104 protein-coding genes, 2 pseudogenes and 1 riboswitch (2 of these 107 running past the window's edge) are annotated in these 112517 nt (G+C 73.7%); of the genes and pseudogenes, 50 read left to right on the top strand and 56 right to left on the bottom strand.

Features of this window, described 5'->3' with window-relative positions; all coding sequences use genetic code 11:
• The 4 genes in view from ACZ619_RS08695 to ACZ619_RS08680 are tightly spaced (at most 35 nt apart) and all read right to left on the bottom strand, a layout consistent with a single transcriptional unit that may run on beyond the window.
• On the bottom strand, positions 1 to 1017 hold the 5' portion of the coding sequence (locus tag ACZ619_RS08695) for an aldehyde dehydrogenase (protein WP_469595880.1). The gene continues 447 nt to the left of window position 1, outside the view; only the first 1017 of its 1464 coding nucleotides appear in the window; the start codon lies at positions 1015 to 1017; the stop codon falls past the left edge of the window.
• 35 nt (positions 1018 to 1052) lie between these two features.
• Entirely contained in the window at positions 1053 to 1859 is an 807-nt protein-coding gene (locus tag ACZ619_RS08690; protein WP_469595878.1) for an acetoacetate decarboxylase family protein, read from the bottom strand.
• Positions 1860 to 1869: 10 nt separating this feature from the next.
• The gene (locus tag ACZ619_RS08685; protein WP_469595876.1) at positions 1870 to 3078 is read right to left on the bottom strand and encodes an NAD(P)/FAD-dependent oxidoreductase; all 1209 of its coding nucleotides are present in this window, start codon (positions 3076 to 3078) and stop codon (positions 1870 to 1872) included.
• Between the two features lie 2 nt (positions 3079 to 3080).
• Complete coding sequence (locus ACZ619_RS08680) at positions 3081 to 3269, bottom strand: ferredoxin (RefSeq protein WP_469595875.1); 189 nt, start codon at positions 3267 to 3269, stop codon at positions 3081 to 3083.
• Positions 3270 to 3665: 396 nt separating this feature from the next.
• On the opposite strand from ACZ619_RS08680, the gene ACZ619_RS08675 reads away from it, so the two are divergent.
• Both ACZ619_RS08675 and ACZ619_RS08670 read left to right on the top strand, forming a co-directional pair.
• On the top strand, positions 3666 to 4982 hold the full coding sequence (locus tag ACZ619_RS08675; RefSeq protein WP_469596053.1) for a glutamine synthetase family protein: 1317 nt from the start codon (positions 3666 to 3668) through the stop codon (positions 4980 to 4982).
• A gap of 10 nt (positions 4983 to 4992) precedes the next feature.
• Complete coding sequence (locus ACZ619_RS08670) at positions 4993 to 6267, top strand: cytochrome P450 (RefSeq protein WP_469595873.1); 1275 nt, start codon at positions 4993 to 4995, stop codon at positions 6265 to 6267.
• 10 nt (positions 6268 to 6277) lie between these two features.
• Here the strand turns inward: ACZ619_RS08670 and ACZ619_RS08665 are convergent.
• From ACZ619_RS08665 to ACZ619_RS08650, 4 genes and pseudogenes are all read right to left on the bottom strand, one after another.
• Positions 6278 to 6460 (bottom strand): annotated as a pseudogene (locus ACZ619_RS08665) (isochorismatase family protein); the annotation flags it as partial.
• Positions 6461 to 6485: 25 nt separating this feature from the next.
• Positions 6486 to 7364: a GNAT family N-acetyltransferase gene (locus ACZ619_RS08660; RefSeq protein WP_469595870.1), complete on the bottom strand. Its 879-nt coding sequence runs from the start codon at positions 7362 to 7364 to the stop codon at positions 6486 to 6488.
• Between the two features lie 111 nt (positions 7365 to 7475).
• The gene (locus tag ACZ619_RS08655) at positions 7476 to 7655 is read right to left on the bottom strand and encodes a hypothetical protein (RefSeq protein WP_469595867.1); all 180 of its coding nucleotides are present in this window, start codon (positions 7653 to 7655) and stop codon (positions 7476 to 7478) included.
• 102 nt (positions 7656 to 7757) lie between these two features.
• A complete protein-coding gene (locus ACZ619_RS08650) occupies positions 7758 to 9062 on the bottom strand; it encodes a multidrug effflux MFS transporter (protein WP_469595865.1) in 1305 nt (434 codons plus the stop codon).
• A gap of 73 nt (positions 9063 to 9135) precedes the next feature.
• Between ACZ619_RS08650 and ACZ619_RS08645 the strand changes: the two genes are divergently transcribed.
• From ACZ619_RS08645 to ACZ619_RS08635, 3 genes are all read left to right on the top strand, one after another.
• Positions 9136 to 9636, top strand: a complete 501-nt coding sequence (locus tag ACZ619_RS08645) for a MarR family winged helix-turn-helix transcriptional regulator (RefSeq protein WP_469595862.1) — start codon at positions 9136 to 9138, stop codon at positions 9634 to 9636.
• Between the two features lie 469 nt (positions 9637 to 10105).
• Complete coding sequence (locus tag ACZ619_RS08640) at positions 10106 to 11080, top strand: alpha/beta hydrolase (RefSeq protein ID WP_469595860.1); 975 nt, start codon at positions 10106 to 10108, stop codon at positions 11078 to 11080.
• A gap of 317 nt (positions 11081 to 11397) precedes the next feature.
• Entirely contained in the window at positions 11398 to 12168 is a 771-nt protein-coding gene (locus ACZ619_RS08635) for a polysaccharide deacetylase family protein (RefSeq protein WP_469595858.1), read from the top strand.
• A 7-nt stretch (positions 12169 to 12175) separates the two neighbouring features.
• On the opposite strand, the gene ACZ619_RS08630 is transcribed toward ACZ619_RS08635, so the two are convergent.
• On the bottom strand, positions 12176 to 12952 hold the full coding sequence (locus tag ACZ619_RS08630; protein ID WP_469595857.1) for a sugar isomerase domain-containing protein: 777 nt from the start codon (positions 12950 to 12952) through the stop codon (positions 12176 to 12178).
• 178 nt (positions 12953 to 13130) lie between these two features.
• On the opposite strand from ACZ619_RS08630, the gene ACZ619_RS08625 reads away from it, so the two are divergent.
• Positions 13131 to 14015, top strand: coding sequence for a MurR/RpiR family transcriptional regulator (locus ACZ619_RS08625; RefSeq protein WP_469595855.1), 885 nt, complete (start codon positions 13131 to 13133; stop codon positions 14013 to 14015).
• A gap of 58 nt (positions 14016 to 14073) precedes the next feature.
• Here the strand turns inward: ACZ619_RS08625 and ACZ619_RS08620 are convergent, their stop codons facing one another.
• Together ACZ619_RS08620 and ACZ619_RS08615 are read right to left on the bottom strand one after the other, a co-directional pair.
• Positions 14074 to 15129, bottom strand: a complete 1056-nt coding sequence (locus ACZ619_RS08620; protein ID WP_469595852.1) for a BadF/BadG/BcrA/BcrD ATPase family protein — start codon at positions 15127 to 15129, stop codon at positions 14074 to 14076.
• The gene (locus ACZ619_RS08615) at positions 15126 to 22019 is read right to left on the bottom strand and encodes a glycoside hydrolase domain-containing protein (RefSeq protein ID WP_469595849.1); all 6894 of its coding nucleotides are present in this window, start codon (positions 22017 to 22019) and stop codon (positions 15126 to 15128) included. The genes ACZ619_RS08620 and ACZ619_RS08615 overlap by 4 nt, the downstream gene beginning before the upstream one ends.
• A gap of 420 nt (positions 22020 to 22439) precedes the next feature.
• On the opposite strand from ACZ619_RS08615, the gene ACZ619_RS08610 reads away from it, so the two are divergent.
• Positions 22440 to 23108 carry a CBS domain-containing protein gene (locus tag ACZ619_RS08610; RefSeq protein WP_469595847.1) on the top strand — a complete coding sequence of 223 codons (669 nt, stop codon included), beginning with the start codon at positions 22440 to 22442 and terminating at the stop codon, positions 23106 to 23108.
• 131 nt (positions 23109 to 23239) lie between these two features.
• Here the strand turns inward: ACZ619_RS08610 and ACZ619_RS08605 are convergent, their stop codons facing one another.
• The 6 genes from ACZ619_RS08605 to ACZ619_RS08580 form a co-directional block, all read right to left on the bottom strand.
• Positions 23240 to 23839 (bottom strand): Rv1733c family protein, encoded by a 600-nt coding sequence (locus tag ACZ619_RS08605; RefSeq protein WP_469595844.1) that lies wholly within the window; start codon positions 23837 to 23839, stop codon positions 23240 to 23242.
• A gap of 24 nt (positions 23840 to 23863) precedes the next feature.
• Positions 23864 to 24541 carry a CBS domain-containing protein gene (locus ACZ619_RS08600; protein WP_469595842.1) on the bottom strand — a complete coding sequence of 226 codons (678 nt, stop codon included), beginning with the start codon at positions 24539 to 24541 and terminating at the stop codon, positions 23864 to 23866.
• Between the two features lie 188 nt (positions 24542 to 24729).
• The gene (locus ACZ619_RS08595) at positions 24730 to 25176 is read right to left on the bottom strand and encodes a pyridoxamine 5'-phosphate oxidase family protein (RefSeq protein ID WP_469595840.1); all 447 of its coding nucleotides are present in this window, start codon (positions 25174 to 25176) and stop codon (positions 24730 to 24732) included.
• Positions 25177 to 25259: 83 nt separating this feature from the next.
• A complete protein-coding gene (locus ACZ619_RS08590; RefSeq protein WP_469595838.1) occupies positions 25260 to 25937 on the bottom strand; it encodes a helix-turn-helix domain-containing protein in 678 nt (225 codons plus the stop codon).
• Between the two features lie 19 nt (positions 25938 to 25956).
• Complete coding sequence (locus ACZ619_RS08585; RefSeq protein ID WP_469596052.1) at positions 25957 to 27024, bottom strand: zinc-dependent alcohol dehydrogenase family protein; 1068 nt, start codon at positions 27022 to 27024, stop codon at positions 25957 to 25959.
• Between the two features lie 325 nt (positions 27025 to 27349).
• The gene (locus ACZ619_RS08580) at positions 27350 to 27844 is read right to left on the bottom strand and encodes a flavodoxin domain-containing protein (protein WP_469595836.1); all 495 of its coding nucleotides are present in this window, start codon (positions 27842 to 27844) and stop codon (positions 27350 to 27352) included.
• Positions 27845 to 28092: 248 nt separating this feature from the next.
• Here ACZ619_RS08580 and ppk2 point away from each other — a divergent pair, with 248 nt between their 5' ends.
• Positions 28093 to 28896, top strand: coding sequence for a polyphosphate kinase 2 (gene ppk2 / locus ACZ619_RS08575; protein WP_469595834.1), 804 nt, complete (start codon positions 28093 to 28095; stop codon positions 28894 to 28896).
• Between the two features lie 17 nt (positions 28897 to 28913).
• Here the strand turns inward: ppk2 and ACZ619_RS08570 are convergent, their stop codons facing one another.
• From ACZ619_RS08570 to ACZ619_RS08560, 3 genes are all read right to left on the bottom strand, one after another.
• Entirely contained in the window at positions 28914 to 29777 is an 864-nt protein-coding gene (locus ACZ619_RS08570; protein ID WP_469596050.1) for a universal stress protein, read from the bottom strand.
• A 5-nt stretch (positions 29778 to 29782) separates the two neighbouring features.
• Positions 29783 to 30142, bottom strand: a complete 360-nt coding sequence (locus ACZ619_RS08565; RefSeq protein ID WP_469595832.1) for a universal stress protein — start codon at positions 30140 to 30142, stop codon at positions 29783 to 29785.
• Between the two features lie 179 nt (positions 30143 to 30321).
• Positions 30322 to 30951 carry a hypothetical protein gene (locus ACZ619_RS08560; protein WP_469595831.1) on the bottom strand — a complete coding sequence of 210 codons (630 nt, stop codon included), beginning with the start codon at positions 30949 to 30951 and terminating at the stop codon, positions 30322 to 30324.
• Between the two features lie 215 nt (positions 30952 to 31166).
• On the opposite strand from ACZ619_RS08560, the gene ACZ619_RS08555 reads away from it, so the two are divergent.
• From ACZ619_RS08555 to ACZ619_RS08540, 4 genes are all read left to right on the top strand, one after another.
• Complete coding sequence (locus ACZ619_RS08555; protein ID WP_469595829.1) at positions 31167 to 32891, top strand: SulP family inorganic anion transporter; 1725 nt, start codon at positions 31167 to 31169, stop codon at positions 32889 to 32891.
• 141 nt (positions 32892 to 33032) lie between these two features.
• Positions 33033 to 33215, top strand: a complete 183-nt coding sequence (locus tag ACZ619_RS08550; protein WP_469595826.1) for a hypothetical protein — start codon at positions 33033 to 33035, stop codon at positions 33213 to 33215.
• A 205-nt stretch (positions 33216 to 33420) separates the two neighbouring features.
• The gene (locus ACZ619_RS08545; protein WP_469595824.1) at positions 33421 to 33918 is read left to right on the top strand and encodes a hypothetical protein; all 498 of its coding nucleotides are present in this window, start codon (positions 33421 to 33423) and stop codon (positions 33916 to 33918) included.
• The gene (locus ACZ619_RS08540; RefSeq protein ID WP_469595822.1) at positions 33915 to 34358 is read left to right on the top strand and encodes a pyridoxamine 5'-phosphate oxidase family protein; all 444 of its coding nucleotides are present in this window, start codon (positions 33915 to 33917) and stop codon (positions 34356 to 34358) included. Before ACZ619_RS08545 ends, ACZ619_RS08540 begins: the two co-directional genes overlap by 4 nt.
• A 237-nt stretch (positions 34359 to 34595) precedes the next feature.
• On the opposite strand, the gene ACZ619_RS08535 is transcribed toward ACZ619_RS08540, so the two are convergent.
• The 3 genes from ACZ619_RS08535 to ACZ619_RS08525 form a co-directional block, all read right to left on the bottom strand.
• Complete coding sequence (locus ACZ619_RS08535; protein ID WP_469595819.1) at positions 34596 to 34946, bottom strand: ArsR/SmtB family transcription factor; 351 nt, start codon at positions 34944 to 34946, stop codon at positions 34596 to 34598.
• Positions 34947 to 35032: 86 nt separating this feature from the next.
• A complete protein-coding gene (locus tag ACZ619_RS08530) occupies positions 35033 to 35470 on the bottom strand; it encodes an ATP-binding protein (RefSeq protein ID WP_469595817.1) in 438 nt (145 codons plus the stop codon).
• A 282-nt stretch (positions 35471 to 35752) separates the two neighbouring features.
• Positions 35753 to 36142 carry an antibiotic biosynthesis monooxygenase family protein gene (locus tag ACZ619_RS08525; protein ID WP_469595814.1) on the bottom strand — a complete coding sequence of 130 codons (390 nt, stop codon included), beginning with the start codon at positions 36140 to 36142 and terminating at the stop codon, positions 35753 to 35755.
• A 109-nt stretch (positions 36143 to 36251) separates the two neighbouring features.
• Between ACZ619_RS08525 and ACZ619_RS08520 the strand changes: the two genes are divergently transcribed.
• On the top strand, positions 36252 to 36680 hold the full coding sequence (locus ACZ619_RS08520; RefSeq protein ID WP_469595811.1) for a VOC family protein: 429 nt from the start codon (positions 36252 to 36254) through the stop codon (positions 36678 to 36680).
• Positions 36681 to 36691: 11 nt separating this feature from the next.
• Here the strand turns inward: ACZ619_RS08520 and ACZ619_RS08515 are convergent.
• Positions 36692 to 37210 (bottom strand): annotated as a pseudogene (locus ACZ619_RS08515) (aldehyde dehydrogenase family protein); the annotation flags it as partial.
• A 15-nt stretch (positions 37211 to 37225) separates the two neighbouring features.
• On the opposite strand from ACZ619_RS08515, the gene ACZ619_RS08510 reads away from it, so the two are divergent.
• The 9 genes from ACZ619_RS08510 (at position 37226) to hypA (ending at position 44221) form a co-directional block, all read left to right on the top strand.
• Positions 37226 to 37474, top strand: coding sequence for a hypothetical protein (locus ACZ619_RS08510; protein ID WP_469596063.1), 249 nt, complete (start codon positions 37226 to 37228; stop codon positions 37472 to 37474).
• Between the two features lie 297 nt (positions 37475 to 37771).
• Entirely contained in the window at positions 37772 to 39307 is a 1536-nt protein-coding gene (locus ACZ619_RS08505; RefSeq protein WP_469595809.1) for a hypothetical protein, read from the top strand.
• Positions 39308 to 39310: 3 nt separating this feature from the next.
• Complete coding sequence (locus ACZ619_RS08500) at positions 39311 to 40402, top strand: NADH-quinone oxidoreductase subunit B family protein (protein WP_469595806.1); 1092 nt, start codon at positions 39311 to 39313, stop codon at positions 40400 to 40402.
• A gap of 69 nt (positions 40403 to 40471) precedes the next feature.
• Positions 40472 to 42262, top strand: coding sequence for a nickel-dependent hydrogenase large subunit (locus ACZ619_RS08495; RefSeq protein ID WP_469595804.1), 1791 nt, complete (start codon positions 40472 to 40474; stop codon positions 42260 to 42262).
• Positions 42255 to 42800: a NifU family protein gene (locus tag ACZ619_RS08490; protein ID WP_469595801.1), complete on the top strand. Its 546-nt coding sequence runs from the start codon at positions 42255 to 42257 to the stop codon at positions 42798 to 42800. Before ACZ619_RS08495 ends, ACZ619_RS08490 begins: the two co-directional genes overlap by 8 nt.
• Positions 42797 to 43396: a DUF5947 family protein gene (locus tag ACZ619_RS08485; RefSeq protein ID WP_469595799.1), complete on the top strand. Its 600-nt coding sequence runs from the start codon at positions 42797 to 42799 to the stop codon at positions 43394 to 43396. Before ACZ619_RS08490 ends, ACZ619_RS08485 begins: the two co-directional genes overlap by 4 nt.
• A 73-nt stretch (positions 43397 to 43469) precedes the next feature.
• Positions 43470 to 43676 (top strand): hypothetical protein, encoded by a 207-nt coding sequence (locus tag ACZ619_RS08480; protein WP_469595798.1) that lies wholly within the window; start codon positions 43470 to 43472, stop codon positions 43674 to 43676.
• A gap of 22 nt (positions 43677 to 43698) precedes the next feature.
• The gene (locus tag ACZ619_RS08475; protein WP_469595795.1) at positions 43699 to 43875 is read left to right on the top strand and encodes a hypothetical protein; all 177 of its coding nucleotides are present in this window, start codon (positions 43699 to 43701) and stop codon (positions 43873 to 43875) included.
• Between the two features lie 7 nt (positions 43876 to 43882).
• A complete protein-coding gene (gene hypA, locus ACZ619_RS08470; RefSeq protein ID WP_469595793.1) occupies positions 43883 to 44221 on the top strand; it encodes a hydrogenase maturation nickel metallochaperone HypA in 339 nt (112 codons plus the stop codon).
• A 49-nt stretch (positions 44222 to 44270) separates the two neighbouring features.
• Here the strand turns inward: hypA and hypE are convergent, their stop codons facing one another.
• The 8 genes from hypE to ACZ619_RS08430 form a co-directional block, all read right to left on the bottom strand.
• A complete protein-coding gene (gene hypE / locus ACZ619_RS08465) occupies positions 44271 to 45335 on the bottom strand; it encodes a hydrogenase expression/formation protein HypE (protein ID WP_469595790.1) in 1065 nt (354 codons plus the stop codon).
• A complete protein-coding gene (gene hypD, locus ACZ619_RS08460; RefSeq protein ID WP_469595788.1) occupies positions 45328 to 46455 on the bottom strand; it encodes a hydrogenase formation protein HypD in 1128 nt (375 codons plus the stop codon). The genes hypE and hypD overlap by 8 nt, the downstream gene beginning before the upstream one ends.
• Positions 46452 to 46742 (bottom strand): HypC/HybG/HupF family hydrogenase formation chaperone, encoded by a 291-nt coding sequence (locus tag ACZ619_RS08455; RefSeq protein WP_469595785.1) that lies wholly within the window; start codon positions 46740 to 46742, stop codon positions 46452 to 46454. Before ACZ619_RS08455 ends, hypD begins: the two co-directional genes overlap by 4 nt.
• 3 nt (positions 46743 to 46745) lie before the next feature.
• Positions 46746 to 49103, bottom strand: a complete 2358-nt coding sequence (hypF, locus tag ACZ619_RS08450) for a carbamoyltransferase HypF (protein WP_469595783.1) — start codon at positions 49101 to 49103, stop codon at positions 46746 to 46748.
• Positions 49100 to 49822 carry a hydrogenase nickel incorporation protein HypB gene (hypB, locus tag ACZ619_RS08445; protein WP_469595781.1) on the bottom strand — a complete coding sequence of 241 codons (723 nt, stop codon included), beginning with the start codon at positions 49820 to 49822 and terminating at the stop codon, positions 49100 to 49102. Before hypB ends, hypF begins: the two co-directional genes overlap by 4 nt.
• A gap of 63 nt (positions 49823 to 49885) precedes the next feature.
• Positions 49886 to 50467 (bottom strand): hydrogenase maturation protease, encoded by a 582-nt coding sequence (locus ACZ619_RS08440; protein WP_469595779.1) that lies wholly within the window; start codon positions 50465 to 50467, stop codon positions 49886 to 49888.
• Positions 50464 to 52149 carry a hydrogenase maturation protein gene (locus ACZ619_RS08435; RefSeq protein ID WP_469595777.1) on the bottom strand — a complete coding sequence of 562 codons (1686 nt, stop codon included), beginning with the start codon at positions 52147 to 52149 and terminating at the stop codon, positions 50464 to 50466. The genes ACZ619_RS08440 and ACZ619_RS08435 overlap by 4 nt, the downstream gene beginning before the upstream one ends.
• A 20-nt stretch (positions 52150 to 52169) precedes the next feature.
• On the bottom strand, positions 52170 to 53366 hold the full coding sequence (locus tag ACZ619_RS08430; RefSeq protein WP_469595775.1) for an acyltransferase family protein: 1197 nt from the start codon (positions 53364 to 53366) through the stop codon (positions 52170 to 52172).
• 250 nt (positions 53367 to 53616) lie between these two features.
• Between ACZ619_RS08430 and ACZ619_RS08425 the strand changes: the two genes are divergently transcribed.
• From ACZ619_RS08425 to ACZ619_RS08415, 3 genes are read left to right on the top strand one after another with little or no spacing between them, the layout of a single operon-like run.
• Positions 53617 to 54366, top strand: coding sequence for a YciI family protein (locus tag ACZ619_RS08425; RefSeq protein WP_469595773.1), 750 nt, complete (start codon positions 53617 to 53619; stop codon positions 54364 to 54366).
• Positions 54363 to 54704, top strand: coding sequence for a YciI family protein (locus ACZ619_RS08420; protein ID WP_469595771.1), 342 nt, complete (start codon positions 54363 to 54365; stop codon positions 54702 to 54704). The genes ACZ619_RS08425 and ACZ619_RS08420 overlap by 4 nt, the downstream gene beginning before the upstream one ends.
• On the top strand, positions 54701 to 55966 hold the full coding sequence (locus ACZ619_RS08415; protein ID WP_469595770.1) for an RNA polymerase sigma factor: 1266 nt from the start codon (positions 54701 to 54703) through the stop codon (positions 55964 to 55966). The genes ACZ619_RS08420 and ACZ619_RS08415 overlap by 4 nt, the downstream gene beginning before the upstream one ends.
• Positions 55967 to 56143: 177 nt before the next feature.
• Here the strand turns inward: ACZ619_RS08415 and ACZ619_RS08410 are convergent, their stop codons facing one another.
• Together ACZ619_RS08410 and ACZ619_RS08405 are read right to left on the bottom strand one after the other, a co-directional pair.
• Positions 56144 to 57079, bottom strand: coding sequence for a pyridoxamine 5'-phosphate oxidase family protein (locus ACZ619_RS08410; protein WP_469595768.1), 936 nt, complete (start codon positions 57077 to 57079; stop codon positions 56144 to 56146).
• 4 nt (positions 57080 to 57083) lie between these two features.
• Positions 57084 to 57776, bottom strand: coding sequence for a hemerythrin domain-containing protein (locus ACZ619_RS08405; RefSeq protein WP_469595765.1), 693 nt, complete (start codon positions 57774 to 57776; stop codon positions 57084 to 57086).
• A 227-nt stretch (positions 57777 to 58003) separates the two neighbouring features.
• Between ACZ619_RS08405 and ACZ619_RS08400 the strand changes: the two genes are divergently transcribed.
• On the top strand, positions 58004 to 61327 hold the full coding sequence (locus ACZ619_RS08400) for a BTAD domain-containing putative transcriptional regulator (RefSeq protein WP_469595763.1): 3324 nt from the start codon (positions 58004 to 58006) through the stop codon (positions 61325 to 61327).
• 22 nt (positions 61328 to 61349) lie between these two features.
• On the opposite strand, the gene pgm is transcribed toward ACZ619_RS08400, so the two are convergent.
• Positions 61350 to 62990, bottom strand: coding sequence for a phosphoglucomutase (alpha-D-glucose-1,6-bisphosphate-dependent) (gene pgm / locus ACZ619_RS08395; RefSeq protein WP_469595761.1), 1641 nt, complete (start codon positions 62988 to 62990; stop codon positions 61350 to 61352).
• A 216-nt stretch (positions 62991 to 63206) separates the two neighbouring features.
• Here pgm and ACZ619_RS08390 point away from each other — a divergent pair, with 216 nt between their 5' ends.
• The gene (locus ACZ619_RS08390; protein ID WP_469595759.1) at positions 63207 to 63863 is read left to right on the top strand and encodes an O-methyltransferase; all 657 of its coding nucleotides are present in this window, start codon (positions 63207 to 63209) and stop codon (positions 63861 to 63863) included.
• 66 nt (positions 63864 to 63929) lie between these two features.
• Here ACZ619_RS08390 and ACZ619_RS08385 read toward each other — a convergent pair whose 3' ends face one another.
• From ACZ619_RS08385 to ACZ619_RS08375, 3 genes are all read right to left on the bottom strand, one after another.
• Positions 63930 to 64685 carry a CbtA family protein gene (locus ACZ619_RS08385; RefSeq protein WP_469595756.1) on the bottom strand — a complete coding sequence of 252 codons (756 nt, stop codon included), beginning with the start codon at positions 64683 to 64685 and terminating at the stop codon, positions 63930 to 63932.
• A 22-nt stretch (positions 64686 to 64707) separates the two neighbouring features.
• A complete protein-coding gene (locus tag ACZ619_RS08380) occupies positions 64708 to 64929 on the bottom strand; it encodes a CbtB domain-containing protein (protein ID WP_469595754.1) in 222 nt (73 codons plus the stop codon).
• Positions 64930 to 64965: 36 nt separating this feature from the next.
• A riboswitch (cobalamin riboswitch) is annotated at positions 64966 to 65104 on the bottom strand.
• A 69-nt stretch (positions 65105 to 65173) separates the two neighbouring features.
• Positions 65174 to 66220, bottom strand: coding sequence for an enoyl-CoA hydratase/isomerase family protein (locus tag ACZ619_RS08375; RefSeq protein WP_469595751.1), 1047 nt, complete (start codon positions 66218 to 66220; stop codon positions 65174 to 65176).
• A gap of 260 nt (positions 66221 to 66480) precedes the next feature.
• Between ACZ619_RS08375 and ACZ619_RS08370 the strand changes: the two genes are divergently transcribed.
• The 3 genes from ACZ619_RS08370 (at position 66481) to ACZ619_RS08360 (ending at position 69820) form a co-directional block, all read left to right on the top strand.
• Complete coding sequence (locus tag ACZ619_RS08370) at positions 66481 to 67092, top strand: LysE family translocator (protein WP_469596048.1); 612 nt, start codon at positions 66481 to 66483, stop codon at positions 67090 to 67092.
• 575 nt (positions 67093 to 67667) lie between these two features.
• Positions 67668 to 68684 carry a LysR family transcriptional regulator gene (locus ACZ619_RS08365; protein WP_469595749.1) on the top strand — a complete coding sequence of 339 codons (1017 nt, stop codon included), beginning with the start codon at positions 67668 to 67670 and terminating at the stop codon, positions 68682 to 68684.
• A gap of 137 nt (positions 68685 to 68821) precedes the next feature.
• Complete coding sequence (locus tag ACZ619_RS08360; protein WP_469595746.1) at positions 68822 to 69820, top strand: LysR family transcriptional regulator; 999 nt, start codon at positions 68822 to 68824, stop codon at positions 69818 to 69820.
• Positions 69821 to 69901: 81 nt separating this feature from the next.
• On the opposite strand, the gene ACZ619_RS08355 is transcribed toward ACZ619_RS08360, so the two are convergent.
• The 5 genes from ACZ619_RS08355 to ACZ619_RS08335 form a co-directional block, all read right to left on the bottom strand.
• Entirely contained in the window at positions 69902 to 71737 is a 1836-nt protein-coding gene (locus ACZ619_RS08355) for a M1 family metallopeptidase (RefSeq protein WP_469595744.1), read from the bottom strand.
• Positions 71738 to 71869: 132 nt separating this feature from the next.
• Positions 71870 to 72529 (bottom strand): hypothetical protein, encoded by a 660-nt coding sequence (locus tag ACZ619_RS08350; RefSeq protein WP_469595741.1) that lies wholly within the window; start codon positions 72527 to 72529, stop codon positions 71870 to 71872.
• On the bottom strand, positions 72526 to 74238 hold the full coding sequence (locus ACZ619_RS08345) for a PHP domain-containing protein (protein WP_469595739.1): 1713 nt from the start codon (positions 74236 to 74238) through the stop codon (positions 72526 to 72528). The genes ACZ619_RS08350 and ACZ619_RS08345 overlap by 4 nt, the downstream gene beginning before the upstream one ends.
• 342 nt (positions 74239 to 74580) lie before the next feature.
• Positions 74581 to 76773, bottom strand: a complete 2193-nt coding sequence (gene katG, locus ACZ619_RS08340) for a catalase/peroxidase HPI (RefSeq protein WP_469595737.1) — start codon at positions 76771 to 76773, stop codon at positions 74581 to 74583.
• A 36-nt stretch (positions 76774 to 76809) separates the two neighbouring features.
• The gene (locus ACZ619_RS08335) at positions 76810 to 77247 is read right to left on the bottom strand and encodes a Fur family transcriptional regulator (RefSeq protein WP_469595735.1); all 438 of its coding nucleotides are present in this window, start codon (positions 77245 to 77247) and stop codon (positions 76810 to 76812) included.
• Between the two features lie 209 nt (positions 77248 to 77456).
• Between ACZ619_RS08335 and ACZ619_RS08330 the strand changes: the two genes are divergently transcribed.
• The 5 genes from ACZ619_RS08330 to ACZ619_RS08310 all read left to right on the top strand — a co-directional run bounded on the left by ACZ619_RS08330 (position 77457) and on the right by ACZ619_RS08310 (position 81061).
• On the top strand, positions 77457 to 77819 hold the full coding sequence (locus ACZ619_RS08330; RefSeq protein WP_469595733.1) for a sortase-dependent protein: 363 nt from the start codon (positions 77457 to 77459) through the stop codon (positions 77817 to 77819).
• Complete coding sequence (locus ACZ619_RS08325; RefSeq protein WP_469595730.1) at positions 77816 to 78427, top strand: class F sortase; 612 nt, start codon at positions 77816 to 77818, stop codon at positions 78425 to 78427. The genes ACZ619_RS08330 and ACZ619_RS08325 overlap by 4 nt, the downstream gene beginning before the upstream one ends.
• Before the next feature lie 244 nt (positions 78428 to 78671).
• The gene (locus ACZ619_RS08320; protein WP_469595728.1) at positions 78672 to 79163 is read left to right on the top strand and encodes an RNA polymerase sigma factor; all 492 of its coding nucleotides are present in this window, start codon (positions 78672 to 78674) and stop codon (positions 79161 to 79163) included.
• Complete coding sequence (locus ACZ619_RS08315; RefSeq protein ID WP_469595726.1) at positions 79147 to 79629, top strand: hypothetical protein; 483 nt, start codon at positions 79147 to 79149, stop codon at positions 79627 to 79629. The genes ACZ619_RS08320 and ACZ619_RS08315 overlap by 17 nt, the downstream gene beginning before the upstream one ends.
• Before the next feature lie 307 nt (positions 79630 to 79936).
• Positions 79937 to 81061 carry an acyltransferase family protein gene (locus ACZ619_RS08310; protein ID WP_469595724.1) on the top strand — a complete coding sequence of 375 codons (1125 nt, stop codon included), beginning with the start codon at positions 79937 to 79939 and terminating at the stop codon, positions 81059 to 81061.
• Between the two features lie 4 nt (positions 81062 to 81065).
• Here the strand turns inward: ACZ619_RS08310 and ACZ619_RS08305 are convergent, their stop codons facing one another.
• Both ACZ619_RS08305 and ACZ619_RS08300 read right to left on the bottom strand, forming a co-directional pair.
• Complete coding sequence (locus ACZ619_RS08305) at positions 81066 to 83198, bottom strand: discoidin domain-containing protein (RefSeq protein ID WP_469595723.1); 2133 nt, start codon at positions 83196 to 83198, stop codon at positions 81066 to 81068.
• A 154-nt stretch (positions 83199 to 83352) separates the two neighbouring features.
• Positions 83353 to 84054 (bottom strand): SDR family oxidoreductase, encoded by a 702-nt coding sequence (locus ACZ619_RS08300; RefSeq protein ID WP_469595720.1) that lies wholly within the window; start codon positions 84052 to 84054, stop codon positions 83353 to 83355.
• Between the two features lie 285 nt (positions 84055 to 84339).
• On the opposite strand from ACZ619_RS08300, the gene ACZ619_RS08295 reads away from it, so the two are divergent.
• Positions 84340 to 85260 (top strand): SGNH/GDSL hydrolase family protein, encoded by a 921-nt coding sequence (locus tag ACZ619_RS08295; protein WP_469595717.1) that lies wholly within the window; start codon positions 84340 to 84342, stop codon positions 85258 to 85260.
• A gap of 24 nt (positions 85261 to 85284) precedes the next feature.
• Here the strand turns inward: ACZ619_RS08295 and ACZ619_RS08290 are convergent, their stop codons facing one another.
• Positions 85285 to 85728, bottom strand: coding sequence for an Lrp/AsnC family transcriptional regulator (locus ACZ619_RS08290; RefSeq protein WP_469595714.1), 444 nt, complete (start codon positions 85726 to 85728; stop codon positions 85285 to 85287).
• A 123-nt stretch (positions 85729 to 85851) separates the two neighbouring features.
• Here ACZ619_RS08290 and ACZ619_RS08285 point away from each other — a divergent pair, with 123 nt between their 5' ends.
• Positions 85852 to 86421 carry an RBBP9/YdeN family alpha/beta hydrolase gene (locus ACZ619_RS08285; protein WP_469595712.1) on the top strand — a complete coding sequence of 190 codons (570 nt, stop codon included), beginning with the start codon at positions 85852 to 85854 and terminating at the stop codon, positions 86419 to 86421.
• A gap of 10 nt (positions 86422 to 86431) precedes the next feature.
• Positions 86432 to 86923, top strand: coding sequence for a peptidylprolyl isomerase (locus tag ACZ619_RS08280; protein ID WP_469595710.1), 492 nt, complete (start codon positions 86432 to 86434; stop codon positions 86921 to 86923).
• A 58-nt stretch (positions 86924 to 86981) separates the two neighbouring features.
• Here the strand turns inward: ACZ619_RS08280 and ACZ619_RS08275 are convergent, their stop codons facing one another.
• The 4 genes from ACZ619_RS08275 to ACZ619_RS08260 all read right to left on the bottom strand — a co-directional run bounded on the left by ACZ619_RS08275 (position 86982) and on the right by ACZ619_RS08260 (position 92308).
• On the bottom strand, positions 86982 to 87986 hold the full coding sequence (locus tag ACZ619_RS08275) for an MASE1 domain-containing protein (protein WP_469596045.1): 1005 nt from the start codon (positions 87984 to 87986) through the stop codon (positions 86982 to 86984).
• A gap of 157 nt (positions 87987 to 88143) precedes the next feature.
• Positions 88144 to 89016, bottom strand: coding sequence for a PP2C family protein-serine/threonine phosphatase (locus tag ACZ619_RS08270; protein ID WP_469595707.1), 873 nt, complete (start codon positions 89014 to 89016; stop codon positions 88144 to 88146).
• Positions 89017 to 89165: 149 nt separating this feature from the next.
• Positions 89166 to 90269, bottom strand: coding sequence for a GNAT family N-acetyltransferase (locus tag ACZ619_RS08265; RefSeq protein WP_469595705.1), 1104 nt, complete (start codon positions 90267 to 90269; stop codon positions 89166 to 89168).
• 224 nt (positions 90270 to 90493) lie between these two features.
• The gene (locus tag ACZ619_RS08260) at positions 90494 to 92308 is read right to left on the bottom strand and encodes an FAD-binding dehydrogenase (protein WP_469596043.1); all 1815 of its coding nucleotides are present in this window, start codon (positions 92306 to 92308) and stop codon (positions 90494 to 90496) included.
• 283 nt (positions 92309 to 92591) lie between these two features.
• On the opposite strand from ACZ619_RS08260, the gene ACZ619_RS08255 reads away from it, so the two are divergent.
• The 3 genes from ACZ619_RS08255 to ACZ619_RS08245 all read left to right on the top strand — a co-directional run bounded on the left by ACZ619_RS08255 (position 92592) and on the right by ACZ619_RS08245 (position 95217).
• Positions 92592 to 93806, top strand: a complete 1215-nt coding sequence (locus ACZ619_RS08255) for a carbohydrate-binding protein (protein ID WP_469595703.1) — start codon at positions 92592 to 92594, stop codon at positions 93804 to 93806.
• 89 nt (positions 93807 to 93895) lie between these two features.
• Positions 93896 to 94723, top strand: coding sequence for a DUF4389 domain-containing protein (locus ACZ619_RS08250; RefSeq protein ID WP_469595700.1), 828 nt, complete (start codon positions 93896 to 93898; stop codon positions 94721 to 94723).
• 41 nt (positions 94724 to 94764) lie between these two features.
• Positions 94765 to 95217: a hypothetical protein gene (locus tag ACZ619_RS08245; RefSeq protein WP_469595697.1), complete on the top strand. Its 453-nt coding sequence runs from the start codon at positions 94765 to 94767 to the stop codon at positions 95215 to 95217.
• 72 nt (positions 95218 to 95289) lie between these two features.
• Here ACZ619_RS08245 and ACZ619_RS08240 read toward each other — a convergent pair whose 3' ends face one another.
• Both ACZ619_RS08240 and ACZ619_RS08235 read right to left on the bottom strand, forming a co-directional pair.
• Positions 95290 to 98664: a pyruvate carboxylase gene (locus ACZ619_RS08240; RefSeq protein ID WP_469595695.1), complete on the bottom strand. Its 3375-nt coding sequence runs from the start codon at positions 98662 to 98664 to the stop codon at positions 95290 to 95292.
• Between the two features lie 164 nt (positions 98665 to 98828).
• Positions 98829 to 99074, bottom strand: a complete 246-nt coding sequence (locus ACZ619_RS08235; protein WP_469595693.1) for a hypothetical protein — start codon at positions 99072 to 99074, stop codon at positions 98829 to 98831.
• Positions 99075 to 99482: 408 nt separating this feature from the next.
• On the opposite strand from ACZ619_RS08235, the gene ACZ619_RS08230 reads away from it, so the two are divergent.
• The 6 genes from ACZ619_RS08230 to ACZ619_RS08205 all read left to right on the top strand — a co-directional run bounded on the left by ACZ619_RS08230 (position 99483) and on the right by ACZ619_RS08205 (position 105040).
• Positions 99483 to 101060, top strand: coding sequence for a sensor histidine kinase (locus tag ACZ619_RS08230; RefSeq protein ID WP_469595691.1), 1578 nt, complete (start codon positions 99483 to 99485; stop codon positions 101058 to 101060).
• Positions 101057 to 101464 carry a roadblock/LC7 domain-containing protein gene (locus ACZ619_RS08225; RefSeq protein ID WP_469595689.1) on the top strand — a complete coding sequence of 136 codons (408 nt, stop codon included), beginning with the start codon at positions 101057 to 101059 and terminating at the stop codon, positions 101462 to 101464. The genes ACZ619_RS08230 and ACZ619_RS08225 overlap by 4 nt, the downstream gene beginning before the upstream one ends.
• A complete protein-coding gene (locus ACZ619_RS08220; protein WP_469595687.1) occupies positions 101461 to 101808 on the top strand; it encodes a DUF742 domain-containing protein in 348 nt (115 codons plus the stop codon). The genes ACZ619_RS08225 and ACZ619_RS08220 overlap by 4 nt, the downstream gene beginning before the upstream one ends.
• Positions 101789 to 102415, top strand: a complete 627-nt coding sequence (locus ACZ619_RS08215) for a GTP-binding protein (protein ID WP_469595684.1) — start codon at positions 101789 to 101791, stop codon at positions 102413 to 102415. The genes ACZ619_RS08220 and ACZ619_RS08215 overlap by 20 nt, the downstream gene beginning before the upstream one ends.
• Positions 102412 to 103620, top strand: a complete 1209-nt coding sequence (locus ACZ619_RS08210) for a cytochrome P450 (protein ID WP_469595681.1) — start codon at positions 102412 to 102414, stop codon at positions 103618 to 103620. The genes ACZ619_RS08215 and ACZ619_RS08210 overlap by 4 nt, the downstream gene beginning before the upstream one ends.
• A gap of 193 nt (positions 103621 to 103813) precedes the next feature.
• The gene (locus ACZ619_RS08205; RefSeq protein ID WP_469595678.1) at positions 103814 to 105040 is read left to right on the top strand and encodes a cytochrome P450 family protein; all 1227 of its coding nucleotides are present in this window, start codon (positions 103814 to 103816) and stop codon (positions 105038 to 105040) included.
• Here the strand turns inward: ACZ619_RS08205 and ACZ619_RS08200 are convergent.
• Positions 105037 to 106200 (bottom strand): NAD-dependent formate dehydrogenase, encoded by a 1164-nt coding sequence (locus tag ACZ619_RS08200; protein ID WP_469595676.1) that lies wholly within the window; start codon positions 106198 to 106200, stop codon positions 105037 to 105039. The genes ACZ619_RS08205 and ACZ619_RS08200 overlap by 4 nt on opposite strands.
• Positions 106201 to 106305: 105 nt before the next feature.
• Positions 106306 to 107238 (bottom strand): LysR family transcriptional regulator, encoded by a 933-nt coding sequence (locus ACZ619_RS08195; RefSeq protein WP_469595674.1) that lies wholly within the window; start codon positions 107236 to 107238, stop codon positions 106306 to 106308.
• Positions 107239 to 107350: 112 nt separating this feature from the next.
• Here ACZ619_RS08195 and ACZ619_RS08190 point away from each other — a divergent pair, with 112 nt between their 5' ends.
• The gene (locus tag ACZ619_RS08190) at positions 107351 to 108340 is read left to right on the top strand and encodes an aldo/keto reductase (RefSeq protein WP_469595671.1); all 990 of its coding nucleotides are present in this window, start codon (positions 107351 to 107353) and stop codon (positions 108338 to 108340) included.
• A 56-nt stretch (positions 108341 to 108396) separates the two neighbouring features.
• On the top strand, positions 108397 to 109557 hold the full coding sequence (locus ACZ619_RS08185) for a PP2C family protein-serine/threonine phosphatase (RefSeq protein ID WP_469595669.1): 1161 nt from the start codon (positions 108397 to 108399) through the stop codon (positions 109555 to 109557).
• 10 nt (positions 109558 to 109567) lie between these two features.
• On the opposite strand, the gene ACZ619_RS08180 is transcribed toward ACZ619_RS08185, so the two are convergent.
• The gene (locus tag ACZ619_RS08180) at positions 109568 to 111214 is read right to left on the bottom strand and encodes a carboxylesterase/lipase family protein (protein ID WP_469595666.1); all 1647 of its coding nucleotides are present in this window, start codon (positions 111212 to 111214) and stop codon (positions 109568 to 109570) included.
• Between the two features lie 242 nt (positions 111215 to 111456).
• Here ACZ619_RS08180 and ACZ619_RS08175 point away from each other — a divergent pair, with 242 nt between their 5' ends.
• The gene (locus ACZ619_RS08175) at positions 111457 to 112242 is read left to right on the top strand and encodes an NPP1 family protein (RefSeq protein WP_469595664.1); all 786 of its coding nucleotides are present in this window, start codon (positions 111457 to 111459) and stop codon (positions 112240 to 112242) included.
• Between the two features lie 97 nt (positions 112243 to 112339).
• Here the strand turns inward: ACZ619_RS08175 and ACZ619_RS08170 are convergent, their stop codons facing one another.
• Positions 112340 to 112517 carry the 3' portion of an SAM-dependent methyltransferase gene (locus tag ACZ619_RS08170; RefSeq protein WP_469595662.1) on the bottom strand. Its footprint extends 638 nt past the window's final position, so 178 of the gene's 816 nt are visible here — the last part of the coding sequence; its start codon lies beyond the right edge, outside the window; its stop codon occupies positions 112340 to 112342.

Below are 112517 nucleotides of genomic sequence, written 5' to 3'. Positions count from 1 at the left end.
CTTCTCCAGCTGGAGGGGGTGGATGTTGGGTCCGATGTCGGTCGCCTCGTCACGCGGGTCGCCCTGTGTCAGGCGGCTCGCCTTCGCCACGAAGCGCCGGGTGAACTCCTCGGCCACGGACTCCTCGACGAGCAGCCGGGTCCCGGCGAGACACACCTGGCCGGCGTTGTCGTACTGCTCCACCGCGAGGTCCACGGCGAGGTCCAGATCGGCGTCGGCGAACACCAGCAGGGGTGACTTGCCGCCGAGTTCGAGGCTCAGGGGGGTGAGGTTGGCGGCGGCCGAGGCGGCGATCCGCCGGGCCGTCGGCACCGATCCGGTGAAGCTGACGCGGCGCACGTCCGGGTGCGAGGTCAGCGCGTCGCCGATCTCGGCGCCGTAGCCCTGCACGACGTTCAGGACACCGGCCGGCAGCCCGGCCTCGGCGGCGATGTCGGCGAGCAGCGAGGCGGAGAGCGGGGACCACTCGGCGGGCTTGAGGATCACGGTGTTCCCGGCGGCGAGCGCGGGGGCGACCTTCCAGGTGGCCAGCATGAGCGGGGCGTTCCACGGGGTGATCAGCACACAGGGGCCCGCCGGGTCCCAGGACACGTGGTTGGTGTGCCCGCGGGTCTCGAAGTCCTCGTGCTCCAGCGCGAGCAGCCGGTCGGCGAAGAACCGGAAGTTGTGGGCGACGCGGGGCATCACGCCACGGCGGTGGGAACGCAGCAGCGCCCCGTTGTCCGTGGTCTCGACGATCGCGAGCTCCTCGATCCGCTTCTCGACGCCGTCGGCGAGGGCGTGCAGGAGGCGCGCGCGCTCGGCGCGCGATGTGGCGGCCCAGCCGGGAAAGGCGGCCCTGGCGGCGGCGACGGCGGCGGCGGCCTCCGCGGGTGTGCCCCGGGAGATCTCGCCGAGGGCGCTCCCGTCGATGGGCGAGTGATCGGTGAAGGTGTCACCGGAGGCGACCCGCTCGCCCCCGATCCAGTGCCGGGTGTCGACGGCGACCCCGGCGACGGTAATGGTGTGGTCGGTCATGTCCGGTCTCCAAAGTCCGTTCGGATAGAGGGTGTTCACTCGGCGCCGGACGTGCCGGACTCCAGCAGTCGTCCGCCGTCCCACACCACCCCGACCTGGCGGTAGTACGCGGCGATCGGCTCACGGATCTCCAGGCGGGCCAGTTCCTCGGTGGGCGCCTCGAACAGCTCCAGCTCGGCGTCGCCGACCCACGCCTGTCCGGCCTCGAAGGAAGCCGCCCCGGACTCGATCAGTTCGTCCAGCGCCAGGCCCTTGCCCTTCTCGATCGACGGCAGCCACCGGTGATGGGCCATCGGGTGCCCGTTGACGAACCCGTTCGTCGCGGACGGCTCGCGCAGCGTCACCACCGCCTGGGCCAGCCGGCGGTCCGCGGCGGCGAGGGTGGCCCCGAACCGGGCCCCGGCCTCGATCCGCGGCGCGGGCCCGTAAGGGTGCGGCCGTGTCTGGTGGATCGATCCGAGCTTCTTCGGATAGCCCTGGTGCAGCCCGCGGGCGATCGCGAAGTCCTTGTCGACCCAGATGTGGACGCACCGCGAGTACGTCGTCCCGCGGTACGCGCAGCGCACGACCGCGAACGCCTCCTTGTACTGGGAGAGCACCGGGTCGAGCAGTTCCTCCCCCGACGCCGAGCACGACTGCCAGTCGGCCCAGATCAGGGCGACCGCACCGGGATCCTCGTCGGCCAACTCCAATGGCTCGGGCAGCAGTTCACGCACCCGCGCGGGATCGGTCCGGTACTCGACCGTGAGCAGGTCACCGGAGTACCGCCACGGCGGTGAGGGGATCAGCGACGAGGCACCGCTCGCCGTCTTCGGATGGAAGTAACCACGGAGACTGGCCACTTGGGGCTCCTTAAACAGTGAGGGCGGGCTGCCTGAGCAGCTCGGTGCGGTAGCGGGCGGCGGACGCGGCGACCGCCGGGCCGCCGAGCGCGACGACGCCGACGAGCCGGCCGTCGCGGTGGTAGCCGACGAGCACGTCCCCCTCGGGATCGCCGTCGAGGACCCGGACGTCGTCCCTGCCGAGGGCGGGCGCGCCGAAGGACTGGAGCCGGAAGTCGTGCTGGTCGCTCCAGAAGGTGGGCAGCGGCGCGAACGGCGGCACCTGCGGCGCACCGCCGTGCAGATGGCCGACCAGTGCCCTGGCCGCCTGCTTCGCCGAGTCCGTCGGGATCGACCAGTGCTCGACGCGGCGCGGTACGCCGTCGTAGCGGGCGTTGGGGAAGCGGGCGACGTCGCCGACGGCCACGACCTCCGGCCGCCCGCCGGCCCGCAGCAGCGCGTCGGTGAGCACGCCGTCGCGCAGGTCGAGGCCGTTGCCGTCGAGCCACTCGGTGTTGGCGGCCGACCCGACCGACTCGACGACCACGTCGGCGGGGAGCACGGACCCGTCGTCCAGCACCACGCCGGTGACCCGTTCGGCGCCGGTGAAGGCGGCGACGCCGGTCCCCAGCGCGAAGCGCACCCCGCGTTCCTCGTGCCGTGCGAGCAGCGCGCGGCCGAGGAGTCCGCCGAGCGGTCCGGCCATCGGCAGCGGCAGCGGGTCGACGACCGTCACCTCCGCCACCCCGAGGCCCACCGCGGTGGCGGCGACCTCGCAGCCGATGAATCCGGCCCCGACCACGACGACCCGGGCGCCGGGCCGGGTCAGCGCGGCGCGCAGGCCCCGGGCGTCGTCGAGGGTGCGGACCGTGTGCCGGCCGGCCGCCGGTCCCGGGCAGCCCAGGCGCCGGGGACGCATCCCGGTGGCGGCCACGAGTCCGTCGTAGGTGAGCGTGGTGCCGTCGTCGAGGCGGACCGTCCGCTCGTCCAGGGCGGCGGAGACGACCTTGCGGCCCAGCCGCCACTCGGCGTCGGACACGCTCGCGCGCGGCCGGAAGGCGAGGGACTCGAAGGGTGCCCGGCCGGCCAGGACCTCCTTGGACAGGGGCGGCCGGTTGTAGGGCATGTGCGGTTCTTCGCCGACGAGGGTGATCGCGCCGCTCCAGCCCGCCGCGCGCAGCTGCTCGGCGGCGCGCAGGCCGGCCATGGAGGCGCCGGCCACGACGATGCGCCCGTCCACGGTCAGGCCTCGATCCGGATGGCCTGGAGCGGGCAGACGTCGGCCGCTTCCTCCACCTCGTCGCGCAGCGCGTCGTCCGGGTCGGCGACGTAGGCGAGGTGGCCGGTGTCGTCCAGGGAGAAGACGTCGGGGGCCGCGAAGACGCACTGGCCGTGGTCCTGGCACTTGTTCATGTCGACGACGACCTTCATGGCCGGTCCTCCTGAGGGAGCGGAAGCGAAGGGGCAAGAGGGGGAAGGGGGCCCGGCCGACCGGGCCGGCCGGGCCCCTGCCAACGGGTCGCGGCGGACCGCGTCCCGGACTCGTTTGGCTTCAAACAAGGTAGGCAGGCGCCACCCCCTGGTCAATACCTATCCGTATGGATAAATTCTTTGCGCCGCCCCCTTGCGGCACGCTGCGCACCTCCTTACCGTTTGGCTTCAAACAACAGGCCGGACGGCTGCCCGCGTCATCGCGCCCCGGCCCGCACTTCCCACGCCACCCGCCACACGGACCCCGGTCTCGGGGCCTCAGGGGCGGGGTCCGACTCCCGTCCCCTTGAGGAGACAACGGTGAGCGATCAAGACCTGTCAGAAGTCCGCCGGCACATGGCCCGGCTCGCCGCCGACGGCATCGACGTCGTCCGGGTGACCTATCCCGACCTGATCGGCACGGACCGGGCCCGTGACGTGCTCCTGGAGGAGCTGCCCCGGGCCGTGGAGCACGGACTGGCCTTCTGCCGGGCCGTCTACCACACCAGCCCGCAGGGTGACGTGGTCCCGGTCAGCGGCGGTCTGGACGCCGGTCTGCCGGACATCTGCGTACGGCCGGACCTCGACACCCTGGTCGCGCTGCCCTGGGAGCCGGGGGTGGCCGTCTGCCTGGCCGAGGTGGTCGACCCGGCCACCGGGGCGCCCGCACCCGAGTCGCCGCGCGACCTGCTGCGGTCGGTGCTGCGGCGGTGCGGGGAGCACGGGCTGAGCCCGGTCGTCGGACCGGAGCTGGAGTACTTCCTGTGCGACGGCGAGCCGGGCGGCGGCTGGCGGCGCTACGGCGGCGGCACCCCCGGCGTCGTCTACACCGCGGGGCTGCGCGCCGACCCCGACAACCACCTGCTGCGCACCCTGCGCCAGGTGCGCGGCCTGGGGCTGGGGGTGCTCAGCGGGAACCACGAGTTCGACGGCGGACAGTTCGAGATCAACCTGCTGCACTCCGAGGCGCTGTCCGCCGCCGACCGCGCGTTCCGCTTCAAGGCCGCCGTCAAGGAACTGGCCCGGCGCGAGGGCCGACTGGCCACCTTCATGGCGAAGCCCTTCAACGACGCGGGCGGCTCGGGCTTCCATCTGCACCTGTCCTGTACCGACGCCGAGGGCCGCAACGCCTTCGACGACCCCGCAGGAGCCCACGGTCTGTCCGCCACAGCCCGGCACGCGGTCGCCGGTGTCCTCGCGCACGCGCCCGCCCTGGCCGCCCTGCTCAACCCGACCGTCAACTCCTACAAGCGCTTCGGCCCGGACACCCTGGCCCCCTGGCTGGTCGACTGGGGCCTGGACAACCGCAGCACGATGGTCCGGGTGCCGCCCGAGCGCGGCGCCGGCGCCCGGCTCGAACTGCGCCTGGGCGACGCGAGCGCCAACCCGTACCTGGCGATCGCCGCGACCACGGCCGCCGCGCTGCTCGGCGTCCTGGCCGGCGAGGAGCCGCCCGCCCCGCTGGAGGGCTACGGCTACGACACCGCGAAGGCGGCCCCGCTGCCGGTGGACCTGTCCGCCGCGCTGGACGCGCTGGAGGCGGACACCGCGCTCGCCGGGCTGCTCGGCAAGGACTTCACCGACTCCTACCTCACCTACAAGCGCAACGAGGTCGAACGCTTCCAACGGCACGTCACCGACTGGGAGTTCACCGAGTACGCCTACCACCTGTGAAGGATCACCGATGACCACGACCACGGGCGTCGAGGCGATGCGCCTCGCCGACGTCGACCTCGCGAACCTCGACAACTTCACCGACGGGGTCACCCCCTGGCGGATGTTCCACACCCTGCGCCACGAGGACCCGGTGCACTGGCAGCCCGAGGAGGCGCCCAACTCCGGTTTCTGGGCGGTCACCCGGCACGCCGACATCGCCCGGGTCGACCGGGACGCCGAGACCTTCACCTCGACCAGGTTCGTGAACCTGGAGGAGGTCGACGAGGACCAGATCCGCAAACGCGCCTCGATCCTGGAGCTGGACGGGGTCCGCCACCGCGCCCTGCGCAGTGTCATCCAGCGTCAGTTCGGCGCGGGCGTCATCAACAGCTACACCGACTTCCTGCGCGGGCTGACCGCGCAGACGCTGGACGCGGCGCTGGCCAAGGGGCGGTTCGACTTCGTGCGCGAGGTCTCCGCCGACTTCCCCATCAACGTGCTGGCCCGGCTCCTCGACGTACCGCCCGAGGACAACCAGCAGCTCATCGACTGGGGCAACCGCATCATCGGCAACACCGACCCCGACTACGCGGACGTCCTGCTGCACAGCGCGGAGAGCGAGAAGTACCGCGACCTGCCCTTCCGCTCCCCCGCCTCGCTGGAGGTCTTCGAGTACGGCCGGGAGCTGGCCCGGCAGCGGCGCGGCGGCACCGGCACGGACCTGGTCTCCAAGCTGGTCAACACCACCCCGCGCGACGGCATCCCGCTGTCCGCGCAGGACTTCGACAACTACTTCCTGCTCCTGGTGGTGGCCGGCAACGAGACCACCCGGCACACCATCACCCACTCCATGCTGGCCCTCCTCCAGCACCCCGAGCAGCTGGCCCGGCTCAGGGACGACCCCTCGCTGATCCCGGGGGCGGTGGAGGAGTTCCTGCGCTGGGCGTCCCCCGTCTACCACTTCCGCCGGACCGCGACCCGGGACGTCGAGCTGGGCGGGAAGCGGGTCAGGGAGGGCGACAAGGTCGTCATGTGGTACGCCTCGGGCAACCGTGACGAGGAGGTCTTCGGCAACCCGTACGACTTCGACGTCACGCGCGCCGACAACGACCACGTCACCTTCGGCAAGGGCAGCCCGCACCTGTGCCTGGGGAACCTGCTGGCCCGCACCGAGATCCGGATCATGTTCGAGGAGCTGATCCCCCGGCTCGCCGACATCCGCCTGGTCGGCGAGGTGCCGCGGGTACGGTCCAACTTCGTCAACGGCATCAAGAAGCTGCCGGTCGAGGTCACCCTCGCCTGAGGGCGGGGCGTCAGAGCGCCGCCGACCACGCCTCGACGGTCGTGACCTCGGCCTGCCTGGGGAACACCTTCTCGGTGAGCACCCGGTGGACCTCCGGGTCGGCGTCGAGGCAGCCGTCGGACAGGACGGTGAGCTCGAAGTCGAGGTCGGCGGCCTGGCGCAGGGTGGAGAGCACCACGCCGCCGGTGGCGATGAGCTGTCAGCGGTTCCTCGGCCCCTCAGCCGTCCCCCGGTGCGACGCCGGAGAAGTCGTACACGGCCCAGTCGGTGAGCCCGCGGTAGCCGAGGCGCCGGTAGAGGGCGTTGCTGCTGGGGTTGGCCAGGTCCGCGAAGAGGACGACGTCACGGGCGCCCGCGGCCAGCGCGGCCCGGCTCGCCGCCGCGGTCACGGCGGCCGCGTATCGGCGGCCGCGCAGCTCGGCCGGGGTGTAGACGACGTCCACCTGGATCTGGCCGCCGATCAGCGGGTTCAGGCCCGCGACCGAGACGGGGGTGCCGTCGGGGGTCTCCCAGAGCAGGTAGCTCTTGTCGGCGTAGCGGGTGTCCGCCCAGGAGGCGGCGTCGATCCGGACGTCCTCGCCGACGGCCCTGGCGAACTCGCCGCACCAGAACATGGCCTGGTCGAGATCGTCCGCGCCGAGGACCCGGCTCCGGCCGGCCGGGAGCGGCTCCGGCGGGACGAGGGTGCCGAGGCCGTACAGACGGAGCCGGACGTCGCGTTGTTCCGGCGTCGCCCCGGTGTGCCGCTGCCAGGCCTCGGCGAACGCGGTGGCGCTGTCGTGGTCCGCGCTGACCCGGGCGGGGAAGCGCCCGAGGGCGGACAGGCGGGCGGCGAGGGCGTCGGCCTTCCCGGGCGAGAGCGGGGAGAGGCCGAAGCCGCCGGTGGGGAGGTGGTAGAAGGTGCCGCCGACCGCTCCGTCCCGCTCCAGCACACCGAAGAGGGGAGCTCCGGCGCCCTCCGCCGCCCCACGCACGCGCACTCTCTCGGCACACGTCAGCTGCATGACGTGCGGTCCGGGGCGCGAGCGCAGGAACTCCCCGGCACGGGCGAGGAATTCGTCGACGTCTTCGGTGAGGTGCCAGTCGTCTGCGCGCATGCCTCATGATTCCGCACGGCACCCGTGCGGCCGACGACTTTCCGCCAGGGAACGGAGGAGCGGGGCCGCCCCCGCCCCGACGCGGGCCCCGACGCGCGCGCGGCCACCAGGTCACCGGGGGTCCGTGGACGCCGTGGACGGTCCCGCCGTCCTGGGGACCGGCTGTTGCGCGTGCGGGCACATCAGCGCCGGGGGCGGTGCGAAGGGGCGGCCGGACGCCCGGGCACGGGGAAGCAGGGGGACGGTCCCGTCGTGGGCGTCGGCGGCCGCGTCGGTCAGGGCACTCCTCATGGTGGAGGAGGGGAGCTGCCGCCGTGCGGTCGCAGGAACCCGGCGGTCGCCCGCCGCGGGCCTGACGCCGACGCGGTTCGACCGGGGCCGGTGGCGGGCCGGCTACCGCCGCGCGGGGACCGGCTCGCCGTGCCCCTCCCAGGGCCGGGCCAGCCCCGCGAGCACCAGGCCCGCCGCGGCCAGTGCGATCAGCATGACCAGGGCCATCGGCAGCGAGCTGTCCTCGCCGAAGAGCCCCACCAGCGGGGACGCGAGGGCTCCGAAGAGGAACTGCAGCCCCCCGATGAGCGCGGACGCGGCGCCGGGGGCGGTGCGGCCCACCGCCTGGCCGATACTCATCGCGCTCGGGAAGACCAGGCCTATGCCGCCCGCGGTCACGAACAGCGTGATCCAGGTGCCCGCCAGGGTCTCCCCCACGGTCATCACCAGCAGGACCTGCGCCAGCGCGCCCAGCAGGGCGATGCCGACTCCGGCCGTGAGCAGCGAGTTGAGGCGCACGCCGCGTCCGGTGAGCCGGGCGAAGAGCGCACCGCCGACGAGCATGGCGACGGCGTTGGTGGCGAAGATGAGGGAGTACGTCGTCGAGGAGACCCCGTGCAGGTTCTCGAAGACGAAGCTGGAGCCGCTGATGTAGGCGAACAGCGCGGCCGAGACGAGGGCGACGACGAGCACGTACCCCATGAAGGTCCGGCGGGCCAGCAGCGTGCCCATGGCCCGGAAGCTGCCGGTGAGGCCGCCGCCGTGGCGCCGCTCGGGCGGCAGCGTCTCGGGCACCGCCCGCACCACGGCGGCCAGGAGCAGGACGCCGATGACGGCCAGTACGACGAAGACCGCCCGCCAGGTGGAGACGGACAGGACGGCCCCGCCGAGGACCGGCGCGGCGACCGGGGCCACCCCGATGACCTGGGACAGCACCGCGAAGTAGCGGGGCAGCAGGGGACCGTGGAAGCGGTCGGTGAGGACGGCCCTGGCCAGCACCATGCCGGCCGCGCCGGCCACGCCCTGGAGGAAGCGGGCCGCGGTCAGCGCGGCGATGTCCGGGGCGGCGGCGCAGGCGACGGAGCACAGGACGAAGCCGGCCGTCCCCGCGATCAGCAGCGGGCGGCGGCCGAGCCCGTCGCTGAGCGGGCCGATGACCAGCTGGCCGACGACGAGCCCGGCCAGGAACGCGGTCATCGTCAGCTGCACGGCCGAGGTGCCCGCGCCGAGCGCCTCGCCCAGCGCGGGGAACCCGGGCACGTACATGTCGGTCGCGAGCGGGGCGACGGCGGTGAGCGCGCCGAGCACGGCGATCAGCAGGGCGGTCGTGCGGCCCGCGGGCCCGGGCCCGGGTCCGGGTCCGGGTCCGGGTGCGGCCGTGTCGGGGACCGCGTCGACCCGGGTGCGCGAGGATGACGGAGCTACCATGACATTAAAGGTAGCTGATAGTTCACCGGCTAACAAATACGAGCAAGCAAATATGACCGAAGAGACGAGCCGCATGACCTCCACTCCCTCCGCCGCCGACGTCGGCGCCCAGTGGGCCGCGCACAACCCCGACCTGGACACCTCCCCGATGGAGCTGGTCGGTCTGCTCAAGCACGTCACGGGCCTGCTCAACCGCGCCGTGGAGCCGATCTACGCGGGCGCGCAGCTGACCGGGCCCGAGGTGGACATGCTGATCCCGCTCCGGCACGCGACCGGGCCGTTCATCGCCCGGAGCCTCGCCGAGCGGCTGGGGCTGTCCCGGGCGGGGGTCAGCAAGACCCTCGGCAAGCTGGAGAAACGCGGCTTCATCGCCCGTACCCCCAACCCCGCCGACCGGCGCGCCGCGCTGGTCACCATCACCGAGGCCGGCGCCGCCGCGGTCGACGGCCTCTTCCCCCGGCAGCTCGCCATCGAGGTGGACCTGCTGGCCGGGCTCGGCGAGGACCGCGCGTGGGTGACCAGGGCCCTGCGGCGGCTGGGCCAGGCCATGGAGCAGCCCGGCGGCCACGGCTGACCCCCGGCCACGGCTGACCACCGGGCGCGGCCACCCCGGCCCTCGACGGCGGGCACGTCACCGGGGTGGTCGCGGCTCGGCCACAGCTCCGCGGAGGGCGGTCACGCCGATGACCGCGAGCAGGGCCAGGTCGCCGGGACCGCACCGGACCGCCGCGCCCCGGCCTGACGCCGGCGCCGGAGCGCCGCCCCACCGAGCCGCGCGGCCGTCCGACCAGGCCCCCTGTTCGCACTCCACGCGCGCCTCGTCCACGACGCCGCCGCCCGCCTGGCCGAGCGCTGACGGCACCCCGGGCCGACGGCACGACCGGGCCGCCGCCAGGGATGCGCGGGCGGCCGGCCGGTGAGGGAATGTCACGCTCCGTGAGCGTCGACGCGCCCCGCGGGCCGTCCTCGGGCAGGATGAACGTGGAAAGCGAGCGACCGAACAGCCACGCCGGCCCGGCGCCGGCGCGTTCTGGAGGTTCATCATGAAGGATCTGCCCCCGCCGCCCACCCCGTACCTGGAGGCCGCGGCCCGGGAACTCGTCACCGCCACGGCACCGCACCCCCGGATCTACGAGGTGCCACCGGCACAGGGACGCGACATCCTCGCCGGCCTGCAGTCGGGCGAAGGAGTGCCCAAACCCGCGATCGACGAGAGCTGGATCAGCGTCGACGCCGGGGAGTGGGGCACCGTCCGCGCACGCGTCGTGAAACCCGCGGGCGCCCAGGGCCCGCTCCCGGTCGTCTTCTACATCCACGGCGCGGGCTGGGTCTTCGGCGACGAGGTCACCCACGACCGGCTGGTGCGGGAACTGGCCGTGGGAGCGCGGGCCGCGGCCGTGTTCCCCGTCTACGACCGGGCGCCCGAGGCCAGGTACCCCACCCAGATCGAGCAGAACTACGCGGTCGCCCGCTGGGTCGTGGCCCACGGCGGCGAACACGGCCTCGACCCGTCCCGGATGGTCGTCTGCGGCGACTCCGTCGGCGGCTGCATGTCGGCCGTGCTGGCCCAGATGGCCAAGGACCGCGGCGACATCCGCCTCGCCGCGCAGATCCTGCTCTACCCGGTCACCGACGCCACCTTCGACACACCGTCCTACCTGCAATTCTCCGACGGGTACTACCTCACCCGGGACGGCATGCTCTGGTTCTGGGACCAGTACACGAGCGACGAATCGCAGCGCAAGGAGCGGTACGCGGCCCCGCTGCGCGCCTCCCTCGACGACCTCAGGGGCCTGCCGCCGGCCGTGGTGATCACCGACGAGGCGGACGTCCTGCGGGACGAGGGCGAGGCCTACGCGGCCCGGCTGCTGGAGGCCGGCGTCCCGGTCACCTCGCTGCGCGTCCTGGGCATGGTGCACGACTTCCTCATGCTCGACAGCCTCCGCGACTGCTACGCCACGAACATCGCCCGGCACATCGCCATCGGCGCCATCAGGGCGGCCCTGCACACGAACTGACGCCCCGTCCCACCCGACGGCCGGAGACCCGCACCGGGTCTCCGGCCGTCGCACGTGTACGGCCGCCCCGTCCCACCCCGTCGCCTGTCCCCGTCCCGTCGGCCGTCCCGTCGGCCGTCCCGCCGACCGTCCCCGTCCCGCGGTCTTCGTCGTCCGCCAACACCGATCGTCGCGACGGGCGTTAGACCGGGCGCAGGGCGCCTGTCCCAGAACGCCCGCGGAATTGTCCGTGATCGGTAACGGACGGATCCGGTGCCCGCCGCCTTCCGTCCTGACGGGTGCACGGGATCGACGGAACGACAGGGATCGGGGCGGACATGGCACGGCACGGCGGACGGGGATGGTACGGCCAGGTGGCCGCGGCGGCGCTCGGACTGACAGCCGTGGTGGTGGCGGCCTCCCTGTGGACCGCGCAGGCCGGTCCCGTCGACCGGCAGGCAGGCGCGGGCGGTTCGGCGCACGGCCGCACGTCGAAGCCGGCCGCGGTGTCCGTGGAGATCGCGCACGCCTCGGACCGCGGCGCCCGGGGCGTCAACATCACCGTCGACGACGGACCGGACCCGGTCTGGACGCCCCAGGTGCTCGAAGTCCTCAAGGAGTACGGCGTGAAGGCCACGTTCTGCATGATCGGCCCGGAGGCCGAGGCCCACCCGGACCTGGTCCGGCGGATCGTGGCGGAAGGACACCGGCTGTGCGACCACACCGTGTCCCACGACGTCACCATGGACAAGAAGTCCGAGGCCTACCAGTCCCGGCAGATCCTCGACGCCGAGCGGATGATCACCGAGGCGTCCGGGGGCGTACGGCCGCTCTACTACCGCGCGCCCGGCGGCGCGTTCACCCCGTACAGCAGGAAGCTCGCCGCCTCCCGCGGCATGCGCCCGCTCGGCTGGAACGTCGACTCCAAGGACTTCGAACGCCCCGGTACGGCGGCCATCGTCGCCACCGTCAAGGAGGAGATGTCCAACGGGCCGACGGTCCTCTTCCACGACGCGGGCGGCGACCGCTCCCAGACGGTGGCCGCCCTGCGCGAGGTGCTGCCGTGGCTGACGGAACAGGGCTACACATTCGGTTTCCCGGTGCGCTGAGTCCGGGTCAGCTCGCCGTACGCCGGATCCGGCCCTCGTAGCGCTTCTCCAGTTCCAGGTTGCCCTCGAAACCGCCGGGGACGTTGGCGGAGACGTAGACCGGGGGCCGGTCGCCGGAGGCGAGGAGGAGACCGGCGGCCTCGGCCACCGCCATCTGGACCAGCATGACCCCGGTGAGGGTGGACAGGGCGCAGACCGCGCCGCCGCCCGGGAGTTCGAGGAGGGCGTCGCCGCGCGGGGCCTCGTTGTCGAGGACGACGTCCGCCAGGTCGGCGAGCTTCTTTCCGCCGGGGTGGCCGGCCGGGACCGCGCGGGTGTGGGCGAGCGAGGTGAGCGCGAGCAGCCGGTGCCCGCGCTCCTTGGCGTGCAGGGCCATCTCCACGATCACGTTGTTCACGCCGGAGTTGGAGATGACGACGAAGAGGTCCTGCGGACGCGGGGCGGCGAGGTCGTAGAGGCGCGCGGCGATGCCGGGCTCGCGTTCGAGGAGCGGGTTGTCGAGGACGCTTGGGTGCTCGCCGCCGTACAGGACGAGGTCGGCGATGCTGATCCGGTTGGTGGGGACCAGCCCGCCCGCGCGGCCGGCGACTTCGAGGACCATGGCCTGGGAGTGGCCGGTGCCGAAGGCCTGGATCACCCCGTCGGCGCGCAGGCAGCCGGCGATCAGCTCGGCGGCCCGGGTCACGTCGGCGCGTGCGGCCCCGGTGAGGCGGTGGAGGGCGGCCAGGCCCTCGCGCGCGAAGCGTTCGGCGTTCACGGACTCGTTGGCGGACTCGACGGACACGCGCACACTCCACTGGTCGTACGGACAGTCGATGGATTGAACCACCCCACAGACACGTCTATAGATGAATCAACAAATCACGTGCCCCGTTCGCGGTGCAATGCCGCACCGCCGTGGCCCCGACGTCCGGTCCTGGTATTCATCTGACGACCTGTACGGTGGCTGATACCTTCTCCGCATGCCCTCGACCGACGTCACCACGCTGATCCGTACCGAGCTGCCGCGCCTGGCCGGCTCCCTGCGGAAGGTCGGCGAGCTGATCCTGGAGGATCCGGCCGCCGTCACCCACTGCTCGGCCGCGGAGCTGGGCCGCCGCACCGGCACCTCCCAGGCGACCGTGACCCGGTTCTGCCGGGCCGTCGGCCTGGACTCCTACCAGCACCTGCTGATCGCGCTGGCGCAGGAGCGGGGCCGCGGCGAGGTCTCCGACTGGGGCACGGCGGAGATCGGTCCGGACATCTCCCCGGACGACAGCCTGGAGCGGGTCGTGAAGGTCGTCGGCACCGCCGACCTGCGGGCGATCCAGCAGACGATCGACCGGATCGACCTGGACGCGGTCGAGCGCGCCGCGCAGGCCATGGCCCGGGCCCGCCGGATCGACGTCTACGGCGTGGGCGGCAGCGGCGCGGTCGCGCAGGAGACCGAGACCCGGCTCTTCCGGATCGGCTGCTCGGTGCGCGGCTGGACCGAGGTGCACGCGGCGACCACCTCCGCCGCCCTGCTCACCCCGGCCGACGTCGCGATCGGCATCTCGCACTCCGGGGCGACCAGGGAGACGATCGAGCCGTTCGAGACGGCCGGGAAGCGCGGCGCCACGACCGTCGCCCTGACCGCCGACCCGCGCTCCCCGCTCGCCCGCACCGCGGACATCAGGCTCATCTCCTCCACCTCGGAGACCAGCTTCCCCACCGGCATCATCGGCGCCCGCCACTCGGTGCTGGTCCTCATCGACTGCCTGTACGTCCGGGTCGCCCAGCTCTCCTACCAGCGGGCGAGCGCCTCGCTGGCGCTGACCGACCACATCGCCGGACAGCACGCGGCGAAGTCCCGGCGGGCCCGCTGAGCCGAGCCGCCCTGCATGGATGGGGCTCCGCCGAGAGCGTAGGAGTGGTTCTTCGAGGTCAGGGAGTCGTCCTCCGGGGGCACGGGGCGGTCCTTCGGGGCCGGTGTCCGGGGGTGAGGAGCCGGGCCAGGGCCACGGCGCCCGCGCGGCCGTCGGCGACCGGGGTGACGGTGAGGCCGAGGGGGGCGAGCCGTTCGGCGAGCGGGGTCCGCAGGGGGCCGTCCGGTGCGACCAGGCCGCCCGTGACGACCAGGGCCTCACCGGGGCGCGGCCGCAACGCGGCCACGGTGTCGGCGAGATGGGCGGCCGCCTCCCCGAGGACGGTCCGGGCCACGGTGTCCCGCTCCGCGGCGGCGGCCGCCACCAGGGGCGCGAGGTCGGCCAGCCGTACGGGCGGGCGGTCCATGACGGCGGGCAGCAGCCGGGCCCGGTAGTCGGTACGCCGGGCCGGCGTCCACTCCCCGCCGCCGGGCGGGGGCAGCGCGTCCGCCGCGACGCCCAGGGCCCGCCCGACCGCCGCCGTCAGCGCGGTCGGGGCACCGCGGCCGTCCGCCGCCCGCAGGGCCGCGCGGGCGGCCTCGCGCCCGATCCAGAAGCCGCCGCCGTCGTCCCCGAGCAGCCAGCCGTCGCCGCCGGAGGTCGCGACCAGCCGCCGCCCCTCGATCCGCGCCGCGACCGCGCCCGTGCCCGCCACCAGGGCGAGCCCGCCGGCCGGGTGTCCCGGCGCGGCGGCGAAGGCGGCCTCGATGTCGCTGTGCACCTCGACCGCCGCGGCGGTGATGCCCAGCCGGGTCAGCGCGGTGGTCAGGGCGGTCCGCGCCCGCACCCGGCCCGGTTCACCCTCGGGCGCCCGGGCCGCGCCGGCGAAACCGCCGACCACCGCGACGACCCGTGCCCGCGCCGCCTGAGGCACGGCCGCCGCGAGCGCCTCGGCCAGGTGCTCGGCGAGCGGCGCGGCCGGGACGGTCAGCGCGTTTCCCGGCCCGGCCACGCCCTCCCCCAGGGCCCGTCCGTCCCGCGCGCCGGCGAGGACCGCCCGGGTGCGGGTGCCGCCGGCGTCGATCCCGACGACCAGGGCCGCACCGTCGCCGGATGGGTTCACATCACTATTCATCGATGACTACGGTGGTTGATGCATTCGCCACAGACAAGGCTCCGAGGCCTCGTGCGCCGGAACGCGACCGTGTAGCTCCGGGTGACGGAACGGTCGGCCGAGGTCACCGTGACGGTGCGGGTGGTGAGCCGGGACCCCGCCGAGGTGACGACGGTGCCGCCCTCGGTGACCTTCACCCGGGCGCCGGACCCGGCCGGCACCGCGGAGACGGCCGGGATCCTCGCGCCCTTCGGCCACTCGACGACGTACGTGGACACGGCCGGGTCGAACCCGTCGACCGCGGCACCGCCCACCGTGATCGCCTCGGCGTCGGCGACCGCCGCCTCGGTGGCGTCCGCGAAGTTTGTCACCGTGACCGACCCGTCGGCGTCGACGACCACGTGCGCCGCCATCGCCGCCGCCAGGTTGATCCGCTGCCAGGCCGCCCCGCCGTCCCCGGTGAGGTCGAGCGGGTACCCGGAGTCCGTCGCGGTCTGCTCCAGGACCTGGGTGCGCTGCCCGGCGGTGAGGCCGGGGAAGGCCGTGATCAGGAGCGCCGCCGCGTCGGACGGCGCCCGCAGGGTCTGCCCGGCCCTGCCCACCCGGGAGAACCCGTAGGTCAGGCGCCGGGTGTACAGGCCGACGTCCTGTGCCGTGCTCAGGCCGTCGTAGGAGTCGCCCGCGCAGGCCGTGAGCGTGTCGCCGTACCCCTCCTTCTCGCACTGCGCGAGCAGTACGTTCTCCATCTCGGTGTGGGCCTGCGTCAGCAGGTCCGCGAAACCGGGGTCAGCCCACCGGTGCGCGACGGTGGCCTGGGCGGTGATGCGGCCGCCCATCACGTCGAGCGGGTAGTGGAAGCCGAGGACGACGCGGTTGTCGCCGTACTCCGAGGTGCGCGCGAGGATCGACGGCGCCAGCTCCGGCAGCAGCGTGGCGAGGATCGTCCCGGCCTCGTAGCCGCCGTAGGTGTGGCCGCTCGGGTACGAGCCGCTGCCGGCGAGGCTGCCGTACGAGCCGTCCTGCGACTCGTAGACCTCGCCGCCGTCGCCGGCGAACCCGAGCCGCACGTACGGGCGCAGGTAGCCGTAGAGGTTCTTCGCCGCGTCGTGGGTGTCGAGGCCCTGTGTGACCCGGGAGAACAGCGCGCTGGTCTTGGGCAGGCGCCCGCCGTCGAGGGCGTCGAGGTAGAGACGGCCCAGCCGCGAGCCGAGGCCGTCGGCCATCGTGACGGTGGCGCTGTTCGTGGCGTCCGTCTCGGCCCGGTCGACCTCCTGCTGCGTCGCCGCGTTGTTGATGCCCACGGCGATCTCGTCGTTCTCGGCGGTGAGCGGGGTGTCCTCGGGCACCTCGGTGTTGGCGCCGAGGATGCCGGAGCCGAGGTCGTCGAACCCGCTGAGCAGGTCGTCGAAGTAGTCGCTCCCGTCGTCGGTGGCCGGCCACCGGTCCGAGGCGTAGGCCGCCTTCAGGGTCTCGTCCGGGAAGGGGGACGGCTCGTACGCCGACGGGTCGGAGGCACGGGACGCGGTGCCCGGCGCGGTGTCCGCCGCCGCGGAGGTGCCGGAGGCGTCGGAGGCGTCGGAGGTGCCGGCCAGGGTGACCGCCGTGACGGTGGCGGTGTGGGTCTTCGCCCCGGTCCCGGCCTTGAGCAGCGCGGTGGCCGTGGTGGCCGGGAGGTGCGCGGTGGTGCCGTCGTCGAGGGCCACCGTGTAGCCGATGACCGGGAACCCGCCGTCGCCGGCGGCCCGCCAGGTCACCCGGACCCGCTTCCCGTCGGTGAGCACGCCCGTCACGGTCGGCGCCTGCGGTGTGCTGCCGCCGGTGACCACGGGCGCCGTGGCCGCGCTCGGCACCGAGGTGCCGACGGCGTTCAGGGCACTCACGCGCGCCGCGTACGACCTTCCGGCCGGCAGCCGGGTGAACGTGGTGCTCCGGCTGTCCGGGTCGTGGACCTCGACCCGGCGGCCGCCGCCGAGGCTGATCTCGTAGCCGGTGACCGGGGAGCCGCCGTCGTCCTCGGGCGCGGCCCAGGCGACCGCCACGCTGGTGCCGGACGAGGTCGCCGAGACCGCGCCGGGCGCGGCCGGTACCGTCCGCGGCCTGGTGACGAGCGCGGACCGGGCGCGGTCGAGGGCCTCGTAGCGGGCGGTGAGGGCGAGGTCCGTCGCCGAGTCGTCGGCGACGGCGGCCCTCGCGTCGGCGAGGGCCTCGGTGAACGCCTTCCAGGAGGCGTCCGTGTAACGGGACTTGGTGAGGGACGACGCGGTCGTGACCAGGTCCTCCAGCTTGAGTCTGGGCAGCGGCACCAGCTGGCCGGCGGCGAGGGTGAGGCTGCGGGTGCGGGTGTCGGCCTCCAGCTGGGTCGCGTCGTCGGCGCCGAGGAGGGCGCGGGCGGCGGCGAGTTCGCGCAGGAACACCCCGAAGTCGACGGCGTCGTAGCGAGCCGCGTCGTCGGCGAGCGCCGCGTACCGGTCGACCGCCTTCTCCAGGGCGGCCGTGTCGGTGGTGGCGGGGGTGTCGGTGCGGCTGAAGGTGATCCGGCCCAGGTTCGCCACGTAGGGGTGCGAGGAGTCCGGGGTGGTGGTCAGCCGCAGGTGGACGCCGTGCGTGCCGGTGACGGCCTTCGGCAGGGTCAGGCTCGTCGTGCCACCCGACGACCACGCCGATCCGGTGACCGGCAGGGGGACGGTGGCGTACGGCGTGCCGGGGTCGGCCGCGTCGAAGGAGTCCAGGTAGAGCTGGACGGCCGAACCGGTGCCGCAGCGCGCGGAGTTGTTGACGTAGGTGAGGGTGACGGTGTTCTTCGGCGAGCTGCCGAAGTCGATGTCCCCGTAGTCCAGCCAGGCTCCGTCGTAGGTGCCGCCGAGGTCGGTGGCGGAGCCCGCGCCGCTCCAGCCGGCCGTCTCGCTCTTGAGGCCGCCGCCGCTGTTCGAGGTGAACGCCGTGGCGTCGAAGGCCACCGGGGCGTCGGCGTCCCGGGTCACGGTCAGCGCGTACACGTTGGCCACGTAGGGCTGGTCGGAGGTCTGGGTGCCGGAGACGAAGTCGGCGTAGACGTCCTGGACGCCGGTGAAGACGTCCGGGTCGAGCCGCACGGTCGTGGTGGCGAGGGTGCCCCAGCCCGATCCGGTGTAGTCGAGCGGGATGTCGACGCTCCTCGCGCCGTCCTTCGAGCCGAGGTGCAGTTCGAGGTGCGAGTCCGACGCCGCCCGCGACCGGGGCTTGTCGTAGCTGACGGTGACGGTGTCCGCGCCGTCGCCGAGGTCGGTGTCCCGCCACTCGGCCCAGGCGCCGTTCGTCGTGTTCTCGAAGACGCCGTCCGCGAGGTCGAGCGGGAGCGAACCGCCGCCGCTCGCGGTGGTGTTGGCCGCGGTCAGCGTGGCGAGGGTGGTCGCGGAGGACGAGTCGGCCGCGTAGGGCGAGAACTGGTACCGGTCGAAGTTCGCCACCCACTGCTGCCCGGAGGGGGCGTGGAAGACGAAGGTCGCGCCGCCCGCCGCCAGCAGGGCGTCCGGGTCGGTGACGGCGGCCTGCACGGTGCTGTAGTACTGCCAGCCGCCGGTGCCGGGGAGCGGGACGGTGGCGACGACGGGGCCGTCGGCGTCACCGGCGTGGATGTCGACGCTGCTCGGCTGCGCGGTCGCCGCCTGGGAGTTGGCGTAGCGGACCGAGACGCTGTGCGGGGCGACCCCGCCGAAGTCGAGCCCGTCGAACCGTTCCCAGGCCCCCTCGGTGACGCCGCCGAGGTCGCCGTCCGAGTAGTAGGCCTCGCTCTTGAGGCTGGGGCCCTCCATCCGGTCGGGGTCCTCGGCCTGGAGGACGGCGTAGCCGCCCTCGTCGATGGTGAGCGCGTCGGCGGCGGACCGCAGCGCGTCCTGCGCGGCCATCAGGGTGGCCGTCGCGGAGGCGGTGTCCGCGAGGACGGTCCGGGCGCGTTGCAGGGCCGCCCGGAACAGGCTGAGCGAGCCGCCGGAGTAGTGGCCGTCGCGGACCAGGGACGCCTGGTCCACGAGGGCGGTGAGGGACCCGCGGGCCACCGCGGCGGCGGAGACGAGGAGCGGGTCGGTCGGGGAGATCCCGGTGCCGGTGACCTGGGCGGCCGGCACCCCGTGGGCGAAGGCGGCGTCCTGGAAGGTGACGCCGAACCGTGCGTCGACCCCGGTGGTGCCGGTGAGCGACAGCGCCGCCGTGCGCGGGCCGGTGACGCGCAGGTCGGCGGTGAGACCGTCGGGCAGGCCGGTCACGGTCGCGGCGCCGGTCGCGGTGAGGCTGGTGCCCTTCTTCGCGGCGAACGACGCCGGCCCCGACGACAGGGTCAGCCGTACGCTCCCGTCGACGGTGCCGTCCGCGGCGGTGGCGACGGTGGCCGGGCGGGCGGAGACGACGGTGGTGCCGGCGGCCGGGCCGCCGGTGCCCGTGTCGCCCGCGTCGGTGTCCAGCGAGTACGCGGGCTCGGTGCGGGTGCCCCAGGCGGAGGGCTTCGAGCCCATCGTGAGGTCCAGGGTCCCGCCGGAGACGATCTGCGCGTAGTCGAGCCAGGTGTTCGTGAACCGCGCGCCGTTCAGGGTGGCGCTCTGCACGTAGTAGGCGCTCGGCGAGACGCCGTCGGCCTTCACCGTGAACCTGGCGCCGTTGGCGTAGGTGATCGTCGTCGAGTCGAAGAACGGGCTGCCGATCTGGAACTGGCTGGAGCCTGCGGTCACCGGGAACAGTCCGAGGGCGGCGGCGACGAACATGGTCGACATGGTGCCGGCGTCGTTGTCCATGGTCGGCAGGAAGCCGTTCGGGGAGAGCTTGTACACCCGGGTGCGGACGGGCGGGGTGAACTCGCCGCCGGAGCTGGGGGCCTCGTTCGTGGAGCCGGTGGCTATGTAGCGGTTCCAGGTCGTGCCGGTGTAGATGGCCCGCACCCACTTCTGCGTCAGGCTCGGTTCGCCGACGTAGTTGAAGAGGTAGGGCGCCTGGAGGTCGATCTCGTTGGCGTTGGAGTGCAGCATGGTCGAGCCGTCGTCGGCGTCGGAGTCCTCGCCGAACATGTGCTCGACGGCGGCCCGGCCGGCCTTCTCGCCGCCCATGGCCTGGATGAGGCCGCCCATGTCGTAGGCGTCGTACCAGTGGTACTGCCAGAGCGTGCCCTGGTAGAGGCCCGCCGCCTCGAACTTCTCGTGGTCGGCGCTCTGCCAGTCGCCGCCGGCGGCGCGCGGGGTGAGCAGCCCGACCCGGGTGCCGTCGGCCGCGGTCCAGGCGCCGGACTTCACGAGGTTGTCGATGGCCATGGTCGACTGGGTGCGCAGCTTCTTCGCGTCCGCGTCCCTGCCGAGCGCGCCGGCGACGACGGAGAGCGCCCACTGGTCGTAGCCGCGCTGCACGGTCGTCCCGGGATCACCCGCGATGTACCCCTGCCGCAGCTGCGCGCCCGTGTAGTAGCCGGTGTACGACCTCAGCGCCGGGTACGCCTCGTCGAGCCGGTCGAAGTTCTTGTAGCCCTTCGACAGCGCGTCCGCGATCACCACGGCCGAGCGCTCCCAGCGCACGGTCGGGACCGAGTGGGTGAGGCCGCCGGGGCTCTTGCCCGCGGTGTGCGCGTCGGCGAACAGCACGATCAGCGACTGCACCAGGTCCCGGTAGGCGGCCGGGTCGATGTAGGCCTCGACGGAGTACTTGCGGAAGTCGTCCCAGGTGGACCAGGAGTCGTAGTACGTGTAGCCGTTGGTCTTGTGCACCGCCCCGTCGGCGCCGCGGTAGGTGCCGCTGGTGCTGGTGGCGTTCACCGGCAGCGCGTACATGCGGTACAGGTGGGTGTAGAACTCCTCGGTGAGCGTCGAGTCGGGGTCGGAGGTCGCGGAGGCCCGTACGGCGACGGCGCCGAGCGTGCTGTTCCAGTCGGCCCGGGTCCGGTCGCGCACCTGGTCGAAGGTGAGGCCGCCGACCTCGTTGCGCTGGTCGGTCGCGGCCTGTTCGGCGCTGATCGGCGACAGGGTGACGCGCAGTTCGATGTCGTCCCCGGCGGACCTGTCGAAGCCGAGGACCGCGCCCGCGTCGGCGCCGTCCTGCGCGGTGGCCCCGCTCAGCCTGCCGTCCTCGCCCCAGCTGCGCAGCGAGGTCACCGGGACGTTGGTGGTGGCGTCGTAGTACAGCCGGTAGGAGGCGCCGTTGAAGGAGCCGGCGACGAGCCCGGTGATCGAGGTGGTGCCGTCCGCGAGTGTGGTCGCCTTCAGGGTCGCGCGGGTGCGGCTGGTGAAGTTGTTGGCGAGGTCGAGGACGAGTTCGGGGTCGGACCCGGCGGGGAAGCTGTAGCGTTCGAGCGCCGTGCGGGTCGTCGCGGTCATCTCGGCGCCGATCGTCCCGGGGCCCTGCGTCACCGCCGAGCCGGTCCCGGTGAGGGCCCCGAGCCCGACCCGGTAGGAGCCGGGCGTCGCGGATTCGTCGTCGTGGCTGTACGGGTGCGCGTAGGTGCCGGTGGCGGGACGGCTGTCGTACCGCACGGACGTCGGGACGACCAGCAGGTCGCCGCCGCCTCCCGAGCCGCCCACGCCGTCGAGGTCCGTGGCGGTGAACCCGGCGATGTGGTCCTCGTCGTGGTCGTACCCCGAGTGGTTGCGGCCGGGCGTGGTCATCGGGTTGACCTTGGCCAGGCTGTGGGGTGCCTGGGCGCCCGGCAGGTCGTTGCCGTCGTCGCCGGCGGTCGACACGAACGGGTCGACGAGCTTCGTGTAGTCCGTGCCGCCGGACGTCCCCGACCCGGCGGAGGCGGTCGTGACGGGTGCGGCCGCGGCCGCTCCGCCGGCCAGGCCGGCGAGGCCGAGTGCGGCGGCGAGCAGCGCGGCGAGCGTCGCGCGCAGCGGCCGGGTACGCCTGCGGGCGGTGGTCGGGGGGATGCTGCGGGGGGCGGGCGCGTTGGGTCTGAAGGGCACGGGACCTCTCCATCGTCGCGATACACGCGCACGGCCCGGGCCGTCGGGGACAACGTTGTCGCCACCGGGGATACGGAGCGTGCGCCCTCGGGGGCGGGTCGGCGGCGGACACACCGCACCACACCTGATGTGTCCACGACCACCCGCCATCAGACACGGAGAATACGTACGGCGGGCGAACAGCACACGTACTCCGTCGGTGCGCGCGGAAGGCGACGCCGTCGCAGCGGGGCCGGTCGGCCCTGGCGGCGGCAACGTTCCCGTGGTGTGCTGGAGGTGGCGGGAAGGACCCGGCACAGACGCGGGGAAGCGGCCGGCTGAGAGGCCGCGCACCGCGCAATCAGGATCCGCGAGAAGCGGATGGAGCCCTTCCCGCCCTGTGCTGCCACACCCCGGGACCGGGGACGCGAGGAGGCAACCATGCACGGCGGCCCGCGCTCCGTGAGCGACGTGATGACCCACACCGCCGTGTCCGTCGGCGGTGACGCCCCGTTCAAGGACGTCGTCGCGCTGATGGACCAGTGGAAGGTCAGTGCCCTCCCCGTGCTGGAGGGCGAGGGCAGGGTGATCGGCGTCGTGTCCGAGGCCGACCTGCTGCCCAAGGAGGAGTTCCGGGACGAGGACCCGGACCCGTTCGTGCGGCGGGACCGGACGGCCGACCTGGCCAAGGCCGCCGGGCTCACCGCCCGGGAGCTGATGAGCACGCCCGCCGTGACCGTGCGCGCCGGTGCCACCCTGGCCGAGGCCGCGCGGGTGATGGCCCGGCACCGGGTCAAGCGGCTGCCCGTCGTCGACGAGGTGGGGATGCTCGAAGGCGTCGTCAGCCGTGCCGACCTGCTCAAGGTGTTCCTGCGCGAGGACGAGGAACTGGCCGAGGAGGTACGCGGGGAGGTGGTGGAGCGGCTGTTCCCGATCTCGGCCGACCACATCCGCGTCGAGGTCGCCGAGGGAGTCGTCACCCTCACCGGCTGGATCGACAGCCCGGCCCTGGTGCCGGTGGCCGAACGCCTGGCCCGCGCCGTGGAGGGCGTGGTCGGCGTGCGCTGCCTCCTGGCGCCGGTGTCCGTGCGCGAGGACCCGCCGGTCTGACGGGGCGCCGCTGCGGTACAGCCTGGCGGCCACGGCCGTTCAGCCCTGACCGCCACGGAGGCTCAGCCGTTGCCTCCGCTGCGGTTCAGCCTTTACCGACGCTACGGTTCAGCCCTTGCCGCCACTGCGGTTCAGCCCTTGCCGCCGCTGCGGTTGCGCCACTGGGGGCCGATCCGCCGCCACTCCGCGTCCCACTCCGCGAGGCGGTGCCGGAACAGACGGTGGCGCACCAGCCACCCGGTGCCCCACAGCGCCGTCCCGGACAGCTGCGCCACCAGCGCACCGGCCAGGACCGCGCTGAACGTCGACTCCGCGGTGCTCGTCGGCGCGGCCACGATCCGCTCGCCCCGGTACACCCAGACCTGCACCCGGCTGCCCGCCACGGCCGTGGGCGGGGCCTTCGCCCTGCCGGTGTGCGGGGAGCCGTCGGGGGCGGTCCAGCGGACCGTGACCCACATCTTCCCGAGGTCGTAGCCGCCGGCGGGTGTACCGCTAGCCGCGTTGCGCGTCAGCTCGGCGGAGACCGCGTGGATGCCCGCGCGCCGCTCGGCGAACGTCCGGTCCAGGGCGGCGGCCGCGGTCCAGCCGGCGAGTGCCCCGCCGACGAGGGTGAGGACCCAGACGGCGAGCACGATCCAGGCCTCGACGACGTCGCTGTGGCGCCGCAGCGGGTTGCGCCGCCACCGCCACAGCCACGTTCCGCCCGCTCGGGGACGGCTCGGTGCGGTCATGGTTGCGCGCCTTCCTTCCGGGGGTCAGGGCCGCGGTACCCCTTCGGGGTCCGGGGCGGGCCGGCCGCGGGACGCGGTCAGTACGCAGTCGACGTCCACGACCCCGTCCACGCCGCTCACCCATCCGGCGGCCACCGGGACCAGCGCGGGGTCGGCGACCCGGCCGGTGAGGGTCACGACGCCGTCGTGGACCCGGACCAGGACCGGTTCCGCCGAGTCGGCGAAGACGTGCGGGAGGACCTCCCGCCGGATCTCCTCGGCGATGTCCTCGTCGTCGCGGAGGTACACCTTGAGCAGGTCGACCCGGCTGACCACGCCCGTGAGCACACCGTCCGCGTCGACCACCGGCAGCCGCTTCACCCCGTGCCGGGCCATCCTGCGCGCGGCCTGCGGGAGCGTGGCGTCGGCGCGGACGGTGACGGCCGGGGTGGTCATCAGCTCCCCGGCGGTGACCGCGGCGGCCTTGGCCAGGTCGTCCCGGCGCGCGGGCCGCCCGGCCGCGCCGTCGCGGACCTCCTCCTTGTGCAGCAGGTCCGCCTCCGACACGACGCCCATGACCCGGCCCTCGTCGTCCAGGACGGGGACCGCGCTGACCCGCCAGCGCCGCATGGTCCGCACGATGTCCTTGAACGACGCGCCGCGGCGCACGGCGACGACGGTGCGGGTCATCACGTCGCTCACGGCGTGCGGAGCAACGGTCATGGCGACCTCCAACGGTCCGGTGCCGTCCGGCGGCACCCTTCCAGGGTCCGCCTCATCGGCCTGTCGGGCATGGGCCGGGCGGCCCTTTCGACGGTCCGGCTCCGCCCGGTCACCGTCGGTGGCCGGCGGACCCGCCACCGACGGTGGCCGCCGGGCCCCGGGGCGACGGTGGCCGCCGGGCCCCGGGTTCAGGACGTCAGGCCCAGGCCCAGGCCGTACATGGTCCGGCCGCCGGTCAGCTCACGTCCGGTGACCAGTTCGGGTTCGATCCGCACGAAGACCTCCCGCGGCGACGGCACCCAGGACCGCGGTCCGTCGCGCAGCAGCCTGGCGTGTTCGCCGGGGTCGCCGACCACGGCCGCGGAGCCGGTCACCACGACGCTCCAGCCGGCGTGCGCGACGGCGTCGACCTCGTCGGCCTCGAAGGCGACCACCGAACCGTCGATGGCGCGCACCAGTTCCGACGCCTCGGACGTGCGCAGCAGCACCGCCCCGTCGCCGTCCAGGGCGAAGTTCACCGGCAGCACGGCGGGCAGCGCCCCACGGGTGTGGACGATACGGCCGACCGGCACCCCGGCGAGCAGCCGCAGGCACTCCCGCCGGTCGAGTTCACGGAATCCGTCGTTGGCATACATCGGCCGTCTCGTCTCTCACGTCGTCCTTCGGTGTCTCTCACGTCGTCCTCGGCCCGTACACCGGTCCGCTCCGGCGCGCCGGGTCACACGGTGATCCGGCGCCCGGTCACGGAGCTGGGCCGGATCCTGATCCACAGGTCGCGCTCACCGCCCGCCCACGGGGCGCTGTGGGCCACCTCGCCGAGCCGGCGCACCTCCTCGGGCTCGGTCACGGTGCCGGCCGGTCCGCGCACCAGGACGCTCCAGCCCTCGCTCAGCGCGTCGTCGATGCGGTCGGCCTCGAAGGCGACCTGGCTGCCCTGGGCCAGGGCGGGGGTCGTGCCGGCGACGGTCCTGAAGACGATCTCGCCGTCGACGACGGTGTAGTTGACCGGCACGATGACCGGGCCGGAGGCGGTGGTGAGGCCGAGCCGGCCGACACCGTACGAGCCCAGCAGGGCCCGGCACTCGGGCGGGTCGAGTTCCCTGAACCGCGGGGAGTGTCCGGCCCGTCCGCGGCCGGGCGGGCCCTCGGTGCCGCCGCCCGTGAGGTGCGAGACGGTGGTGTGCAGGACGTCGGCGAGCCGGAGCAGGGCGCCGGTGCCGGGTGCCGCCGCGGGGTGTTCCTCCAGGTAGCCCAGATAGCCGGGCGCGATGCCGGCGCGTTCGGCGGTCTCCTCGCGGCCGAGCCCGAGGGCGTGCCGGCAGGCCGCCAGCCGGCGCCCCAGATCGCCCGGTGCCGTCGGCGCCTGCGCCGTGTCCGCTCGTACCTGTTCGGCCATGACCGCTCACGTCCTCTCGTCAGGCCGCGCGGACCGCGACCTCGTGCCGGTCCCCGCCGAGCACGACCTTGAGCGCGCCGGTGTCGGCGGCCCGGGCGAAGACGCCGTACGCCTCCGCCACGCGGTCCGGCGGGAAGGTGTGGGTGACCATCTGTGCGGTGGGCAGCCGGCCGGCGGCGGCCATGCGCAGCAGGGTGGGGGTGGAGTGGGTGTCGACCAGGCCCGTGGTGATGGTCAGGTTCCTGGGCCACAGGTCTTCGAGGTGGAGGGTGGCCGGCCTGCCGTGCACGCCGATGTTGGCGAGGTGGCCGCCGGGCCGGACCAGCCGGGCGCACAGCTCGAAGGTCTCCGGTACGCCGACGGCCTCGACGACGACGTCCGCGCCGAGCCCGTCGGTGAGGTCGGCGACCAGCTGTTCCGGGTCCTCCCGGGCGTCCGCCACGGCGTCCGCGCCGAACCGCCTGGCCGCCTCCAGCCGGGCGGGGGCCAGGTCGACGACGACGATCAGCTCCGGCGCGAACAGCCGGGCCGTGGTGACCGCCGCGAGTCCGACGGGGCCGGCGCCGACGATCACGACGGTGTCGCCTGGGCGCACCCGGCCGTTGAGGACGCCCACCTCGTACGCGGTCGGGAAGACGTCCGCGAGCAGGACGGCGTCCCTGCTGTCGAGGGTGCCGGGCAGGGCGTGCACGGAGAGGTCCGCGAAGGGGACACGGACGTACTCGGCCTGGGTGCCGTCGATCAGGTGGCCGAGGATCCAGCCTCCGCCGCCGAGGCACTGGCCGTACATCCGCCGCCGGCAGTGGGCGCAGCGCCCGCAGGAGCTGATGCAGGAGACGAGGACGCGGTCGCCCGGCCGGACGGTCCGTACGTCGCCGCCGGTCTCGACGATCTCGCCGACGGCCTCGTGGCCCAGGACCGTGCCGGGCAGCACCTCGGGGACGTCGCCCCCGAGGATGTGGAGGTCGGTGCCGCAGATCGTGCCGGCGTCCACGCGTACGACGACGTCGGTGGGTTCCTTGACCGCGGGGTCGGGGACGTCCTCCCGGGCGGCCTGCCCGGGTCCGTGGAAGACGTAGGCCTTCATGGGGTCGCTCACCGTCCTTGGTCGGCTGCGGGGCCGGATCGGTGCGGAGGTCCGGCGGACGCCGGATCCGTCCCGTACCTTCACCTTCTCCCGGCCGGGAAGGGGACCGCTTGGGCCGAGCGGCCCCCTTCGAGCGCCGGACGGGCCGGTTCGGTGACGGGCCGCTTCGGTGACGAGCCGGATCGGCGGCGGCCCGGTTCGGTGACGGCCGGATCAGCGGCGGATCGGTTCCGTGGCGGCCCGGATCAGTGGCGGGCCGGATCAGCGGCGGCCCGGATCAGCGGCGGATCGGTTCCGTGGCGGCCCGGATCAGTGGCGGGCCGGATCAGTTCCGCAGGTCCCCTGCGATGTCCGCCGCCCAGGCGCCCACGGCTTCGAGGTCCCGGAAGTCGCCGGCCCTGCCGGAGCGCACCATCCTGCGGGCCGGCCACCCCTCGGCGTCGCTCTCCAGGCAGCCGCCGAAGGTGGCGTGGCCCCGGGCGTGCAGGTCGTCCACGGCCCGCCGTACGAAGCGGACGGGCGGGATCTCCCGCTCGGCGGCGGAGGTGTCCAGCGGGCCGCTGCTGAAGAACCACACGGGGAGCCGGGCGAGGTCGGCGCGGTGGCGGCGGACGAACCTGCGGGCGTCCTTGTGCCAGCGGCCGGCGTACAGGGCGCCGCCGGCCACGACCGCGTCGTACCGGGTCACGAAGGGCACGCACGCGGCCCGCATGGTCTCGACGGTCAGGCCGTCCGCGCGCAGCGCGTCGGCGATCGTCTCGGCGATGTGCGCCGTCGACCCGTTCCTGGTCCCGTAGGTGACCAACACCGTGCCGGTCATGTCGGGGAGCCTCCTCTCGTCTCGGCGCCGTCGGCGCGGACAGGGGTCCTGGCGCCGGCGGGGCGGCGGATCGTCGGCCTCGCGGCCGTCCTGCGATCCGGTGGGCACTTCGAGGTTCCGGCGCGGCGGCACGCGCTCCCATGGGCTGTCCGGGGCGGGGCGGGGGCCGATCGGCCCCTGTCGGACGGCCGGCGCGGGCCGGGGCCGGGGTACGGTGACGTCCTGGTTCGTCGGGTGGTGGAGGCGGCATGGCCGGCAAGAAGGCGGCAGAGCTGCCGCGCAAGGTCTACGAGGCGGAACTGCTGCGCCTTCAGACCGAGTTGGTGAAGCTCCAGGAGTGGGTACGGGCGACCGGTGCCCGGCTGGTGGTGGTCTTCGAGGGGCGGGACGCGGCCGGCAAGGGCGGCACGATCAAGCGGGTGACGGAGCATCTGAACCCGCGTACCGCGCGGATCGCGGCGCTGCCGAAGCCGACCGAGCGCGAGCGCACCCAGTGGTACTTCCAGCGGTACGTCGAGCATCTGCCGGCCGCCGGGGAGATCGTGCTGTTCGACCGGTCCTGGTACAACCGGGCCGGGGTCGAGCAGGTGATGGGCTTCTGCACGCGGGAGGAGCACGAGCTGTTCCTGCGGCAGTGCCCGGTCTTCGAGCGGATGCTGGTGGAGGCCGGGATCCTGCTGCGCAAGTACTGGTTCTCGGTGAGCGACGGCGAGCAGCAGGAGCGGTTCCGCCGGCGGCTGGAGGACCCGCTGCGGCGGTGGAAGCTCTCGCCGATGGACCTGGAGTCGATCACCCGCTGGGAGGCGTACTCACGGGCCAAGGACGAGATGATGGTCCACACCGACGTGTCCGACGCGCCGTGGTTCGTGGTGGAGAGCGACGACAAGCGCCGGGCGCGGCTGAACATGATCGCGCACCTGCTGTCGTCGGTGCCGTACCACGACGTGCCGCCGCCGGTGCTGGAGCTGCCCGCCCGGCCGCCGTCCACGGGCTACCAGCGCCCGCCGCGCGACCTGCGGACCTACGTCCCCGATCACGCGGCGGGCCTCTGAGGACCGTCCGTGCCCGCTCACACCCATTCGGGTACGACGGCCACCGGGCAGGCGCTGTGGTGCAGGAGGCCGTGGGCCACCCTGCCGAGCTGGAGCCCGCGGTGCCCGGACTTGCGCCGGGCGCCCACGACCAGCAGGTCGGCGGAGTGCGACGCCTCCAGCAGGATCTGCCGGGCGGGGCCCTCGGCGGTCCGACCGCGCAGCCGTAGCTCCCCGGGCGCGTCGTGCAGGGCCTCCGTGAGCCGCTCGGCGGCCTGCCGCTCGTGCAGGCGGGCGGGTTCGCCCGCCAGTGGGGGGTGGTCGGTGGTCTCGTGGGCCGGCCACCGCCAGGCGCGTACGGCCTCCACCTCGGCGTCCCGCAGTCCGGCCTCGCGCAGGGCGAAGCGCACCGCCTCCTGCCCGTCCCCGACGCCCAGCACGATCCGGCCGTGCCTGCCGGCGCCGCCCTGGTTGTCGTGGCCGCCGCGCAGGACGACCACCGGGCAGTGCGCGTGCGCGGCGACGACGAGGCCGACCGAGCCGAGGAGCGCCTCGGTGAGGCCGCTGCGGCCGCGGCTGCCGAGCACCAGCAGGCCGGCCTCGCGGCTCTCGCGCACCAGCGCGTACTCGGCCTCCTCGGGCAGCACCTCGGCGGACACGGTGATGCCGGGCTGCCGGGCGCGGGCGCGCCGGACGGCGAGGCCGACGATGTCCTCGGCCATCACCCGGTCGGCCGGTTCGGTGAGGTCGTCCATGAGCGAGGTGCCCTCGTAGCGCTCCCAGAGGGAGGCGTGGACGATCCGCAGCGGCACCGCGCGCAGCGCGGCCTCGTCGGCCGCCCACTCGACGGCCCGCGCGGCGGACTCGGAGCCGTCGGCCCCGGCCACGACCGGCAGGTCCACGGCGCTCACCGCCCGCACGCCCGGCCGGGCCGCGGCACGGCGACCCGCCGGCCGAGGAGAGCGGCGCTCGCGGACTCCGCGGCGAGGATCTCGCCGGGGTCGCCGGTCGGCTGCTCGCTGACCACCTCCAGGCCGGGGTGGCGCAGCCGCAGTCCGTCCGCGGACTCCCGGGGGATCCGCTCGGTCCAGTGCCGGTGGGTCTCGGGGCCGGGGAGCGGGGCCTGTGCCATGGGTTCGGGGACCGGCTCCCGGACATGGACGATCCTCAACGGCAGACCGCGCAGCTCCGCCTCGCGGGCCGCCCATTCCGCCGCCGCCCGGCTCTCGGCCGAGCCGTCCAGGCCTACGGTGACGGTACGGAGCATGATCTCCACCTCCTGGGATGAGGGATACCGCGAAGCCGCCTTCGGCGCATCCGGCTCCAGCGTCGTGTCCGGGGGGACGGGCGGGCAGGGGCCGGTGGTCCCGGACGGGGGCCGCCCGGCCCCGGGGCCGGTTGCGGGCGGCGGGTCCGCCGGCGTGGGACCCGCCGCCCGGGCGGCGTTCAGCGCAGCCACGCGTGGCCGCGGACGAGGGGGAGCCGGGCCCACCGCCGTCCCAGGCCGAGGGTGTCGCCGGCGGCGGTGACGGCCAGGGCGATCAGGACCAGGGCGTAGACGAGGTGGTAGTCGGCGAACGGGTTGCCGGACATGCTCGGCGAGCCGTCCGCGAGGTGCCGGGCGGGCGGCCACTCGGCCAGCCACATCAGCGCCATCATGGCGGTGCCCGCGACGGCGGCCGGGCGCAGCGCCACGCCGGCTGTCAGGGCCAGGCCGACACCGAGCAGGCCGAGCATGAACAGCCAGTCGGCCCAGGTGGCACCGGCCCAGGAGTGGAAGGCGGACCGGAGCGGGCCGGCGGCGACCGAACTGAGGAAGCCCTCGGTCGGCGAGCCGCCGTCGGTCCAGCCCTTGCCGGCGGCGGTGGCGTAGCCGAGGCCGAAGGTCTTGTCGAGGAACGCCCACAGGAAGACGAACCCGGTGAGCAGGCGCAGCGCGGCGAGCACGTGGGCCCGCGCGGTGCGGCTCCCGGTGGCCGCCGAGACGTCGGACTCGTCGGCGGAGGCGGTCCCGTGCCTGCGGAAGGACGGCAGGCGGAAGCCGGAACTCCGGTGGGGGTGCTCGTGGACGGCCATGGGGGTGTTCCCTTCGGGGAGTCGGGGGCCGGTGCCTTCGTTCTCCGGCGCCTCTCACCGTGGCGGTGCGCCAGGGCCCGCGCCGGATGCCGAAGGTCGGTGTCCGTTGGGCCGAACGCCCCTGTCGGTGAGGCCTGTTGGGCAGTGGCACGGTGTCGCTCCCGCGGCCGGGCGGGGTCCGGTGGATCATGGGGTCACCTGACGGAGGGCGGCAGATGACCAGGGGCGGACTCGGACACCCGGGGTGGCACCGTCAGGTGCCGGGACTGGCCGCGCTGCTCGGCTACCGGCGGGCGTGGCTGCGCGGCGACCTGCTGGCCGGGGTGACGGTCGCCGCGTATCTGGTGCCGCAGGTCATGGCGTACGCCGGGGTCGCCGGGCTGCCCCCGGTCGCCGGTCTCTGGGCGATCCTGCCCGCTCTCGCCCTGTACGCGCTGTTCGGCTCCTCGCGGCTGCTGTCGGTCGGCCCGGAGTCGACGACCGCCCTGATGACCGCCACGGTGGTGGCCCCGCTGGCCGCCGGCGACCCGGCCCGGTACGCCGTACTGGCGGCCGCCCTCGCCGCCACGGTGGGTCTGCTCTGCCTGGTGGCGCGGGCGGCGCGGCTCGGCTTCCTGGCGGACCTCCTGTCCCGGCCGGTGCTGATCGGCTACCTGGCCGGCGTGGCCCTGATCATGATGGCGGACCAGCTGCCCAAACTGACCGGGGTGCCGGTGACGGGCACCGAGTTCCTCCGCCAACTCTGGTCCTTCTGCACGCACTTGGGCGATGCCCATGCCCCCACCCTGGTCTTCTCGGCTCTGGCGCTGCTCTTCCTGCTGCTCGTGACGCGGTATCTGCCCGTGCTCCCCGGTCCGCTGCTGGCGGTGGTCCTCGGCACGGCGGCGGTGGTGGCGTTCGACCTGGACGGCCGGTACGGCGTCAAGGTGATCGGCACGGTGCCCTCGGGGCTGCCGGGTCTCTCGCTGCCGGACCCGGGCGAGCTGCCGGGGCTGGTCCTCCCGGCCCTCGGTGTGCTGCTGGTGGCGTACACGGACTTCATCCTCACCGCGCGCGCCTTCACCGTCCGGGGCCCGGAGGGCGGCCCAGGGCTCGACGCCGACCAGGAGTTCCTGGCCCTGGGCGCCGCCAACCTGGGGGCGAGCGTGCTGCACGGCTTCCCGGTGAGCAGCAGCGCCAGCCGCACCGCGCTCGCCACCTCGGCGGGCGCCCGCAGCCAGGCGTACTCGCTGGTCGCCGGGGCCCTGGTGCTGGCGGTCCTGCTCTTCCTCAGCCCGCTGCTGACCCGCACGCCGGCCGCGGTGCTCGGCGCGCTGGTGGTCTACGCGGCGATCCGCATGATCGACCTCGCCGGCTTCCGCCGCCTGGCCTCCTTCCGCCGCCGCGAACTGCTCCTCGCGCTGGGCTGCCTGGCCGGTGTCCTCGCCCTGGACATCCTCTACGGCGTGCTGGTCGCCGTCGGTCTGTCGGTGGCCGAGCTGCTCACCCGCGTGGCCCGCCCGCACGACGCGGTCGAGGGGCTGGTGCCGGGCCTCGCGGGCATGCACGACATCGACGACCACCCCACCGCCCGCACGGTCCCGGGTCTGCTGGTCTACCGCTACGACTCGCCCCTGTTCTTCGCCAACGCCGAGGACTTCCACCGCCGGGCCCTGGCCGCCGTCGACGGGCAGAGCGGGCCGGTGCGCTGGTTCGTCCTCAACACCGAGGCCAACGTGGAGGTGGACATCACCGCCCTCGACGCGGTCGACGCGCTGCGCCGCGAACTCACCGCCCGGGGCGTGGTCTTCGCCCTGGCCCGGGTGAAGCAGGACCTGCTGGACAGCCTCCGGGCCCACGGTCTCGCGGACTCGGTCGGCCCGGACCGCTTCTTCCCGACCCTGCCGACGGCGGTGGCCGCCTACCACCGGTGGCTGGCGGAGCATCCGGAGAACGGCTGACCGCCCGCTCCCCCGTCTGTCGCGGTCCGTGCCCGCCGCCTACACTCCAGTTGCAGAGTTCTGCAATTGGCCAATTGCCGTGAAACATAAATGATCACGAAGCGCGGATGACCGGTTCCGGCCGTCCGCCTGGAGGTCTCCTTGAACGAAGTCACCGAGGCGCTGCTGGCGCGCGTCCGCGCGGCCCGGGCCCGGCTGGCGGCCGCCGTGAGCGCCGCGGACGCCTACGCCGTCGCGGTGGCCGAGGACGAGCTGGACGACGCGGTCCGGGTGGCCCGGCAGCACGGCCTGGACGTCGGGACGGCGGCGGCCGACGAGGGCTGACGAGGGCGGCTGACGAGGGCCGACCCGGACGCCGGTGCGTGCCGCGGGACGACGGGGGGCGGCGGACCGCGTTCCGGCATGAGCCGATCGGCCCCGGTCCGGGACCGCACGGCCCCTCGCCCTCTCCCCCGCGGACCGGCAGGATCGGCGGTCCGAGGAGGTCGGCCCACCACGCGTGGGCGGTGTGCAGAGAGGACCGTCCGAAGTGATCGCTGTCGTGGGACACCCAGACCTGACCGCGCCCACTCTGGCGATGCTGGAGGAGGAACTGCGGCGCAGGCTGGCCGGGTTCGGGCGGGCGGGCCGCGCCGGGCTGGTGCGGGCCGGACAGGGACTGCCGGTCGCCTTCGGGCGGGCGGCCCGCGCCGCGGGGCTGGCGCTGGTGACCGTCCTGCCGGCCAGGAACGGCGTGCCCGACGTACCGGCACCGTCCGACCGCCGGGCGGCCGGGGAGCTGCTGCTGCTCTCGGAGCAGGTCCGGTTGCTGGAGTTCGACCCGTCCGACCGGGGCGCCTGTGTGGGAGCGGACGAGAGCCTGCTGCGTTCGTGCGTCCGGCTGCTGGCGGTGTGGGACGGCTCCCCCTCCGACGGCCGGGACGCGACGGCCCATCTCGTGGCCTACGCCCGCAGCAGCGGCATCCCCGTCGAGGTGCTGTGGCCCGAGGGAGCCGGCCGCATGGCACGGGACGGGGAGCGGACTTGACCACCGCGAAGCAGCCGTCCGGCTCCGGTTCACCCACGCGCATGGTGGAGTTGGGCCGCGCGGAGGCCCTGAAGCTGCTGGGCAGCGTGGCGTTGGGCCGGGTGGCCTTCACCGACCGGGCCCTGCCCGCGATCCGGCCCGTCAACCACCTGGTGGACGGGGGCGACATCATCGTGCGCACGCACGGCGGCTCCGCGCTGCTGGGCCGCGCGCTGCTGTCCGAGGTGGTGGCGTACGAGGCCGACGAGATCGACACGCCGACCCGGACCGGCTGGAGCGTCGTGATCACCGGCACGGCGACCCGCGTCACGGACTCCGAGGCGCTCACGAGGTACCGGAGCCTGCTCGCGCCCTGGGTCGACGCGGAGATGGGCCAGGTGGTCCGCATCCGCCCGGAGATCGTCAGCGGCTACCGCCTGTCGACGGCACCGGTCCACTGAGGCGGCGGCAGGGGGCGGGCCGGGACCGGTCGCCGGGCCCGGGGCGGGTCGGTCAGGGGGAGATCCTGCGGCGCATCCACCGCCACAGGCGCGCCGGCCAGCGGAAGCACCCCGGGGAGGACCCCGCTCCGGCCGCCGCCTGCCAGTGCGGCCACACCCGCCGTACCACCAGCGCCCCCTACGCCCGGCCCTGTCCGCGCATGACCGGCGGGACGCCCCGCCCCGGCGCGCCGGCCGCTACGACGGTGACGTCCCCTCCGACCGGGCCGCCTTGAGGTCGGCGAGCAGCTCCGCCTGTCCCGCCAGCACGCCCGACAGGATCGAGCGGGCCACCCGCAGCAGTTCCGCGAGCTCCGGGCTGGCCAGCGAGTAGTACACGTTGGACCCTTCCTTGCGGGTCCGCACCAGGTTCGCCCGCCGGAGCACGGCCAGCTGCTGGGAGAGGTGCGCCGCCTCGATGCCCACCTCGGGCAGCATCTCCGCGACCGCGTGCTCGCGCTGGCTGAGCAGCTCCAGGACCCGGATGCGGGCCGGGTGGCCGAGGGTCTTGAAGAACTCGGCCTTCAGCTGGTAGAGCGGCGTACTCACCTGGCCTCCCCCTCCCCGAACATGTGGACCGTCCTCGCCTTCGGCACCGGTCATGCCGAATTGCCAAGATTAGCAATCACACCGGTTCAGAGCGGGAGGGTGATCCAGATGCTCTTGCCGGCGCCGTCGGCGTCGGCGCGGACCACGGCCGTACCGCCCAGGCCGAGCGTGAGTTCCATGACGGTGGCCAGACCGCCGCCGCCGGCCCCGGCGCCGGTGAGCGCCCCGTACAGCGGCGGCTGGTACGGGTGGCGGTCGTGGACGGCGAAGGCCAGGCTGTCCGGTCCCGCCGCGTAGATCACGGTGAGCGTCGGGGAGAGGACGGCCGCGTGCCGGACGCTGTTGGTCACCAGCTCGGAGAGGATCAGCAGGGCCGGGTCCACCGAGGGGTGCCGCGGGCCGATGCCCCACTCGGCCAGCGCCTGTTCGGCGGTCTCGCGCGCCAGCCGGACGGCGGACGGCTCGGTGGGCAGCGTGAGGACGTGGCGGTGCGGCAGGGTCTCCGCCTCCGGCCGGGCGGGCATCACGCCTCCGCGCGCGATGCGCCGCGCGGGGCTTGCGCGCCGCAGGTGACGCTCCGCTTCGGCGCGGGGACGGCGGGCAGGACACCGGCCGTCGCCGGTCCGTCCTGGCGCGGCTCCAGCATCCTCGTCCCCCTCGCCCTCCCGGCAGGTCCCTCCCCGAGGAGCGGACTCGGAACCCGACGCCCGCGACCATCTGCGGACTCGACGAAGAAAGCATCTAACCAATTGCCAACTTTGGCAATTCAGCAGATGCCGAGGGCCGGGGCGCGGGCCCCCGGCCGCTCAGTCCGCCGCCGGGTCCCGCGGGTCGCGCGGGGCCTCCGCCCGCCTGAACCCCTGGCTGCGCTCCACCTTCGCCACGTGCAGCGTGTAGCTCTCGTACCACTGGGCCCGCCCGCGCCGCTGCGCCGCGCGGTGCTCGGCGTCGCCCCGCCACCGCGCGAGGGCCTCGGCGTCGCGGAAGTACCCGACGGTGATGCCCAGCCCGCCCGGAGTCTGCGCGTGGTCCATCCCCAGGTAGCCGGGTATGTCCCGGACCAGTTCCTCCATGCGCGCGCTGGTCCTGCCGTAGCCGCCCTGGTCCTCGGTCCGCACCGTGGTGAAGACCGCCACGTAGTAGGGAGGTTCGAAGGCCTCGACGGGCGCGACAGGTGCTTCGGATCGATCACTCATGGCGTCACCGTACGGCCGGACGCACCCCGCGTTCCAGCCGTCTCGCGCCTCCCCCGTCAGTCGCCCGCAGCGGGATCGGGCCGCCGTACGCCCCTGCTATCGTGCGCCGATGCCATCGATCAAGCAGGTCCAGGTCACCTTCGACTGCGCGGACCCCGAGCGGGTCGCCCGCTTCTGGTGCGAGGTGCTGGGGTACGTCGTACCAGCGCCGCCGAAGGGGTTCGCCACCTGGGACGACTACCAGGACTCGCAGCCCCCGGAGGAACGCGGCTCGTGGTTCGCCTGCAGTGACCCCACGGGCGTGGGACCGCGGCTGTACTTCCAGCGGGTGCCCGAGGGCAAGGTCGCCAAGAACCGGGTCCACCTCGATGTGCGGGTCGGCACCGGACTCGTGGGCGAGGAGCGCCTCGCCGCGCTGGAGGCCGAGTGCGCACGGCTGCTCCCGCTCGGCGCGGTACGCGGCCGGCTCCTCTACGACGGCAACGACGCGTGCATCAACATGCAGGACGTCGAGGGCAACGAGTTCTGCCTGGACTGAACACCCCCGGTTCAGGCCGTCGCGGGCACGCTCAGCGTCACCGTCTCGTACTCGACGTACCGCGCCGGCCCGACCGCGCCGTACTCGCGGCCGATCCCGGCGGCCCTGTGACCGCCGAACGGGCCGTCGAAGGCGATGGGCGCGCCGTTGACGGTGACGGTGCCGGTGCGCAGGCGGCGGGCGGGGCCGAGGGCGTGGGCGGGGTCCGCGGACCGGACGCCGCAGGAGAGGCCGTACTCGGAGTCGTTGGCGATCCGGACGGCGTCGTCCTCGTCGTCGTAGGGGATGACGACGAGGACCGGGCCGAAGATCTCCTCCGGGGCGATGCGCGTGGAGTTGCCGACGTCGGCGAACACGGTGGGCGTGACGTAGTTGCCGCCCTCCGGGCCGGGCGGGACCCCGGGGCCGCCGGTGACGAGCCGGGCGCCCTCCTCGATGCCGAGTGCGACGCAGTCGCGCACCCGCCGCTGCTGGTCGGGGCGGTCCATCGGGCCGATGAAGGTGTCCGGGTCGGCGGGGTCGCCCACCTTCTTGTCGACACCGGGGTGCGAGACGAGGTACTGCGCGGCGGCGCCGGCGCCTTCGGTGTCGCGATCACCGACGGCGCGGTGGCGGTGACGGCGCAGCCGCTGGAGCGGCCGGACTGCACGATCCTCATCGACCCCGTCGCCTTCCTGCTCATCGCGCTGGGCCGCCGCGGTCCGTGGCCGGCGACGGCCCGGGGCCAGGTGCTCGCCCTCGGCCGCAGGCCCTGGCTCGGTCCGCGCTTCCCCGCCCTGTTCGTGGCCCCCTGAGCGGGCGCGGCGAACCGCTCGGCACCCGCCCCCTCGGCACCCGCCCGCCCGGCACCCGCCGAGGGGGCCGGAACCAGGGCTCCCGAACGGCCCTGCGCGGCAGTGGCGGCACCGCCTCCCGGACCGCCCTGACCCGCCCCCGCGGCTGCCCGGACCTGCCCCCGCGGCCGCCCTGACCCGCGCACGGACGCCGCCACCCGGACGGCCCAACGGCGCCGGGCCACGGGAGGCGAGGGCGCGTGAGGGGTGTGACCGTGGTGGAAGGTATGGGCGCGCGCACGGATCCGAGGAGGCTGCATGGCCGAGGGACTGGTCGACGGCGGAGCGCTCCGCACTGCCCCGCAGGACGGCCCGGACGGCCCCCCGGAGCCGTCCCCGCACGCCTTCGCGCGGCTGGGCGCCGTCGCCGACGCCGTGCTCTACGAGGGCTACCTGCTGTACCCCTATCGGCGGTCCTCGCCGAAGAACCGCGCCCGCTGGCAGTTCGGGGTCCTCTCCCCGCGGAACTGGGTGGAGGCCGACGGCCCGCTCCGTCCGGGCGTCTCCGGCTCCGCGGACTCCTGGTACCAGCAGACGGAGTGCCTGCTGCGGGTACGGCGGCCCGACGCGGTCGTCCGGGTGCGGGTCCGGTACCTCCAGATGCAGCACAAGCAGGTCGAGGACGCCGGAGGGCGCGCGGTCGAGTCGCTGGCCTGCGACGACGGGACGGTGCAGCTGACCTTCGAGGAGGCGGTGCCGCGCGAGGCCGACCTCGCGCTGCGCCTCGGCGAGGCCGGGCGGACCTTCGCGGTGGGCTCGCCCGCCGGGGTGGACGCCGAGCCGCTGCCGTCGGGCGCCGGACGGGTCGTACGGCGGCGGGAGGAGGTGCGGGCGAGCACCGAGGTCGTGGCCGAGCGGCTCGGCGAGGACCTCTACCGGCTGCGGGTGCGCACCGAGAACGAGGGCCGTACGGCGGACCCGCGCGCGCCCCGCGACCGGGCGATGCGGCAGGCGCTCATCGCCACCCACACCCTGCTCGCCGCCGAGGGCGCGGAGTTCGTCTCCCTGGTGGACCCGGCGCGTGAGGTCACCGAGGCGGCCCGGCTGTGCCGCAACGACTTCACCTTCCCGGTGCTCGGCGGCGCGCCCCCGGCCGAGGCTCCCCGGGACGGGTCGGCCGCTCCCCTGCTGCTCTCCTCGCCGATCATCCTGCCGGACCATCCGCAGGTGGCCCCGGAGAGCCCGGGCGATCTGCACGACGCCGGCGAGATCGACGAGATCCTCACCCTGCGCACGATGCTGCTGACGGACGAGGAGAAGCGCGAGGCCCGGGCCACCGACCCGCGGGCCGCCGAGATCCTCGACCGCGTGGACACCATGCCCCCGGAGGTCTTCGAGCGCCTCCACGGCGCGATCCGCTCCCTGGCCCCGGCCGGCGGCGCGTCCGACGCCGGGCCTCCCGCCGCCCCGTCCCCCTTCGACGACCGGCCCGCCTGGTGGCGGGAGGGGGCCGACGACGGGGTCTGTCCGGCCACCGACACGGTTCTCGTGGACGGTGTGCGGGTCGGCGGCGGGGCCCGGGTGCGGCTGCGGCCGCGCGGGAAGGGCGCCGACGCCCAGGACATGTTCCTGGCGGGGCGCACCGCGACCGTCGCCGCCGTCTTCCACGACGTGGACGGCAGCACCCATCTCGCCGTCACCGTCGACGACGACCCGGCGGCCGAACTGCACGGCTGGTACGGCCGTTTCCACTACTTCCGGCCCGACGAAGTCGAGCCGCTCGGGGGCACCGACGTCCCGGATCCAGAGGCGGCGGCCGAGCCGCCCCCGGGGCCCTCTCCATCGGAGGCCTAGCGCATGAGCACCAAGAACGGCACGACCACCGCCGCGGGCGGGGAACCCAGCGAAACCGGCGAGCACCAGGGGTTCGAGGAGATCACCATCCTGTGGATCTCCGAGGGCATGAGCTGCGACGGCGACACCGTCTCCGTGACGGCCGCCGACCAGCCCTCCATCGAGGACCTGGTGCTCGGCCTGATCCCGGGCATGCCGAAGGTCAACCTGGTCAACAAGGTGCTCTCACCGAGCCTGGGCGGCGAGGACTTCCTCGCCCCCTACCGTGCGGCCGCGCGGGGTGAGCTGGAACCGTTCATCCTCGTCATCGAGGGCTCGGTCCCGAACCAGAACATCATCGAGGGCGACGGCTACTGGACGTCGTTCGGCAACGACCCGGAGACCGGTCAGCCGCAGACCCTCAACCACTGGATCGACGAACTGGCGCCCAGGGCCTGGGCGGTCGTGGCCGTCGGCACCTGCGCGACGTTCGGCGGCATCCACGCGATGGCCGGCAACCCCACCGGCTCCATGGGCCTCGCCGACTACCTGGGCTGGGAGTTCAAGTCCCGGGGCGGACTGCCGGTGGTGAACATCCCCGGCTGCCCGGTCCAGCCCGAGAACTTCATGGAGACCCTGGTCTGGGTGCTCTACCACGCCGCCGGCACCGCTCCCCCGCCGCCGCTGGACCACATGCTGCGCCCGCAGTGGCTGTTCGGCCGCACGGTGCACGAGGGCTGCGACCGCGCCGCCTACTACGAGCAGGCGACCTTCGCGACGGACTACAACTCGCCCAAGTGCCTGGTGAAGACCGGCTGCTGGGGTCCGGTCGTGAACTGCAACGTGCCCAAGCGGGGCTGGATGGCCGGCATCGGCGGCTGTCCGAACGTCGGCGGCATCTGCATCGGCTGCACCATGCCCGGCTTCCCGGACGCCTTCATGCCGTTCATGGACGAGCCGCCCGGCGGCACCCTCTCCTCGCTGGCCATCAAGCCGTACGGGGCGGTCATCCGCCGGCTGCGCGGCTTCACCAACGAGCTGGTGAACCACGAGCCGAAGTGGCGCCACAACAAGCGCAAGCTCACCAGCGGTTACTCCCCGCGCTGGCGCCCCTGACGCACCCACGGCGCACCACGGCGGACCCCCACCCCCTCAACTCCCCCCACAGCAAAGGTCAGCGAGCCGATGACAACAGAGGCCCGGCACAAAGGGCGCAAGCCCGAGCAGATCGTGGACATGTCCTGGGATCCGATCACCCGGATCATCGGAAACCTGGGCATCTACACGAAGATCGACTTCGCCAACCGGGAGGTGGTGGAGTGTCACAGCACCTCCTCCCTCTTCCGCGGCTACTCCGTCTTCATGAAGGGGAAGGACCCGCGCGACGCGGGCTTCATCACCTCCCGCATCTGCGGCATCTGCGGCGACAACCACACCACCTGCTCCGACTACGCCCAGCAGATGGCGTACGGCGTCAAGCCGCCGCCGCTCGCCGAGCACATCGTCAACCTCGGCGAAGCGGCCGAGTACATGTTCGACCACACGATCTTCCAGGACAACCTGGTCTTCGTGGACTTCTGCGAGCAGATGGTCAAGGCCACCAACCCGACCGTCCTGGCCCGCGCCCAGAAGACCACCGCACCGCGCGGTGACATCCACGGCTACCGGACGATCGCGGACATCATGAAGGCCTTCAACCCCTTCGAGGGCGAGGTCTACAAGGAGGCCCTGAAGGTCTCCCGGACCACCCGCGAGATGTTCTGCCTGATGGAGGGCCGCCATGTGCACCCCTCCACGCTCTATCCGGGCGGCGTCGGCACCATGCCGTCGCCGACCGCGTTCACCGACTACCTCAGCCGGCTGATGCACGTCATCGACTTCGTGAAGAAGGCCGTCGCCATGAACGACGACGTCTTCGACTTCTTCTACGAGGCGCTGCCCGGCTACGAGGAAGTGGGCAAGCGCCGTATCCTGCTCGGCTGCTGGGGCGCCTGGCAGGACCCGAAGGTCGTCGACTACAAGTACGAGAACATGGACCGCTGGGGCAAGGCGATGTACGTCACCCCGGGCATCGTGGTCGACGGCGAGCTGGTCACCAACAACCTGGTCGACATCAACCTCGGCCTCAGGATCATGCTGGGCTCCTCGTTCTACGAGGACTGGGTCAACGAGGACCCGTTCGTCACCCACGACCCGCTCGGCAACCCGGTCGACATGCGGCACCCGTGGAACCAGACCACCCTCCCGGTGCCGCAGAAGCGGGACTTCGAGGGCAACTACAGCTGGGTGATGAGCCCGCGCTGGTTCGACGGGCGCACCGGCGACCACCTCGCCCTGGACACCGGCGGCGGCCCGCTGGCCCGGCTCTGGTCGACCGCGCTGAGCGGCCTCGTGGACACGCCGTACATCAAGGCCACCGGCAACAGCGTGCGCATCACCCTGCCGAAGGGCGAGAGCCTGCCGGAGACCACGCTGGAGTGGAAGATCCCCAAGTGGTCCAACACCCTCGAACGGGACCGCGCCCGGCCGTACTTCGTCGCCTACGCGGCGGCCATGGCGCTGCAGTTCCTGGACGAGGCGATGGGCCTGGTCCGGTCCGGCGACACCAAGGTGTTCGAGGACTTCGAGGTCCCGGACGAGGCGATCGGCTGCGGCTTCCACGAGGCCGTGCGCGGGGTCCTCTCGCACCATCTGGTGATCAAGGACAAGAAGATCGCCAACTACCACCCGTATCCGCCGACCCCGTGGAACGCCAGCCCCCGCGACAAGTTCGGCACCCCCGGCCCCTACGAGGACGCCGTCATGAACCAGCCGATCTTCGAGGAGAACGGCCCGGACGACTTCAAGGGCGTCGACATCATGCGCACGGTCCGCAGCTTCGACCCCTGTCTGCCGTGCGGTGTCCACATGTACACGGGCAAGGGCAGGACCGTGACGGTCAGGCACTCCCCGACGTACGGGGCGGACCATGGCTGAGCACCGGCTCGACGGCCCGGCGGTCGAGGCCCGGCTGGCCCGCCTCGACACACTGCTGGAGGGCCTGGAGACCGCCCAGGGCCCGGCGGGCCGCTCGGCCGTCGAGGCGGTCCGGCTGCTCACCGAGGTCTACGGCGAGGCACTCGCCCGCGTCCTCGACCGCGCCGACGCGCCCCTGGCCGCACGGCTCGGCGACGACGAGCTGCTCGACCATCTGCTGGTCCTGCACGACATCCACCCCGACTCCCCCGAGAGCCGCGCCGCCCGCGCGGTCGAGCGGCTGCGCCCCGCGGTGCGCGAACGCGGCGGCGACGTCGAGTGGGCGGGCGTGGAGGGCGGGGTCGGCCGGGTCCGGCTGGTCACCGGCGGCGGTTGCGGCTCGGGGTGCGGCGGAGGTACGACGGAGGTGACCGACGCGGTCCGGGAGGCGGTGCTCGCCGCCGCCCCCGAGCTGGCCGACGTGCAGCCGCTGCCCGAGGCCCCGGCACCCGCCTTCGTCCCCCTGGACTCCCTGCGCCGGCCACAGGAGGCCCGGTGAGCACGGACGGAGCCCTGGCCCGCCTCATCCGGTCCTCGGCCGACGCGCGGCCGACGGCCGGGACGGAGGTGTGCGAGCTGTGCGCCGCGCCCCTGCCGGAGGACCATCCGCATCTGTACGACACCGGTCCGGCCGAGGTCCGCTGCGCCTGCCGGCCCTGCTTCCTGCTGTTCGCCGACACCCCGCAGGGCGACGGCGGCCGGCTGCGGCCGGTCCCCACCCGCCGGGTCCGCCTGCCCAAGGTGGACACGGCGGCCCTGGGGGTCCCGGTCGGGCTGGTCTTCTTCGTACCGCGCGCCGACGGCACGGTCACCGCCGAGGGGCCGAGCCCGGCGGGTGCCATGCGCTGGGAGGTGGACGCGGCGGCCTGGCGGCGGGCGGTCGCCGGCACCCCGGCCCTGGCCGGGATGACCCCCGATGTCGAGGCGCTGCTGGTCAACACCGTCCACGGCCTGGACCACCACTGGATCGCACCGGTCGACGACTGCTTCCGCATGCTCGCCGTGGTCCGCCGGGAGTGGCGCGGCCTGTCCGGCGGCGGCCGGATGTGGCCGGCCGTGGAGCGCTTCTTCGAGGAGCTCACCGAGCGGCCTTGAGGCGAGCGGCCTCAGGGCGAGCGGCCTCAGGGCGAGCGGCCTTGAGGAACGGCAACACCGGAAGGAGAAACCCATGGGCAGCATCAGGGTCGGCAAGCCGCAGGCGAAGCCCGACACACCGTCCCACGTGCCCGGCATGCACCAGGGCAACGAGGGTCCGTACGAGAAGCAGACCGGCCACCACGCCGACGGCACCGCCGACGCGCGACGGTCGACCAACATCCACGCCGGACGCCACGACGCCCTGCTGGACGTCATGCCGAACATCCCGCCCGCGTGAGACCGAACAGGGAGTTCCCCACATGAAGAGCCAAGGCAGAAGGACGGGAACGGCGGCCCAGCGGGTGCTGACCGCCGAGGTCGCCGTCGTCGGCGCGCTGGTCCTGGCGCTGTTCGTGACCGAGATCCCCAGCCTCATGCGTGAGCTGAAGATCTGGCGCATCGCCGGCGGGCTGCGCTCCGGCAACCGGTATCCGTGAGCCGGGCGTGCACGAACTGTCGATCGCGACCGCCATCGTGGAACAGGCCGACGCCTGGGCCCGGACGGACGGGGCGGACCATGTCTCGGCCGTGACCGTCCGGGTCGGCGAGCTGTCGGGGGTGGTGCCCGACGCCCTGGACTTCGCCTTCGAGGTGGCCCGGGACGGCACCGCCCTCGCCCGGGCGCGGCTGGTGGTCGAGCAGGTCACCGCGGTGGCGTGGTGCGGCCCGTGCGCCGAGGAGTTCGCGGTGGGCATGCCGCCGTTCTTCTGGTGCCCGCGCTGCGACCGGCCCTCCACCGAACTGCGCCGCGGCCGGGAGCTGGAGATCACCGCGGTCGAGTGACCCCGCCGGTCCCCGGAGCCCGGGGCACCGGCGGGGCCTCGCCGCGCCGTCAGCAGATGCGCGGCAGCTGCTCCCCGAGCGGCAGGTCCACCACGCGGGTGCCGCCCAGTCCGGTCGCCACCACGACCATCCCGGGGTGCTCGGTGACGCACTCGCCGATCCGGGCCGCGCCCGCCCCCTGCGGATGGGCGCGCATCGCCTCCAGCACGGCGTCGGCCTCGGCCGGCGGCACGAAGGCCACCAGCCGGCCCTCGTTGGCGACGTAGAGCGGGTCGAGGCCGAGGAAACCGCAGGCGGCCGCGACCGCGTCCGGCACCGGGACGGCGCGCTCGGTCAGCCGCACCCCCGTTCCCGAGGCGCGGGCGATCTCGTTGAGCGCGGCGGCCAGACCGCCGCGGGTCGGGTCGCGCAGGACGTGGATGTCGGGGGTGACGTCGAGCATGGTCGCCACCAGGTCGGCCAGCGGCGCGGTGTCGCTGACGACCTCGGCCCCGAACTCCAGTCCCTCGCGCACGCTCAGCACGGCGACCCCGTGCAGCCCGATCGGCCCGCTGACGATGACGGCGTCGCCGGGCCGGGCCCGCTGCGGCCGGATGTCCACCCGTTCGGGGACGAGACCGACCCCGGCGGTGGTGACGTAGACCCCGTCCCCGTGACCGGCCTCGACCACCTTGGTGTCGCCGGTGGCGATGGTGACCCCGGCGGTCTCGGCCGCCGCGCCCATCGCCTTGGCGATCCGGTCGACGACGGACAGCTCGACGCCCTCCTCCAGGACGAAGGCGGCGGAGAGGTAGGCGGGGCGGGCGCCGCTCATCGCCAGGTCGTTGACCGTGCCGTTGACGGCGAGGTCGCCGAGGCAGCCGCCGGGGAAGAACAGCGGCCGCACCACGTGGGAGTCGGTGGACAGGGCCAGCCTGGCGCCGCCGAGGTGCAGGACGGCCGAGTCGGTCATCCCCGCGAGGAGGGCGTTGCCGTAGGCGGGGGCGAAGATCTGCTCGAAGAGCTCGGCGGAGAGCGCGCCGCCTCCGCCGTGGCCCATCACCACGACCGGCTGGTCGCGGATCGGGGCCGGGCAGCTCCAGTTCGCGGGGTCGACGGCGGTCTGCTCAGCCAACGGGGTTCATCTCCTCGCGCGGGGGCGCCGGTTCGGACATCCGGCGGTACAGGTAGTAGGCGGCGCAGGCGCCCTCGCTGGAGACCATGGTGGCGCCGAGCGGGGTGCGCGGGGTGCACGTGGTACCGAAGGCGGCGCAGTCGGTGGGCTTGATGAGCCCCTGGAGCACCTCGCCGGCCCGGCACGCGGCCGGTTCCTCGGTGCGGATGCCGCCGACGTCGAAGCGGTGCTCGGCGTCGAACGCCCGGTAGGCCTCGTTCAGCCGCCAGCCGCTGGCCGGGATGGGGCCGATGCCGCGCCAGGCGCGGTCGGTGACCTCGAAGACCTCCTCGATCATGCGGATCGCGGCCGGGTTGCCGTCCTCGCGCACGGCACGGGCGTAGGCGTTCTCCACCCGGTGCTCGCCGCGCTCCAGCTGGGCCACCGAGCGGCGGATGCCCTCCAGGATGTCGAGCGGTTCGAAGCCGGTGACGACGACCGGCACCCGGTGCCGTTCGGCCAGTTCGGGGTATTCGGCGGTGCCCATCACGCTGCACACGTGCCCGGCGGCCAGGAAGCCCTGCACCCGGCAGTCGGGGGCGGTCATGATGGCCTCGATCGCCGGGGGGACCCGGACGTGGGAGACCAGCAGGGAGAAGTTGGCGAGGCCGAGGCGGGCGGCCTGGTGGACGGCCATGGCGTTGGCCGGGGCGGTGGTCTCGAAGCCGATGGCGAAGAACACCACCTGGCGGTCCGGGTGGCGCCGGGCGAGCTTCAGCGCGTCGAGCGGCGAGTAGACCACGCGGACGTCGCCGCCCTCGCCCTTGACGCGGAACAGGTCGCGGTCGGTGCCGGGGACGCGCAGCATGTCGCCGAAGGAGCAGAAGATCACGTCCGGGCGGGCGGCGATCGCCAGCGCGCGGTCGATGGACTCCAGCGGCGTCACACAGACCGGGCAGCCGGGGCCGTGGATCAGCTCCACCTCTTCCGGCAGGAGCTGGTCGATGCCGTGCCGGATGATGGAGTGGGTCTGGCCGCCGCAGACCTCCATCAGGGCCCAGGGCCGGGTGACGGTGGCCCGGATCTCGTCGAGCAGTCTGCGGGCGAGCTGCGGGTCGTTGAACTCGTCGATGTACTTCACCGGGGCCCGCCCCCCTCGGCCTGCTGGGCCGCCTGCTGCCAGGCGTCGCCGAACTCCTCCTCCAGGAGGCCGAGTTCCTCGAAGAGCTTGAGGGAGGCCAGGGCCGACTCCTCGTCGAGCCGCTGGAGGGCGAAGCCCACGTGGACGATGACGTACTCCCCCACGCGCACGTCGGAGACGTACTCCAGACACGCCTGCTTCTGTACACCGCCGAAGTCGATCAGGCCGGTGAGCGGGTCGGCCGTGTCGTCGATGCTCACGACTCTGCCGGGCACTGCCAAACACATGGGTCACTCCGTCTCGTCGCTGACTGGTTCCCGTCCGTCTACGGGCCGTTCGTGCGCGGCGACCACCAGCTGGCCGAGGGCCAGGCCGCCGTCGTTCGGGGGGACTTCGCCGTGCAGCAGGACGGTGAAGCCGTCGCCGCGCAGCAGTTCGGCGCTCGCTGCCTCCAGCAGCGCGTTGGCGAAGACGCCGCCGGTGAGGGCGACGGTGGCGAGGCCGGTGGCCCGGCGGGCCTGCCGGCAGACGCCGGCCACGGCCCGGGCGACCCCGCGGTGGAAACGGGCCGCGACGAGCGGGACCGGGGTGGCGCGCCGCAGGTCGGCGATGATCGCGCGCAGGACGGGGGCCGGGTCGAGGCCCTCGCCGAAGGGGTACGCGGCCTTGTCCTCGTCCCAGGCCAGGCAGGCCTGCGCCTCCAGTTCCAGGGCGGCCTGGGCCTCGTACCCGGCGCGGTGGCAGACGCCCGCCAGGGACGACACGGCGTCGAAGAGGCGGCCCATGCTGGAGCTGGCCACGCAGCCGACCCGGCCGTCCAGCTGGCGGCGCAGCAGGGTCAGTTCCTCGCGCGAGCAGGCGGTGACGCTGGGCAGGTCCGGGTCCCAGGGAAGCCTGGCGGCCCACAGCCGGGACAGGGCGAGGCGGCAGGGGTTGGCCACGCCCGCGTCCCCGCCGGGGAGCGGGGCCGGGGCGAGGTGGGCGAGGCGCCGGTAGCCGGTGTAGTCGGCGACGAGCACCTCGCCGCCCCAGACGGTGCCGTCGTCGCCGTAGCCGGTGCCGTCGAAGGCGACGCCGATGACGGGTGCGGTGCCGTCGAGGCCTGCCTCGGCCATGGCGGAGGCGACGTGGGCGTGGTGGTGCTGGACGAGCACGGGCCGTCCGAGGGGCAGCCGGGCCGCCCGGCGGCGGGCCCAGGCGGCCGAGTGGTAGCCGGGGTGGCGGTCGGCGGCGACGAGTGCGGGGCGGACGCCGGTCAGCCGGTGCAGATGTGTTTCCGCGCGGGTGGCGGCCTCCAGGGTGGCCAGGTCGCCCATGTCGCCGATGTGCGGGCCGAACCAGGCCAGGTCGCCCTCGCCGACGCACGGCGCGTTCTTCAGGTCGCCGCCGACCGCGAGCGCGGGCCGCACCGGAACCGGCAGCCGCAGCGGGCGCGGTGCCCAGCCGCGGGAGCGGCGCAGTACCTGTTCGGTGCCGTCGGCGCGCACCCTCAGCAGGGAGTCGTCGCAGGGCGAGGCGATGGGGCGGTCGTGCGCGAGCCAGGCGTCGGCCAGTCCGGACAGCCGGGTCAGCGCCTCGTCGTCGGCCGTGACGATGGGCTCGCCGGAGCGGTTGCCGCTGGTCATGACCAGGACGCGGGGGCCGGGCGGGTCGCCGGGGAGGCCGAACAGGAGGGTGTGGACGGGGGTGTAGGGCAGCATCACGCCGAGGTGCGGGCTGCCGGGGCGGACGCCGGGCGCGAGGCGTGCCCCGGGCCGGGGGCGGAGGAGGACGACGGGGCGCCGGGGGCCGGTGAGGGCGGCCCGCTCGGCCGGCCCCGTCTCGGCGATGCGCTCCGCCTCGTGCAGGTCCGCGCACATCACGGCGAACGGTTTGCCGCCGCGTGCCTTGCGGGCGCGCAGGGTGTCGACGGCCCGGGGGTTCGAGGCGTCGCAGGCCAGGTGGTAGCCGCCGATGCCCTTCACGGCGACGATCCGGCCTTCGGCTAGCAGCTCTCGCGCCCGTGAGAGGGCGTCACCGTCGCGAGCGGCCCTCACCGCGCTGCCGGCGGCGGGCACCAGGCGCAGCCGGGGGCCGCAGTCGGGGCAGGCCACGGGCTGGGCGTGGAAGCGGCGGTCGGCCGGAGCGCCGTACTCGCGGGCGCAGCCGGGGCACATGGGGAAGCCGGACATGGTGGTGGCCGCGCGGTCGTAGGGCATCCCGGTGGCGATGGTGAAGCGGGGCCCGCAGTGGGTGCAGGTGATGAAGGGGTGGCGGTGGCGGCGGTCGGCGGGATCGGACAGCTCGCGCAGGCAGTCGGCGCAGGTCGCGGTGTCCGGCGGGAGCAGGGTGCGGCCCCGGGCGGCCTGTTCGGTGGCGCGGATGGTGAAGGCGCGGTCCGCGCCGGTGGCGGGCAGTTCCTCGACGCCCACGGTGGTCACGGCGGCCAGCGGCGGCGGCTCGGCGGCCAGCCGCTCCCGGAACCGCTCGACCCCGGCCGGTGTCCCCTCCACCTCGATGACCACGCCGTCGCCGGTGTTGCTGACGTGTCCGGTCAGCGCCAGGCCGGCGGCGAGGCGGTGGACGTACGGCCTGAAGCCGACGCCCTGCACGGTCCCGCGGACCGTGATGCGGCGGCGTACGGCCGCCGCCGGGGCGGGCGCGGTCACGGGGCGGTCGGGGCGTGGACGTGACCGTGCGGATGCGGGGCGAGCGGCGGGCGGTGCGCGGGGGCGCCGTCGCGTACGGCGAGGACGCGGTCGAGGACCGTGTCGACGCCTTCGCCGGTGCGGGCGCAGGAGCGGACGATCTCCACCCCGGGGTTGACCCGCCGTACGTGGTCGGCGAAGGCCTGCTCGTCGAAGCCCGCGGGTGCGGCAAGGTCGGTCTTGGTGAGGACGACCAGATGGGCGGAGCCGAAGGCGGTGGGGTACTTCGAGGGCTTGTCCTCGCCCTCGGTCACCGCCATCAGCACGATCCGCAGGTGCTCGCCGAGGTCGTAGGAGGCGGGGCAGACGAGGTTGCCGACGTTCTCCACGAACAGCAGCGCGGTGTGCGGCGGCAGCCAGCCCTCCAGATGGCCGCGGACCTGGCGGGCCTCCAGGTGGCACAGTCCGTCGGTCAGCAGCTGCTTGACGGGGGCGCCGGAGCGGGCCAGCCGCCGGGCGTCGTTCTCGGTGGCGAGGTCGGCGGTGAAGGCGGCGACGGGGACCTCCCGCTCCAGCGCCCGGGCCAGCACCCGGCCGAGCAGTTCGGTCTTGCCGCTGCCGGGGCTGGAGAGCAGGTTGACCACGCTCGTCCCGCGCGCGGCCAGGTCGTCGCGCAGGCTCGCGGCCAGGCCGTCGTTCCTGGCCAGGACGGCCCGGGTGACCTCCTCCGACTGACACATGGGTGCTCCTCGGTCGCTGGGCTCGGGCGGACCGTGGGAGCGGGTGGGTCCGCGCCTGGTCCGTCAGCGATCCTGCGTGCCGGTCGCGGCCCGGTGCGGGAGCCCGGCCGCGGCGGGGTCCGCGGATTCCTCCGGGCGGGCCAACGAGGGCGTGACCAGGGGATCCGCCAGCAGCGCCGGGACGAGTGCGTGCAGGGCCTCGACCGCGGGCCCGACCGCGTCCCGGACCGGCCCGCTCAGCCCGGGGGCGATGTCCTCGTCGCCGCGCGACAGCTCCCCCGGCTCGCAGGCGAGGACGAGGACGCGGGGCAGCGGCTCGTCGCCGAGGTGGGTGGCGAGGGCCAGCACCTTCGCCGGGTCCATGCCGTGCGCCTCGGGCGGGGCGGCCGTGCGCCCGTCGGGGAGTTCGGGCTCGATCAGGGAGAGGGTGCCGGGGCGTTCGCCGCGGGCGGCCGCGTCCACGAGTACGGCGACCGTCCAGCCGTCGAGGAGTGCGTAGGCGAGGTCCATGCCCCGGATGCCGAAGTCCCGGACCCGTACCCCGGGCGGCAGCGGGCGCGTGGCCAGGGCGCGGATCACCTCGGGGCCGAAGGCGTCGTCGCCGAGGAAGATGTTGCCGACGCCCGCCACCAGCAGCCGCGTCATCGCGCACCGCCCGGGACCTTGCGGACGAAGTCCGAGCGCAGGGTGTGGTAGGCGGCGCCGGGGTCGAAGAACAGCTCGCGCATCCGGGCGAGTTCGTCCTCGCGGTACGCGCCGAGCGGCCGTCGTGCCTCGTCGGAGCGGCGGGCCTCGGCCTTGGCGGCGATCCGCCGTTCCAGGCCGGGGTCGGCGGCGAGCGCGGCCGCCAGCCGTTCGGTTTCGGCGGCGAAGCCCTGCGGGGGCACCGGGACCAGCCGGTCGACGAGGCCGGTCCGGGCGGCGGTCGCGGCGCTCACCGGCCGTGCCTCCTCGGTGAGCCGGCGGGCCGCCTCCGCTCCGGCGCGGCGCGGCAGCGTGTAGGTCCAGAACTCGGAGCCGTACAGGCCCATCAGCCGGTAGTGCGGGTTGAGGACGGCGCCGGCCCGGCACCAGACCTCGTCGGCGGCGAGGGCGAGCAGCGCGCCGCCGGCCGCCGCGTTGCCGCCGAGCGCGGCCACGACCAGCCGGTCGTCGGTGCGCAGCACGGCCTCCACCAGGTCGTCCATGGCGTTGAGGTTGGCCCAGGACTCCTCGGCGGGGTCGGGGGCGGCCTCGATGGTGTTCAGGTGGATGCCGTTGGAGAAGAAGTCCCGGCGGCCGCCGAGCACCAGCACCCGGGTGGGCCGGGCGAGGGCGTACTCGTAGGCGGCGAGCAGGCGGCGGCAGTGGCCGGTGCTCATCGCCCCGCCGGGAAAGGCGAAGCTCACGAGGCCGACGTCACCGAGCTGCCGGTAGCGGATGTCGGTCCAGGTGCGGCGGTCCGGGGGCAGTTCGAGCGGGGCGGGGCACTCCGGGAGGGCCGGGCCGGACACCGGCGGGCCGGCGAGGACGTCGGCCGCGGGGCGCCGGAACGGGGCGGGGTCCGCGGAGCCCTTGCGGGGGCGCAGCTCGGGGATCCAGACGGCGCCGTCCCGGGTGGCCCGGCAGACCGCGCCCGCCCGGGTCGCGAGCAGTTCGCCCGGCTCGCCGGTCAGCCGGTCCTCGGGGTGGCCGCCGTGCAGGAACACCTCGTGGCCGAGGAGTTCGTCGAGCACCCCGGGCTGCGAGTCGGCCCCGCGCAGCTTGCGCAGGACCGTCGCGGTGTCGGCGGCGGCCCAGTCGATCCGCCGGTGGCGCTGGCGCAGGACGTCCCGCCAGACGACCCGGCCGCGGATCCCGGGATCGCTCTGCGGCCGCGGCTTGTACGAGCCCTCGGCGTAGCGCCGTACGGCCCGGTGGACGGCGGTGAGGGCGGCGTCGGCCACCTCGCCCCGGTAGAGGTCGCTCTTGCCGACCGGTTCCACGGTGAAGGGCTCGCTCGCCCAGACGGGGCCCGCGTCCATCGCCGCCTCGGCCTGGAGCACGGTCACTCCCCAGTGGGGGGCCTGCTCGGCGAGGGCCCAGTCCAGGGCGGCGGGGCCGCGGTCGCCGGGCGGTCCCGGGTGGACGATCAGGCAGGTGTGCTCCCGCCAGACGTCCTCGGGGAGCGCCGACTTCAGCAGGGGCGCGACGATCAGCTCCGGGCGCCGGTCCGCCACGGCGGAGCGGACGGCGTCGGGGCCGTGCGCGGCGAGGACGACGTCCACCCGGTGGCCGAGGTCGGACAGTTCGGCGTACACCCGCTGGGACAGGCTGTTGAACGCGCTCGCGACGAGCAGAATGTCCATGGTGCGGCATGTTCGCCGTTTCAGGGCCTTCCGGAAAGCACCCCGGCGGCGTTTCGCCGGTCGCCCCCGCCGACCGGCTCCGGCGGCGCGCGGAACGCCCAGTCCATCCTGGGCTCCATCACGAACCGGAAGACCCGGCGCACCGGCGGGGTGCACAGCAGGGTCACGGCCGTGGCGGCGGCCAGGGTGGCCGTCACCGCGCCGAGCGGCCCGTGCGTCCAGGCGGGGGCGTACCAGTGGGCGGGCCCGGCGCTCTGCATGAGGAAGCCGTGCAGCAGGTAGCCGTACAGCGTGCCCGCGCCGAGCGCGGTGAACCAGGTGCGGCGGCCGGGCACCCAGGCGAGGAAGCAGGCGACGAGGACCAGGGAGCAGCCGAAGGTGACGAGGGTCATGACGGGACCGGCCCAGGCGGGCGCGCCGAGCTGTTCGGCGCTGTCCTTGTGGAAGAGCCAGCGGTAGCCGGAGAGCGGCACCGACCAGTAGGCGACGGCGAGCGCGGCGGCCAGGACCGGGACCGCGCAGATCCGGACCCGCCGGCGGCGCAGCCACCGGAAGTGCTCCTGGCGCAGGCCGAGGCCCAGCACGAAGTACGGCAGGAACTGCAGGGTGCGCTGGAGGTCGAGGTCCTTGCCGATGGAGGGCGTGAGGCTCGCCAGCACGGCGATGGTGAGCGCCAGGGGCAGCGGCCATCGCACCAGCCGCCAGATCGGCGTGGTCAGCCGCCAGACGAACAGGGCGGCCAGGAACCAGGTCAGGTACAGGGGGTCGAGCAGGCTGATCTCGCGGTCGGGAACGTGGTCGCTCCATCGGGTGAAGAGGGTGTAGGCGACCTCGAACACCACGTAGGGGACGGCGACGCCGGTCACGAGGCGTCGGATCCGGCGCGGGCTCGCGTCGAAACCGCGGGAGAAGTAGCCGGAGACGACGATGAACGCCGGCATGTGGAAGGCGTAGACGAGCGTGTAGAGGGCGGTGACGGTCCGGCTGTCCGAGCGCAGCGGTTCCCAGGCGTGCCCGACGGCCACCAGCACGATCGCCAGGTACTTCGCGTTGTCGAAGTAGGCGTCGCGCCGCCCGGGCGCCGGCCCGTTGCGGGCGGCGGTGCCGGGGCGCGGGGGTGGGGCCGGTGTCCGGTCCGGGGCCCGCACGGGCGATGGGTCGACTGCGGTCGCTGTCTCGCGGGAGCCGGACAGACCAGAACACCTCTCACACGGCATGCGCTCCGGGGAGCGACGGGGGCGGGCTCGGTTCGGGGGCGGCTCCACGGCGGGCGGCGCTGCCCCGCTCACGCTGCTCACCGGAATCCGGCGCCGTAAACCCGCCCCCCGGCGGCCGGCCGGGCGCGGGCGGCTCCGCCCGGACGCGGTCGCCGGTGTGACGGGCGGACGTGATGTGCCCCGGGTGTCGATTCCGCCCGGCGCCGTTCGTCGGTGGGGTGTAGGAAGCTCATGAGGACCGGGAGGAACCATGAAGTACATGCTGCTCGTCTGCGGCGACGACACCGCCGACGCCTCGGGGATGGCGCCGGTCGAACCCTGGGTGGAGGAGCACGGCGTCCGCGGCGGGGCCCGGCTGTACGGCCACCGGCTGCGGCTGCCGGACTCCGCGGTCACCGTACGGGTGCGCGACGGCGAGGTGCTGCGCACGGACGGGCCGTTCGCGGAGACGAAGGAGTACGTCGCCGGGTTCGACGTCGTCGACTGCGACAGCCTGGAGGAGGCGGTGCGGATCGCCGCCGGGCATCCGGTGGCGACGATCGGGGCCATGGAGGTGCGCCCGTTCTGGGACGAGGACCCGGCGCAGGACGCCGAGGCGGCCGTGCGCCGGCTCGACGCCGAGCTGACGGAGGCCGCCCGCGAGCGGGACGCCGGCCGGACGGCGGCCTGCTACGCGCCGGACGTGGAGGTCTTCCGGCCCGACGGCGCCGAGGCGCGGTCCGGGACCGACGGACTGCGCGAGGAGGCCGGGGCCTGGTTCGCGGGGTTCGACGGACCCGTCCGCCGCGAGGTGCTCGAACTGAAGGTCCGTCCGGGCGAGGGCAGCGCCTTCAGCCACGCCCTGGTCCGCGTCCGCGGCACCCTGGTGACCGGGGAGCCCTTCGACCGGGTGGTCCGGGTGACCACCGGTTACCGTCACACCGGATTCGGCTGGCTGATCGCCCACGAGCACGTGTCGGTGCCGGCGGACGGGACGGCCGGGAAGGAGCAGCGGTCATGAAGTACGTCCTGTTCATCTGCACCCCGGTCGGCGGCCCGGAGCCGAGCCCGGCCGAGATCGCCGAGGACCCGCGCTTCGCCTCGTACATCCACGAGGTCAGGACCCGGGACGTGGTCAAGGGAGGTGCCCGGCTGCGGCCGGCCGCCGACGCGACCACCGTGCGCGTCCGGGGAGACGAAGTGCTGCTGAGCGACGGTCCGTTCGCCGAGACCAAGGAGTACATCGCGGGTCTCGACATCATCGAGGTCGCCGACCTGGACGAGGCTCTCGCACTCGCCTCCCGGCACCCCGCGGCGCTCGCCGGCGGCTCGGTCGAGGTGCGGCCGGTCTGGGAGTGAGCGGCACGGACGACGTCGAGAAGGCCGTCGCGGACGCCTTCCACGAGGAGTGGGCCCAGGTCGTCGCCACCCTGATCCGGGTGACCGGCGACTGGGACCTCGCCGAGGAGTGCGCGCAGGACGCCTTCGCCCAGGCGCTGGAGCGGTGGCGGCACGACGGAGTGCCGCGCCGCCCCGGCGCCTGGCTGACCACGACCGCCCGCAACCGCGCCCTGGACGTGCTGCGCCGGGAGGCGGTGGGGGCGCGCAAGCTGCGGGAGGCGGCGGTGCTGGCACGGGACGCGGGGCCCGTCGACCCCGACGACGACGGCGACGGCGACGACAGTGGCGTCGCGGACGACCGGCTGCGGCTGCTCTTCACCTGCTGCCACCCGGCGCTCCCGATCGAGGCCAGGGTCGCGCTGACCCTGCGCACCCTCGCCGGGCTCACCACCCCGGAGATCGCCCGCGCCTTCCTCGTCCCCGAGGCGACGATGGCGCAGCGGCTGGTGCGCGCCAAGCGGAAGATCCGCAACGCGGGCATCCCGTACCGGGTGCCGCCCGCGCATCTGCTGCCCGAGCGCACCACGGGCGTCCTCGCCGTGCTCTACCTGCTGTTCAACGAGGGGTACGCCGCCACGAGCGGCGCCGGTCTGCTGCGCACCGGCCTGTGCGCCGAGGCGGTCCGGCTCGCCCGGCTGCTCGCCCGGCTGATGCCGGACGAACCCGAGGTCGTCGGTCTGCTCGCGCTCCTGCTGCTGCACGACGCGCGCCGGGACACCCGGGTGGACGCGGCGGGCGACCTGGTGACGCTGGAGGACCAGGACCGGACGGCCTGGGACCGGGCGGAGATCGACGAGGGCGCCGCGCTCCTGGAGAGCGCCCTGCGCCGGGGCCGCCCCGGTCCCTACCAGATCCAGGCCGCCGTCGCGGCCTGCCACACCACCGCCCCGACCGCCGCGGACACCGACTGGTCCGACATCGCCGCGCTCTACGGCGAGCTCCAGCGGTACGTCCCCTCCCCCGTGGTCCGGCTCAACCGCGCGGTCGCGGTGGGCATGGCCGAGGGCGGGGCGGCGGGCCTCGCCCTGGTGGCGGAGCTGGAGGCGGAGAACGGCCTGGCCGGCTACCACCTGCTGCCCGCGACCCGCGCCGACCTGCTGCGCCGCATGGGCCGCCACCACGAGGCGGCCACGGCGTACGCCCGCGCCCTGGAACTGGTCGAGAACGACGCGGAACGCAGGTTCCTGGAGCGACGGCTCGCCCGGTGCCGGGAGGAGTAGCGGCGCAGGCATGCGCGGTGGCGGGAAGCGTGGCGGCGCAGGCGTGCGCGGTGGCGGGAAGCGTGGCGGCGCAGGCATGCGCGGTGCCGTCAGGCACAACGGCGCAAACATGCGCGGCGCCGTCAGGCACAACGGCGCAGGCGTGCGCGGTGCCGTCAGGCGTGGGCCGCGCGGGTGTCAACCGCGCCGGGCGTCCCGCGCCAGCGCACTGAACTCCTGCCAGCGCACACGGGGGCGGGTCAGGCCGCGCCGGGAGAGGTAGCGGTCGGTGGCCCGCCGGGTGGTGCGCAGCACGCTCACCGCGTCGCTCGCCCGGCCCGAGCCCATGGGCTCCACCACCTTGGCGGGCACCAGGACCAGCCCCTCGTCGCCCTCCCGCAGTTCGCCGCGCACCAGGGCGTTGTGCATGTGGTTGAGGTGCTCGTCGTGCCGGTGCACGAGGAGGGAGGCGGGGCCCGGTGCGGCCGGGCAGTCGGCCGGGAGGTCCACCGCGAAGCCCTCGGACACGGCCACCGGCCGGGTCCGGGCCAGCACCGGCGCCCCTGAGGCGTCGCGCGCCGCGAGCACGGCCGTGGGGAACCGGCCGAGCTGTGCGGCGCCGACCGGCCCGCCGGCCGGTCCTTCGACCGGTCCGACGGCTGGCGCCGGGCGGTCGGCGGCGGGCAACTGCGGCCGGACGACGACCTGTTCGGGGGTCACGGTGATCAGCAGACGCAGGTAGTACCAGTCCATCACCAGGCGCATCGGGGGTGCGAGGTACGACCTGCTGTGCGGCTGCCGTTCGAACAGCATCCGCCAGTAGTCCTCGGCGCCCTGCGGTCCGGTCATGATCTCGTCGGGGCACTCGGCGCGGCCGCCGACGTGGATCTGCGGCGGCCGGTCGAGGCCGCTGCCGGTGGGGTCGGAGAAGAGCAGGGCGACGCGGCCGTCGCGGCGGATGTTCAGGGCCTTCTGCGCGAACGCCAGCGACGTGCTGAGCAGCAGTGTCCCGTCGGGGCGGCGCCGTACGGCCGTGGGCCAGGCCAGCGGGGTGCCGTCCCGGCCCAGGGTGGCGAACTCGCAGGTGCGGTAGGCGTCCAGGACGCCGAGCGGGGCGGAGTCGAGTACGGTCACCGGACTACTCACCGTCCAGCGGGGCGCGCATGGCCTCGCGGTAGGCGGCGTACTGGCGGCGGCCGACGGCCTGCCACAGCAGCCGTCCGATCAGCGGGGCCTTGCCCAGGAAGAGGGCGCGCTGCTCGGGGGTGGCCTCCTCCAGGATCGCGCCGAGGGCCAGCATGCGCTTGTTCCTCGGGATGCCCTCCATCCCGCGCTGTCCGACCAGGTCCCACTCGGCGACGGTCAGATGGTCGGCGACCAGCGGGAGCACCGAGCGCTCCTCCTCGTCCAGGTGGACCAGGAGCGCGGCCCGGTGGGCGTCCAGGGCCAGCGCCAGTTCCTCGCCGGAGATCCGGTCGGCGGACCGCTGCCACACGGGCGTCCACCCGGCGACGGTCCTCAGGGTGTCGTCGATGGCCTCGTGCTGCTCGGTCATCCGGCCGACCAGCGCGTCGTCCTGCGCGGCCCGGGCCCGCAGCAGCGGCCAGATCAGCTCGTCCTCGGCGTGGTGATGGTGGTGCAGTCCCATCGTGTAGTCGGCCAGGGCCCCGGCGACCCGCGCCGCGCCGGCCCTGTCGCCTTCGGGGACGGCGCGCACCAGCCGGGGCAGCAGCGCCGACTCGCGGCGGAAGACCCGGTGGACCACGACCATTTCGTGGGTATGAGGACGCTCGGCGGTGGCCGTCGCGCCGTGGCTGCTGTTGAGGGACACGCTCGCTTGCTCCAACGATTCAGATGTGTGCTTCGGCCGCCCACCGTTCCCGCCCCTTCTTGGCGTCCGCTTGGCGTCCGGCTTGGCGTGCGGCTCGGCACCCGGCTCTGCGTGCGGCTCGGCATCCGCCCGGCATCCGCCCGGCGACCGGCCCGGCGGCCCTCGACGTCTGCGCGTTTATCGTCTGTTGACGGGATCGACGCGGCACTCGGGTAGATTCCCCGGCCGTGCTGCGTTTGCGAGTCCTGGGTCCGCTGGGTGCCGAAGTCGCCGGGACACCGGTCGAGTTGGGTGCCCCGCGGCAGCGCGCCGTGCTGGCCCTGCTGATCGCGGCCCGGGGCGGTGTCGTCCCCGTCGAGAAGATGGCGGACGCGCTGTGGCACGGGGCGCCGCCGGCCAAGGCCACCGTGTCCCTGCACGCCTATCTCTCCAACCTGCGCCGGTCGCTGGAGCCGGGGCGTCCGCCGCGGGCACCGGCCACCGTGCTGGTCACCGCCCCGCCCGGGTACGCGCTCAGGCTGCCCGGCGACGCGGTGGACGCCTGGCGGTTCGAGACCTGGGTCGGGCGCGCCCGCGGGGCACCGGCCGAGGAGGCCCGGCGGCTGCTCGCCGAGGCGCTCGGCTGGTGGCACGGCCCGGCCTTCGCCGAGCACACGGACGAGGAGTGGGCCGCCACCGAGGTGGCCCGGCTGACCGGGCTGCGCGCCGAGGCCCGGGAACTCGCCGTGGCCGCCGACCTGCGCACCGGCCGGGCGGCGCAGGCGGCGGCCGACGCCGAGGTCCTGGTCCGGGACGCTCCGCTGCGGGAGGAGGGCTGGCGGCTGCTCGCGCTCGCGCAGTGGGGCTGCGACCGGCAGGCCGACGCGCTCTCCTCGCTGCGCCGCGCCGGCGCCGTGCTCCGCGACGAGCTCGGCTGCGATCCGGGGCCCGCGCTGCGCAGGCTGGAGCACGCCGTGCTCCACGGGCGGCTCGACGTGCTGCGCGCGGCCGTGCCGGAGCCCGTGGCCGACGTGCCCGTGCGCACCGGGCGCGGTCTGTTCATCGGCCGGGGCGCGGAGCTGCGGGCGGTGGACACCGCCGCGCGGGCCGCCCGGCAGGCGGGCGGTGTCGTGCTGGTCACCGGGGAGGCCGGTGCGGGCAAGTCCGCGTTCCTCGACCGGGCCGCGGCCCGGCTGCGGGCGGCCGGCTGGCGGGTGGTGATCGGCCGCTGCCCGGAGTACGAGGGCGCGCCGCCCGCCTGGGCCTGGGCGGAGGCGCTCGGCGCGCTCGCCCGCGCGGTGCCGCCGGCCAGACCCGACGAACTCGCCGTCCTGCTGCGGGAGTCGGCGGGCGCGGCCGTCCCGACCCGGGACGAGGCCACCGCCGGCCGCTTCCGGATGCACCGCGCCTTCGCCGCCTGGCTGCGCGCCGCGGCCTGCGAGGAGCCCCTCGCCGTGCTCCTGGAGGACCTGCACCGTGCGGACGCCGAGACCCTCGCCCTGGTCGAGGCGGCCGCCGCCGTCACCGGCGTGCCGCTGCTCACGATCGCCGGTTACCGCCCCGCCGACGTCGACGAGCACCTCCTGAAGACCCTGGCCCATCTGGCCCCGGGCGCCCCGCACCGGATCGCGCTCGGCGGCCTGCCCCCGCAGGACACCGCCACCCTGGTCGCCGCCGTCTGCGGGACGCCCGTGGCCCCGGCGACCGTGGCGGCCCTGGCCGAGCGCACCGGCGGCAACCCCTTCTACGTCCTGGAGAGCGCCCGGCTGCTCGCCGACGAGGGCGCGCTGGTGGCGGTCTCCGAGGTCCCCCAGGGGGTGCGGGACGTGCTGCGCCGGCGCCTGGCGCTGCTGCCCGCGTCCGCGCGGTCCGTCGTCCAGCTCACCGCCGTACTGGGGCTGGAGGCCGAGGTGGCGCTGCTCCTCGACGCCGCCGAGGCGGACGAGGAACAGGTGCTGGAGGGGCTCGACGCCGCGCTCGCCGCCGACCTGCTCGCCGAACCCGGGCCCGGCCGCGTCCGGTTCGTGCACGCCCTGGTCCGCGACACCGTCTACGCCGACCTGTCCGGCGTACGGCGGGCCCGGCTGCACGCCCGCGTCGCGCGGCTGCTGCGCCGCCACCGCCCCGGCGAACTCGCCGCCCTGGCGCATCACTTCGCCCGCTCGGGCAGCGCCGCCGACGCCCCGCTCGCGGTCGACTACGCGCTGCGGGCCGCCGAGGACGGCGAACGGCGCTACGCCCACGACGTCGCCGTCACCCTGATCCAGCAGGCGATCGACACGCACACCGCGGCCACCGGCGACGACGCGCCGCCCGACCGGCTGATCGAGCTGCTGGTACGGCTGCTGGGCGCGCAGGTGCGCACCGGCGCCACCGACGCCGCCCGGCGCACCCGGCAGCGGGCCGTCGCACTCGCCGAACAGGCCGACCGGGGCGACCTGGTGGCCGCCGTCTACGCGGCGTGGACCGAGCCCACGCCGTGGCGCAGCCGGCTCGAAGGACCGTACGACCGGGCCGCCGTGGCCCGTCTGGACCGGCTCGCGTCCGGTCCCGGCCTCGACGGTCCGACCCGTGCCCGGCTCCTCCAGGTCCTGGTCGACGCGGTGGCCGCCGAGGACGCGCCCCGGGCCGTGGCGGCGGCCGGCGCCCAGCTCGCGCTGGCCCGCGCCGACGGCGAACCCCGGCTGATGGCGGCCGCGTTGATGACCTCGGCGCGGCTGCTCCCGCACGAGGCCCGGGCCGCCGCCCGGCCACCGCTCACCGCGGAGCTGCGCGAACTCGCCCGCGAGCACGACCTGCCCGCCTACCGCTGGGTCTGCGAGCACCTGGACGCGATGACCGCCGCCGCCCGCAACGACCCCGCCGCGGTGCGGCGGCACACGGCGGAGGGTCTGCTCCTGGCCCGCCGCTACCGGCTGGTGTGGGCGCAGGGGCTCAGCGCGGCGACCTCCGCCATGCTGGCGGTGGTGACCGGCCGGTTCGACGCGGCGGAGGCCGGGTACGCCGAGGCCGACGCGCTGCTCCAGCGGGTCGGCGCCCACCACGCCACCGGGCTGCGCACGCTCGGGCTGATCAGCATGCGGCTCGCCCAGGACCGGGTGGCCGAGACCGAGCCGCTGGTGCGCGCGGTGCACGAGTCGGCGGGCGGCCCGGTCGCCGTGGCGAGGGCGCTGGTCCTGGCCCGCCTGGGCCGGCTCGACGAGTCCCTGGCCGTACCCGTCCCACCGGAACCGCTCCAGGACCATCTCTACGGTCTGGAGCTCGACTTCCGGGCCCAGCTGGCGGTGCTGCACCGCGACCGGGCGGCGGCAGAGGCCCTCCTCGGGCATCTGCGGCCGCTGCGCGAGCAGCTCGCGGGCGCGGCCGGGGCGGCCTACGCGGGCCGTCCCCTCGCCCACGCCCTCGCCGATCTGCACCGGCTCCTCGGCGCGGACCGGGAGGCGGCCGAGTGCTACGCGCTGGCCGAACGCACCGCCCGGGACTGGGGTTCGGCCCACCTCGCCGCGAACGCGCGCCGGGCCGCCGCGGAACTCGCCGGGCCCCGGTCGCGGCGGCGCACCGTCGCGACCTGACCGGGGACCGGCGGGAGCCCGGTCAGCCGCCGAGCGCTGCGTCGACCACCGCCCTGGCCTCCTCCTGGACCCGGGCCAGGTGGTCGGGGCCCTCGAAGGACTCGGCGTAGATCTTGTACACGTCCTCCGTGCCGGACGGGCGGGCCGCGAACCAGGCGTTCCGGGTGGTCACCTTGATGCCGCCGATCGCCGCGCCGTTGCCGGGCGCCTCGGTGAGCACGCCGGTGACCGCCTCGCCCGCCAGGGTCTCGGCGGTGACCTGGGCCGGGGAGAGCTTGGCGAGGAGGGCCTTCTCCTCGCGGGTCGCCGGGGCGTCGATGCGGGCGTAGGCGGGTTCGCCGAAGCGGGCGGTGAGGTCGGCGTAGTGCTCGGAGGGCGTCTTGTCGGTGACCGCCGTGATCTCGGAGGCGAGCAGGGCGAGCAGGATGCCGTCCTTGTCGGTGGTCCACACCGAGCCGTCCCGGCGCAGGAAGGAGGCGCCGGCCGACTCCTCGCCGCCGAACCCGATGGCCCCGCTGACCAGTCCGTCGACGAACCACTTGAACCCGACGGGCACCTCGACCAGTTGGCGGCCGAGGTCGGCGGCGACGCGGTCGATCATCGAGGAGGAGACCAGTGTCTTGCCGACGCCCGCGCCCGCCGCCCACTGCTCGCGGTGGCGGTAGAGGTAGGAGATGGCGACGGCGAGGTAGTGGTTGGGGTTCATCAGGCCGGCGTCGCGGGTGACGATGCCGTGCCGGTCGGCGTCGGCGTCGTTGCCGGTGGCGACCCGGAACTCGTCCCGCTTCTCGATCAGCGAGGCCATCGCGTACGGCGAGGAGCAGTCCATGCGGATCTTGCCGTCCCAGTCCAGCGTCATGAACCGCCAGGTGGGGTCGGTGTACGGGTTGACGACGGTGAGGTCGAGCCCGTGCCGTTCGGCGATCCGGCCCCAGTAGTCGACGGAGGCGCCGCCGAGCGGGTCGGCGCCGATGCGCAGGCCCGAGGCGCGGACGGCGTCCAGGTCCAGGACGCTGGGCAGGTCGTCGACGTAGGTGCCCATGTAGTCGTAGCGGGCGGTGGTGGGCGCGGCGAGCGCGGCCTCGTACGGGATGCGCTGGACGTCCTTCATGCCGCCCGCGATGATCCGGTTGGCGCGGTCCTGGATCCAGGAGGTGGCGTCGGAGGCGGCGGGGCCGCCGCTCGGCGGGTTGTACTTGAAGCCGCCGTCGGCGGGCGGGTTGTGCGAGGGGGTGACGACGACGCCGTCCGCGAGGCCGGTGGTGCGGCCCCGGTTGTGGGTGAGGACGGCGTGCGAGACGGCGGGGGTGGGCGTGTAGCCGTCGGCGCTGTCGACGAGGACGGTGACGCCGTTGGCGGCGAACACCTCCAGGGCGGTGGCCTTGGCGGGCTCGGACAGGGCGTGGGTGTCGGCGCCCAGGAAGAGGGGGCCGTCGGTGCCCTGGCCGGTGCGGTACTCGCAGATGGCCTGGCTGGTGGCCGCGATGTGGTCCTCGTTGAAGGCGGTCGTCAGCGACGAACCGCGGTGGCCGGAGGTGCCGAACGCGACCCGCTGGGCGGGGTCGGAGGGGTCGGGGTGCAGCGTGTAGTAGGCCGTGACCAGCCGGGCCACGTCGACGAGGTCCTCGGGAGCCGCCGGCCGGCCCGCTCGCTCATGCGGCATGAGTGCATTCCTCCGCAGTTGTTGATCGATCGCTCGCCGCCCATCTTTCCCTGTCGGGCGCGCGGGACGCGAGTGCGGCACCGGCCGGACGCGGAAGACACGGCCGGTTCACAGCCGCTTGCCGCCCGCTTCCCACAGAACCAGGCAATCGATATATCGTGATACTACTCAGACCGTATCGATGAAAGAGACCGGACGGAATCGAGGGGTTCACACATGTCGACCCAGCACGCCGACGGACCACTGCGGGACCCACGGGTCCAGGCCGTACTCGACCGGCTCCGCGGCGAACGGCGCCGTCCCGCCGGGGGCGGCCCGCGGGGCGGACACCACGATCCGCACGCCTTCCCCGACATCGGCTTCTCGATCCATCCGGCCCAGGGCGACCTGATCTATCTGCTCTGCCGGGCGATCGGTGCCAGGCGGGTCGTCGAGTTCGCCACCTCGCTCGGGGTGTCGACGCTCTACTTCGCCGCCGCGGTCCGGGACAACGGCGGCGGCACGGTGATCGGCTCCGAGATCGTCCCGGAGAAGGCGGCCGCCGCCCTGGGCAACCTCGCCGAGGCCGGCCTCGCCGACCTGGTGGACCTGCGGGTCGGGGACGCCCGGGAGACACTGCGGGACCTGGGCGGGCCGGTCGACTTCGCGCTCATCGACGGCTGGCCGGGCGGCTCCGGTCCCACCCTGGCCCGCCAGGTGATCGAGATCGTCGCGCCCCAACTGCGGCCGGGCGCTCTGGTGATGAACGACAACGCCGAGCCCGACTACCTCGACTGGATCCGCGACCCGGCCTCCGGCTTCCGCTCCCTCTCGCTGCCCCTCAAGGGCTCGACGGAACTGTCGGTGAAGGCGGACCCGCCGGCCGGCGCGTAGAACACGCGCGGCCGGGGAGAAACCGCGAGGGCCCCCGGACGGTTGCGGAGGGCCCTCGCGGGTGGTTCAGCGGGCGGCTGTCGCCGTCCGCGCGGCGGAGGGCGCCCTCGCCGGCTTCGGGTCGAGGACGCGCTCGGCCAACTCGCCGAAGAGCAGCCCGAATCCGGTCCACAGCACCAGCTGGATGGCGAGCGCCGAGAGCCGGAACCGCCACAGCAGGGCGGCCGGGAAGTCCGCCGGCACCTCGTTGACCACCGGCAGGAACTGGTAGGCCAGCCCGATGACGACGGCGAACGCGAGGACCGCGGCCGCCGAGGCCCACCAGGTGCCCAGGCGCGGTCGGAGCCGCTTGCCGAGGATGGTGGCGGCGACCGCCAGCAGGACGCTGAGCAGCATCATCAGGAAGTACAGCGTGGTGCGTCTGCCGATGGTGTCCGGGTCGCCCACCGACGGCGGGTTGGCCGGGTACTTGAGGAACGGCACCACGTACACGGCGAGCAGCGCGCAGCCGGACAGCAGCAGCGCGGTCGCCCGCGGGGAGAAGCGTCCGACGCGGCCCAGGGCGAAGCAGTAGGCCAGCGCGGCGATGCCGCCGAAGGCGACCCCGTACACCAGCACACCGGTGGCCAGGCCCGCGGTGGACTGGAGCGAGCGGGAGACGGCCTCCGTCTCGTGCTCGTGGGAGTGGGTGGCCTCGAAGCCGATCGCCCTGTCGACGGACGGCTCGCCCAGCAGGTAGGCGACGACCAGGGCGAGCACGCCGGCGGCGAGACCGGCGAGCATGCCACGTACCAGGAGGTTTCTTACGGTTGCGGAGTTCATGGGGTGTGCGGCGTCCCTCGCGTCAGTGGCAGGGGAAACCGAGCAGATGGCGGGCGTCGTGCACCCACTCGTGGACGTCCGTGCCGCTGAACACGGAGGTGGCGCCCTGCTCGGCGCCGACGAAGTAGAGCAGGACGAGCATCAGGATGCCGAAGAAGACCGCCCACGGAGCTATCGCGGACAGCGGGAGCTTGGCGGGAACGGCGGGTGTGCCGGCGGTCGGCGGAGCGACGGTCTGCGCCATGGCAGGACCTCCTCTGGGAGTTCGCGTCCCATCTCGGTGGTGCACAGGACGACGGCCACGGGTCTGACTCGCAAACACCCAGGGGCTGTTGCATACAGTGGCGCGACCGTACCGGATTCCCACCGGCTTCCGTCTCGCCGTCGTCGATATCGGACCGACCGTACCGCGTGTCAGGGGCACGGCCAAGACCGCCCCACCAGGCGTGATCTTCGTCTCGGGCCTGGCGGGCGGCCGCCGGTACGGCTCACCGGGGCGCGGTGAGGCCCGGTCCGCCCTCCCCGGGCGGGGCGAAGAAGCGTTCCACGTCGGCGTCGGCGACCTCGGCGAGGGTGGCCGGCGACCACCGGGGCCGGCGGTCCTTGTCGACGACCTGCGCGCGGATGCCCTCGACCAGGTCGTGGGTGGACAGGGCGGCGCAGGAGACGCGGTACTCCTGGTCGAGTACCTCCTCCAGCGAGCCGAGGCGCCGGGCGCGGCGCAGGGCGGCGAGGGTGACCTTGAGGGCGGTCGGGGACCTGGTGAGCAGGGTCTCGGCGGTCTCCTTGGCGGCCGGGTCGCCATGGGTGAGCAGCCGCCGCAGGATCTCCTCGACGGTGTCGGCGGCGTAGCAGTCGTCGATCCACGCCCGCCGGCCGGCCAGGTCCCCCTCGGGAGCGGACCGTACGTGCCGGGCCAGCGCCTCGGGCACGGGCAGGCCGGCGAGGTCGGCGAGGAGCGCGGGGATCGCGGCGGACGGCACGAAGTGGTCGGCGAGTCCGCACAGCAGCGCGTCGGCGGCGCCGATCCGGGCGCCGGTCAGGGCGAGATGGGTGCCCAGTTCGCCGGGGGCGAGGGCGAGCAGCCGGGTGCCGCCGACGTCCGGGACGAACCCGATGCCGGTCTCCGGCATGGCGATCCGCGACCGCTCGGTGGTGATCCGGACCCGGCCGTGCGCGGAGACGCCGACGCCGCCGCCCATCACGATCCCGTCCATGAGCGCGACGTACGGCTTGGGGTAGCGGGCGATCCGGGCGTTGAGGCGGTACTCGTCGCGCCAGAAGGCGGCCGCGGCGCTGCCGTCGCCGTCGCGGGCGTCGTCGTGGACGGCGCGGATGTCGCCGCCCGCGCACAGGCCGCGCTCCCCCGCGCCGGTGATGACGACGGTCTCGACGGCCGGGTCGTGCTCCCACGCGGTGAGGGCCTCGGCGATGCGCAGCACCATGGGGTGCGACAGGGCGTTGATGGCCTGGGGCCGGTTCAGGGTGATGTGCCCGGCCCGGCCGGTGGTGTGCAGCAGGACGTCGTCGTTCATCGGGACGCCTCCGCCGGATCGCGGGCCTCGGTGACGCACATGATCTCGTCGGTTCCTTCCGGGATGGACACGTCGGTCACGGCCGATCTTCTCGCGGCGGACCCGCGCACGGCACGACGGCCCGGGCACAGGGTGTTCCCGCGCGGGGCCGTTCATCGGTTTTCCTGACGTGTATGGGTCGGAAACATGTGCTGGACCGACCGCGGTCGGGCGTCGGACCCTTGGTGCGTGAACCGATCCCCCCGCCCCGGGGCGGCCTCGTGCTGACCCGTCTCGCGGCCGCCGTGGCCGTCCTGGGTCTGCTGACCGTCGTACCCGGCCCGGACATGGCGGTGGTCACCCGCCGTGCCCTCGCGGCCGGCTCCCGGGACGCGCTGCGCACCGTGTCCGGGATCGCGAGCGGCCTGCTGGTCTGGGGCGCGCTCACCGCGGCCGGGCTCGCCGCGGTGCTGGCCGCCTCCCCCACGGCGTATCTGACGGTCCGGCTGCTGGGCGCCGGCTACCTGGTGTTCCTGGGTGCGCAGGCGCTGTGGCGGCACCGCGGCACCGCGCCCGCCGAGGCGCGGGCACCGGGGCCGACGGCCGGGAGCGCCTGGCGGACGGGCCTGGTCACCAACCTGCTCAACCCGAAGGTCGCCGTCTCCTACACCGGGCTGCTCCCGGCCCTCGCCCCGCCGCACCTGCCCGCGGTCCAGGGCATGGCCCTGCTCGTCCTGCTCCACGTCGCCCTGACGTTCGCCTGGCTCGGCGGCTGCGTCCTGCTGCTGTCCCGGGCCCGGCGGGTCCTGGAACGGCCCCGGGTGCGCCGGGCGCTGGAGCGGACCACGGGTGTCGTGCTGATCGGCTTCGGCCTCGCGGTCGCGGCCTCCTGACCCACCACGGCGGAGGCCGCCTTCGGATCAGTCGCCGCACGGGACGGTCAAGTGCGCTCCACCGGCGCCCTGGGGGCAGCACGGCACCCGCGGGAAAGCGGGGAACCTCCATGACCACCCCACCCCGAGCGGCCGGGCGGTGGTGCTGCCCGACGGTGACGCGGACACGCGAACGCATGGTCGGGCCGGGACGGCCGGTGTGCGGTGCGGACATGGGCAAGCGGCTCCTACTCGTTTCCGGACGGCTCGGTCTGCCGAGGGAGGCGAGGGGGCGTCCCGCCCCCGTCGCACCGGGCTGCTCGCCCCCTGACGCCAGGCAGCCGGAGCGGAGGGCGGAAATAGGCGTTGCCGATGCCTCGTATCACCTGGCATCGCCGTGTCCCATGCCTGCGCCGGTGGCGGCACGGCCGTGCGGGTGCGGGGACCCACCGTTCTTGACGTGCCCATTTCCGCAGGGCCGGGGGTCCGCCGCCGGATCCCGACGAGTTCCCGTCCAGGCCTTTTCCGGTGGCGAGCGGGGTGGTTACGCTCCGGACCACTGCTGCCGCGAGGATGCGGCCGGAAGGGGACGTCCGATGGGCCTGGGAGCGATCGATCTCAACCTGCTGGTGGCGCTGGAGGCGCTGCTGGAGGAGAAGAACGTCACGCACGCCGGTGGCCGCCTGGCCATCAGCCAGTCCGCGATGAGCGGCTCGCTCGCCCGGCTGCGCAGGCACTTCAACGACGAGCTGCTGGTCCGGGTGGGCCGGGACTACGAGCTGACCTCCCTCGCCGAACAGCTGCTCCCGGTGGTGCAGGCGTCGCTGCACCAGGCCGAGGAGGCGCTCTCCCTCACCCGGCGCTTCGACCCGACGGACAGCACCCAGCAGTTCTCCGTGGTGATGTCGGACTACGTCATGACGGTGCTCGTGGAGCCGCTGCTGCGGACCCTCGCCCAGGAGGCGCCCGGGATCCGCCTGGACGTGTACCCGATCGTCGAGGGCCGGCCGGAGTCGGAGTCGCACCTGCGCGCCCGCGACCTGATGATCGTGCCGCTCGGCTTCCACCTGCCCGGGGTCAGCGAGGCCGTGATGCGGGACCGGTACGTGTGCATCGCCGACCCCGACAACCCCCGGCTGGCCAAGGGCCGGCTCACCCTGCGCGACCTGGCCGAGATGCCGCACGCCGCGTCCGCCTTCGGGAAGCAGCTCACGCACGCCGACCGCCAGCTGGAGACGCTCGGCATCACACCGCGGGTCCAGGTGAGCGCGCCGGGCTTCACGACGCTGCCGTTCCTGGTCGCCGGCACGGACCTGGTGGCCCTGGTGCCCGAGCTGCTGGCCCGTCACTACGCGGGCTTCGCGCGCTGTGCCGCCGTACCGACGCCGTTCCCCGAGGTACCGCTGGTCGAGGCGATGTACTGGCACCACAACCGGCACGCCGACCCGGCGCACCGCTGGCTGCGGGAGACCGTACGGCGGGTCGCCGCCGGGCTGGGCAGCGCCTACCTGCCGTTCGGCCAGGAGCCCGGCGGGCAGAGTGGCGGGGAGCCCGGCGGGGAGCCCGACGTCATCATCGGCAGCCATGAAATCGAATGCATGCCATATCGTTGACTGATACCCGGGTCCCTTTCCAATCCGTGTCCGGGGTACCAGGATCGTGATCGCCGACCGAGCCCGGCCGGCGCCCGCGCCAGCACCGTCCCGGCGGCACGCCACGGGCCGGACGACCATGCGAAGCGAGACCCGACGTGCCCTACGAGACGATGCGCAACCTGGATCTCAACCTGCTGGTCACGCTGGACGTGCTGCTGCGGGAGCGCAACGTCACGCGCAGCGCGGAGAAGCTGGGCATCACCCAGCCCGCGGCGAGCGGCGCGCTGGCCCGGCTGCGTCAGCACTTCGGCGACGAACTGCTGCACCGGACGGGCAAGCAGTACGAGCTGACGCCGCTCGCGGCCCAGCTGATCACCCACACCGGACCTGCCCTGTCGGCCGTCGGCCGGGTGTTCGAGGTGTCCACCCTGTACGACCCGGGCACGTCCACCCGCGAGTTCCGGCTGATCGCCTCCGACTACTCGGCGGCGGTCCTCGGCGAGGTGCTCGCCCGGCGTCTGACGACACGGGCGCCGAGGATCGCGGTGCGGCTGGAGGTGGCCGTGGACGCGGTGGTCGACAACTCGGGCGACCTCCTCAAGGCCGTCGACGGCCTGCTGCTGCCCTGCGAGGCGGTGGGCGGCGCGGAGAGCACCGACCTCTTCGGCGACGAGTGGGTCTGCGTCGTCGCCCGCGACAACACCGCGGTGGGCGAGCGGCTGACCCGGGCGCACCTGCGGGCGCTGCCCTGGGTGCTGGCCCACGACCGCGCCACCGCCCGGACCCCGGCGATGGAGTACCTCTCGGACCGCGGCGTCCGGCCGACGGTCGTGACCGTCGTGGACGGCTTCATGCCGCTGCCGTTCCTGGTCGCGGGCACCGACCGCATCGCCCTGGTCCAGCGCCGCCTCGCCGAGAAGCTCGCCCCCGCGGCGGACGTGCGCGTGCTGCGCCTGCCCGGCCGGTCCGCGCGCTTCACCCAGACCCTCCAGTGGCACCCCCTGTTCGCCTACGACTCCGCTCACCGCTGGCTGCGCTCCGAACTCACCGCGGCGGCACGCGAACTCGACGAACCGGAGCCCTCGCCCGGCGGCGCCACGCCGGAGCCGTCGGAGCGGTCGGAGCCGACCGAGCCGGCGCAGAGCCCCGGGTGAGGCGCCCCGCTGCGCGCGGGGGCCGTACGGCGGGGGCACGGTGCGTCGCCCTCCGCCGTACGGCCCCCGGCGCGGGGCGGGTCAGCCCTCGATGCGGTGGGTGGTCCAGAACGAGGTCAGGTCCGTGCCGGTGGCCGCCTGGGCCGCCGCCTTGAACTCGGCGGTGGTCGAGACGCCGTACCAGTGGGCGGTGGCGTAGTTCTTGAGGAGGTCGGCCATCGCGGTGTCGCCGATCGTGCGGCGCAGGTCGTGCAGGGCGCACTTGCCGTAGCTGTAGACGACGGTGGAGTAGCGGGAGGAGTGGGCGTCCCAGTACGCCATCGAGTTGGTGATCTTCTCGTCGGACGAGGCCCAGGAGACGCTGCTCCAGCAGCTGGTGCCGGTCTTGCCGAGAGCCAGGTCGGTGGCGTAGTCGGTGAACGCCTCGTCCAGCCAGGGGCTGTTGTACTCGTCGTCGCCGACGATGCCGTACCACCACTGGTGGCCGATCTCGTGGGTGAGGGCGGTGGTGCTGACCAGGTCCAGGACGAAGCCCGGGTACTCCATGCCGCCGAACCAGAAGTTGTTGTCGATGACCGCGTCCAGCTCGCCGTACGGGTAGGCCCCGAAGCGTCCGGCGTGGGCGTCGACGGCCGTCCTGGCGGTGGTGAGCATCGACTGGGCGCTGGAGCTGCTGATGCCCGAGACGGAGTAGATGTTGATCGGGACGCCGCCCGTGGAGGTGCCGGAGATCTTGGTGAACGGCCCGGCCGCCCAGGCGAAGTCACGGACCTGGGAGGCGGTCGCGGTGGTGACGGTACGGCCGCTGGAGCCGACGGTGTCGACGGAGGTGCCCGTCGCCGGGACCAGCAGGGTGCTGGGGTGGTCCAGGGTCACCTGGAAGTCGGCGGCCAGCGAGTAGAAGGACTCGCCGTTGTTGGTGTACGGGTCCAGGTGCCAGCCGGAGCCGTCGCGGACCGCGAGGACCGGCAGCGCGTTGCCGATCATGCTGAACGAGCCGTCGTAGCCGAAGCGGTCGGCGCCACTGGGGACGGTGATGCCGAGGTCGAAGCCGACCGTGGTGCTCTGCCCCTGGGCCAGCGGGGTCGGCAGGGCGATCTCCAGGGCCGTGCAGGCCACGGAGAGGGCGCCCGCGGTGCCGCCGGTGACGTTGCTGACGGTGATCGGCGGGGCCGAGCAGGTGCCGTGGTAGTTGTCCCACAGCCTCAGGTAGATCTCGCCGAGCGCGGTGGCGGAGGCGTTGGTGAAGGTCACGCTCTCGTGGCCGGTCCAGCTGGTGCCGGCGGTGTTGCTGGTCAGGCTGACGGTGTACGACGGCGCGGCCGGGGTGCGGGTGGTGTCGCCCGGGGTGGTGGCGGCCGAGGTGTCCAGCGCGATGTCGTCGAGGACGAAGCTGGTCTGGAGGCTGGAGTCCTCGGTGCCGGTGAAGGCGACGGTCACGGTCTGGCCGGCGAACGCCGAGACGTCGAAGGACTTCTGGACGTAGCCGGTGTTCTTGTCGAGGTTGGAGTACGTCGCCAGCGTGGTGCTGCCGACCTTCGCGGTGAGCTTGTCGTAGGCCGTGGAGCCGGTCGTCTCGGCCGTGTCGACGTGCATCCAGAAGGTCAGGGTGGCGGCGCATCCCGAGGGGACGGTCACGCTCTGCGAGAGCGTGTCGGTGTGGGTGGCGCCGGTGCCGTCCAGCCAGGCGAAGCTGCCGCCGCCGTGGGCGGACTGGCCGGTGCGGCTGGTGATCACGCTGGTCGAGGACTGCGTCCAGGGTGAAGTGCCGCTCTCGAAACCGCCGTTGGTGATCAGCTGGGACGAGGTGCACGCCGCCTCGGCGGCCGTGGCGGTGCCGCCGGGGAGCAGGGCCGCGGCGAGTGCCACGACGGCGAGCACGCAGCCGGCGACGGTTCTGTGGGGGGTGGTTCTCACACGAAACTCCTTTACGGCGACCGGGATACCGGTCTGCTCTGAGGCCGCCCGCCCGGCAGGGGTGCGCCGGGGAGCGGCCACGGGTCACGCGTTACGACACAGAAGACTGACAGATTTGACCAGAGCATGTCACTAGGGAGGCTGCGAGTCGGCACCCCGCGGCGGGCAGGCGCCTCGCCGGGCAGTGGCGTCAGGCGTGGTCCGCGCAGCAGGGGGGGTGGGGTCGGGGACCTCGAAGGGGGCCAGCAGTCCGCCCGCCGCCGGGACCAGGGTGAGGGTGAGGACGCCGTCACGCCACTCCGGACGTACGTGGTCCTGGGTCATCACCCGTGCGGTGGGCGGGAGTTCGGCGCCCGGTGCGCCCATCACGACCAGCCGCCCGATGGCGGTGCGGTCGGTGATGTCCGCCACGGTGACCGTGCCGGTCAGACACGCCACGCCCGGGTAGAGGACGGCGCGGCCGGAGGTGCGCGGCGCGGCGGCCGCCAGCCGTGCGGTGTCCACCGCCGCGGCCGGGCCGTGGGCGCGGTCGCCCAGCGCCAGGCCGGTGCCCTCCGGCACCGCCGCCGGCAGCGCCCGCCACACCGCGTCCGCGTCCGGGACGGCCAGCGAGACCGTCGTACCGCGGCGTTCGTCGGTGCGGAACAGGTGGGTGCAGGCGAACACGTCGTCCGTGAGCGCCAGTCGTGCCAGCAGCCGGTGGATCAGGTGGTCGGCCTCGCGCGGGGTCGCCGTACCGGCGTCCACCCCGATGACGGGGCGGACGCCGGAGGTGCGGTGCGGGAAGGTCATGCGGGCAGGACCCACATCGGGTTGGAGTAGAACCAGAGGTCCTTCCACGGGTCCGCGTCGCCGAGGACGTCGACGGCCGGGCCCGCCGGGTCCACGGCGGCGCCGTTGATGCCGACCGCCGAGCGGTTGCCGTCGGTGCCGCGCAGCCGGACGTAGACCGGCCTGTCGAGGCGGCCGAGGGAGTACGTCAGCCGGACCGACCCGGTCGACCTGCCGACCTCGAAGGATTTGACGACCTTGGTGGACGGCGTGGCGAAGGTGTCCTTGTCGGAGACCGCGCCGGTGACATCGCCCTGGATGACGTCGACGCGGGCCAGACTCGGCACGAACTGCGCCCAGTTGGGGCCGTTGGCGAGGCTGATCTCGACCACCAGGTCGACCTGGCTGCCCTTCTTGACGTGCAGCACGTCGCCGAGGGTGACCGCGCGGGAGCCGGAGCGCAGCCGGGCGTCGAGGCCGCTGATCAGGCCGCCGTGGTCCACCCAGACGCGGCCGGCGCGGATGCCGTCCATGACCGCCTGGTAGGAGAAGGAGGCGGAGCCGACATGGGTGCGGGAGTACTGGCCGGGCCAGAAGTCGGTGTCGGTGAGGCTGACGGCACCGCCGTAGACCGGGTCCTCGTAACGGCCGTTGGCGTTGAAGTCGCTGTTCGGGCCGCGCACGGCGGTGTCCGCGTACACGTTGTGGGAGTCGGAGTTGGCGGTGATCCACCAGGGCTTGCCCTCGGCGAGCAGGCTGTCCCACAGGCCGCCGACGGTGGCGGTCATCCAGTCGAAGCCGCCCCAGGTGCGGTAGCTCTCCAGGGGGTAGGCGGCGAAGGAGTCGGCGCTCGGGCTGTTGTCGTAGATGCCGCGGGCCGAGCCGGGGCCGTTCGGCTTGGGCAGACCGCCGGCCTGGTGGCCGGGGGCGCCCTCCATGCCGACGGCGATCGACGGCTGGGCGTCGCGCCAGGCGCGGATCTCGTGCGGGGAGTCGATGCCCTTGCGCGCGGGGTGGTTGGCGAGGAACAGGGCGTCCTTGACCTTGCGCCGCTGGACCTGCTCGGCGAGGAAGTTGAGACCCGCGACGGCCAGCGCCTCGTTGGTGGCGTTGCCCGCGGTGGCGCCCTTGACCGCGCCGTCGAAGGAGGTCTCGAACTCCTTGAGGACGGCGACCTCGTTCTTGCCGGGGTGGACGAAGACGGTGCCGTGCTCGGCGGCCGGGATGTTCCACTCCAGCCCCTGGAAGACCAGCGTGTCGTCGATCTGGGCACGGGCCGCGACGATGTCCGGGTTGACCTTCTCGACGCCGATCCTGGCGTGGGTCTCGCTGCCGTGGTCGGTGATGACCATCCAGTCCAGGCCGTGCGCGTTGGCCTGCCGGACGTGGTCGATGACCCGGTACTTGGCGTCGGAGCTGTGCTGGGTGTGGATGTGGTGGTCGCCGGCCAGCCACAGGTAGCCGCCGGACCGGCCGCCGCCGTGGGCGAGGGCGGAGGCGGGGGAGGCCGCGGCGGCCTGGCCCGCGCCGCCGAGGACGCTGCCGGCGGCGAGGCCCGCGCCGAGCAGGCCGGTGCGGCGCAGCATCGAGCGGCGGGAGAGCTGGCCGGGCGTCAGCTCCTCGTCGGGGACCGAGAGATCGAGGGCGGGCGGCAGCGACGGGGCGTCGGCTCCGTCCGCGTGGTGGTGATGGTGGCGGTGACCGTGGTCGTGGCTGTGACCGTGGCTCATGCTGCAGACTCCCGCTGGCGGCCGGACGGGGGGTGACTCGGGACGTGCAGAGTCTGCGAAGGCCGCGTGAACGGCGGGCGGCGTGGTCGTGGTGGGGTGAAGAACCGCTGATGTGCAGCAACCCACGGGGACGGCCCGTGAAGCCGCGGCCGCCGGGCGCGGCCCGACCGCACGAGGACGCACGAGGACCCGCGAGGACGCAGAAGGACCCGCGAGAACCCGCGAGAACCCGTGAGGACGCGCGACGGCGGGCGCGGCCGTATGACGACGACGCCCGGGCCGGCCGGTGGGCCGGCCCGGGCGTCGTGCGCCGGGCTCGTCGGGTCGGACGAGTCCGCTGACTCAGACCAGGTCGAAGCGGTCCGCGTCGGCGACCTTCGTCCAGGCGGCGACGAAGTCCTTCACGAACTTCTCCTTGGCGTCGTCGCTCGCGTAGACCTCGGCCACCGCGCGCAGCTCCGAGTTGGAGCCGAAGACCAGGTCGGCACGGGTGCCGGTCCACTTGACCGCGCCGGTGGCGAGGTCACGGCCCTCGAAGGTGGTCTGGTCCTCGGAGGTCGACTTCCACTCGGTGCCGTAGTCGAGCAGGTTGACGAAGAAGTCGTTGGTCAGCACGCCCGGGGTCTCGGTGAGGACGCCGTGCTTCGAGCCGCCCTGGTTGGCGCCGAGCACGCGCAGGCCGCCGACGAGGACGGTCAGCTCGGGCGCGCTCAGGCCGAGCAGGTTGGCGCGGTCCAGGAGCAGGTACTCGGCCGGCAGGCGGTTGCCCTTGCCGAGGTAGTTGCGGAAGCCGTCCGAGGTGGGCTCAAGGGCCGCGAAGGACTCGGCGTCCGTGTGCTCCTCGGTGGCGTCGACACGGCCCGGGGTGAAGGGCACCTCGATGTCGACACCGGCGTCCTTGGCGGCCTTCTCCACCGCGGCGGCACCGCCGAGGACGATCAGGTCGGCCAGGGAGACCTTCTTGGCGCCGGAGTTGAACTCCGACCGGACGCCCTCCAGGACACGCAGGACCTGGGCGAGCTGGTCGGGGTCGTTGGCCTCCCAGCCGCGCTGCGGCTCCAGGCGGATGCGGGCGCCGTTGGCACCGCCGCGCTTGTCGCTGCCGCGGAACGTCGAGGCCGACGCCCAGGCGGTGGAGACGAGCTGCTGGACCGTCAGGCCCGAGTCGAGGAGCTTGGCCTTCAGGGCCGCCACGTCGGCGGCGTCGACGGCCTCGCCCTCGGCCTGCGGCAGCGGGTCCTGCCACAGCAGGGTCTCCTCGGGCACCTCCGGGCCGAGGTACAGGGACTTCGGGCCCAGGTCACGGTGGGTCAGCTTGTACCAGGCGCGGGCGAAGGCGTCCGCGAACACCTCCGGGTTCTCGTGGAACCGGCGGGAGATGGGCTCGTAGATCGGGTCGAAGCGCAGCGACAGGTCGGTGGTGAGCATCGTGGGCAGACGCTTCTTCGACGGGTCGTGGGCGTCGGGGATGATCGCCTCGGCGTCCTTGGCGACCCACTGCTTGGCGCCGGCCGGGGACTCGGTCAGCTCCCACTCGTAGCCGAAGAGGATGCTGAAGAAGTCGTTGCTCCACTGGGTGGGCTTGGTGGTCCAGATGACCTCCAGACCGCTGGTGATCGCGTCGCCGGCCTTGCCGCTGCCGTACGTGCTCTTCCAGCCCAGGCCCTGCTGCTCGATCGGCGCGCCCTCGGGCTCGGCGCCGACGTTCTCCGCGGGACCGGCACCGTGGGTCTTGCCGAAGGTGTGGCCACCGGCGATGAGGGCGACGGTCTCCTCGTCGTTCATCGCCATCCGGCGGAACGTCTCGCGGATGTCGCGGGCCGCGGCGATCGGGTCCGGGTTGCCGTTGGGGCCCTCCGGGTTGACGTAGATGAGGCCCATCTGGACCGCGCCGAGCGGGTTCTCCAGGTCACGGTCGCCGGTGTAGCGCCGGTCGTCGAGCCAGACCTTCTCGGGGCCCCAGTAGACGTCGTCCTCCGGCTCCCAGACGTCCTCGCGGCCGCCGGCGAAGCCGAAGGTCTCGAAGCCCATCTGCTCCAGCGCCACGTTGCCCGTGAGGATCATGAGGTCGGCCCAGGACAGGGCCTGGCCGTACTTCTTCTTCACCGGCCACAGCAGACGGCGGGCCTTGTCCAGGTTGCCGTTGTCCGGCCAGCTGTTGAGCGGGGCGAAGCGCTGCTGGCCGGCGCCGGCGCCGCCGCGGCCGTCGCTGATGCGGTAGGTGCCCGCGCTGTGCCAGGCCATCCGGATCATCAGCGGGCCGTAGTTGCCGAAGTCGGCCGGCCACCAGTCCTGCGAGGTGGTGAGCACCTCGGCGATGTCCTGTTTCACGGCCGCGAGGTCGAGGGCCTGGAACGCCGCGGCATAGTCGAAGCCCTCGTCGAGGGGGTTCGAGACGGCGGGGTTCTTGGCAAGGATCTTCAGGTTGAGCCCCTCGGGCCACCACTGGCGGTTGCCACCGCCCTGGGTGGGGTGCGGTGCGCGGTCATGCGCGACCGGGCACTTGCCCGCGGCGTTCTCCTGGGTCTCAGACATGGGGGAGGTCCTTCCGGAAGGGGCGGATCAACGTACTCAGGAACTACTGACGGTGGAGCAGGCGGGGCAGAGCCCCCAGTAGATGACCTCGGCCTCGTCGATCACGAAGCCGTGGTCGTCCGACGCGGTCAGGCAGGGAACCTCGCCGACCGCACAGTCGACGTCGGCGACGGCACCGCACGACCTGCACAGGACGTGGTGGTGGTTGTCGCCGACACGCCCCTCGAACCGGGCCGGGCTGCCGGCCGGTTCGATACGGCGTATGAGTCCGGCCGTGGTGAGCGCGTGCAGCGCGTCGTACACGGCTTGAAGCGATATGTGGCCTACGCGCTCACGGACACCCGAGGCGATGGACTCGACGTCGAGGTGGTCACCGTGGCGGACGGTCTCCAGCAGCGCGACGCGGGCGGCCGTCACCCGCAGGCCGGCACCGCGCAGCTCTTCGGCGGTCGTCGGGGGCTGGGATGCGGTCATGCCGTCAACCTATCCTCAAAAACACGAGTGATTCAAGAAAACAAGTAGTTCAAGTTTGGTGGCGAAGCGGACAACCCGCACCCCGGGCGGCACCGCGCCCGCCGACTTTGCCATCTCTTTACAACCTGGCCCGGCGCCCGGTCGTCTCTCCCCACGATCCGCAACCAGCCCGCCCCGACCACGGCGGGCCGACGAAAGAGAGCGTCTCGATGCGCCGTACTGTCCTGAGCGCCACGGCCCTGGCCTGCACCGCCGTGCTGGCGGGCGCCGTGCCCGCGTTCGCCGACGGCACCACCCCTAGCCCGGTGGCCACCGTCGCGCCGTCCGAGGAGCCGTCCGCCGCCGCGTCCGCCGCGCCCACCCGGGCCTCGACCCCCGCGCCGACGCGCGGCTCGGGCCAGGTCGCACGGGTGCCGCGGGGCGCGGCCGACACCGGCGTGACGGACCCGTCCGCCGCCTCCGCCGACTCCGGTTCCGAGAGCGCGCTGATCGGCGCCGGCGCGGCCGCCGGCGTGCTCGTCGCGGGCGCCGCGGTGTTCGCGGTCCGGCGCCGCCGGGCGACCGGGGCATGACCTCGCCGCTCTCCAGGCGTGCCCTCGTCACCGGCGCGACGGCCGCGCTGCTGGCGGGCTGCGCCGGTCCGGCCCCGCACCGGGCGGCCACCGCCACCCGGACCCGGCGGCGGCCCGCGCCGTCCGCCACGCCCACCGCGCCCGCCGCGCTCGGCCGGTCCACGCCGGTACGGCTGCGCGTCCCGGCGATCGGGGTCGACACCCCGCTGCTGCGGCTGGGCCTCGCGGCCGACGGCACGGTGCAGGTGCCGCCGGTCACCGCCCACGACCGGGCGGGCTGGTACCGCCGCTCCCCCACGCCGGGGCAGGCCGGGCCGTCGGTGATCCTCGGCCATGTCACGGTCGGCACCTACGGGGACGGCGTGTTCCGCCGGCTCGCCGAGGTGCGCCGGGGCGACGAGGTCGTGGCGCGTCTGGAGAACGGCAGGTCGGCGGTGTTCACGGTCGGCGAGGTGCGCACCGTCGCCAAGGCGCGGTTCCCGACGGAGGACGTGTACGGGGACGTGGACCGTCCGGAGGTGCGGCTGATCACCTGCGGCGGTCCGCGCGGCGGGGACGGCTACCTCGACAACGTGATCGTCTTCGGGACGCTGACCGGCACCCGCTGAACCACCCGCCCGACCGGCGCCCGCCGCCCGGCACGCGCGAACCGGCACACACGGACCCGTGGGCCCGGCGCCCGGTCCACGCCGGGCCACGGGCCCACGGGTCCGGCGGAACGCACCCCGCCGGACCCGCATCCTCCTCACCGGACCCGCGTCCGCCCCGAAGCACGCGGTGCCACCCCGAAACACGCGGTTCCCCCGTACCACCCCGTGCCACCCCGGTACTCCCCCACGACCCTGGAGAACGTTGAAACGGTCCCGAGACAAGGCGGCCTCCGAGCTCTTCGCCGCCCTGTACCCGCGCCTGGCCGGCTGGTGCCGCCGTCTGGTCGACGACGACGAGACGGCGCACGAGATCGCCTCGGAGGCGTTCACCCGGCTGTGGGCCCGGTGGACGAGGGTGGAGGAGCCGCGCGGCTTCCTCTACGTCACCGCGGCCAATCTCGTCCGGGACCACTGGCGCAGGCTGGAACGCGAGCGCCGGACGGTGCGCCGCGTGGGCACCGAGGCGGCGACCCGCCCGCACCCCGAGCAGACGGACCCCTCGGTAAGGCTGCTGGTCCAGTCCCTGCCGGAACGGCTGCGGGTGCCGATCCTGCTGCACTACTACGCTGACATGCCGATCCGGGAGGTGTCCGAGCTGACCGGGCGGAAGGAAGGAACCGTCAAGGCCGATCTGCACGCGGCCCGGGAACTGCTCCGTGTCCATCTGAGGAGAAGCCTTGACCACACGCTTTGACGACGAGCCGGAGTTCGACGGCCCCGACGACCCGCTCGCCGTCATCCTGCGGCCGCCCGCCGCGCACCTCGGCGCGCCGCCCGGCCGCTACCGGGAGATCCGCCGCGCCGCGGGGCGCCGCCGCCTAGTCCGTACGGCGGCCGGGGCCGGCGCGACCTGTGCCGTCGCCGTCCTCGTCGCCCTGTCGCTGCACCTGACGGCGCCCGACGCACCCGCCTCCCCGGTGGTCCCGCTCGCCCCGCCGGCCGGCACCCCCACGGCCCCGCGGCTTCCCTCGACCACCCCGGCCCCCCTCACCCCCACCCCCAGCCCGAGCGCCAGCGCCAGCGCCGACGCCGACGTCACGCCCACCCGGCGCGCCACCACGCGGACGCCGACCCGCGGGCCGTCCACGAACCCGTCGGCGGCCCTGTCCACGCCCTCCGAGGACCGGCGGACCGCCGTCGCCTCGGCGTCCCGCTCCTGACGGCGTCAACACGACGCCGGACACATCATCCTTTCGTGCCACCGGGTTTCGACACGCCGCGCACGGCCCAAAGGCGCTGGCCAAGGCGTCACTCCGGGAACCGGAGCGCGTGGCGCGCGGCGCGCGCCACGGACGTCGTCGGCCGGACGGGTAGGGTCGCACCCGCCCGCCCGGCCGCCGCGGCCCGTACGGCCGAGGTCAGCCCTCGGCGTTGGTGTGATGTTTCGTACGAGGCCGTAATGAAAGGCGGGGAACGGGCAACGCTCCCTTTCATGCTCCACGCGCCAACCCTCCGGCAGGTGACTCGATGACGACGGCGACCAAGGCCCATCCGACCGCGACCGCCGCCGCACCGCCCGCCAGAACCCAGCCGTCCGCCCCCGCCCCCTCGCTGCCGTCCCTCACCGGGCTCAGATGGATGGCCGCCGTGCTGGTCTTCGGACTGCACGTGCACAACTTCCGCTACTTCGGCGGCACCGGCGGCCGGCTGATGGACTGGGGGTTCGAGGCCGGCGCCTGCGGAGTGTCGTTCTTCTTCATCCTCTCCGGGTTCGTGCTGATGTGGTCCGCGCGGCCGGGCGACCGGGCACCGCGCTTCTGGTGGCGGCGGATCGCCCGGATCTACCCGGTGCACCTGGTCACCATGGCCCTCGCGCTGGTCATGGCGTTCACCCTGCCGCGCCAGCCGAGGCCGACCCTCCTCCAGGGCCTGGCCGACGTCCTCCTGGTGCACTCCTGGTGGCGGCCGTGGTGGCAGACGCTGGACCCGGTGAGCTGGTCGCTGGCCTGCGAGGCGTTCTTCTACGCCGCGTTCCCGCTGCTCGCCCTGGTGCTGCGGCGTCTCGGCGCGCGGGGCAGCACCCTGCTCGCCGTCCTGTCCGTGCTGGCGGTGCTGGCGCTGGCCTGGGCGGACGCCCACCACCTGCCGGACCAGCCGATCAGCTCCTTCCCGGCGGCCCGGCTGCCCGAGTTCGTGCTCGGCGCCGCCACCGCGCGGCTGGTGCTGCTGGGCCGGTGGCGCGGCCCCGGTCTGGAGGCCTCGCTCGCGCTCGCGGTCATCGGCTACTTCCTGGTCCCCGAGGTCGACACCGACGGCTACGCGGCCACCGCCTGCACGATCGCCGGCTTCGCCCTGCTCATCCCGGCGGCGGCCGTCGCGGACCTGCGGGGCCTGCCCTCGCTGTGGCGGCGCCGGTGGCTGGTGCGGCTCGGCGAGCTGTCGTTCGCGTTCTACATGGTCCATCTGCTGGTGCTGCGGGCGGGCACCCGTCTGCTGGGTGCCCGCCCGCGCTTCGACCTGGCGACCGGCGCGGTGGCCGCCGCCGCCGCCTTCACCGTCTCGCTGGGCCTGGCCTGGCTGCTGTACGAGGGCGTGGAACGCCCGGCGCGACGGCTGCTGCTGCGCCGTTCGGCACGGCGCGTAGCCGCCTAGCCGGCTACGGGAACCGGGTCACCTTGGAGGGGACCGTGCTGGTGCCCGAGGTCGGTGCTCCCGTGGTGTTGACGACGTGGGCGTACTGGCCGTTGCCGCCGAGCGAGATCACCAGCAGGTCGTGCAGGGCGATGCCCGGCCCGGTCGGCACCTGGAAGCCGTTGGACTGCACGATCGTCGGATCGGCCGTGTAGTTGCAGTAGCTGCCCAGGCCCCACGCCTCGTGGGTGGTCACGGTGTCGGCGACCTTGTAGGCCGCGTACCCGACGACGCCGTCGTGGGTGACGGCGGCGGCGTTCGGGGCGTCGTACGCCTTCTCGTTCTGGAAGAAGAGCGTGCGGCCGCGTTCGCCGCTCCAGTACACGTCGTACTTGTTGAAGTGCTCGACGAACAGGCCGGTGGCGAGGACGTCGTCGCCGTTCACGCGCAGGCCGTAGTCGGCCCGGTTGGTGTCCCAGCCGACCCCGGTACCGTGGTCGGCGCGCCAGAGCCAGGTGTGGTCGATGATGACGTCGTCGCTGTTGACCACGACCGAGTTGGTGGCGAGGCCGGGTCCGGCGCCGCCGATGCGGACGAACACGTCCTGCATGGTGGTGGGGTCGGCGGAGTGGTCGGCGCCGGAGCCGGGCTCGCCGATCCGCAGCAGGGTGTCCGAGTTGACGGGGCCGGCGTCGATGAGGAAACCGGCGAGCCGGACGCCGTCGACGTCGGCGACGTGCATGGCGTCGACGCCGTCGTCCGGGACCAGGGTGGCGAGGCCGAGACCGAGGACGACGGTGTCGGCGCGGGTGACGTCGATGGTCCGGTCGAGGTGGTAGACGCCGGGGGTGAAGAGGAGGTCGAGGCCCTGGGCGAGGGCCTGGTTGATGGTGGCGGCGGTGGCACCGGGCTTGACGACGTAGAACTGGTCGAGCGGCAGGGAGGTGCCCGCGTCGGCGGGCCAGGAGACGCCCCGGGCGTCGGTGCGCTTGGCCGGGACGAAGACCTTGCAGGTGCTGCCGTCCAGGTAGAGGAAGGGCTTCTCGCGCGAGACGGGGGTGGTGTCCAGCGTGGTGTAGGAGCCGGTGTCGAAGTCGGTGGCGGGTGCGCCCTGGACTCCGGAGAAGGTCATGTTCCACACGCCGTTGGTCCAGCCGCCCACCGAGCTGTCCCGGGTGTACCACTGCTGCTGCGAGTACGGGCCGACCGTGCCGTCGATCCTGGAGTCGGCGATGTAGCCGCCGGAGGCCCAGCCGTAGCCGTTCGGCGCGAGGTTGAGGCCGCCCTTGACGTGGATACGGCGGAAGGGGGCCGCCTGAGCCACGGCCCACCGGTCGGTGCCGTTCGACGGCGTGATGGCGAGGTTCTCCGCCGAACGCCAGAAGTTCTGCGTGGCGTTGCCGTTGAACCAGCCGGCGTCGACCGTGACGTCGCCGTTGATCTGTGTGTCGTCGGGGTCGAGGCCGAGGCCGGAGATCGAGGTGTAGAACCCGAGCTGGGCGTTGATGCCGTTGTAGGTGCCGGGCTTGAGCAGGAACTGGTAGCGCCCGCTGCCGAACTGCGCCGACTCCTGCTGGGCGAAGACGTCGTCGAACTTCTGCTGGAGGTCCGGCGTGGACGGGTCGACGACGATCACGTTGGGGCCGAGGTCGCCGCCGCCCTGGACCGGGGTCGTGCCGGCGGTGCTGCCGTACACCTGGAACTCCCAGAGGGAGTAGCCCCATTGGGTGGCCCGGTGCACGCCCTGCATCCGTACGTAGCGGCCCTGTCCCGACACGTCGAGGGTGTCGGTGCCGCCGTCCCCGCCGGTCACGGACCCGAGGTCGGTCCAGTCGTCTCCGTCGGCGGAGATCTGGACCTTGTAGTCCGTGCCGTAGGCGGTCTCCCAGTCGAGCACCACCCGGGTGACCGTGGCGGTGGCTCCGAGGTCGACCTGGAGCCACTGGTCGTCGGAGAACGACGACGACCAGCGGGTCCCGGTGCTGCCGTCCACCGCGTTGCCGGCCGCGGTGCCCGCGTTCTCCTCGGAGGAGGCGGTGGCCGTCCTCCCCTGCGACAGCGGGGCGTCGGCGGCGTGCGCGGCCGGGGCGTGGGCGGTGGGCAGGGCGAGCAGCGCTGCCACGGCGGCCAGCGTGACGCCCAGGGATCTCAGTCTCATCAGCGGCTCCCGAGGTTGGCCGGGGCGCACCCGACCAGCGCGCCCCACGGCTTAGTTCAGGATTTGATTTAAGTGGTGAGTCAACTCCGGGGCAAGCCCCGGGGCGCCGAAATCTGCGCCCCGCGGGCAAGTCCGGGCGAGGACCGGGCTCACCTCACCGGGCCAACTGCGGGTACATGGCGGCGAGATCGCCCGAGAGCGCGCCCTTGGCCCAGCGGGTGACGTCGTCGGCGAGCACCTCGTACGCGTCGGACTCGACGCCGTCGAGCGCGGCGGCCGCGATGTCACCGGCCTTGGCCTTGGGCCCCTCGACGCCGGCCGTCATGTCGGTGTCCACATAGCCCATGTGCAGTCCGGTGACACCGATGCTGTAGGGCTGGAGCGCCAGGCGCAGGCTGTTGGTCTGCGACCACAGGGCCGACTTGGACGCGCTGTAGGCGCCGCCCTCGGCGAGCCACGACAGGACCGAGTGGACGTTCAGGACGTGGCCGCCGCCGTTGCGCTCCAGGACCGGCACGAAGGCCCGGGTGACCAGCAGCGGGCCGTAGAAGTTGATCTCGAACTCGTGGCGGATGTCGGCGAGCGGCGAGGTCAGGAAGCGGGTGCCGGTGGCGACCCCGGCGTTGTTGACCAGCACGGTCACGTCCTGGGCCCGCGCGGCGACGGCGGCCACGGAGTCGGGGTCGGTCACCTCCAGGGCGAGCGGTACGGCGTCGGGGTGGGTGATGGCGCGCGGGTCACGGGCGGTCGCGTAGACCTTGCCGGCGCCGCGCGCGTACGCCGCCTCCACCAGCGCCTTTCCGATGCCCCGGCTGCCGCCGGTGACGAGGACGACGGAGTCCTTGATCGCGGTCATGACACTCACACTCCCGGGGTGCGCGGAGATGGGAAACCGATCGGTTTCTCACGGGTGCCACCCATCGTAAACCGATCGGTTTCCGAACTCCGTCGCGAGCGTCGGCCCACAACCCCCGGCCGAGCCGGATCCCCTTGCGGACAGGGCGAGTTGTTCGATCAAGTTCGTTGCGTCCAACCTCTGGCTACGGACTCCTACTCGGCGGTATACAGGCCCCCGACACACGCGTACGGGCCGCCCGCCGGGACCGGTTCCGTGCGCGTCCTCGTTGCAGGGGGGATCTCCATGGCGAACGGCACCCGGTCCGACGGCTCGGCCAGACGGCACCGGCGCAAGGCCACCGTGGCGGCGGCGCTGGGCGGCTGCGCCCTGGTCGCCGCGTCCACGACACCGGCCGCGGCGCACGGCGGCGGTCACGGACCGGGCCACGACCGCGGCACGAGCTACGTGGCGCTGGGCGACTCCTACACCTCCGGCCCGCTCATCCCCACCCAGGTCGACGCGAACTGCGCGCGGTCCGACCACAACTACCCGTCACTGGTGGCGGCGGCACGGCACGTGAGCGCGTTCAAGGACGTGAGCTGTTCCGGTGCCACGACCGCGGAGATGTGGACGGCGCAGGGCACCAACGGCCCCCAGCTGGACGCCGTGGGGCGGGACACCGACCTGGTGACGCTCCAGATCGGCGGCAACGACATGGGGTTCGGCTCCATCATCGCCACCTGCGCGGCCCTCAGCTCCAAGGACCTGACGGGCAACCCCTGCCAGCAGTACTACAACGCCTCCGGCACCGACCAGCTGGTGCTCAACATCGCGCAGACCGCGCCGAAGGTCGACAAGGTGCTGCGGGACATCCGGGCCCGGGCCCCGCACGCCCGGATCCTGGTCGTCGGCTACCCCGACCTGCTGCCCGACGACGGCAGCGGCTGCTACCCGACCGTGCCCTTCGCCGCCAAGGACTTCCCCTACCTCCGCGACACCGGGAAGCGGCTGAACCTGATGCTGCGCGCGGTCGCCGCGTGGAACGGCGCCCGGTACGTGGACACCTACGGCCCGACCGTCGGACACGACATGTGCAAGGCACCCGCCGACCGCTGGATCGAGCCCCTCCAGCCGACCTCCCCGGCCGCCCCGGCCCACCCCAACGCCAAGGGCGAGGCGGCGATGGCCCAGGCGGTCCTGGAGCGCCTGGACCGGCGGCACTGATCCCGGTCCCGCAGGCCACCCGCCCTAGCGGAGCGTGGGCAGCGGCCTGGGCGGGTAGCCGCGCAGGACGAGGGAGGTGGTGACCGGGCCGTAGCGGGCGAGGGAGTCCACCACCTCCTCCAGGCGTTCGGCGTGCGTGCAGTGCACGTCGAACAGCAGGCAGTCCTCGCCGGTCACCCGGAGCGTCGAGACGACCTCCGGGGTCCAATCGGCCAGTGCGAGCGCCTGGCGCAGCAGGGCGTGCGTGGTGCGCAGCCTGACCACGGCGTGGATGTTCAGGCCGAGCGCGGCGGGGGCGACGACCGCGCGGTAGCCGGTGATGACCCCGCTCCTCTCCAGCCGCTGGATGCGGGCCGCCGCAGCCGGCTGGGAGAGCCCGACCCGCCGCCCGACCTCGGCCCCGGTCAGCCGCCCCTCGCTCTGGAGCAGCGCCAGGATGGCGCGGTCGATGTCGTCGAGTGATTCCATCGTCGTCGTCCCCACTTTCCTCTGGATCGCTTGCGCGGCCCCTGCGCGGCAACCGGTTCATCCAGAATCGGCCCCAGGACGGGCCCGGGAAGCGCCGGGCCACGACGGAAAGGGCGGTCGGCGTTGGTCGCGTACGTCATCATCCCCGGGATCGACGGTTCGGACGGCACGCACTGGCAGAGCCGGTGGGAGGCGCGGTGGGGGGACGCGGCGGTGCGCACCGCCCCGGACTCGTGGACCCGGCCGGAGCTGCGGGACTGGGTCGCCGCGGTCGGGGCCGCCCACGCCGGCGCCGCGGCGCGTGACGGCCGGGTGGTGCTGGTGGCACACAGCCTCGGCTGCTGGGCGGCCGCCGAGTGGCTGGCTCGGGCACGGCCCGAGGGGGTCTCGGCCTTCCTCGTCGCGCCGCCCGACCTGCGCTCGGCGGCGTTCCCGGCCGCGGCCGCGCCGACGTTCCTGGAGCTGTCCGCCCGCCCGCTGCCGTGTCCGGCCCTGGTGGTGGCGAGCGACGACGACCCGTACGCGGACACCGCCGCCTCGGCCGCCTCGGCCGCGGGCTGGCGGGCGGGTCTGCACTCCGCCGGGGCGCGGGGCCACCTCAATTCCGCGAGCGGGCTGGGCGACTGGCCGGCCGGCCGGGAACTGCTGCGCACCCTGTCGGCCCCGTGGGAGGGACCGGGCGGTTCGCGATAGGTTGGCCTGCATGAGCGACAACGTTTATTTCGACATCTCGATCAACAACGAGCCGGCCGGCCGGATCGTGTTCTCCCTGTTCGACGACGTGGTGCCCAAGACGGCCCGTAACTTCCGTGAGCTCGCCACCGGGCAGAACGGTTTCGGCTACGCCGGTTCCTCGTTCCACCGGGTCATCCCCCAGTTCATGCTCCAGGGCGGTGACTTCACGCGCGGTGACGGCACCGGCGGCAAGAGCATCTACGGCGAGAAGTTCGCGGACGAGAACTTCCAGCGCAAGCACGACCGCAAGTACCTGCTCAGCATGGCGAACGCGGGCCGCAACACCAACGGCTCGCAGTTCTTCGTCACCACGGTGCTGACGCCGTGGCTGGACGGCAAGCACGTGGTCTTCGGCGAGGTCGTCGAGGGTTCCGAGATCGTCGACAAGATCGAGGGTTACGGCAGCCAGAGCGGCGCCACCAAGGCCGAGATAAAGATCACGGCCAGCGGCACCGTCTGATCGGCGGACCGCGCATCCGAAGGGGACCGGGCCCGGCGCCCGGTCCTCTTCGTTCCGGTCACCGTGCGCGGTGCTCCCGCCGCGGCTCCGGCGCCCCGCGCGGGGCGCGGCCGGCCGGCTGGTCGTGCGCGGTGAGGTGTTCCAGGGCCTCGGCGAGTTCCGCGCAGGCCTCCTCCACGGAGATGCGGGTGTTGCGCTGTTCGGTGATCAGGGCCGACAGCAGCAGCGAGGTCAGGGCCATCGTGCCGTTGAACAGCTGGAGCTTGATCAGCGCCTCGACGCGGGTCAGCCCGGCGAAGGCGCCGACGCCGTCGGTCGCGGCGACCGTGGCCATCACCGAGGTGAACAGGGCGCACAGCATGCTGCCCGCCAGCCGGAACCGCAGGGCGGCCCAGATGAGCAGCGGGTAGACGAGGAAGAGCATGCTCATCGTGGAGCGGGTGGCCAGCGGGACCAGGGCGGCGGTGACGGCCACGAGGGCGAGGGCCTCCTTCCAGCGGCCCGTCGAGGGGAGCCTGCGGGCGCCGAGGAGGACCAGCAGGACCGGGGTGACGATCAGGACGCCCATCGCGTCGCCGGTCCACCACGCCAGCCAGACCGGCCAGAAGCTGCCCGGGTCGAGCTTGCCGTTGACCGTCAGCGCCCCGACGTCGAGGGTGGCGCTGATCAGCATCGCGGTGAGCGCCCCGAGGAACACCAGGGCGAGGCCGTCCCGCAGCCGGCTCAGGTCGGTGCGGAAGCCGGCCCGGCGCAGCAGCAGGCAGGCGCAGACGGGGGCGGCCGTGTTGCCCAGGAGGATGACCAGCACGTCGGGCCCTGGCGGGGAGAGCGACAGCACCACGAGGAAGGCGCCGAGCGTGATGCCGGGCCAGCAGCCCAGGCCGAGGACCAGCAGGCAGGCCAGCGCCACGCCGGTGGGCGGGTAGAGAGGGGTGACGACGGCACCCTCGACGGTGAACCCCCGCAGCAGCCCCAGCCGCCCGGCCGCGAAGTAGCAGGCGGCGACGGCCAGCGTCCGAAGGGCGAGGACACCCGCTCGACGCAGCTCCCGGTTACCCACCACAGCAGCCATCAGACACCGAACGGGCCCGCTCGGCGAGACGGGAACACCCGGGCGGGCCCGGCCGGAGAGGCTCCGAGGGCCGGGCGGTCGCAGGACCCGACCAGCCGGGCCCGGTCGGTCGGGCGGCCGGGGCGGTGGGGCGAAGGCGGCGTGGCAGTCAGCGTGCGAGGTCCGGGCGGTGGGGCCGGGGCCGGTGGCCGTGGTGGTCGTGGCCGTCGAGGTGGTCGTGGCCTATGACCAGGACGGCCGCGTCGTCCTCGTGGCCGACCCGTTCCGCGCCCTTGATCACGGCCGCGGCCAGGGCCTGTGCCTCCAGCCCCGCGACCGCGGCGATGCCGGCGAGCCGGACCACCTGGTCGAGCCCCTCCTCGACGCTCATCCGCGGCCCCTCCACGACCCCGTCCGTGAGCAGTACGAAGAGGCCGCCGGTGGTGAGCCGGTACCGGGAGACCGGGTACTCGATGCCCGGCTGGATGCCCAGCGGCGGGCCGCCCTCGTCCTCGCCGACCCCGGACCTCCCGTCGGCCGTGGCCCAGACGAACGGGACGTGGCCGGCCCGGGCGCTCTCCAGCACCCCGGTCGCCGGGTCGAGCCGGAGGAAGGTGCAGGTGGCGAAGAGGTCGCTGCCGAGCGAGACCAGCAGGTCGTTGGTCCGGGCCAGCAGTTCGCCGGGCTCGCCGGTCACCGAGGCGAGCGCCCGCAGCCCGGCCCTGACCTGGCCCATGAACGCGGCCGCCTCGATGTTGTGGCCCTGGACGTCACCGATGCACAGGCCCACGCGACCGTCGGGCATGGTGAAGGCGTCGTACCAGTCGCCGCCCACGTTGAGCCCGTAGCAGGCGGGTGCGTACCGGACGGCCAGGCGCAGCCCCGGGATCTCCGGCAGGTCCCGGGGCAGCATGCCCCGCTGGAGGGCGATGGCCAGCTCGACCTGCGAGCGCTGGTACTCGGCCCGCTCGCGTGCCTGGGCGGTGAGCGACCTGAGCCTGGTCAGCAGCTCGTCGTCGTCCATATGACGCTTGCGGGGCATGGATCACTCCGGCCGGGGCGACAGCCTTTCCTGCCTTTCCAGGGCAGACCCGTGGATTTTCACCTTTACAGGATCATAGTGGCGGTCGCCGTGCGCATGCGGGGCCGCCGGCCGGCCGCCGAAGTGCCCGGCCGGCGCGCCCGGCGGTGTCAGCGCTCGCCGGGGCCGCCGGCGCGGCGGGACTCGCGCAGCGTGCCGACCGTCTTCAGCAGCCGGTCCGCCGGCTCCCGCAGCCGCGGATGGGCGAGCACGGTGTTGCGCAGGCCGCGCACCGGCCGGCGCCACAGCCGGTGCGCCGCGGCCACCGGATGGGCGCGGGTGGCGAAGCCCTCGCCCACCCGCAGTTCGCGGGTCTTGAGCCAGTCCTTGTACTCCTTGTCGCCGCGCCCCAGGTCCACGAGGGTCACACCACCGCGCGCGGCGGCCTCGGCGGTCCGCAGATGCATCATCAGGCCGGGCGAGTAGTAGCGCAGTTCGGGGTCGTACGCGGTGAACCAGGCGGCGAGCACGGTGCTCGACCGCGGGCCGAAGTGCGCGGCCACCGGCCGGTCGCCGGCGTAGAGCACGGACAGCACGCCGGTGAAGTGCTCCTCGCGGACGTGGAAGAGGTGGTCGGTGAGGTCGACGATCCAGGGGCGGGCGAAGCGGTCCATCCGGCCGGTCCGCCGGTACTGTGCGGACTTCCAGCGCATCAGGGTGCGCAGGGCGGCCGGGTCGCGCTCGTCGAACGCGAAGCGGAGTTCGCCGAGGTCGCGCCCGATGCGCCGTTCCTTCTTGAGCGTGGTCTTGGCCAGGCCCGGGTAGGTGGCCCGCAGCCACTCGGGATAGCCGCCGTCACCGGGTTTGACGTCGATCACCGGTGAGGCGAAGGAGCCGGTCACATGGGGGGCGAAAGGTCTCTGCTCGGCGACGAGGTGGTCGAACTCGAAGATGGACATCCCGCAGGCGGCGAGCAGTTCCTGGGCGTCCCAGGTGACGCCGGGCCGGTGCACCAGCGCCTGGCAGTCGGAGAGGCCGAGACCGACGGCCCGCCCGACGCCCAGGGCGTTGCGCTCGTACGGCAGGAAGCCGACCGGCTCCCCGCCCTCGCGCAGGACCGCGACCCGGACGCCGCCGCGGTGCTTCCCGACGCCGATCGTGAACTCCGGGGCCAGAAAAGGGTTGGCGTACTCCGGTGACTCGTCCATCGCGTGGTGCCAGGCCCGGCGGAGCGACTGGGTCAGTTCGCCGGGTCTGTGGATCGTTATGTCCACCTCAGATCAACCGCCCCTCGGCCGACGAGGTGTGTTGCACCGTGCACTGGCCTCTGGATCGCATGGGCGACCGCTCTCCCCCCATAACGCGCATTCCGCGTTGCACCGTTGCGTGAACCGCTGTTGCCGCTCAAACGTCGCGAAACAGTACGCACACTGTCAAGGGTGCCACTCTCAGGGCGAGATGGGGGTGGAGTCGGTCGGACTTCCCGGCCTCCGGCCCGTCAGGTGGCCGTCGCGGCGGCCGCCGCGCGGCCCGCCTGGCGGCCCGAGAAGAGGCAGCCGCCGAGGAAGGTGCCCTCCAGCGAGCGGTAGCCGTGCACCCCGCCGCCGCCGAAGCCGGCCACCTCGCCCGCGGCGTACAGACCGGGCACCGGGGAGCCGGTGCTGTCCAGGACGCGTCCGGACAGGTCGGTCTGGAGCCCGCCGAGGGTCTTGCGGGTGAGGATGTTCAGGCGGACGGCGATCAGGGGTCCCGCGCTGGAGTCCAGGATGCGGTGGACGGACGCCGTACGGCTGAGGGAGTCGCCGATGTAGTCGAGGGCGTTGCGGATGCCCATGACCTGGACGTCCTTGGTGTACGGGTTGTCGATCTCGCGGTCGCGGGCCTCGATCTGCCGCTTGAGGTCGGCGAGGCCGATGAGGTTGTCACCGGTCAGCTTGTTCATGCCGGCGACCAGGTCGGAGAGGTTGTCGGCGACCACGAAGTCGACGCCGTTGTTCTTGAACTTCTCGATGGGTTCCGGGGTCTGCCAGATCCGGGAGAGCAGCTGCCAGACGTCCTTGTTGGTGAGGTCGGGGTTCTGCTCCGAGCCGGAGAGCGCGAACTCCTTGGCCATGATCTTCTGGGTGGTGACGAACCAGGAGTAGTCGTAGCCGGTGGCGGTGATCGACCCGAGCGTGTGCAGGGTGTCGTAGCCCGGTATGTCGGGGGTGTCGAAGCGGCGGCCCGTGGCGTCGAACCACATGGAGGACGGGCCGGGCAGGATGCGGATGCCGTGGTTGGGCCAGATGGGGGCGTAGTTGCGCAGGCCCTCGGTGTAGTGCCACATGCGGTCGGGGTTGACGATCCGGCCGCCGGCCTGCTCGGTGATGGCGAGCATACGGCCGTCCACGTGCGCGGGGACGCCGGTGACCATGAACTTGGGCGGGGTGCCGAGGCGGGCCGGCCAGTTCTGCCGTACGAGGTCGTGGTTGGCGCCGATGCCGCCGGAGGTGACCACCACGACGGGGGCCCGGAGTTCGAAGTCGCCAACGACGGTACGGCTGCTGGCCGTGCCGCGGGCCGCGCTGCTGGGCTCCAGGACCGCGCCCCGCACACCGGTCACCGCGCCGCCCGTGGTGACCAGTCCGTCCACCCGGTAGCGGAACTTGAAGGTCACCTTGCCGGCGGCGACCGCCGCGCGGACCTTCTTCTCGAAGGGCTCGACCACGGCCGGGCCGGTGCCCCAGGTGACGTGGAAGCGGGGCACGGAGTTGCCGTGCCCGTCGGCGAGGCCGCCGCCGCGCTCGGCCCAGCCGACGATCGGGAACCACTGCACGCCGAGGCCGGAGAGCCAGGAGCGCTTCTCGCCGGAGGCGAAGTCCACGTACGACTGGGCCCACTTGTAGGCCCAGTAGTCCTGGCCCTTCGGGTCGTCGACGCCCCGGTCGAAACCGGCCGTGCCGAGCCAGTCCTGCCAGGCGAGGTCGTGGGAGTCCTTGACGCCCATCAGCCGCTGTTCGTCGGAGTCGACGAAGAAGAGTCCGCCGAAGGACCAGAAGGCCTGGCCGCCGAGGCTGGCCTCCGGCTCCTGGTCGAGCAGCAGTACCTTGCGGCCCGCGGCGGCGAGTTCGGCCGTCGCGACCAGACCGGCGAGGCCGTGGCCGACGACGATCGCGTCCGCGTCCTGCGACTCGGCGGCGGACGCCCCCGCCTGGCCGAGGGTCATACCGGCGAGTGCGCCGCCGGCCACGGTCAGTACCTGGCGCCGGGTGAACCGGGACGACTGGTCCTCCGCGCCGTCCTGCGTGCCGACAACTGCTCTGTGGTGCTCCATGGGCTGCATGGACTGCCTTCCGTACGGATGCGGGCGGTGCGGGAGACATGACGGTGGCTGCCGGGACGGCAGGGTGTTACCGACGGTAGCCCAAGGTGGCGAGCGGTGGCCAGAGCCGTGCCGAACGTGCCGCCCCGGCGCCGCCGACGACACCGGCCCGGGACCATCGAGCAAAGAAACCGTATGGTCTAGTCCAAAGTGCGCTTTGGTCCAGTCCAATCCATTGACGTGATCGCGCCATCTTCGGAAGCTGGGGCACCACCCCACCTTCCCGGAGGCACCAGTGAGACCACTTCGCGCAGGTCTGGGCGCGGCCGCCGCCGTCACCCTCGCCGCCGCCGGCACCACCGCGCTCGTCGCGAGCGACGCCTCGGGCGCCACCACCGCACTGAGCAACCGCTGGTACGCGGCCGCTCCCTATCTGATGCCGCTGGACAACAACCCGCCGGACCCCGCCGCCATCATGGACGCCACCGGCCTCAAGGCCTTCCAGCTGGCGTTCGTGCTGGCCCCCTCCGGCGGCGGCTGCACGCCCACCTGGGGCGGCACCTCGGCGGTCTCCTCCGACACCGCCGTCCAGTCGGTGATCGACACCATCCGCGCCAAGGGCGGTGACGTCTCCGTCTCGATCGGCGGCTACGGCGGCACCAAGCTCGGCCAGACCTGCGCGGACGCGGCCGCCACGGCCGCCGCCTACCAGCAGGTCGTCACCAAGTACGGACTGCACGCCATCGACTTCGACCTGGAGGAGCCGGAGTCCGAGAACACCGCGGCGATCAGCAACGAGATCGGCGCCGCGAAGATCCTCCAGCAGAACAACCCCGGACTGTACGTGTCGGTGACGACCGCCGGCACGGCGGACGGGACCGGCTGGTTCGGCAAGCAGATGCTGCTGGAGGCGAAGTCGCAGGGGTTCACGCCGAACAACTTCTCCATCATGCCGTTCGACGGCGGCTTCGGCGGGGCGGCCGCGCAGACCGCCGCGCTCACCGCCTTCAACTCGATCCTCCAGTCCACGTTCGGCTGGGACCAGGCCACCGCCTACGCCCACGAGGGCTTCTCCGGGATGAACGGCCGCAGCGACACCGGCGAGTACTTCACCCAGGCCGACTTCCGGACCGTGCTCGACTACGCCACCGCGCACACCATGGACCGCTTCACCTTCTGGTCCCTCAACCGCGACCGCCAGTGCACCCCGGCGGACAACAACGGCACCACCTCGGGGACCTGCTCCAGCGTGGCGCAGGGCGACTGGGACTTCGCGAAGTACTCGGTGGAGTTCGCCGGGGCCACCCCGCCGGCCACCACCCCCACCCCGACGCCCACCCCCACCCCGACCACGACGTCCTGCAAGGCCGCCTGGAGCGCCACGGCCGTGTACGTGAAGGACGACGAGGTCTCGTACGGCGGCCACGACTGGAAGGCCAAGTGGTGGACCCAGAACGAGGTGCCCGGCGCCTCGGAGTGGGGCCCGTGGCAGGACGAGGGCGCCTGCTGAACCCGGCCGCCCACCGGGCCTGGCGGCAGCCGGCGTTCCGCCGCACGATGGAGGTGCCATCCGCGCCGCACCGGCCGACGGGAGGATCCATGACGCAGAGCTGGGGACCACGTCCTCCCGTCGGCGCGGACGGCGCCGAGTGGCGGCCCGCGCTCGACATCCCCGCACCCGGGCCGCAGCGCCGCTGGACGGTGCTGCTGCGCTGGCTGCTGCTGGTCCCGCAGTACGTCGTGCTCTGCGTGCTGGGCATCGCGGCGTTCTTCGTGACGGTGGCCGGCTGGTTCGCGGCGCTCTTCCTGGGCCGGCTGCCCGACCCGATCGCCTCGTTCCTCGGCACGTACCTGGCGTACGAGACCCGGGTGGCGGCCAGCTCCCTGCTCCTGGTGGACCGCTATCCGCCGTTCGCCCTGAACGCGCCCGGGTACCCGGTGCGGATCGAACTGCGGCCCACCACGCTGAACCGGCTCGCGGTCCTGTTCCGGCTGGTCCTGCTGATCCCGGCCGCGGTCGTCACCAACCTGGCGACGACCGGCTGGTTCACGATCGGCTGGATCTTCTGGATCGTCGCGCTCGTGCGGGGGCGGCTGCCCGGGCCGGTCTTCGGGGCCACGGCCGCGGTCGCCCGGTACCGGATGCGGTTCGGCGCCTACACGAGCATGCTGACGCCGGTCTACCCCAAGGGGCTGCTGGGCGACCAGCCGACGGCCGAGGCCGCGAAGTCCGCGGAGGCGCACGAGGCCCGCTCCGCTACCCGGCCGCTGCTCCTGGACACCACCGCGAAGGTCCTGATCTGGGTCTTCCTCGTGCTCGGCCTGCTCACCCAGGTCGTCCCCCGCTCCACCACGGACTACGACGAGCACGACACGAACGGAATCGCCCATCCGGCGCAAGTGGTACATCTCACGGGACGGTCGTAGCGTCGTAGGAGGCAAGTACGACGGCACGGGCGGGAGCGACCATGCGCGGACCAGTGACGGGAACGGCGATCGGACTCGGGGCATGCCTGCTGCTCACGGCGGCCATGACGACGGCATCGGCGACACCGCCGACAACGGCCGCGGCACCGCGGGCCCAGCACCCCGTGCTCGTCGACTGCGTCTGGCACCAGCGCTACCGGCCGACCGACTTCATCCTGGCCTGCGGTGACGGCAACAGCCGCCTGATGGGCATGCGCTGGACCCAGTGGAACGACAGCACGGCCGTCGCCCAGGGCGTGAACGCGGTGAACGACTGCAAGCCGTACTGCGCGGCCGGCAAGTTCCACGAGTACCCGGTGACCATCCGGCTCGACCGCCCGACGGCGTGGAAGAAGCACCCGAACGTACAGCACTTCACACGGATGACCCTGACCTACACGGACGCCAGGCCGCAGGGCTTCGCGCAGGTCGTGACCTACCCGATGTGGAACTGAGCCGAGCGGCCGGATCCAGGGCGGCTCCCGGGCCGGGGCGGCGTCTCGCCCCGGCCCCGCGGTGTCCCCGGCTCAGGCGATCTCGACCAGCAGGTCGCCGCCCTCCACCTGCTGGATGCGGTTGATGGCGAGGCGGGAGACGCGGCCGGCCTTCGGGGCGGTGATGGTGGCCTCCATCTTCATCGCCTCGATCGTCGCCACCGTGGCGCCCGCCTCCACCTCGGTGCCCTCGGTCACCGCGAGGGTGACGACACCCGCGAACGGGGCCGGGACATGGCCGGGGTTGGCGCGATCGGCCTTCTCGGTGGCCGGGATGTCGGAGGCGGCCGCCCGGTCGCGGATCTGGATGGGCCGCAGCTGGCCGTTGAGCGAGGACATCACCGTGCGCATCCCGCGCTCGTCGGCCTCGCCGACCGCCTGGAGCTCGATCAGCAGCCGCACTCCGGGCTCCAGGTCGACCGAGTACTCCTTGCCCGGGCGCAGGCCGTAGAAGAAGTCCTTGCTGTCGAGGACGCTGGTGTCGCCGTAGGTCTGGCGGTGGGTCTCGAACTCGCGGGTCGGGGCCGGGAACAGCAGCCGGTTCAGGGTCGCGCGGGGCTCCTTGGCGAGACCCTCGCGGTCCTCGGCGGAGAGTTCCGGCGCCGGCCTGGCCGCGGCGCGGCCCTGGATGGCCTTGGTACGGAACGGCTCCGGCCAGCCGCCGGGCGGGGTGCCCAGCTCGCCGCGCAGGAAGCCGATCACCGAGTCCGGGATGTCGAACCGGTCGGGCGTCGACTCGAAGTCCTCCGGGCCGACCCCGGCGCCGACCAGGTGCAGCGCGAGGTCGCCGACCACCTTGGAGGACGGGGTGACCTTGACCAGGCGGCCCAGGATGCGGTCGGCGGCCTCGTACATCGCCTCGATGTCCTCGAAGCGGTCGCCGAGGCCGAGCGCGACGGCCTGGGTGCGCAGGTTGGAGAGCTGCCCGCCGGGGATCTCGTGGTGGTATACCCGGCCGGTCGGGGCGGCGAGGCCCGCCTCGAAGGGGGCGTACACCTTGCGGACGCTCTCCCAGTACGGCTCCAGGTCCTCGACCGCCCGCAGGTCGAGCCCGGTGGGACGGTCCGAGTAGTCGGTCGCGGCGACGATCGCCGACAGGGAGGGCTGGGAGGTCGTACCGGCCATGGAGGCCACCGCGCCGTCCACCGCGTCGGCGCCCGCCTGGACCGCGGCGAGGTAGGTGGCCAGCTGGCCGCCCGCCGTGTCGTGGGTGTGCAGGTGGACGGGGAGCTCGAACTCACGGCGCAGCGCCGAGACCAGCTTGGCCGCGGCCGGGGCGCGCAGCAGGCCCGCCATGTCCTTGACGGCCAGGACGTGCGCGCCGGCCTCGACGATCTGCTCGGCGAGCCGCAGGTAGTAGTCGAGGGTGTAGAGGCGCTCGCCGGGGTCGGACAGGTCGGCGGTGTAGCAGAGGGCGACCTCGGCGACCGCCGTGCCCGTCTCGCGCACGGCCTCGATGGCGGGGCGCATCTGGCCGACGTCGTTGAGGGCGTCGAAGATGCGGAAGATGTCGATGCCGGTGGCGGCGGCCTCCTGGACGAAGGAGTCGGTCACCTCGGTCGGGTACGGGGTGTAGCCGACGGTGTTGCGGCCGCGCAGCAGCATCTGGAGGCAGATGTTGGGGACGGCCTCGCGCAGCGCGGCGAGCCGCTCCCAGGGGTCCTCGGCGAGGAAGCGCAGCGCCACGTCGTAGGTGGCGCCGCCCCAGCACTCCAGGGAGAAAAGCCCGGGCAGGGTGCGGGCGACGACCGGGGCGACGGCGAGCAGGTCCTTGGTGCGCACGCGGGTGGCGAGCAGCGACTGGTGCGCGTCGCGGAAGGTGGTGTCGGTGATGCCGATGGTGGGCGACTCGCGCAGGTGGCGGGCGAAGCCCTCGGGGCCGAGCTCGACCAGGCGCTGGCGCGAGCCCGCGGGCGGCTCCCCGGCGGGCAGCGGGGGCAGCTTGGCGGTGGACTCGACGAGGTGGGGGCGCTCGCCGTGCGGCTTGTTGACGGTGACGTCGGCCAGGTAGGTGAGCAGCTTGGTGCCGCGGTCGGCGGAGGTGCGGGCGGTCAGCAGGTGCGGGCGCTGCTCGATGAACGACGTGGTGATGCGGCCGGCCCGGAAGTCCGGGTCGTCCAGGACGGCCTGGAGGAAGGGGATGTTGGTGGCCACGCCGCGGATGCGGAACTCGGCGACGGCGCGCCGGGCGCGGCCGATGGCGGCCCTGAAGTCGCGGCCCCGGCAGGTGAGTTTGACCAGCATCGAGTCGAAGTGCGCGCTGATCTCCGTACCCGCGTGGGTGGTTCCGCCGTCGAGGCGGATGCCGGAGCCGCCCGGGGAGCGGTAGGCGCTGATGCGGCCGGTGTCGGGGCGGAAGCCGTTGGCCGGGTCCTCGGTGGTGATCCGGCACTGGAGGGCCGCGCCGTGCAGCTTCACGGTCTCCTGGGAGAGGCCGAGGTCGGCGAGGGTCTCGCCGGAGGCGATGCGCAGCTGGGCCTGGACCAGGTCGACGTCGGTGACCTCCTCGGTGACCGTGTGCTCGACCTGGATGCGCGGGTTCATCTCGATGAAGACGTGGTTGCCCGCGGGGTCGAGGAGGAACTCGACGGTGCCGGCGTTGCGGTAGCCGATCTCGCGGGCGAAGCGGACGGCGTCGGCGCAGATGCGGTCGCGCAGGGCCGGGTCGAGGTTGGGCGCGGGCGCCAGCTCGATGACCTTCTGGTGGCGGCGCTGGAGCGAGCAGTCGCGCTCGAAGAGGTGGATGACGTTGCCCTCGCCGTCGGCGAGGATCTGCACCTCGATGTGGCGGGGGTCGACGACGGCCTTCTCCAGGAAGACGGTCGGGTCGCCGAACGCGGAGGCCGCCTCGCGGGAGGCCTGCTCGATGGACTCGCGCAGCGCGGCGGGGTCCTCGACCCGGCGCATGCCGCGGCCGCCGCCGCCGGCGACGGCCTTCACGAACACCGGGAAGCCGATCTCCTCGGCGGCCCGGACCAGTTCGTCGATGTCGTTGGAGGGCGCCGAGGAGCCCAGCACCGGTACACCGGCGGCGCGGGCGGCGGCGACCGCGCGGGCCTTGTTGCCGGTCAGCTCCAGCGTGTGGGCGTCGGGCCCGACGAAGGTGATGCCCGCCTCCTCGCAGGCGCGGGCGAGTTCGGGGTTCTCGGAGAGGAAGCCGTAGCCCGGGTAGACCGCGTCGGCCCCGGCCCGGCGGGCGGCGGCCACGATCTCCTCGACGGACAGGTAGGCCCGTACCGGATGGCCCGGCTCCCCGATCTCGTACGCCTCGTCGGCCTTCAGCCGGTGCAGCGAGTTGCGGTCCTCGTGCGGGAACACGGCGACCGTGCGCGCACCCAGCTCGTACCCCGCGCGGAACGCGCGGATGGCGATCTCTCCACGGTTGGCGACCAGCACCTTGCGGAACATGCCTGGATCCCTTCAGCCTGCCGGCGACGAACACCATGGTGTCAGCCGCGACCCTCCGTAGCTCGCCGCAACCCTAGGGGTTGCCCGGACTGGCTGAAGTGCGAAAACCATCACATTGACGTCGTTGAACACTTCGGCGGGTCGATCGCGTGCCCCGCGGGGTCTCAGGGGAGCGGGAAGGACGGCACCGGGTGGCGGGACGGTGCCGGGACGTACAGCGACACCGGGGTGCGCGGCAGGGACAGCCACAGGGGCAGGCCGGCGGTGACTCCGCCCGGGTGCCACACCAGCCGTCCGCCGAGGGGGTGCCGGGCGAGGTCGTGGCGGAGGACGACGCCCGAGGCGGCCACGAAGGCCAGGAGCGGCCCGGACGGTCCGCGCCGGACGAGCAGCCGTACCGGCTCCACCACGCTGCAGGTCTCCGTCGCCGCTCATGAAAGGCATCGCCCCCTCGGCACCCTGCCCCGCCCGTTCCACGTCATCGTCATCGTCATCGTAGAGCGGTTTGGATCATTTGCGACGATGTGGGAGCTACGACCGACCTTTTCGAACCTCGGATTCGTGATGCTTGCCCGAGGCGACCGGGCGGGCCGGTGGCGGTGGCGGGGGAGGTGTTCAGGCGGAGCGGTGCGCGGGAGCGTTGACAGCCGGAAGACAGCAAGTCAGGCTCCCCCCACGCCGGTTTCAGGCAATGAGACCGGAACCGTTCTGTTTCGATCACGATCTCTCGTATAGTGACGCCCAGTTCAGCACCGAGCGTCACTTCTCCTTTACCGGATCTCCGTTTTCCTACCCGTCCCGAGGACCAGACCGGACCGATGACCGCGCCCACGCATCCCGGCGATCGACCTGCCCTCCGATCTCTCGCTCCGACCTTCGTTCTGACCGTCGCCCTGTCGGCGCTGGCCGTCACCGCCGCGGTGGCCGCCGCACCGGCATCGGTGCGGACGCCCCTCGCGCTGGGGGCAGGTGCGGCCGCCCTGCTCTTCTGCGCGGCGGTGACCTGGGCCGTCCACGCGGGGCAGGCAGCCCGCAGGGCCCGGCAGCGGCTGGAGGCGGTGAACCAGGACATAGGACGGCTGCTGCAGCAACAGGCCCGCCTCACCGACGAGGCCCGCCAGGAGCAGCAGCGGCTGATCGATGAACTGGCCCATCAGCGCCACGAGTTCTCCGACTCCTTCGAGCAGGAGCGGGTACGCCTCCAGGAGGACAGCGGCCAGGAACTGGAGTGGTACCGGCAGGAGAGCGCCCGTCTCACCACCTCGCTGGACGAGGCCTCCCGCCAGCGCGACACGGCCGTCGCCGCGGCCGGCAACGCGGCCGGCCGGATGCAGGCCCTGGCCACCGCCACCCTCGCCGACCTGCGGGAGATGGAGGAGCGGCACACCGGCGAGGACATCCTCGCCGACCTGCTGCACCTGGACCACCGCACCGCCCAGGCGGGCCGGCTCGCCGACTCCATAGCCGTGCTGACCGGCGCCCGGTCCGGCCGTCGCTGGGCCCGTCCGATCGGCATGGAGTCGATCCTGCGCGGCGCGATGGGCCGTATCAGCGGCTACCGCCGGGTGCGGGTGCACTCGGTGAGCGAGGCCGCCGTCGCCGGGCACGCGGCCGAGGGCGTCATGCACGCGCTGGCCGAGATCCTCGACAACGCGGCCAACTTCTCGCCCCCGACGGCCGAGGTCCACGTGTACGTGGAGGAGGTGCCGGCCGGGATCATCGTGTCCGTGGAGGACAGCGGACTGATCATGAGCGACGTCCAGCTGCGCCGCGCCGAGCGCGCGGTCTCCGGTGACGCGGCCGAACTCGGCGGTCTCACCGGCACCCGGCTCGGTCTCGCGGTCGTCGGCCGGCTGTCCCGCAAGCACGGTCTGAAGGTGTCCTTCCGGCCGTCGGCACGCGGCGGCACCGGGGTGCTGATGATGGTCCCGCAGGACCTGCTGACCCGCCCGTCCGCCGACGAGCCCGCGTCCGCGTCCGCGCCGGCGGCACAGGCCGCGACGCCCGAACCGGTGGAGGCCCCGCTGGACCCGCTGCCCGTGCACGACTCCGCCGAGCCCGACGAGGACGAGGACGGCACGGGTGCGCTGCCCAGGCGGCGCCGCGGCCGGACCCTCGCCGAGGCCGAGCGCAAGTCGGCGCCCCAGCCCGCGGAGCAGCGTCCCGCGCCCGCCGCCAAGGACGCCAAGGTGCGCGCCGCCCGCTTCAGCAGCTTCCGGCAGGCCGTCCGCCAGGCCGACGCCGACTCCGCAGAGCCCCCGGCCGCGGCAGACGCGCCCGCCGCCCCGTACGCCCCCACCCCCGTGCACGATCCGGCCCCCGCGCCCCACCCGGAGTCCGGTACCGAGCCCACCTCCCGTCCGCACGCGTTCCCGGAAGGCGACACCACTTCATGACCGGCAGGACCACCGCCGACGACAAGCTCACCTGGCTCATCGAGGGCCTCCTGGAGCGCACCCCCGGCGCGCGGCACGCTCTCGTGCTCTCCCGCGACGGGCTGAAACTCTGCCGTACGCCCGAGCTCTCCGTCGACCAGGCCGACCAGCTCGCGGCGATCGCCGCCGGCATCCAGTCGCTGTCGCACGGGGCGTCGATCGAGTTCGGCGACGGCAGCGGCGGCGTACGGTCGGCCATGACCGAGTTCTACGGAGGCGTGCTCTTCATCGTCGAGGCCGGCGAGGGCGCCCACCTGGCGGTGGTGACCGCCGAGGACGCGGACCCCGGGCTGATCGGGCACAACATGAGCGAACTCGTGGAACAGCTCGGCGAGCACCTGACCGCGCAGCCCCGTACGTCATGAGCCGGCCGGGACGGGACGACGCGCCCGACCGCCTCTACACCATCACCGGTGGCCGCAGCGGTGCCGGACCCGACAACCCCTTCGACCTGGTCACGCTGGTCGTGGCCGAGTCGGAGCCGACGACCGGCATGCAGTCGGAGCACGCGGCGATCCTGCGGATGGCCGAGTTCCCCGTCGCCCTGGTCGAGGTCGCCGCGGAGCTGCGCCTGCCGGTGAGCATCACCAAGATCCTGCTGGGCGACCTGCTGGCGGCCGGCCGGGTCAGCGCCCGCCATCCGCACCGGCCGGCCATCACCGACCCCGACATCCTGGAGCAGGTGCTCGTTGGACTCCGCAATCTCTGACGCGCGCACCCCGTTGGGTGCCTCCGCCGACAACGGATTCAAGATCGTGGTCGTGGGCGGCTTCGGCGTCGGCAAGACCACCCTGGTCCGCTCGGTCAGCGAGATCCGTCCCCTCAACACCGAGGAGACGATGACCCAGGCCGGCGAGCAGGTCGACGACATCCGGGGCGTGCGGGGCAAGTCCGCGACCACCGTGGCCTTCGACTTCGGCCGGATCACGCTGGACGCCCGCAATGTGCTGTACCTGTTCGGGGCGCCGGGGCAGGAGCGGTTCTGGTTCCTGTGGGACCGGCTGTTCTCCGGCACGCTCGGCGCGGTCGTGCTCGTCGACACCCGGCGGATCGGCGACTCCTGGTACGCGATCGACCGGCTGGAGAAGCACGGCACGCCGTTCATCGTGGCCTGCAACGACTTCGGCGGCACCCTGCACTCCACCGACGACGTCCGGCACGCGCTCGACCTCGACCCGCACGTCCCGCTGGTGCAGTGCGACGCCCGGTCCCGGGAGTCCGGCAAGCAGGTGCTGATCACGCTGGTCCAGCACGTCAAGAACCGGTACGCCGGCCTGTCCGCGCCGGCCGACCCGCCCCGACAGGAGTTCGTGTGACCCCCGAAGCCGTGCCGCTGAGCGGCCCGCGGTTCCAGACCGACCCGGCGCAGCTGTACCGGGAGATGCGGCGCGACCACGGTGCCGTGACACCCGTCGTGCTCGACGGTGACGTGCCCGCCTGGCTGGTGCTCGGCTACCGAGAGCTGCACCAGGTCACCGGCGACCCGGCGCTGTTCAGCCGGGACTCCGACCTGTGGAACCAGTGGGACATGATCCCGGACGACTGGCCGCTGCTGCCGATGATCGGCCGCAAGCAGCCGTCGATCCTCTACACCGTCGGCGAGCGGCACCGCGAGCGCGCCGGCATGATCAACGACGCGTTGGAGGCCGTCGACCCGTTCGAACTGCGCCGCCACGCCGAGCGGTTCGCGGACGAGCTGATCGACGGCGTGTGCTCGATCGGCGAGGCCGACCTGATCGGCCAGTACGCGATGCTGCTGCCGGTACGGGTGCTGGCGCGGCTGTTCGGCTTCTCCGACGAGGAGGGGCCGGGCCTGGTCACCGCGCTCAACGACATGATCGACGGGCGCGAGCGGGCGATCGCCGGCCAGATACACCTGGCCACGTCCATGGCGCAGTTGCTGGCCGACCGGAAGGCGGGCCCGGCCGACGACGTGGTGTCGCGGATGCTCCAGAACACGAGCGGGTTCACCGACGAGGAGATCTCCCAGGACCTGATGGTCATGATGGCGGCCGGGCACCAGCCGACCGCCGACTGGATCGGCAACTCGCTGCGGCTGATGCTCACCGACGACCGGTTCGCGGCCTCCCTGTTCGGCGGCCGCAACAGTGTCGCGGAGGCGATGAACGAGGTGCTGTGGGAGGACACCCCCAGTCAGAACATCGCCGGGCGCTGGGCCGTCCGGGACACCCAGCTGGGCGGGCGCCGGATCCGCGCCGGTGACCTGCTGCTGCTCGGTCTGCAGGGCGCCAACTCGGACCCGCAGGTCCGCACCGACGCGTCCGCGCTGACCGGCGGCAACAACGCGCACTTCTCCTTCGGGCACGGCGAGCACCGCTGCCCGTTCCCCGCGCAGGAGATCGCCGAGGTGATCGCGCGGACCGGCATCGAGGTGGTGCTGGACCGGCTGCCCGACATCGACCTGGCGATCCCGGCCGGCTCCCTCACCCGGCGGCCCTCGCCCTGGCTGCGCGGACTGACCGAGCTGCCGGTCCGGTTCAGCCCCGTCCCGGTCCGCTGACCCGCACCTGCACACCTCAGCACGTCCGAACTCAGCACGTCCGTGCTCAGTACCTCTGTGCTCAGTACCTCTGTGCTCAGTACCTCTGTGCTCAGTACCTCTGTGCTCAGTACCTCCGCACCTTCGCATCGACAGACAGGCGCAGCACACCGATGGCGCAGTTACCCGACCCTGCCCTGGGAGGCACGTCACGATGACGACCGGTACCGAACAAACCCGGATCGCCCTCGACCCCTTCGTCAGCGACCTCGACGGCGAGAGCGAGCGGCTGCGCGCCGCCGGTCCGCTGGCCGCGGTGGAACTGCCCGGCGGGGTGCCGGTGTGGGCCGTCACCCGGCACGCCGAGGCCAGGGCACTGCTCACCGACCCGCGTCTGGTCAAGGACATCAACGTGTGGGGCGCCTGGCAGCGCGGGGAGATCGCGCCGGACTGGCCGCTGATCGGCCTGGCCAACCCCGGCCGCTCGATGCTCACCGTGGACGGCGCCGACCACCGCAGGATGCGCACCCTGGTCGCGCAGGCGCTCACCCCGCGCCGGGTGGAGGAGATGCGCGCGCGCATCGAGAAGCTCACCCAGGACCTGCTGGACGCGCTTCCCGAGGGCGCGGAGAGCGTCGACCTCAAGGCGGCCTTCGCCTACCCGCTGCCGATGTACGTGGTCGCCGACCTGATGGGCATCGACGAGGCCGAACTCCCCCGGCTGAAGGTGCTGTTCGAGAAGTTCTTCTCCACCCTCACGCCGCCCGAGGAGGTCATCGCGACCCTCACGGAGCTGGCCGGGATCATGGCGCAGACGGTCGCCGCCAAGCGGGCCGCGCCCGGCGACGACCTCACCAGCGCGCTGATCCTGGCCTCCGAGGACGGCGACAGCCTCACGGACGCGGAGATCGTCTCCACCCTCCAGCTGATGGTGGCGGCCGGTCACGAGACGACGATCTCCCTGATCGTCAACGCCGTCGTCAACCTCTCCACCCACCCCGGGCAGCGGGCCAAGGTGCTCTCCGGCGAGGTGGACTGGTCGGCGGTGGTCGAGGAGACCCTGCGCTGGTCCACCCCGACCTCGCACGTCCTGATCCGCTTCGCCACCGAGGACGTCCAGGTCGGCGACAAGGTGCTCCCGGCGGGCGACGCGCTCATCGTGTCGTACGCCGCGATAGGCCGCGACGAGAACGCGCACGGGCCGAGCGCCGGGAAGTTCGACATCACCCGGGAGACCAGGAACCGGCACATCTCCTTCGGGCACGGCCCGCACGTCTGCCCGGGCGCGGCGCTGTCCCGGCTGGAGGCGGGGGTCGCGCTGCCCGCGCTGTACGGCCGCTTCCCCGGCCTGGACCTGGCGGTGCCGGCCGCCGAGCTGCGCAACAAGCCGGTGGTCACCCAGAACGACCTGTTCGAGCTGCCCGTCCGGCTCAAGCCCTAGCGGGTGTTCACCGAGTAGGACCTGGCTCCCGTGCCGGCCAGGGCGCCGCCGTCGACGATCAGGTACTCGTCGCGGATCGGCCGGCCGGCGAGCCAGCACTCCAGGATCTCCCGGGTGCCGGCCGCGTAGCGGGCCTGCGCGGAGAGGCTGGAGCCGGAGATGTGCGGGGTCATCCCGTGGTGCGGCATGGTGCGCCACGGGTGGTCCGCGGGCGCGGGCTGCGGGTACCAGACGTCGCCCGCGTACCCGGCCAGCTGTCCGCCGCGCAGGGCCCGGTCGACGGCGTCCCGGTCGGCGATCCGGGCGCGCGCGGTGTTGATGAGGTACGCGCCGCGCCTCATGGTGCCGATGAGCCGGTCGTCGAACAGTCCCTCGGTCTGCGGGTGCAGGGGCGCGTTGACGGTGACGACGTCGCAGTGCGGGACCATGTCCGCCGTGCTCTCGTGGAAGGTCAGGTTCAGCTCGCGTTCCACCGCCTCGGGCAGCCGGGTGCGGTCGGTGTAGTGCAGCCGGACGTCGAAGGGCGCGAGGCGGCGCAGCACGGCGAGGCCGATCCGGCCGGCGGCGACGGTGCCGACGTGCATGCCCTCCAGGTCGTAGGAGCGGCTCACGCAGTCGGCGATGTTCCAGCCGCCGTCGAGCACCACCCGGTGGGACGGCAGGTAGTTCCGCACCAGCCCGAGGATCGTCATCACCACGTGCTCGGCGACGCTGATGCTGTTGGAGTACGTCACCTCGGCCACCGTCACCCCGTGCGCGATCGCGGCGTCGAGGTCGACGTGGTCGGAGCCGATGCCCGCGGTGACGGCCAGTTTGAGGTTACCGGCGGCGGCGATGCGCTCGGGGGTGAGGTAGGCGGGCCAGAACGGCTGCGAGACGACGACGTCCGCGTCGGCGAGTTCACGGTCGAAGACGGAGTCCGCGCCGTCCTTGTCGGAGGTGACGACGAGGGTGTGTCCGGCCTTCTCCAGGAAGGCGCGCAGGCCGAGTTCGCCGGAGACGCTGCCGAGGAGGCGGCCGGGGACGAAGTCGACCGCCTCGGGGGTGGGGGCGCTCTGGCCGCCCGGGTAGTGGTCGATGACGGGGATGCCGTCGCGGGCGTAGCTCTTCGGGTATCCGTCGGTCGGGTCGTCGTACAGCACGCAGAGCACCTTGGCCATGGCGGCGGCTCCTCAACTCCGTTGCGGATGGGTGCCTTTCACGATCCTTGGGGTCAACCGCGCAGGTCAAAGCGAACGTTGCTATGCCGTGATAGCCGGCTCCTATCAGCCGCGGCCGTCCAGCACGGCGTGCAGGCGGCTGTCGAGGGCGTCCCTGAGGCCGGCCTCCCGGGCGACCCGCACCAGCGCCCGCGCGAGCACGGACTGGGGTTCGCTGCGGGCGACGACGAGCCCCACGCGGGGGCCGTGGGCCGGTCCCTCCAGGGGGACCACGCGCATGCCGGCCGGTACGCCGAACATGTGCAGCCAGGCGTGCGAGATCACGCTGGACCAGCGGCCGCCGGGGAGGTGGGCGTAGAGTCCGGCCACGCTGTCGGACTCGACGGCCGGGACGGGGGCGGCTCCGTCGGCGGCGAAGCACTCGTCGATGATCCGCCGGTTGCGCATCCGGCGTCCGAGCAGGCAGAGCGGGAGCCCGGCGGCCTGCGCCCAGGTCGCGGTGGCCGTGTCGCCGAGCGGGCCGTCGGCCGGGGTGAGCAGCACGTAGCGCTCCTCGTAGAGCGGGAAGCGCCGCACCTGCCGCAGTTCGTCGTCGTCCAGGTAGGTCATGGCCGCGTCGAGCTCGAACCCGGCGAGGCCGCGCCGGATGTCGGCGGACGACAGGGACTCCATGGCCACCCGGGCGTGCGGGTGCCGGTCGCAGAAGGGGCCGGTGAGGAGCGAGGCGACGGGGACGGCGGTGGGGACGATCCCCAGGCGCAGGGTGCCGGTCAGACCGTCCCGCAGCGCCGACAGCTCCTGGCGCAGCGCGTCCCCCTCGGCGAGGATGCGGTGCGCCCAGGCGAGCACGACCTCGCCCTCGGGGGTCAGGCCCTCGTAGCGGCGGCCCCGGCGCACGATCGGCACCGCCAGTTCGTGTTCGAGCCGCCGTATCGCCGCGGACAGTGAGGGCTGGGAGACGTGGCAGGCCGCGGCGGCCCGGGCGAAGTGCCGCTCCCGGGCGAGCGCGACGAGGTACTCGAGCTGGCGCAGCAGCATGCGTCCCTGTCTACCGGGTCCGCCGCGGCGGCGTCGCCCGTTTCACTTCGAGTGCTCTTGAAGTCGTAGCGTCCGTGGTGAAGAACGAGTCAGCGGGAAAGGCTGGGTTCACATGCAACAGCGCACTCTGCGGGATCTGCCGGTCTCGGCCATCGGCCTCGGCTGCATGGGCATGTCCGCCTTCTACGGCACGGCCGACCAGGACGAGGGCGTACGGACCATCCACCGGGCGCTGGAGCTCGGGGTCACCTTCCTCGACACCGCGCAGCTCTACGGCCCGCTCACCAACGAGTCGCTGGTCGGCGAGGCGGTCCGGGGGCACCGGGACGAGTACGTGATCGCGACGAAGTTCAACTACCGGATGGACGACGCCGTCCCGGGGGACATGAGCACCATCGGGCGCCAGGACGGCTCGGCGGAGCACGTCCGCAGCTCGGTCCACGGCTCCCTGCGGCGGCTGGGCACCGACTACATCGACCTGTACTACCAGCACCGGGTCGACCCGGACGTGCCGATCGAGGAGACCGTCGGCGCGCTGGGCGAGCTGGTCGCCGAGGGCAAGGTGCGGCACATCGGGCTGAGCGAGGCGGGCCCCGAGACGATCCGGCGGGCGCACGCGGTGCACCCGGTCACGGCCGTCCAGACGGAGTACTCGCTGTGGTCGCGGGACCCGGAGGACGGCGTGCTGCCCACCTGCCGGGAGCTGGGCATCGGCTTCGTGCCCTACTCGCCGCTGGGCCGCGGCTTCCTGGCCGGCCGGTTCTCCTCCCCCGACGATCTCGACGCGGGCGACTGGCGCCGCTCCGGCCCCCGCTTCACCGGGGACAACCTGGAGGCGAACCTGCGGCTGGCCGCCAAGGTCAAGGAGATCGCCGCCGAGAAGGACGTCACCCCGGCGCAGCTGGCGCTCGCCTGGGTGCTGGCCCAGGGCGACGGGATCGTCCCGATCCCGGGCACCAAGCGCCGCACCTACCTGGAGCAGAACGCGGGCGCGGTCGACGTGGAGCTGACCAAGGAGGACCTGGCCCGGATCGAGGCCGAGGTGCCCAGGGCGGCGGGCGAGCGCTACGACGAGGCCGGCATGCGCTCCGTGGACCTGTAGGGACGCCACGCCGGGTCTCGGTGGCCGGTCGACCGCGGGCGGCGCACTCTTGTGGCATGGGGACCCGGCAGAACGGTGCGGCGGTGCGGTGGCAGGCGGGGCGGTCGTCCCATGCCCTGCTGCTGCTCCCGATCGCGCTCATCGTGGTGATCACGGTGGCGGACCTCCGTTCGCCGCAGGACATCCATCTGGGTCCCGCCCTGGTCATCGCCCCCGCGCTCACCCCGTCCTTCGCCGGCCCCCGGGCGACGGCGCTCGTCGGAGTGCTGGCAGTGGCCGCCCAGGCGCTGATAGCGGTCGTCCAGGGCGGGCTGGGCACCGCCAACCACATCGTGCAGATCGTCACCCTGACGCTGCTCTCGGTGATGGTGGTGGTCTACGGCGCGGTCCGGGAGCGGCGGCGGGCCCAGCTGGCGCAGGTGCGCACGGTCGCCGAGGCCGCACAGCACGTGCTGATGTGGCCGCTGCCCGAGCAGATCGGCCCGCTGCGGATCGCCTCCCTGTACATGGCGGCCGAGGACGAGGCGCAGATCGGCGGGGACCTGTACGCGGCCACCCGGCGCGACGGCGCGGTCCGGGTCCTGATCGGCGACGTCCGGGGCAAGGGGCTGTCCGCGATCGGCGAGGCGGCCCTGCTGCTGGGCGCCTTCCGGGAGGCCGCCCACCGCAAGGTCACGCTGCCGGAGCTGGCCGGCGCCCTGGAGCAGACCGTGCACCACTACGCGGCGGACCTGGAGCCGCCGGAGGAGGCCGGTGAGCGGTTCGCCACCGCGCTGCTGGTCGAGATCCCCGACGAGGACCCGCTCACCCGGATGACCAGCTGCGGCCACCCGCCGCCGCTGCTGCTCAGTCCGGGGCACGCGGTCACCGTGCCGAGCCTGCACCCGTCGCCGCCGCTGGGCGTGCCCGCCGCGAACGGCGCCGAGCACACGCTGGACGTGTTCTCCTTCGAGCCGGGCGACACCCTGCTGCTCTACACCGACGGTGTGGTCGAGGCCCGGGACGCGCAGGGCCGCTTCTACCCGCTGGCGGAGCGGGTCGCGCAGTGGACCGACGCCGCTCCGGAGACGCTGCTGCACCACATCCGGCGCGATCTGCTGGCCCACGCGGGCGGCCGCCTCGGAGACGACGCGGCCCTGATCGCCCTGCACCGCACCGCCTCCGGGCACCGCCGCGACCACCACGGCATCCTCGGCCACGGCTCCGCCCGCGCCTGACGGACCCGCCTCAGAACTCCCTGGTCTGTGCTTGCAGGTACGTCTTCAGGAAGGCCAGCTTGGCGTCGCTGTCGGCGACCGCGAGGGTGCCGGAGCGGGCGCCGAGCTCCATGGTCTGCGGGGTGTCGGTGGCGAACGCCGGCCAGGTGGTGAGGGAGCCGCCGTTCGGGTCGCCGGTGGCGGCGAAGCGGGCGACGCAGGAGGCGGTGGTGTCGGCGGTGTCGTAGTCCTTGGAGGTCCAGGGGCGGTCGGTGTTGTAGAGGAAGCCGAGCAGGTAGTAGACGTCGGAGCCGCGGAAGGCGCCGGTCGCGGCGGTGCCGACGACCGGGTTGGTGTCGTCGTACCCGGGCGGTACGCGGGTCCAGAAGTAGGTGTGCACGGGGCCGGAGTTGCCGGCCGTGTCCTGGTACTGCGCGGCCCACAGGAAGGCGGAGACGCGTTCCTCGTCCCGGGCGTAGGCGCTGTACTGCTGGGCGGCCGCCGTGTCGGTGTCCGCCGGGTAGAGCTGGAGGAAGGTGTCCGTGAGCCCCAGCGGGCCGAACTGCGACTCGGCGCGGGCCCGGTACTCGTCGAGGGTCAGCTTCAGGTCGGGCGAGGCGCCGTTGGCGTCCTGGCAGACGCCGGTGAGCAGGGGTACGTCGGTCTCGGCGCGGTCCTCCAGCACGGCGGTGTAGGTGTCCGGCAGGACGTATCCGTCCAGGACGTGGCCGAAGTCGGCGGCGGTGTCGGCGCAGGCGCGGGCGACCAGGTCGTCGGCGTCCAGCGCGCGCAGCGCGGCGAGGTCGGCGGCGCCCAGGGCTGCGGCGAGGGCGGTGCCGTTGGCCTCGGCGTCCGCGAGGGTCCGGTAGCGGGCGGGGTCCTGGGCGAGCGCCGGGTCCTTGGTGGAGCGCACGCCCGAGGAGAGCAGCGCGCGGTGGTAGAGGCCCCGGGCCCGGCGGGAGGCCAGCAGGATGTTCACGAAGGAGGCGCCCTGCGCCCAGCCCGCGAGCGTCACCCGGCCGGGGTCGCCGCCGAACGCGCCGATGTTGCGCTGGACCCACTCCAGGGCGGCGACGGCGTCCAGGATGCCCCAGTTGCCGGAGCCGCCGTATCCGGACTCGGCGCTCAGGGCGGGGTGGGCGAGACCGCCGAGCGGGCCGACGCGGTGGTTGGGGGTGACGACGACCAGGCCCTTGGAGGCGAGCATCGAGCCGTTGTAGATCTCCTGGCCTGACCACAGGGCCCGGTCGCCGCCGTAGAGCCAGACGAGGACGGGCCGGGCGTCGCCCGAACCCGTCGCCGCCGTCCAGATGTCGAGGTTGAGGCAGTCCTCGCTCAGCTCGGGCACCTGGTCGGCGGGGATGCCGGTGACGGGCTGCGGGCAGGCGGGTCCGAAGGAGTCGGCGGCCCGGACGCCGTCCCAGGCGGGGGCCGGCTGCGGCGGGCGCCAGCGGCCGTCCCCGGCGGTGGAGGCGCCGTAGGGGATGCCCTTGTAGACGGTGACGCCCCGCAGGCCGCCCGTGACCCCGGTGACCTGGCCGGACTCCGTGGTGACCGGGTCGGCGGCGCTGCGTGCCTCGGCCGGCGCGGGCAGCGTGCCGAGCAGCCCGGCCGCGACGGCGGCGCCGAGGAATCCGCGTCGGTCCAGTACGGCGGACCGCGTGTCTGAGTCGCTCACGAGGGCTCCCTTTCGGGTGGTGGGGGGATGAGCCGACCAGAAGCGTGGCGCCGGGCCTCGGTGCGCGGCAAGCGCATCCGGACGGTTGACAGCAACTCAACAGGGGCTCACAGCAGGGCTGTTGGGATAACGGTCGGGCAGCTGTTCAACCGGCTTTGTGGCAAGGTTCAGTTCCGTGGGTGGTCTCGACCACTGGGTCCCTGCCAGACTCCGGCTCGCCTTCGGAGACAGGGAGTCGACACATGCCCGACCCGCAACCCCCCACCCGTGTACGGCCGTTCGGCAAGGCGCTCGCCGCCGTCCTGGGCGCGCTCGCCCTGGTCGTCGCGGTGCCCGCCACCGCCCACGCGGACGTCCTGACACTGCTGCCGCAGAACGCCGACGGACTGGAGCAGACGTTCTCCCCGGCGTACGACTACGACGGCGACGGCTGCTACGCCACGGCGGCCATCGGCGCCGACGGCACCCTCAACCCCGGTCTGGCGCCGGGCGGTGACGTCAACGGCCACTGCCACGACTACGCGCAGCTCGCCAACGCCAACACGTATTCGCGCGAGAAGTGCGACAACGGCTGGTGCGCGGTGATGTACGCCAGCTACTTCGAGAAGGACCAGGCCACCTACGGGCCGCTGGCCATCGGGCACCGGCACGACTGGGAGCACGTGGTGGTGTGGATCTCCGGCGACCAGGTGCGGTACGTCTCGGTGTCCCAGCACACCGGCTACCAGGTGGCGGCCGCCTCCGCGATCCGCTTCGACGGCACCCACCCGAAGATCGTCTACCACAAGGACGGTCTGTCCACGCACGACTTCCGGTTCGCCAACACGAACGACGACCCGCCGGAGAACGTGACCGGCGGCTGGTTCTTCCCGCGGCTGGTCGGCTGGAACGGCTACCCGGGCGGGTTCCGCGACAAGCTCATGAACGCGGACTTCGGGGACGCCACCATCAAGATCAAGGACGGCTCCTTCGAGTCCGGCCTGGCGAACTCCCAACCGTCCGGGATCGCCTTCGACCCGTACGCCTGAGTCCGGCGCGGCCGGCTGCCGCGCCGGGCGGGGCCGTCGGGGCCGGGCGACCGTGCCGGGGCCGGGAAGGTGAGCCGGGCCCCGGCACGGAGTCGGGTCACGGCTTGCGGGCGACCGCTCCGTACATCGCGATGTCCTCGTCGCGGATGCCCTGCTCGCCGGTGCCGTCCGGGTGCCACTTGTGCACCTGGACGATGCCGGGCTCGGCCAGTTCCAGGCCCTCGAAGAACTGCTCGGCCTCGTCGATGGTGCGCAGCCGCATCGGCATGTTGCGG

Source organism: Streptomyces sp. NPDC104367, from assembly GCF_055583825.1.
This window is presented reverse-complemented; position numbering and strand designations above follow the sequence as displayed.

Bases quoted from the DNA above. Each gene is read 5' to 3' on its own strand.
- ACZ619_RS08680 (WP_469595875.1), bottom strand. From the start codon at position 3,269: ATGAAGGTCGTCGTCGACATGAACAAGTGCCAGGACCACGGCCAGTGC.
- ACZ619_RS08675 (WP_469596053.1), top strand. From the start codon at position 3,666: ATGGCCCGGCTCGCCGCCGACGGCATCGACGTCGTCCGGGTGACCTAT.
- ACZ619_RS08670 (WP_469595873.1), top strand. From the start codon at position 4,993: ATGACCACGACCACGGGCGTCGAGGCGATGCGCCTCGCCGACGTCGAC.
- ACZ619_RS08660 (WP_469595870.1), bottom strand. From the start codon at position 7,364: ATGCGCGCAGACGACTGGCACCTCACCGAAGACGTCGACGAATTCCTC.
- ACZ619_RS08655 (WP_469595867.1), bottom strand. From the start codon at position 7,655: ATGAGGAGTGCCCTGACCGACGCGGCCGCCGACGCCCACGACGGGACC.
- ACZ619_RS08650 (WP_469595865.1), bottom strand. From the start codon at position 9,062: ATGGTAGCTCCGTCATCCTCGCGCACCCGGGTCGACGCGGTCCCCGAC.
- ACZ619_RS08645 (WP_469595862.1), top strand. From the start codon at position 9,136: ATGACCTCCACTCCCTCCGCCGCCGACGTCGGCGCCCAGTGGGCCGCG.
- ACZ619_RS08640 (WP_469595860.1), top strand. From the start codon at position 10,106: ATGAAGGATCTGCCCCCGCCGCCCACCCCGTACCTGGAGGCCGCGGCC.
- ACZ619_RS08635 (WP_469595858.1), top strand. From the start codon at position 11,398: ATGGCACGGCACGGCGGACGGGGATGGTACGGCCAGGTGGCCGCGGCG.
- ACZ619_RS08625 (WP_469595855.1), top strand. From the start codon at position 13,131: ATGCCCTCGACCGACGTCACCACGCTGATCCGTACCGAGCTGCCGCGC.
- ACZ619_RS08620 (WP_469595852.1), bottom strand. From the start codon at position 15,129: ATGAATAGTGATGTGAACCCATCCGGCGACGGTGCGGCCCTGGTCGTC.
- ACZ619_RS08610 (WP_469595847.1), top strand. From the start codon at position 22,440: ATGCACGGCGGCCCGCGCTCCGTGAGCGACGTGATGACCCACACCGCC.
- ACZ619_RS08605 (WP_469595844.1), bottom strand. From the start codon at position 23,839: ATGACCGCACCGAGCCGTCCCCGAGCGGGCGGAACGTGGCTGTGGCGG.
- ACZ619_RS08600 (WP_469595842.1), bottom strand. From the start codon at position 24,541: ATGACCGTTGCTCCGCACGCCGTGAGCGACGTGATGACCCGCACCGTC.
- ACZ619_RS08595 (WP_469595840.1), bottom strand. From the start codon at position 25,176: ATGTATGCCAACGACGGATTCCGTGAACTCGACCGGCGGGAGTGCCTG.
- ACZ619_RS08590 (WP_469595838.1), bottom strand. From the start codon at position 25,937: ATGGCCGAACAGGTACGAGCGGACACGGCGCAGGCGCCGACGGCACCG.
- ACZ619_RS08585 (WP_469596052.1), bottom strand. From the start codon at position 27,024: ATGAAGGCCTACGTCTTCCACGGACCCGGGCAGGCCGCCCGGGAGGAC.
- ACZ619_RS08580 (WP_469595836.1), bottom strand. From the start codon at position 27,844: ATGACCGGCACGGTGTTGGTCACCTACGGGACCAGGAACGGGTCGACG.
- ppk2 (WP_469595834.1), top strand. From the start codon at position 28,093: ATGGCCGGCAAGAAGGCGGCAGAGCTGCCGCGCAAGGTCTACGAGGCG.
- ACZ619_RS08565 (WP_469595832.1), bottom strand. From the start codon at position 30,142: ATGCTCCGTACCGTCACCGTAGGCCTGGACGGCTCGGCCGAGAGCCGG.
- ACZ619_RS08560 (WP_469595831.1), bottom strand. From the start codon at position 30,951: ATGGCCGTCCACGAGCACCCCCACCGGAGTTCCGGCTTCCGCCTGCCG.
- ACZ619_RS08555 (WP_469595829.1), top strand. From the start codon at position 31,167: ATGACCAGGGGCGGACTCGGACACCCGGGGTGGCACCGTCAGGTGCCG.
- ACZ619_RS08530 (WP_469595817.1), bottom strand. From the start codon at position 35,470: ATGCCCGCCCGGCCGGAGGCGGAGACCCTGCCGCACCGCCACGTCCTC.
- ACZ619_RS08525 (WP_469595814.1), bottom strand. From the start codon at position 36,142: ATGAGTGATCGATCCGAAGCACCTGTCGCGCCCGTCGAGGCCTTCGAA.
- ACZ619_RS08520 (WP_469595811.1), top strand. From the start codon at position 36,252: ATGCCATCGATCAAGCAGGTCCAGGTCACCTTCGACTGCGCGGACCCC.
- ACZ619_RS08505 (WP_469595809.1), top strand. From the start codon at position 37,772: ATGGCCGAGGGACTGGTCGACGGCGGAGCGCTCCGCACTGCCCCGCAG.
- ACZ619_RS08500 (WP_469595806.1), top strand. From the start codon at position 39,311: ATGAGCACCAAGAACGGCACGACCACCGCCGCGGGCGGGGAACCCAGC.
- ACZ619_RS08495 (WP_469595804.1), top strand. From the start codon at position 40,472: ATGACAACAGAGGCCCGGCACAAAGGGCGCAAGCCCGAGCAGATCGTG.
- ACZ619_RS08490 (WP_469595801.1), top strand. From the start codon at position 42,255: ATGGCTGAGCACCGGCTCGACGGCCCGGCGGTCGAGGCCCGGCTGGCC.
- ACZ619_RS08480 (WP_469595798.1), top strand. From the start codon at position 43,470: ATGGGCAGCATCAGGGTCGGCAAGCCGCAGGCGAAGCCCGACACACCG.
- ACZ619_RS08475 (WP_469595795.1), top strand. From the start codon at position 43,699: ATGAAGAGCCAAGGCAGAAGGACGGGAACGGCGGCCCAGCGGGTGCTG.
- ACZ619_RS08455 (WP_469595785.1), bottom strand. From the start codon at position 46,742: ATGTGTTTGGCAGTGCCCGGCAGAGTCGTGAGCATCGACGACACGGCC.
- hypB (WP_469595781.1), bottom strand. From the start codon at position 49,822: ATGTGTCAGTCGGAGGAGGTCACCCGGGCCGTCCTGGCCAGGAACGAC.
- ACZ619_RS08440 (WP_469595779.1), bottom strand. From the start codon at position 50,467: ATGACGCGGCTGCTGGTGGCGGGCGTCGGCAACATCTTCCTCGGCGAC.
- ACZ619_RS08435 (WP_469595777.1), bottom strand. From the start codon at position 52,149: ATGGACATTCTGCTCGTCGCGAGCGCGTTCAACAGCCTGTCCCAGCGG.
- ACZ619_RS08430 (WP_469595775.1), bottom strand. From the start codon at position 53,366: ATGCCGTGTGAGAGGTGTTCTGGTCTGTCCGGCTCCCGCGAGACAGCG.
- ACZ619_RS08425 (WP_469595773.1), top strand. From the start codon at position 53,617: ATGAAGTACATGCTGCTCGTCTGCGGCGACGACACCGCCGACGCCTCG.
- ACZ619_RS08420 (WP_469595771.1), top strand. From the start codon at position 54,363: ATGAAGTACGTCCTGTTCATCTGCACCCCGGTCGGCGGCCCGGAGCCG.
- pgm (WP_469595761.1), bottom strand. From the start codon at position 62,990: ATGCCGCATGAGCGAGCGGGCCGGCCGGCGGCTCCCGAGGACCTCGTC.
- ACZ619_RS08390 (WP_469595759.1), top strand. From the start codon at position 63,207: ATGTCGACCCAGCACGCCGACGGACCACTGCGGGACCCACGGGTCCAG.
- ACZ619_RS08385 (WP_469595756.1), bottom strand. From the start codon at position 64,685: ATGAACTCCGCAACCGTAAGAAACCTCCTGGTACGTGGCATGCTCGCC.
- ACZ619_RS08380 (WP_469595754.1), bottom strand. From the start codon at position 64,929: ATGGCGCAGACCGTCGCTCCGCCGACCGCCGGCACACCCGCCGTTCCC.
- ACZ619_RS08375 (WP_469595751.1), bottom strand. From the start codon at position 66,220: ATGAACGACGACGTCCTGCTGCACACCACCGGCCGGGCCGGGCACATC.
- ACZ619_RS08365 (WP_469595749.1), top strand. From the start codon at position 67,668: ATGGGCCTGGGAGCGATCGATCTCAACCTGCTGGTGGCGCTGGAGGCG.
- ACZ619_RS08350 (WP_469595741.1), bottom strand. From the start codon at position 72,529: ATGACCTTCCCGCACCGCACCTCCGGCGTCCGCCCCGTCATCGGGGTG.
- ACZ619_RS08345 (WP_469595739.1), bottom strand. From the start codon at position 74,238: ATGAGCCACGGTCACAGCCACGACCACGGTCACCGCCACCATCACCAC.
- katG (WP_469595737.1), bottom strand. From the start codon at position 76,773: ATGTCTGAGACCCAGGAGAACGCCGCGGGCAAGTGCCCGGTCGCGCAT.
- ACZ619_RS08335 (WP_469595735.1), bottom strand. From the start codon at position 77,247: ATGACCGCATCCCAGCCCCCGACGACCGCCGAAGAGCTGCGCGGTGCC.
- ACZ619_RS08330 (WP_469595733.1), top strand. From the start codon at position 77,457: ATGCGCCGTACTGTCCTGAGCGCCACGGCCCTGGCCTGCACCGCCGTG.
- ACZ619_RS08325 (WP_469595730.1), top strand. From the start codon at position 77,816: ATGACCTCGCCGCTCTCCAGGCGTGCCCTCGTCACCGGCGCGACGGCC.
- ACZ619_RS08310 (WP_469595724.1), top strand. From the start codon at position 79,937: ATGACGACGGCGACCAAGGCCCATCCGACCGCGACCGCCGCCGCACCG.
- ACZ619_RS08305 (WP_469595723.1), bottom strand. From the start codon at position 83,198: ATGAGACTGAGATCCCTGGGCGTCACGCTGGCCGCCGTGGCAGCGCTG.
- ACZ619_RS08300 (WP_469595720.1), bottom strand. From the start codon at position 84,054: ATGACCGCGATCAAGGACTCCGTCGTCCTCGTCACCGGCGGCAGCCGG.
- ACZ619_RS08295 (WP_469595717.1), top strand. From the start codon at position 84,340: ATGGCGAACGGCACCCGGTCCGACGGCTCGGCCAGACGGCACCGGCGC.
- ACZ619_RS08290 (WP_469595714.1), bottom strand. From the start codon at position 85,728: ATGGAATCACTCGACGACATCGACCGCGCCATCCTGGCGCTGCTCCAG.
- ACZ619_RS08280 (WP_469595710.1), top strand. From the start codon at position 86,432: ATGAGCGACAACGTTTATTTCGACATCTCGATCAACAACGAGCCGGCC.
- ACZ619_RS08270 (WP_469595707.1), bottom strand. From the start codon at position 89,016: ATGCCCCGCAAGCGTCATATGGACGACGACGAGCTGCTGACCAGGCTC.
- ACZ619_RS08260 (WP_469596043.1), bottom strand. From the start codon at position 92,308: ATGGAGCACCACAGAGCAGTTGTCGGCACGCAGGACGGCGCGGAGGAC.
- ACZ619_RS08250 (WP_469595700.1), top strand. From the start codon at position 93,896: ATGACGCAGAGCTGGGGACCACGTCCTCCCGTCGGCGCGGACGGCGCC.
- ACZ619_RS08245 (WP_469595697.1), top strand. From the start codon at position 94,765: ATGCGCGGACCAGTGACGGGAACGGCGATCGGACTCGGGGCATGCCTG.
- ACZ619_RS08240 (WP_469595695.1), bottom strand. From the start codon at position 98,664: ATGTTCCGCAAGGTGCTGGTCGCCAACCGTGGAGAGATCGCCATCCGC.
- ACZ619_RS08230 (WP_469595691.1), top strand. From the start codon at position 99,483: ATGACCGCGCCCACGCATCCCGGCGATCGACCTGCCCTCCGATCTCTC.
- ACZ619_RS08225 (WP_469595689.1), top strand. From the start codon at position 101,057: ATGACCGGCAGGACCACCGCCGACGACAAGCTCACCTGGCTCATCGAG.
- ACZ619_RS08220 (WP_469595687.1), top strand. From the start codon at position 101,461: ATGAGCCGGCCGGGACGGGACGACGCGCCCGACCGCCTCTACACCATC.
- ACZ619_RS08205 (WP_469595678.1), top strand. From the start codon at position 103,814: ATGACGACCGGTACCGAACAAACCCGGATCGCCCTCGACCCCTTCGTC.
- ACZ619_RS08200 (WP_469595676.1), bottom strand. From the start codon at position 106,200: ATGGCCAAGGTGCTCTGCGTGCTGTACGACGACCCGACCGACGGATAC.
- ACZ619_RS08195 (WP_469595674.1), bottom strand. From the start codon at position 107,238: ATGCTGCTGCGCCAGCTCGAGTACCTCGTCGCGCTCGCCCGGGAGCGG.
- ACZ619_RS08190 (WP_469595671.1), top strand. From the start codon at position 107,351: ATGCAACAGCGCACTCTGCGGGATCTGCCGGTCTCGGCCATCGGCCTC.
- ACZ619_RS08185 (WP_469595669.1), top strand. From the start codon at position 108,397: ATGGGGACCCGGCAGAACGGTGCGGCGGTGCGGTGGCAGGCGGGGCGG.
- ACZ619_RS08175 (WP_469595664.1), top strand. From the start codon at position 111,457: ATGCCCGACCCGCAACCCCCCACCCGTGTACGGCCGTTCGGCAAGGCG.